Origin of the sequence: Mameliella sp. MMSF_3455 (assembly GCF_030733205.1) — a bacterium.
Taxonomy (GTDB): Bacteria; Pseudomonadota; Alphaproteobacteria; order Rhodobacterales; family Rhodobacteraceae; genus Antarctobacter.
Genome location: NZ_JASHJL010000003.1, coordinates 112,160 through 226,999 on the forward strand (window position 1 = coordinate 112,160; position 114,840 = coordinate 226,999).

The 114,840-nt window shown below is 64.0% G+C and carries 98 protein-coding genes and 1 riboswitch (2 of these 99 only partly in view); of the genes, 48 read left to right on the forward strand and 50 right to left on the reverse strand.

Going from position 1 to position 114,840, the window contains the following annotated elements:
* On the reverse strand, positions 1-190 hold the 5' end (the start) of the coding sequence (gene ubiB / locus RBB42_RS02830; RefSeq protein WP_305969660.1) for a 2-polyprenylphenol 6-hydroxylase. It extends 1,343 nt beyond the left edge of the window; the window shows 190 of its 1,533 coding nt (coding positions 1-190); its start codon is at positions 188-190; its stop codon lies beyond the left edge, outside the window.
* A 1-nt stretch (position 191) separates the two neighbouring features.
* A complete protein-coding gene (ubiE, locus tag RBB42_RS02835; protein WP_305969661.1) occupies positions 192-944 on the reverse strand; it encodes a bifunctional demethylmenaquinone methyltransferase/2-methoxy-6-polyprenyl-1,4-benzoquinol methylase UbiE in 753 nt (250 codons plus the stop codon).
* 76 nt (positions 945-1,020) lie between these two features.
* Between ubiE and mutM the strand changes: the two genes are divergently transcribed.
* The 9 genes from mutM to RBB42_RS02880 all read left to right on the forward strand — a co-directional run bounded on the left by mutM (position 1,021) and on the right by RBB42_RS02880 (position 12,168).
* Entirely contained in the window at positions 1,021-1,872 is an 852-nt protein-coding gene (gene mutM, locus RBB42_RS02840) for a bifunctional DNA-formamidopyrimidine glycosylase/DNA-(apurinic or apyrimidinic site) lyase (RefSeq protein WP_305969662.1), read from the forward strand.
* A 64-nt stretch (positions 1,873-1,936) separates the two neighbouring features.
* Positions 1,937-2,713, forward strand: coding sequence for an enoyl-CoA hydratase (locus RBB42_RS02845; protein ID WP_305969663.1), 777 nt, complete (start codon positions 1,937-1,939; stop codon positions 2,711-2,713).
* A gap of 208 nt (positions 2,714-2,921) precedes the next feature.
* Positions 2,922-3,185: a 30S ribosomal protein S20 gene (rpsT, locus tag RBB42_RS02850; RefSeq protein WP_305969664.1), complete on the forward strand. Its 264-nt coding sequence runs from the start codon at positions 2,922-2,924 to the stop codon at positions 3,183-3,185.
* A gap of 481 nt (positions 3,186-3,666) precedes the next feature.
* The gene (gene dnaA / locus RBB42_RS02855; RefSeq protein ID WP_305969665.1) at positions 3,667-5,043 is read left to right on the forward strand and encodes a chromosomal replication initiator protein DnaA; all 1,377 of its coding nucleotides are present in this window, start codon (positions 3,667-3,669) and stop codon (positions 5,041-5,043) included.
* Between the two features lie 153 nt (positions 5,044-5,196).
* Positions 5,197-6,315 (forward strand): DNA polymerase III subunit beta, encoded by a 1,119-nt coding sequence (gene dnaN / locus RBB42_RS02860; RefSeq protein ID WP_305969666.1) that lies wholly within the window; start codon positions 5,197-5,199, stop codon positions 6,313-6,315.
* A 37-nt stretch (positions 6,316-6,352) separates the two neighbouring features.
* Positions 6,353-7,456, forward strand: a complete 1,104-nt coding sequence (recF, locus tag RBB42_RS02865) for a DNA replication/repair protein RecF (protein ID WP_305969667.1) — start codon at positions 6,353-6,355, stop codon at positions 7,454-7,456.
* On the forward strand, positions 7,449-7,970 hold the full coding sequence (locus RBB42_RS02870; protein WP_305969668.1) for a GNAT family N-acetyltransferase: 522 nt from the start codon (positions 7,449-7,451) through the stop codon (positions 7,968-7,970). The genes recF and RBB42_RS02870 overlap by 8 nt, the downstream gene beginning before the upstream one ends.
* A 327-nt stretch (positions 7,971-8,297) precedes the next feature.
* Entirely contained in the window at positions 8,298-10,715 is a 2,418-nt protein-coding gene (gene gyrB, locus RBB42_RS02875) for a DNA topoisomerase (ATP-hydrolyzing) subunit B (RefSeq protein ID WP_305969669.1), read from the forward strand.
* 214 nt (positions 10,716-10,929) lie between these two features.
* A complete protein-coding gene (locus RBB42_RS02880; RefSeq protein WP_305969670.1) occupies positions 10,930-12,168 on the forward strand; it encodes an abortive infection family protein in 1,239 nt (412 codons plus the stop codon).
* Between the two features lie 175 nt (positions 12,169-12,343).
* Here RBB42_RS02880 and RBB42_RS02885 read toward each other — a convergent pair whose 3' ends face one another.
* The 4 genes from RBB42_RS02885 to RBB42_RS02900 all read right to left on the reverse strand — a co-directional run bounded on the left by RBB42_RS02885 (position 12,344) and on the right by RBB42_RS02900 (position 20,242).
* The gene (locus RBB42_RS02885; RefSeq protein WP_305969671.1) at positions 12,344-13,099 is read right to left on the reverse strand and encodes a hypothetical protein; all 756 of its coding nucleotides are present in this window, start codon (positions 13,097-13,099) and stop codon (positions 12,344-12,346) included.
* 4 nt (positions 13,100-13,103) lie between these two features.
* A complete protein-coding gene (locus tag RBB42_RS02890) occupies positions 13,104-13,976 on the reverse strand; it encodes a hypothetical protein (RefSeq protein WP_305969672.1) in 873 nt (290 codons plus the stop codon).
* Positions 13,977-14,443: 467 nt separating this feature from the next.
* A complete protein-coding gene (locus tag RBB42_RS02895) occupies positions 14,444-19,603 on the reverse strand; it encodes an ATP-binding protein (protein WP_305969673.1) in 5,160 nt (1,719 codons plus the stop codon).
* 228 nt (positions 19,604-19,831) lie between these two features.
* Positions 19,832-20,242, reverse strand: coding sequence for a helix-turn-helix domain-containing protein (locus tag RBB42_RS02900; RefSeq protein ID WP_305969674.1), 411 nt, complete (start codon positions 20,240-20,242; stop codon positions 19,832-19,834).
* 444 nt (positions 20,243-20,686) lie between these two features.
* Here RBB42_RS02900 and RBB42_RS02905 point away from each other — a divergent pair, with 444 nt between their 5' ends.
* From RBB42_RS02905 to RBB42_RS02920, 4 genes are all read left to right on the forward strand, one after another.
* Positions 20,687-21,397: a hypothetical protein gene (locus RBB42_RS02905; protein ID WP_305969675.1), complete on the forward strand. Its 711-nt coding sequence runs from the start codon at positions 20,687-20,689 to the stop codon at positions 21,395-21,397.
* 107 nt (positions 21,398-21,504) lie between these two features.
* A complete protein-coding gene (locus tag RBB42_RS02910; protein WP_305969676.1) occupies positions 21,505-23,328 on the forward strand; it encodes a TnsB C-terminal domain-containing protein in 1,824 nt (607 codons plus the stop codon).
* A gap of 5 nt (positions 23,329-23,333) precedes the next feature.
* A complete protein-coding gene (locus RBB42_RS02915; RefSeq protein WP_305969677.1) occupies positions 23,334-24,320 on the forward strand; it encodes a TniB family NTP-binding protein in 987 nt (328 codons plus the stop codon).
* Positions 24,317-26,098 (forward strand): TniQ family protein, encoded by a 1,782-nt coding sequence (locus RBB42_RS02920; protein WP_305969678.1) that lies wholly within the window; start codon positions 24,317-24,319, stop codon positions 26,096-26,098. Before RBB42_RS02915 ends, RBB42_RS02920 begins: the two co-directional genes overlap by 4 nt.
* 483 nt (positions 26,099-26,581) lie before the next feature.
* Here RBB42_RS02920 and RBB42_RS02925 read toward each other — a convergent pair whose 3' ends face one another.
* From RBB42_RS02925 to RBB42_RS02950, 6 genes are all read right to left on the reverse strand, one after another.
* On the reverse strand, positions 26,582-28,105 hold the full coding sequence (locus RBB42_RS02925) for a cryptochrome/photolyase family protein (RefSeq protein WP_305969679.1): 1,524 nt from the start codon (positions 28,103-28,105) through the stop codon (positions 26,582-26,584).
* Entirely contained in the window at positions 28,102-28,767 is a 666-nt protein-coding gene (locus RBB42_RS02930; RefSeq protein WP_305969680.1) for an SDR family NAD(P)-dependent oxidoreductase, read from the reverse strand. Before RBB42_RS02930 ends, RBB42_RS02925 begins: the two co-directional genes overlap by 4 nt.
* A gap of 31 nt (positions 28,768-28,798) precedes the next feature.
* Positions 28,799-29,872, reverse strand: coding sequence for a molybdenum ABC transporter ATP-binding protein (gene modC / locus RBB42_RS02935; protein WP_305969681.1), 1,074 nt, complete (start codon positions 29,870-29,872; stop codon positions 28,799-28,801).
* Positions 29,872-30,564 carry a molybdate ABC transporter permease subunit gene (gene modB, locus RBB42_RS02940; RefSeq protein WP_305969682.1) on the reverse strand — a complete coding sequence of 231 codons (693 nt, stop codon included), beginning with the start codon at positions 30,562-30,564 and terminating at the stop codon, positions 29,872-29,874. Before modB ends, modC begins: the two co-directional genes overlap by 1 nt.
* A 4-nt stretch (positions 30,565-30,568) precedes the next feature.
* The gene (gene modA, locus RBB42_RS02945) at positions 30,569-31,312 is read right to left on the reverse strand and encodes a molybdate ABC transporter substrate-binding protein (RefSeq protein WP_305969683.1); all 744 of its coding nucleotides are present in this window, start codon (positions 31,310-31,312) and stop codon (positions 30,569-30,571) included.
* A gap of 91 nt (positions 31,313-31,403) precedes the next feature.
* Positions 31,404-32,150 carry an HpcH/HpaI aldolase family protein gene (locus RBB42_RS02950; protein WP_305969684.1) on the reverse strand — a complete coding sequence of 249 codons (747 nt, stop codon included), beginning with the start codon at positions 32,148-32,150 and terminating at the stop codon, positions 31,404-31,406.
* 97 nt (positions 32,151-32,247) lie between these two features.
* On the opposite strand from RBB42_RS02950, the gene RBB42_RS02955 reads away from it, so the two are divergent.
* The 7 genes from RBB42_RS02955 (at position 32,248) to RBB42_RS02985 (ending at position 39,632) form a co-directional block, all read left to right on the forward strand.
* Positions 32,248-33,276 (forward strand): NAD-dependent epimerase/dehydratase family protein, encoded by a 1,029-nt coding sequence (locus tag RBB42_RS02955; RefSeq protein WP_305969685.1) that lies wholly within the window; start codon positions 32,248-32,250, stop codon positions 33,274-33,276.
* A 381-nt stretch (positions 33,277-33,657) separates the two neighbouring features.
* Positions 33,658-36,522 carry a monovalent cation/H+ antiporter subunit A gene (locus tag RBB42_RS02960; protein WP_305969686.1) on the forward strand — a complete coding sequence of 955 codons (2,865 nt, stop codon included), beginning with the start codon at positions 33,658-33,660 and terminating at the stop codon, positions 36,520-36,522.
* A 1-nt stretch (position 36,523) separates the two neighbouring features.
* Positions 36,524-36,874 carry a Na+/H+ antiporter subunit C gene (locus RBB42_RS02965; protein WP_305969687.1) on the forward strand — a complete coding sequence of 117 codons (351 nt, stop codon included), beginning with the start codon at positions 36,524-36,526 and terminating at the stop codon, positions 36,872-36,874.
* On the forward strand, positions 36,871-38,478 hold the full coding sequence (locus tag RBB42_RS02970) for a monovalent cation/H+ antiporter subunit D (RefSeq protein WP_305969688.1): 1,608 nt from the start codon (positions 36,871-36,873) through the stop codon (positions 38,476-38,478). Before RBB42_RS02965 ends, RBB42_RS02970 begins: the two co-directional genes overlap by 4 nt.
* 3 nt (positions 38,479-38,481) lie before the next feature.
* Positions 38,482-38,973 (forward strand): Na+/H+ antiporter subunit E, encoded by a 492-nt coding sequence (locus RBB42_RS02975; protein ID WP_305969689.1) that lies wholly within the window; start codon positions 38,482-38,484, stop codon positions 38,971-38,973.
* Positions 38,970-39,239 (forward strand): K+/H+ antiporter subunit F, encoded by a 270-nt coding sequence (locus RBB42_RS02980; protein WP_043142987.1) that lies wholly within the window; start codon positions 38,970-38,972, stop codon positions 39,237-39,239. The genes RBB42_RS02975 and RBB42_RS02980 overlap by 4 nt, the downstream gene beginning before the upstream one ends.
* 12 nt (positions 39,240-39,251) lie before the next feature.
* Entirely contained in the window at positions 39,252-39,632 is a 381-nt protein-coding gene (locus tag RBB42_RS02985; protein WP_305969690.1) for a Na+/H+ antiporter subunit G, read from the forward strand.
* A 75-nt stretch (positions 39,633-39,707) separates the two neighbouring features.
* On the opposite strand, the gene RBB42_RS02990 is transcribed toward RBB42_RS02985, so the two are convergent.
* From RBB42_RS02990 to RBB42_RS03025, 8 genes are all read right to left on the reverse strand, one after another.
* Positions 39,708-41,909: an NADP-dependent isocitrate dehydrogenase gene (locus tag RBB42_RS02990; RefSeq protein ID WP_305969691.1), complete on the reverse strand. Its 2,202-nt coding sequence runs from the start codon at positions 41,907-41,909 to the stop codon at positions 39,708-39,710.
* 395 nt (positions 41,910-42,304) lie between these two features.
* On the reverse strand, positions 42,305-43,075 hold the full coding sequence (locus RBB42_RS02995; protein ID WP_305969692.1) for an ABC transporter permease: 771 nt from the start codon (positions 43,073-43,075) through the stop codon (positions 42,305-42,307).
* On the reverse strand, positions 43,075-43,851 hold the full coding sequence (locus RBB42_RS03000; protein WP_305969693.1) for an ABC transporter ATP-binding protein: 777 nt from the start codon (positions 43,849-43,851) through the stop codon (positions 43,075-43,077). Before RBB42_RS03000 ends, RBB42_RS02995 begins: the two co-directional genes overlap by 1 nt.
* Positions 43,852-43,877: 26 nt before the next feature.
* A complete protein-coding gene (locus RBB42_RS03005) occupies positions 43,878-44,891 on the reverse strand; it encodes an ABC transporter substrate-binding protein (protein ID WP_305969694.1) in 1,014 nt (337 codons plus the stop codon).
* 274 nt (positions 44,892-45,165) lie between these two features.
* A complete protein-coding gene (locus RBB42_RS03010) occupies positions 45,166-45,624 on the reverse strand; it encodes a DsrE family protein (RefSeq protein ID WP_305969695.1) in 459 nt (152 codons plus the stop codon).
* A 126-nt stretch (positions 45,625-45,750) separates the two neighbouring features.
* Positions 45,751-46,962 carry a PhnD/SsuA/transferrin family substrate-binding protein gene (locus RBB42_RS03015; protein WP_305969696.1) on the reverse strand — a complete coding sequence of 404 codons (1,212 nt, stop codon included), beginning with the start codon at positions 46,960-46,962 and terminating at the stop codon, positions 45,751-45,753.
* Between the two features lie 92 nt (positions 46,963-47,054).
* Entirely contained in the window at positions 47,055-48,494 is a 1,440-nt protein-coding gene (locus tag RBB42_RS03020; protein ID WP_305969697.1) for an MORN repeat-containing protein, read from the reverse strand.
* A 147-nt stretch (positions 48,495-48,641) separates the two neighbouring features.
* The gene (locus tag RBB42_RS03025) at positions 48,642-50,165 is read right to left on the reverse strand and encodes an MORN repeat-containing protein (protein WP_305969698.1); all 1,524 of its coding nucleotides are present in this window, start codon (positions 50,163-50,165) and stop codon (positions 48,642-48,644) included.
* A gap of 142 nt (positions 50,166-50,307) precedes the next feature.
* On the opposite strand from RBB42_RS03025, the gene RBB42_RS03030 reads away from it, so the two are divergent.
* Positions 50,308-51,966 carry an NAD+ synthase gene (locus RBB42_RS03030; RefSeq protein ID WP_305969699.1) on the forward strand — a complete coding sequence of 553 codons (1,659 nt, stop codon included), beginning with the start codon at positions 50,308-50,310 and terminating at the stop codon, positions 51,964-51,966.
* A gap of 51 nt (positions 51,967-52,017) precedes the next feature.
* Here the strand turns inward: RBB42_RS03030 and RBB42_RS03035 are convergent, their stop codons facing one another.
* The 4 genes from RBB42_RS03035 to RBB42_RS03050 form a co-directional block, all read right to left on the reverse strand.
* Positions 52,018-52,704, reverse strand: coding sequence for a hypothetical protein (locus RBB42_RS03035; protein WP_305969700.1), 687 nt, complete (start codon positions 52,702-52,704; stop codon positions 52,018-52,020).
* A gap of 96 nt (positions 52,705-52,800) precedes the next feature.
* The gene (locus RBB42_RS03040; RefSeq protein ID WP_305969701.1) at positions 52,801-53,184 is read right to left on the reverse strand and encodes a metallopeptidase family protein; all 384 of its coding nucleotides are present in this window, start codon (positions 53,182-53,184) and stop codon (positions 52,801-52,803) included.
* 10 nt (positions 53,185-53,194) lie between these two features.
* Positions 53,195-53,728 (reverse strand): RNA 2',3'-cyclic phosphodiesterase, encoded by a 534-nt coding sequence (gene thpR / locus RBB42_RS03045; protein WP_305969702.1) that lies wholly within the window; start codon positions 53,726-53,728, stop codon positions 53,195-53,197.
* On the reverse strand, positions 53,728-54,669 hold the full coding sequence (locus RBB42_RS03050; RefSeq protein WP_305969703.1) for a 1-phosphofructokinase family hexose kinase: 942 nt from the start codon (positions 54,667-54,669) through the stop codon (positions 53,728-53,730). Before RBB42_RS03050 ends, thpR begins: the two co-directional genes overlap by 1 nt.
* A gap of 162 nt (positions 54,670-54,831) precedes the next feature.
* Between RBB42_RS03050 and gltX the strand changes: the two genes are divergently transcribed.
* On the forward strand, positions 54,832-56,166 hold the full coding sequence (gene gltX, locus RBB42_RS03055; protein WP_305969704.1) for a glutamate--tRNA ligase: 1,335 nt from the start codon (positions 54,832-54,834) through the stop codon (positions 56,164-56,166).
* A gap of 110 nt (positions 56,167-56,276) precedes the next feature.
* On the opposite strand, the gene RBB42_RS03060 is transcribed toward gltX, so the two are convergent.
* Positions 56,277-56,843 (reverse strand): gamma-glutamylcyclotransferase family protein, encoded by a 567-nt coding sequence (locus tag RBB42_RS03060; RefSeq protein ID WP_305969705.1) that lies wholly within the window; start codon positions 56,841-56,843, stop codon positions 56,277-56,279.
* Between the two features lie 93 nt (positions 56,844-56,936).
* Between RBB42_RS03060 and RBB42_RS03065 the strand changes: the two genes are divergently transcribed.
* The 4 genes from RBB42_RS03065 (at position 56,937) to gcvP (ending at position 62,165) form a co-directional block, all read left to right on the forward strand.
* Positions 56,937-57,413 (forward strand): RrF2 family transcriptional regulator, encoded by a 477-nt coding sequence (locus RBB42_RS03065; protein WP_305969706.1) that lies wholly within the window; start codon positions 56,937-56,939, stop codon positions 57,411-57,413.
* Between the two features lie 103 nt (positions 57,414-57,516).
* A riboswitch (glycine riboswitch) is annotated at positions 57,517-57,597 on the forward strand.
* Between the two features lie 68 nt (positions 57,598-57,665).
* A complete protein-coding gene (gene gcvT, locus RBB42_RS03070; protein WP_305969707.1) occupies positions 57,666-58,796 on the forward strand; it encodes a glycine cleavage system aminomethyltransferase GcvT in 1,131 nt (376 codons plus the stop codon).
* Between the two features lie 15 nt (positions 58,797-58,811).
* Entirely contained in the window at positions 58,812-59,171 is a 360-nt protein-coding gene (gene gcvH, locus RBB42_RS03075; protein WP_305969708.1) for a glycine cleavage system protein GcvH, read from the forward strand.
* A 147-nt stretch (positions 59,172-59,318) separates the two neighbouring features.
* Positions 59,319-62,165 carry an aminomethyl-transferring glycine dehydrogenase gene (gcvP, locus tag RBB42_RS03080; protein WP_305969709.1) on the forward strand — a complete coding sequence of 949 codons (2,847 nt, stop codon included), beginning with the start codon at positions 59,319-59,321 and terminating at the stop codon, positions 62,163-62,165.
* A gap of 66 nt (positions 62,166-62,231) precedes the next feature.
* Here gcvP and RBB42_RS03085 read toward each other — a convergent pair whose 3' ends face one another.
* Positions 62,232-62,840: a glutathione S-transferase family protein gene (locus RBB42_RS03085; RefSeq protein WP_305969710.1), complete on the reverse strand. Its 609-nt coding sequence runs from the start codon at positions 62,838-62,840 to the stop codon at positions 62,232-62,234.
* A 64-nt stretch (positions 62,841-62,904) separates the two neighbouring features.
* Here RBB42_RS03085 and RBB42_RS03090 point away from each other — a divergent pair, with 64 nt between their 5' ends.
* Positions 62,905-63,594 (forward strand): helix-turn-helix transcriptional regulator, encoded by a 690-nt coding sequence (locus RBB42_RS03090; protein ID WP_305969711.1) that lies wholly within the window; start codon positions 62,905-62,907, stop codon positions 63,592-63,594.
* Between the two features lie 9 nt (positions 63,595-63,603).
* On the opposite strand, the gene RBB42_RS03095 is transcribed toward RBB42_RS03090, so the two are convergent.
* The 3 genes from RBB42_RS03095 to RBB42_RS03105 all read right to left on the reverse strand — a co-directional run bounded on the left by RBB42_RS03095 (position 63,604) and on the right by RBB42_RS03105 (position 67,838).
* Positions 63,604-64,548 carry an inositol monophosphatase family protein gene (locus RBB42_RS03095; RefSeq protein ID WP_305969712.1) on the reverse strand — a complete coding sequence of 315 codons (945 nt, stop codon included), beginning with the start codon at positions 64,546-64,548 and terminating at the stop codon, positions 63,604-63,606.
* Between the two features lie 84 nt (positions 64,549-64,632).
* Entirely contained in the window at positions 64,633-67,149 is a 2,517-nt protein-coding gene (locus RBB42_RS03100) for an ABC transporter permease (protein WP_305969713.1), read from the reverse strand.
* Entirely contained in the window at positions 67,146-67,838 is a 693-nt protein-coding gene (locus RBB42_RS03105; RefSeq protein WP_305969714.1) for an ABC transporter ATP-binding protein, read from the reverse strand. Before RBB42_RS03105 ends, RBB42_RS03100 begins: the two co-directional genes overlap by 4 nt.
* Positions 67,839-67,853: 15 nt before the next feature.
* On the opposite strand from RBB42_RS03105, the gene RBB42_RS03110 reads away from it, so the two are divergent.
* Entirely contained in the window at positions 67,854-68,525 is a 672-nt protein-coding gene (locus RBB42_RS03110) for an arylesterase (RefSeq protein WP_305969715.1), read from the forward strand.
* A gap of 3 nt (positions 68,526-68,528) precedes the next feature.
* Here RBB42_RS03110 and RBB42_RS03115 read toward each other — a convergent pair whose 3' ends face one another.
* From RBB42_RS03115 to RBB42_RS03140, 6 genes are all read right to left on the reverse strand, one after another.
* Positions 68,529-68,816, reverse strand: coding sequence for a hypothetical protein (locus RBB42_RS03115; RefSeq protein ID WP_305969716.1), 288 nt, complete (start codon positions 68,814-68,816; stop codon positions 68,529-68,531).
* Positions 68,813-69,979 carry a geranylgeranyl reductase family protein gene (locus tag RBB42_RS03120; protein WP_305969717.1) on the reverse strand — a complete coding sequence of 389 codons (1,167 nt, stop codon included), beginning with the start codon at positions 69,977-69,979 and terminating at the stop codon, positions 68,813-68,815. The genes RBB42_RS03115 and RBB42_RS03120 overlap by 4 nt, the downstream gene beginning before the upstream one ends.
* Positions 69,976-70,530 (reverse strand): L,D-transpeptidase, encoded by a 555-nt coding sequence (locus tag RBB42_RS03125; RefSeq protein WP_305969718.1) that lies wholly within the window; start codon positions 70,528-70,530, stop codon positions 69,976-69,978. Before RBB42_RS03125 ends, RBB42_RS03120 begins: the two co-directional genes overlap by 4 nt.
* 150 nt (positions 70,531-70,680) lie before the next feature.
* A complete protein-coding gene (locus RBB42_RS03130) occupies positions 70,681-71,352 on the reverse strand; it encodes a MotE family protein (RefSeq protein WP_305969719.1) in 672 nt (223 codons plus the stop codon).
* 32 nt (positions 71,353-71,384) lie between these two features.
* Entirely contained in the window at positions 71,385-71,732 is a 348-nt protein-coding gene (locus RBB42_RS03135; protein WP_219512169.1) for a hypothetical protein, read from the reverse strand.
* 11 nt (positions 71,733-71,743) lie between these two features.
* Positions 71,744-72,256 (reverse strand): flagellar basal body-associated FliL family protein, encoded by a 513-nt coding sequence (locus tag RBB42_RS03140; protein ID WP_305969720.1) that lies wholly within the window; start codon positions 72,254-72,256, stop codon positions 71,744-71,746.
* 116 nt (positions 72,257-72,372) lie between these two features.
* On the opposite strand from RBB42_RS03140, the gene fliF reads away from it, so the two are divergent.
* Genes fliF through fliP form a run of 4 tightly spaced genes read left to right on the forward strand, consistent with a single transcriptional unit; the run spans position 72,373 to position 75,621 of the window.
* Positions 72,373-73,992, forward strand: coding sequence for a flagellar basal-body MS-ring/collar protein FliF (gene fliF / locus RBB42_RS03145; protein ID WP_305969721.1), 1,620 nt, complete (start codon positions 72,373-72,375; stop codon positions 73,990-73,992).
* A complete protein-coding gene (locus tag RBB42_RS03150) occupies positions 73,989-74,612 on the forward strand; it encodes a FliH/SctL family protein (protein WP_305969722.1) in 624 nt (207 codons plus the stop codon). Before fliF ends, RBB42_RS03150 begins: the two co-directional genes overlap by 4 nt.
* On the forward strand, positions 74,605-74,892 hold the full coding sequence (locus tag RBB42_RS03155; RefSeq protein ID WP_043143049.1) for a FliM/FliN family flagellar motor switch protein: 288 nt from the start codon (positions 74,605-74,607) through the stop codon (positions 74,890-74,892). The genes RBB42_RS03150 and RBB42_RS03155 overlap by 8 nt, the downstream gene beginning before the upstream one ends.
* 3 nt (positions 74,893-74,895) lie before the next feature.
* A complete protein-coding gene (gene fliP, locus RBB42_RS03160) occupies positions 74,896-75,621 on the forward strand; it encodes a flagellar type III secretion system pore protein FliP (protein WP_305969723.1) in 726 nt (241 codons plus the stop codon).
* A gap of 263 nt (positions 75,622-75,884) precedes the next feature.
* Here fliP and RBB42_RS03165 read toward each other — a convergent pair whose 3' ends face one another.
* From RBB42_RS03165 to RBB42_RS03175, 3 genes are read right to left on the reverse strand one after another with little or no spacing between them, the layout of a single operon-like run.
* Entirely contained in the window at positions 75,885-76,838 is a 954-nt protein-coding gene (locus RBB42_RS03165; RefSeq protein WP_305969724.1) for an aldose epimerase family protein, read from the reverse strand.
* 57 nt (positions 76,839-76,895) lie between these two features.
* Positions 76,896-77,816 (reverse strand): oxygen-dependent tRNA uridine(34) hydroxylase TrhO, encoded by a 921-nt coding sequence (gene trhO, locus RBB42_RS03170; protein ID WP_305969725.1) that lies wholly within the window; start codon positions 77,814-77,816, stop codon positions 76,896-76,898.
* 39 nt (positions 77,817-77,855) lie between these two features.
* Positions 77,856-79,073 carry an Hsp70 family protein gene (locus RBB42_RS03175; protein WP_305969726.1) on the reverse strand — a complete coding sequence of 406 codons (1,218 nt, stop codon included), beginning with the start codon at positions 79,071-79,073 and terminating at the stop codon, positions 77,856-77,858.
* A gap of 109 nt (positions 79,074-79,182) precedes the next feature.
* Between RBB42_RS03175 and pncA the strand changes: the two genes are divergently transcribed.
* The gene (pncA, locus tag RBB42_RS03180; protein ID WP_305969727.1) at positions 79,183-79,776 is read left to right on the forward strand and encodes a bifunctional nicotinamidase/pyrazinamidase; all 594 of its coding nucleotides are present in this window, start codon (positions 79,183-79,185) and stop codon (positions 79,774-79,776) included.
* 49 nt (positions 79,777-79,825) lie between these two features.
* Complete coding sequence (gene pncB, locus RBB42_RS03185) at positions 79,826-81,118, forward strand: nicotinate phosphoribosyltransferase (protein ID WP_305969728.1); 1,293 nt, start codon at positions 79,826-79,828, stop codon at positions 81,116-81,118.
* A gap of 10 nt (positions 81,119-81,128) precedes the next feature.
* On the opposite strand, the gene RBB42_RS03190 is transcribed toward pncB, so the two are convergent.
* Positions 81,129-82,718 (reverse strand): substrate-binding domain-containing protein, encoded by a 1,590-nt coding sequence (locus tag RBB42_RS03190; protein WP_305969729.1) that lies wholly within the window; start codon positions 82,716-82,718, stop codon positions 81,129-81,131.
* Positions 82,719-82,838: 120 nt separating this feature from the next.
* On the opposite strand from RBB42_RS03190, the gene hisC reads away from it, so the two are divergent.
* From hisC to RBB42_RS03205, 3 genes are read left to right on the forward strand one after another with little or no spacing between them, the layout of a single operon-like run.
* A complete protein-coding gene (hisC, locus tag RBB42_RS03195) occupies positions 82,839-83,924 on the forward strand; it encodes a histidinol-phosphate transaminase (protein ID WP_305969730.1) in 1,086 nt (361 codons plus the stop codon).
* The gene (locus tag RBB42_RS03200) at positions 83,921-84,841 is read left to right on the forward strand and encodes a prephenate/arogenate dehydrogenase family protein (protein ID WP_305969731.1); all 921 of its coding nucleotides are present in this window, start codon (positions 83,921-83,923) and stop codon (positions 84,839-84,841) included. Before hisC ends, RBB42_RS03200 begins: the two co-directional genes overlap by 4 nt.
* Positions 84,838-85,488 (forward strand): extensin-like domain-containing protein, encoded by a 651-nt coding sequence (locus RBB42_RS03205; RefSeq protein ID WP_305969732.1) that lies wholly within the window; start codon positions 84,838-84,840, stop codon positions 85,486-85,488. The genes RBB42_RS03200 and RBB42_RS03205 overlap by 4 nt, the downstream gene beginning before the upstream one ends.
* A 52-nt stretch (positions 85,489-85,540) precedes the next feature.
* Here the strand turns inward: RBB42_RS03205 and RBB42_RS03210 are convergent, their stop codons facing one another.
* From RBB42_RS03210 to RBB42_RS03220, 3 genes are all read right to left on the reverse strand, one after another.
* Positions 85,541-87,238 carry a flotillin family protein gene (locus RBB42_RS03210; protein WP_305969733.1) on the reverse strand — a complete coding sequence of 566 codons (1,698 nt, stop codon included), beginning with the start codon at positions 87,236-87,238 and terminating at the stop codon, positions 85,541-85,543.
* 27 nt (positions 87,239-87,265) lie between these two features.
* Positions 87,266-88,027 carry an OB-fold-containig protein gene (locus tag RBB42_RS03215; protein ID WP_305969734.1) on the reverse strand — a complete coding sequence of 254 codons (762 nt, stop codon included), beginning with the start codon at positions 88,025-88,027 and terminating at the stop codon, positions 87,266-87,268.
* Between the two features lie 755 nt (positions 88,028-88,782).
* Entirely contained in the window at positions 88,783-89,346 is a 564-nt protein-coding gene (locus RBB42_RS03220; RefSeq protein ID WP_305969735.1) for a TlpA family protein disulfide reductase, read from the reverse strand.
* A 21-nt stretch (positions 89,347-89,367) separates the two neighbouring features.
* Between RBB42_RS03220 and argH the strand changes: the two genes are divergently transcribed.
* The 3 genes from argH to RBB42_RS03235 are packed head-to-tail and all read left to right on the forward strand — an operon-like array spanning position 89,368 to position 91,201.
* The gene (argH, locus tag RBB42_RS03225) at positions 89,368-90,759 is read left to right on the forward strand and encodes an argininosuccinate lyase (protein ID WP_305969736.1); all 1,392 of its coding nucleotides are present in this window, start codon (positions 89,368-89,370) and stop codon (positions 90,757-90,759) included.
* A complete protein-coding gene (locus tag RBB42_RS03230) occupies positions 90,756-90,893 on the forward strand; it encodes an argininosuccinate lyase (RefSeq protein WP_305969737.1) in 138 nt (45 codons plus the stop codon). Before argH ends, RBB42_RS03230 begins: the two co-directional genes overlap by 4 nt.
* Positions 90,893-91,201: a DUF2834 domain-containing protein gene (locus RBB42_RS03235; protein ID WP_305969738.1), complete on the forward strand. Its 309-nt coding sequence runs from the start codon at positions 90,893-90,895 to the stop codon at positions 91,199-91,201. Before RBB42_RS03230 ends, RBB42_RS03235 begins: the two co-directional genes overlap by 1 nt.
* Positions 91,202-91,232: 31 nt before the next feature.
* Here RBB42_RS03235 and RBB42_RS03240 read toward each other — a convergent pair whose 3' ends face one another.
* Positions 91,233-92,054 (reverse strand): SDR family NAD(P)-dependent oxidoreductase, encoded by an 822-nt coding sequence (locus RBB42_RS03240; RefSeq protein ID WP_305969739.1) that lies wholly within the window; start codon positions 92,052-92,054, stop codon positions 91,233-91,235.
* 206 nt (positions 92,055-92,260) lie between these two features.
* On the opposite strand from RBB42_RS03240, the gene lysA reads away from it, so the two are divergent.
* Positions 92,261-93,526, forward strand: coding sequence for a diaminopimelate decarboxylase (gene lysA, locus RBB42_RS03245; RefSeq protein ID WP_305969740.1), 1,266 nt, complete (start codon positions 92,261-92,263; stop codon positions 93,524-93,526).
* 37 nt (positions 93,527-93,563) lie between these two features.
* Complete coding sequence (locus RBB42_RS03250; protein ID WP_305969741.1) at positions 93,564-96,107, forward strand: DUF4175 domain-containing protein; 2,544 nt, start codon at positions 93,564-93,566, stop codon at positions 96,105-96,107.
* 110 nt (positions 96,108-96,217) lie between these two features.
* Here the strand turns inward: RBB42_RS03250 and arfB are convergent, their stop codons facing one another.
* The 6 genes from arfB to RBB42_RS03280 form a co-directional block, all read right to left on the reverse strand.
* Positions 96,218-96,640 carry an alternative ribosome rescue aminoacyl-tRNA hydrolase ArfB gene (gene arfB / locus RBB42_RS03255; protein ID WP_305969742.1) on the reverse strand — a complete coding sequence of 141 codons (423 nt, stop codon included), beginning with the start codon at positions 96,638-96,640 and terminating at the stop codon, positions 96,218-96,220.
* Positions 96,641-96,893: 253 nt separating this feature from the next.
* A complete protein-coding gene (locus tag RBB42_RS03260; protein ID WP_305969743.1) occupies positions 96,894-97,535 on the reverse strand; it encodes a queuosine precursor transporter in 642 nt (213 codons plus the stop codon).
* A 99-nt stretch (positions 97,536-97,634) separates the two neighbouring features.
* Positions 97,635-98,534 carry an esterase-like activity of phytase family protein gene (locus RBB42_RS03265; RefSeq protein WP_305969744.1) on the reverse strand — a complete coding sequence of 300 codons (900 nt, stop codon included), beginning with the start codon at positions 98,532-98,534 and terminating at the stop codon, positions 97,635-97,637.
* Positions 98,535-98,541: 7 nt separating this feature from the next.
* A complete protein-coding gene (mepA, locus tag RBB42_RS03270; RefSeq protein WP_305969745.1) occupies positions 98,542-99,459 on the reverse strand; it encodes a penicillin-insensitive murein endopeptidase in 918 nt (305 codons plus the stop codon).
* Positions 99,456-100,826, reverse strand: coding sequence for an MFS transporter (locus tag RBB42_RS03275; RefSeq protein ID WP_306043597.1), 1,371 nt, complete (start codon positions 100,824-100,826; stop codon positions 99,456-99,458). The genes mepA and RBB42_RS03275 overlap by 4 nt, the downstream gene beginning before the upstream one ends.
* A gap of 85 nt (positions 100,827-100,911) precedes the next feature.
* Positions 100,912-101,451: an acyl-CoA thioesterase gene (locus RBB42_RS03280; protein ID WP_305969746.1), complete on the reverse strand. Its 540-nt coding sequence runs from the start codon at positions 101,449-101,451 to the stop codon at positions 100,912-100,914.
* Between the two features lie 132 nt (positions 101,452-101,583).
* On the opposite strand from RBB42_RS03280, the gene RBB42_RS03285 reads away from it, so the two are divergent.
* From RBB42_RS03285 to yaaA, 3 genes are all read left to right on the forward strand, one after another.
* Positions 101,584-101,877 (forward strand): YggT family protein, encoded by a 294-nt coding sequence (locus tag RBB42_RS03285; protein ID WP_043143084.1) that lies wholly within the window; start codon positions 101,584-101,586, stop codon positions 101,875-101,877.
* 118 nt (positions 101,878-101,995) lie between these two features.
* Positions 101,996-104,053 (forward strand): DNA helicase RecQ, encoded by a 2,058-nt coding sequence (recQ, locus tag RBB42_RS03290; protein ID WP_305969747.1) that lies wholly within the window; start codon positions 101,996-101,998, stop codon positions 104,051-104,053.
* 70 nt (positions 104,054-104,123) lie between these two features.
* Positions 104,124-104,909: a peroxide stress protein YaaA gene (gene yaaA, locus RBB42_RS03295; protein ID WP_305969753.1), complete on the forward strand. Its 786-nt coding sequence runs from the start codon at positions 104,124-104,126 to the stop codon at positions 104,907-104,909.
* Between the two features lie 7 nt (positions 104,910-104,916).
* Here yaaA and RBB42_RS03300 read toward each other — a convergent pair whose 3' ends face one another.
* The gene (locus RBB42_RS03300) at positions 104,917-107,460 is read right to left on the reverse strand and encodes a response regulator (protein ID WP_305969748.1); all 2,544 of its coding nucleotides are present in this window, start codon (positions 107,458-107,460) and stop codon (positions 104,917-104,919) included.
* Between the two features lie 170 nt (positions 107,461-107,630).
* On the opposite strand from RBB42_RS03300, the gene RBB42_RS03305 reads away from it, so the two are divergent.
* The 3 genes in view from RBB42_RS03305 to pbpC are tightly spaced (each overlapping or abutting the next) and all read left to right on the forward strand, a layout consistent with a single transcriptional unit that may run on beyond the window.
* A complete protein-coding gene (locus tag RBB42_RS03305) occupies positions 107,631-113,057 on the forward strand; it encodes an alpha-2-macroglobulin family protein (RefSeq protein WP_305969749.1) in 5,427 nt (1,808 codons plus the stop codon).
* Positions 113,054-113,608: a putative glycolipid-binding domain-containing protein gene (locus RBB42_RS03310; protein WP_305969750.1), complete on the forward strand. Its 555-nt coding sequence runs from the start codon at positions 113,054-113,056 to the stop codon at positions 113,606-113,608. Before RBB42_RS03305 ends, RBB42_RS03310 begins: the two co-directional genes overlap by 4 nt.
* On the forward strand, positions 113,605-114,840 hold the 5' portion of the coding sequence (gene pbpC / locus RBB42_RS03315; protein ID WP_305969751.1) for a penicillin-binding protein 1C. Its footprint extends 786 nt past the window's final position; the window shows 1,236 of its 2,022 coding nt (coding positions 1-1,236); its start codon is at positions 113,605-113,607; its stop codon lies off the right edge, out of view. Before RBB42_RS03310 ends, pbpC begins: the two co-directional genes overlap by 4 nt.

Here is a 114,840-nt window from a genome sequence, read left to right on the forward strand (position 1 = left end):
CGCGGACCACCGGGGGCATGGACGGATCGCCCTCGTCACCCAGCCAGCGGAAAGGCCGCCCAAGGACCCGGGCGGCCACGCGCAGCGGCGCGGGTGCCTCGAGCGCGTCCAGCACGGCGCGCATTGCACCGGTGCGTTCCAGCGTGGCGCCGGTGCGGATCAGACGCCAGATGTTGTGGGGGCCACGCAACTCAGATCTTCCAGCCGGAGTGCAGACAGGCGACGCCCATCGTCAGGTTGCGGTACTTGGCGTTTTCGAATCCGGCGGCCTTGACCATGTCCAGGAAGGTATCCTGGTCGGGAAAGCGCCGGATCGATTCCACCAGGTACTGATAGCTGTCACGGTCCTGAGCGATCACCTGGCCCATGCGCGGGATGATGTTGAACGAGTACAGGTCATAGGCCCATTGCATCAGGTCATTGGGAATCTGGGAAAATTCCAGCACCATCAGACGCCCGCCGGGTTTCAGCACGCGGAAGGCCTCGTTCAGGGCCTCTTGCGGGCGGGTCACGTTCCGGATGCCGAAAGAGATCGTGTAGACGTCGAAGGTGTTGTCGGAAAAAGGCAGGGCCATCGCGTCGCCCACCACCCAGTCGAGCGAGTCGACCATCGCCTCGGCCTCGGCTCGCTTGCGGCCCTCGACCAACATGGGTTCGGTGAGGTCCAGCACGGTGGCGTGTCCGCTGCCGGCGCGTTTGAGGAAGCGAAACGAGATGTCGCCGGTCCCGCCGGCCACGTCCAGAAGGCGCTGTCCCGGACGCGGTGCCAGCCAGTCCATCATGGCATCCTTCCAGATCCGGTGGATGCCAAAGGACATGGCGTCGTTCATCACGTCATACTTGGAGGCGACAGAACTGAAGACTCCCTGGACCCGTCCGGCCTTTTCGCTCTCGGGCACCTCGGCATATCCGAAATGCGTCGTTTTTCCGGTCTCTTCGCTCATGGCCCTTGCCGTCCTCGATTGCATTGCTTTCTTATAGGGCGCCGCCGGGGCGATACAACGCGAAGGACCATGCCCGATGCCCGAATTGCCCGAAGTCGAGACAGTCCGTCGCGGGCTGGCCCCGGTCATGGAGGGGCAGGTGATCGCACAGGCCCGCGTCAACCGCCCCGATCTGCGCTGGCCCTTCCCCGAGAACATGGCGGATCGGCTGACAGGCACCCGGGTCGAGCGTCTGCGGCGGCGGTCGAAATACATCCTCGCCGACCTGTCGAGTGGTGAGACGCTGCTCATCCATCTGGGCATGTCGGGGCGCATGCTGGTTTCGGGTGATCCGCTGGGCAATTTCGTGCACGATCACCCGGCGCCGGAGAAACACGACCATGTTGTCCTGGACATGGGGCAGGGCGCGCGGGTCACCTTCAACGATCCGCGCCGCTTTGGCGCGATGGACCTGATGACGACCGCAGAGGTTGAGCGGCATCCACTGCTGGTCAGCCTTGGTCCCGAGCCGCTGGGCAACGAATTCAGCGAATCCTACCTGACGGGCATGCTGAAGGGCCGCCGGACGCCGGTCAAATCGGCCCTGCTCGATCAGAAAATCATCGCCGGGCTGGGAAACATATACGTTTGCGAGGCTCTCTACCGCGCGCGCATCCATCCGGCACGCAAGGTCAACCGGATCTCCGAAGCGCGGCTGGGGGCCCTGGTTCCGATCATCCGCGAGGTGTTGCAGGATGCCATCGCGGCAGGCGGGTCATCCCTGCGGGATTTCCGCCAAGCCGATGGAGAACTTGGATATTTCCAGCACAGTTTTGATGTCTACGGACGCGAGGGTGCACCGTGTCGCAGCGAGGGCTGCGCCGATAGCGTGCGCCGGATCGTGCAGTCCGGGCGGTCGTCCTTCTACTGTGCAAGCTGTCAAAGATAACTTGAACCATGTGAATGAAATGCTAAGGCTTGGCCCTTGACGGAACCGGACGGAGCCCAAACACATGGCCTATGAGACGATCATCGTCGAAATAGAAGACCACGTCGCCACCATCAAACTGAACCGCCCCGACGCCATGAATGCGCTCAATTCTCACCTTCTGGGAGAGTTGTCCGAGGCGCTGGCCGAGGCGGACAAGAACGACAAGGTGCGCTGCATCATCATCACCGGCTCGGCCAAGGCCTTTGCCGCCGGTGCCGACATCAAGGAGATGTCGGAGAAAAGCTACGTCGAGATGTTCCTGTCGGACTTCTTCGGCCGCGAGGGCAATGCCATCACGTCGACCCGCAAGCCGATCATCGCGGCCGTCGCGGGCTATGCGCTCGGCGGTGGTTGCGAGCTGGCCATGATGTGCGATTTCATCATCGCCGCCGACAATGCCAAGTTCGGCCAGCCCGAGATCAACCTGGGGGTCATGCCGGGCCTGGGCGGTACGCAGCGCCTGACGCGCTTTATCGGCAAGTCCAAGGCGATGGACATGAACCTGACCGGTCGCTTCATGGACGCCGAAGAGGCAGAGCGCGCCGGTCTGGTCAGCCGGGTCGTTCCCGCAAAGCAGCTGATGGAAGAAACGCGGAACGCGGCCGAAAAGGTCGCCGAGAAGTCGATGATCTCTGCCATTGCCTGCAAGGAATCGGTGAACCGGGCCTACGAGACGACCCTCTCCGAGGGACTGCTTTTCGAGCGTCGCCTGTTTCACGCGCTTTTCGCGACCGAAGACCAGTCCGAGGGCATGGCGGCCTTCGCCGAAAAGCGCACCGCGCAATTCCGCGACCGCTGAGTCGCGCATTGCCCGATTCGCCCGGGAAACGGGCAATCGGGAAGAAAGACCTTGCCCGATGACGGGCGCTCTTGTATAGGCGCCCGTCATACATGCGCGTGATGCCCGCTTTGGCAAGAATCGGTTCGGCACGGGATGCCGTTCGTCGGCGTTGCGCATTTCTTGAACACTTCATCGTCGGCAGACGACAAACAGCAGGATCGATCACATGGCAAACACGCCCCAGGCCAAGAAACGCGCCCGTCAGAACGAAAAACGCTTCGCCGTCAACAAGGCACGCCGTTCGCGCATCCGCACCTATCTGCGCAAGGTTGAAGAGGCCATCGCATCGGGTGATCGCGAGGCGGCAACCGCTGCCCTGAAGGCTGCCCAGCCCGAGCTCATGCGCGGTGTGACCAAAGGCGTTTTCCACAAGAACACCGCCTCGCGGAAGATTTCCCGCCTTGCATCGCGGGTCAAGGCACTGGGCTGAGCACAATCACTATCTGGTATGTCTTTGCATGGGCGCCACTATATGTGGCGCCCTTTTTGCATATATAACCATTTGATCACACACCGGATTCTTTTCGGCGAAAGACCGAGTCAAGCTGTAGTTTCGGTTGCCGGTTCTTCACGAAGATTGCTAATTTCACCAAGCGAGCACGACTCGCAGGGGGGACAAGGCTGCCGGTTGCACTACGCCGAAAGGGGTGTGCAAACCTGTTTGTCAGGGCGTTGGGTCGCTTCTGTCAAACGCTCGGGGGAAAACCCCGGCCGTGTCCAAGGAATAGACATTGCGGGTCGCTGCACTGCGCGCCGAACGGGACTGCCGGAGCGTCGCTGCGACCAAGACCAGGGGTCACTCCCTCACCTTTGCGTCTGCGCAAGGGACGGTCTCGCTGTTCCTCCTGCAAGGAAGCCCGCCGCCGCCAGGCGTTCGGTGTGGGGATTGAGGAACGAGGACAAAACGGCAGATGACCGAAGAGCAATGGGGGGTCTTGCAGGACCAGATCTGCAAGGCTATCGGGCAAAATAATCATAAGACATGGATCGAACCGCTGCGTTTCGCGGGGTCGACCCCGGAAGGAACGGTGACGCTGCAGGCGCCCACCAATTTCTTCAGCACCTATGTCACGCAGAACTATGGCGACCAACTGTTGGAGCACATCATGTCGGTGTCGCCCCGCGTGCGCCGTCTGGATATTAAGGTGGCCTCGGCAATGACCGAGAGCGAAACCCGCGCCGTTGCGCAACAGGCGCCCGCCAGCCCCGAGCCGGCCGCCGCGCCCCAGCCTGCGGCCCGTGGCCATCTGCCCGGTGCGCCCCTGGATGCGCGGTTCACCTTTGACACCTTTGTGGTCGGCAAGCCGAACGAGCTGGCCCATGCCGCGGCAAAGCGGGTGTCCGAAGGCGGCCCGGTGACCTTCAACCCGTTGTTCCTCTATGGTGGCGTCGGCCTTGGTAAGACGCACCTCATGCATGCGATTGCCCACGAGCTGACCCAGCGCAATCCGCACCTGGCCGTTCTCTATCTTTCGGCGGAACAGTTCATGTACCGCTTCGTGCAGGCCCTGCGCGAACGCAAGATGATGGACTTCAAGGAGATGTTCCGCTCTGTCGACGTGCTCATGGTCGACGACGTGCAGTTCATCGCCGGCAAGGATTCGACCCAGGAAGAGTTCTTTCACACCTTCAACGCGCTGGTGGACCAGAACAAGCAGATCATCATTTCGGCCGACCGCGCCCCGGATGAGATCAAGGACCTGGAAAACCGCATTCGCAGCCGTCTGCAGTCCGGCCTTGTCGTGGACCTGCATCCGACTGACTACGAACTCCGCCTCGGCATTCTGCAGTCCAAGGTCGAAGGCTATCGCGCCATGCACCCCGACCTGGTGATCGACGATGGCGTTCTGGAATTCCTCGCCCACCGGATCAGCACCAACGTCCGCGTTCTCGAAGGTGCGCTGACCCGCCTGTTCGCCTTTGCCAGCCTCGTGGGCAAACCGATCAACATGGACCTGGTTCAGGACAGCCTGGCCGACGTGCTGCGCGCTTCCGAACGCAAGATTTCGATCGACGAGATTCAGCGCAAGGTGGCCGAGCATTACAATATCCGTCTGTCGGACATGATCGGGCCCAAGCGCGTGCGCAACTTTGCCCGTCCGCGGCAGGTGGCGATGTACCTGTGCAAGCAGCTGACCTCGCGGTCGCTGCCGGAAATCGGTCGCCGGTTCGGCGGGCGCGACCACACCACGGTAATGCACGGCGTCAAGCGGATCGAAGAACTGCGCCTGCAGGATGGGCAGATCGACGAGGACGTCGAGATGCTGCGTCGGGCGCTCGAAGCCTGACAGGCTGTGGAAAAAATGCGGCGTGCCGGAACTGGTACGTCGCAACGCCTTGACGCCTAGGCAAAAGCACAAGACAAATCGTGAAAACCGACTTGGAGTGCGGGCCGGCGCAGGCTAGGCTGCGCCCCCGGGCGTTGCGGAGAGGGTAGGGCGATGAAATTCAGCATGGAACGGGCGGCGCTCTTGCGCGCGGTCGCGCAAGCGCAATCGGTCGTGGAGCGGCGCAACACGATCCCGATCCTGGCCAATGTCCTGATCGAGGCCGAGGGTGAAAACGTAACCTTTCGCGCCACCGATCTGGATATCGAGGTGCTGGACCGCGCTTTGGCGCAGGTCGAAAAGGCGGGCGGCACCACGGTTTCCGCCGTGACCCTGCACGAAATCGTCCGCAAGCTGCCCGACGGAGCGCTGGTGACGCTTGCCGCCGATCCCGGTTCGGGCCGCCTGTCGGTCTCTGCCGGCCGGTCGCATTTCTCTTTGGCCACCCTGCCCAAAGAAGACTTCCCGGTCATGGCGACCTCGGAATACGACTGCAACTTCTCGGCCAAGGCCGAGGTGCTGCGTCGTCTCTTCGACAAATCGAAATTCGCGATTTCCACCGAGGAAACCCGCTATTACCTGAACGGCGTTTACATGCATGTCGCGGATACCGCGGATGGTAAATCGCTGCGCTGTGTCGCGACAGACGGGCACCGGCTGGCCCGGATAGACGCGCCGCTGCCCTCCGGTGCCGAAGAGATGCCCGGCGTCATCGTTCCGCGCAAGACCGTGGGCGAGTTGCGCAAGCTGGTGGACCAGGACGACATGGACATCGCCGTTTCGGTCTCGGAAACCAAGGTGCGTTTCGCCACGCCGGACATCACCCTGACGTCCAAGGTCATCGACGGAACCTTTCCGGATTACACCCGCGTGATTCCCAGCGGCAACACCCGGCAGTTGGAGGTCGACGCTTCGGAATTCGCCAAGGCCGTGGACCGTGTGGCCACCGTGTCTTCGGAGCGTTCGCGCGCGGTCAAGATGCAGCTGGACGAGGATCGGCTGATCCTGTCCGTCAACGCACCGGACAGCGGCGCCGCCGAGGAAGAACTGGCCGTTGCCTATGGCGACGAACGGTTGGAAATCGGCTTCAACGCGAAGTACCTGCTGGAAATCGCCAGCCAGGTGGACCGCGAGAATGCCGTCTTCCTGTTCAATTCCTCCGGCGACCCGACCCTGATGCGCGAAGGCGGCGACGAAAGCGCGGTCTACGTCGTCATGCCGATGCGGGTCTGACCAGAGACGATTTTTCGCCGAAAAATCGTCTCGTCTCATGCCGCTCGCCCTGACCCAGCTGACCCTGTCGCATTTCCGCTCGCACCGCATGGCGCGGGTGGCGGTTGATCCACGACCGGTGGCGATCTTTGGCCCGAACGGCGCAGGCAAGACCAACCTGATCGAGGCGGTCTCGTTGTTTTCTCCAGGCCGCGGGATGCGCCGGGCGTCGGCCGCGGAAATGGCGCGGCGACCGGAAAGCCTGGGGTGGAAGATCACCGGGCAGTTGACCGGCCCCGAAGGCCAGCACGAGATCGCCTTCGCCTCGGAAAACGGCGGCGCGCGTCAGGTCACGATCAACGACAAATCCGCCAGTCAGATTGCGCTGGGCCGCATCGCCCGCACCGTCTGGCTGATCCCGGCGATGGACCGGCTGTGGATCGAGGGGGCCGAAGGGCGACGGCGGTTTCTCGACCGACTCACCCTGTCTTTCTATCCCGATCATGCGCAGGCATCGCTGGACTATGAAAAGGCCATGCGCGAACGCAACCGTCTGCTCAAGGAAGAGGTCCGCGACCCGCATTGGTACGTCGCGCTTGAATCGCAGATGGCCCGCGCCGGGGCGTTGCTGACAGCCAACCGGAAGGAGGCCCTGGCCCGCTTGCAGGCCGCGCAAGCCGAGGCAGAGACCGCCTTTCCCGCCGCCGACCTGGAGTTGGTGCAGTCAGAGGGCAGCCTGCCGCAGGCCGAGGAAGACCTGCGCGATGCCCTGGCCGAAAGCCGGTTCCGCGACATGGGGGCGGGGCGCGCGCTGGTTGGCCCCCATCGAAGCGATCTCTACGGGGTTTTCGCTGCCAAGGCTGTGCCCGCCTCCGAATGTTCGACCGGTGAACAGAAGGCCCTGCTGATTTCGCTGATCCTGTCCAATGCGCGCGCCCTGGCACAGGATTTTGGCGCCGCGCCGATCCTCTTGCTGGACGAAGTTGCGGCCCATCTGGACGCGACCCGTCGCGCCGCGCTCTACGACGAAATCTGCGGCTTGGGTGCGCAGGCCTGGATGACGGGAACGGGGGCGGAACTCTTTGCGGAACTGGGCAACCGGGCACAGCATTTCGAAGTGACCGAAGAGGGTGGCGAAAGCCACGTCCGGCGCCATGATTGAGGTGATCCCTGAACATGCGCTGACTGCCGAAGACGAGGCGCAGGTGGCAGAGTTGCTGCGGGCCTCTTTTCCCACGGATTTTGGCGGTCGCAGCTTCTATCAGCAGCGGCCTCATCTGCGGGTCGTCTGGCGCAATGGCACGATCCTGGGCCATATCGCGCTGTTCTACCGCGCCGTGCGCATCGACGGACAACTGATCGATGTTATCGGGTTGGGCGATATCGCAACCGCCCCACGGGCGCGTGGGCAGGGCATCGCCACCGCCCTGCTGGATCGCACGCTTGCCATCGGCAAGGACAGCAATGCCAAATTCGCGCTGCTCTTTGGTCAACGCACGCTTTATGACCGGGCCGGATTCCGGCTTGTTGCAAACACATACACCCGGGTCGACATGACCGGCGCCCGCACTGGTGATGTCGACCACGTCCAGAGCCGCTTTTTGCGCGTTCTTCCGTTGACCGGGGCGGCTTGGCCTGACAGCGCCGAGCTTGACCTGCTGGGGCCGCTGTTCTGAGGGCTGGCATCCTGTAGAAGGCTTCTATGATCGACCCCGACCCGAGCGATTCTTCTACATTCTGCGCACCGCCACGGCGCTGCACTGGATGCGGTTGAGCGAGAAACCCATGCCGCCGTGACCGACTGAATGCTGCGGAAACCAGCGCGGCGGGCTTCTGCGGAGAAAGCAGAAAAACGCCCGCTGTGCGGGATGACGGACGCGCTGCACCGTGATCTGACGCTGTCACGATTCCCGCATTGACGGATTACCAAATATTGTGTCCGTGGCGTGACAATCCCCCGCTAAACCTCTATAACTTGGGCCAAAATAACAAAGGATCAGGCGATGTCCGACCAGCCCGCGGCGCCGAGTGAGTACGGCGCCGATTCCATTAAGGTTCTCAAAGGCTTGGAGGCGGTGCGCAAACGCCCCGGCATGTATATCGGTGACACCGATGACGGCTCGGGCCTGCACCACATGGTCTACGAGGTGGTGGACAACGGCATCGACGAGGCGCTGGCCAAACATGCCGACTATGTCCATGTGAAAATCCATGCCGACAGCAGCGTGTCGGTGCGGGACAACGGGCGCGGGATTCCCGTCGACATCCACTCGGAAGAGGGGGTTTCGGCGGCCGAGGTCATCATGACGCAGCTGCACGCCGGCGGGAAGTTCGACCAGAACTCCTACAAGGTGTCGGGCGGTCTGCACGGCGTGGGCGTTTCCGTCGTCAACGCGCTGTCCGTCTGGTTGGAGCTCCGCATCTGGCGCAACGGCAAGGAACACTACGCCAAGTTCGAACATGGCGAGACCAGCGAACACCTGCGCGTTGTCGGCGATGCCGAGGGCGAGACCGGGACAGAGGTCCGCTTCCTTGCCTCGACCGACACGTTTTCCAACCTGGATTACAATTTCGAGACGCTGGAAAAGCGCCTGCGCGAACTGGCCTTCCTGAACTCCGGCGTGCGCATCATCCTGGAGGATGAGCGCCCCGCCGAGCCGCTCAAGACCGAGCTGCACTACGAGGGCGGCGTGCGCGAGTTCGTCAAGTATCTCGACCGTTCCAAGCAATCCGTCATGGCAGAGCCGGTTTACATGGAGGGCGAGAAGGACGGTATCGGGGTCGAGGTCGCCATGTGGTGGAACGACACCTACCACGAAACGGTGCTGCCCTTCACCAACAACATCCCGCAGCGGGATGGCGGCACGCACTTGGCCGGATTCCGTGGCGCCCTGACCCGGACGATCCAGAAATACGCCCAGGAGTCGGGCATCGCGAAACGCGAAAAGGTGAATTTTACCGGCGACGATGCCCGCGAGGGATTGACCGCGGTGCTTTCGGTCAAGGTGCCGGACCCGAAATTCTCCAGCCAGACCAAGGACAAGCTGGTCAGTTCAGAGGTGCGCCCGGCGGTCGAAAGCCTGATGAACGAGAAGCTGGCCGAATGGTTCGAGGAGAACCCTCAGCAAGCCAAGCAGATCGTCGGCAAGATCATCGAGGCCGCTCTGGCGCGTGAGGCAGCCCGCAAGGCGCGTGAGCTGACCCGTCGCAAGACCGCGATGGACGTCAGTTTCAACGCGGCCAAGCTGAAGGACTGTTCCGAGAAGGACGCCTCCAAGACCGAACTGTTCCTGGTCGAGGGGGACTCGGCCGGTGGATCGGCGCAAACGGGCCGTGACCGCCGCAACCAGGCGATCCTGCCCCTGCGCGGCAAGATCCTGAACGTGGAACGGGCGCGGTTCGACCGTATGCTGTCCAGCCAGGAGATCGGCAACCTCGTGATGGCGCTGGGCACCGGCATCGGGCGGGATGAGTTCGACATCTCGAAACTGCGCTACCACAAGATCATCATCATGACCGACGCCGACGTGGACGGCGCGCACATCCGCACGCTTCTGCTGACCTTCTTCTACCGGCAGATGCCTGAACTGATCGAGGGCGGATACCTCTATATCGCGCAACCACCGCTGTACAAGGTCGCGCGCGGCAAGTCCGAGGTCTATCTCAAGGATCAGACGGCGCTGGACGACTACCTGATCCAGCAAGGGATCGAGAATGCCCAGCTGAACCTGAGCTCGGGCGAGGTGATCGTCGGGCAGGACCTTGTCCGCGTGGTCGACGAGGCGCGGCAGCTCAAGCGCGTGCTCGACGCATTCCCCACCCATTACCCACGCCATATCCTGGAGCAGTCCGCCATCGCCGGGGCCTTTGTTCCGGGCGCCGTGGATGCCGACCTGCAAGGCGTGGCCGACAAGGTCGCCGCGCGGCTGGACCTGATCGCTCTGGAATACGAACGTGGCTGGAACGGTCGGATCACCCAGGACAAGGGCATTCGGTTGGCGCGTATCCTGCGCGGTGTCGAAGAGGTCCGCACGCTGGACGGGCCGATGCTGCGCTCGGGCGAGGCGCGCAAGACCGGCAGCTTTACCGAGAGCCTGCAGCATATCTACGGCACACCTTCGACGCTGGAACGCAAGGATCGCCGCCAGCTGATCCAGGGCCCGCTTGACCTGCTCAAGGCCATCCTGGACGAGGGCGAGAAGGGTCTGACCCTGCAACGCTACAAGGGCCTGGGGGAAATGAACCCCGACCAGCTGTGGGAAACCACGTTGGACCCGGATGCGCGGACCCTTTTGCAGGTGACGATTGACGACATGGCCGAGGCGGATGATCTGTTCACCAAGCTGATGGGAGACGTGGTCGAGCCGCGGCGAGAGTTCATTCAGCAGAACGCCCTGACCGTCGAGAACCTCGACTTCTGAGTTTTTGTAGGATCGCGTGTAATCGTGCGCGGTCCCCATAAGTTTGCGCGATTTGCCCAAAGGTTTGCGCAGGCAACGCCGAAACGCATACTACCTGTTTCGGCGCTGGCCGCTCTTCGAGGCTTCGCCGTGGCCTAAAATAAAGACGGGAAATGATGGAGGGTGGGTTGGGAACTGCCAACCTGCTTCTTTCCAACACTCTGAGCCGAAGCCTATGAGATACCTGAGCATCAGACGCGAGATCGAAGGCAGCCTGCCCACCGTGGCGGAGCTCCTTCGCCAGAAGGGCGAACACGATGCTCTTCGCGCCATGAGCCAGGCAGACATCGAGATCGACGAGGTCGGCTACGACAATTGGGATGGCGGCACCGAACTCTGGACTGTCTTTCTTCGCGTCCCGGTCAGCGTTTTCGTGTCGATCGAGAACAGCCGGGATGAGATCGCCGCGATCATTTCGAAGAACCTCGAACTCGTCACAGGCAAGGATAATGGATACTGGGTGAGCGCGGAGATCTCGCCGATGCGCGCGCCGCCGGCGGGACGGCGTCTGTCCGACGGGAAGATCCGCGAACGGACACGCGCCGCCATCCTCGACGAAATGCGCGCCAGGGAGACGGTTTGGCACGGCGCCTTGGATGAGATCGCCTTTCTCAGCCGGATCTTTGATCTAACTTGCCTGCCCGCTCATGACAGCCGTTTCCAGAATGCCGAGCAGGACATCTGGCAGCACTGCATCAACAACTTCGACTGGCCACAGGATTGGGTCTACAGCGACCCGCGCTTCCGTCTCTATGCTGCCGAGCAGGACATCTTCCTGAAGTTCATCTGCGAGGTTCTCCATCCCATCGTCCGGAAAGAAGACTCGGAGCAGGACGCGCTCGCCAGGGCATTCAACGGTCACCTGCGGGCTGACGGATGGGAACTCGTCGAGGACGCCATCATAGATGGCAGACCGACTTATGTGCCGCAACGCAAGGTTCACGCCCTGGGTGGATCGGTCCAGCGCATCAAGTCCGTGGCGGCCACCCTGAACTCAGACACGCTCTACGAGGACCTTCGACGCCTCGAGCGCATCGGCGACAGTGAGCCTGGCGAGGCAATCGCCCTGGCCAAGGAAATCGTCGAGAGCTGCTGCAAACTGATCCTGGATGATCGAAGGGTAGAATATCCTGAAAAGGCGGAAATCCCCGAGTTGCTGAAGTTCCTTCGCAAGGAGATCAAGATCATGCCAGATGGGATTGACGAAAGCGCCAAAGGAGCAAACGAAATCAGAGGTATCCTGACCAGCTTGGGTAATATCGCGCATTCTCTCGCTCCATTGCGGAACGCATATGGCAAGGGCCACGGCCGCGGCCGCGACTTCAAGGGGCTTCAACCACGCCATGCCCGTCTTGCGATTGGAGCCGCCAGCACATTCGTCGATTTCGTTTTGGATCGCCACCTGACCCAATAGTAGACCAGAGCAACCACATAAATGTCTGCCCAGATTCACCGTGCAACTAAGCCTCACCCATCCGATCAATTTGCCGAAAGGGGCGGAATCCGGTCTTTCGCTGCCCCGAGGACGAACGATGGTGTGCTGCTGCCTGAACTACAACTATCCGCTCCTTGCTTGCGAGGTTTTTGTTTTAGCTGTTGAAGGTGGGCGCATGCCAATCGGGGGGATCGTAGATTTTGGATCGCTTGATGTCGCCAGTGAAACCAGTGATCTCCCGCAGCCTCTCCTTGTCCGCTAACCAAGTTGTTCGATCCCGGTTAGGATCGGCCATGATCTGCGTAATCATCTCATGTGGATTAACGGCATAACGGTATAACCCTTTGTCATCGTAGAGATTTGCATCACCAAAATAGATCAGTCTCACCTCGCATTCATGCTTGAAAGACCGTCGCTTGAGCAGGAGGCTTTCTGCAAGCCGCGACGCGCTAATGTATAATCGGCCGCCATTCTGGACGTAGGCCTTTAGTTCTTCTTCGCGCTTATAAAGAACTTTGCCGATAAAGCAGGTGTCCTGCGGCATCTTGGGATGCTTCTGAACGAGAGCGGACAATAGCTTGCGCGGTGTCGACCGAATCCGAATAAACCGGCGGTTAGGGTCGTTCGCGTAGATGCCCCACATCGCTTCCGACAGGTTCTCACGCGACCAACATTGGCCAACAAAATCGTCCCGGAACCCGAATTCGAAGGGTTCATTGTTCAGGATACCTCCAAGCTTGAGTTGGAAATTTTCAAACTTATCCTTCCATTTGTGGACCTGACTTAGAACATTCTCCCGGTTGGTAAAAATACTGATGACATATTCTTCAGGCATAATTCTGTAGACATGCTGATCAAGCTCGTCTTCTGATAAATTGAGCACACAACCTTCCGTCGTCGCAGGTCCCATGAGATTAATTCTCCCCCAGCACAATATGTTCTGAAAAGGCCGGCGCAATATAATCGTTCCAAACTTGAGCCCCTGTCAGTCGGTCGCCAGCGCCGTTTATCTCCTCAAGCACCACGTCGCTAATCCGCACACCTGCGGGCACATATCGAAGTTTCAATTCTTCAATTCTAACCTCTCGGCTGGGGAAATTACGGCTGAATTCCTTGAGCTGTGGGACGAGCCGGTGGTGAAGCTGCATGTCGATCCGCCCCTCTCTTTGGGCATAGGACGCTCGCAATTCGGCGCCGACGACGTCATCAATTGTTGGCCTGGTCAGAGACGTATTCTCAACCGCGACGATCGACGGCGTATATGTGTTCATTGCGTCGCCCGGCGGATTCTGAAGCCGGATAGTAGGGTCAACAATTTCGAACGGCGGAGCGACAACCCAGGCATGTCCAAGTTCAGCACCAGCGAAGTCTGGGGTGTCGCACATGCACTGGCCTCGCCAGAGATTCTCGAACTCAACCTCCATGATCATTGAGCCCTTGAGGCCGAAGCTCCAGACCCCAAGCCGGTCGAGGATACGCTGCATCATCGACGAAGCATGAACACAACTACGATGCATATTTTCGCGTTCGAATAACTCTGCGAGGAATTCCGCTAATCGCGGAACGATTTCGCGGGCTCGTTCATCATATTCAGCCGTGCGCGGACGCGATTTCACCCATATCGCATACTGGTCTAAGAATTCACCGTTGCTACGTTCCTCGGCCAAGAATGCCGGCTGGTCGTAGAAGCCAAACTGTGCTGTATCAATCCCAAGCCGACGCAACCTTTGATCCACCGTTGCATATTCCAGCTTTCGGGCAGCCGCCCGTCGTTTTGCCTCGCCCAAAGTCCGCTCCCCTTGGTCAGTGTTTCGCAACTAACATCTCCCGTCCCTACGTCAATATTACTCGATTGCCAAACGGCGCATTGAATGAAAGGTCGACCGCTTACTGTGGTGACTTAGGTCGGCCACGGTAGGAGGGCGGCGACGTCGGACATGGGCCAGATCGGGCTCAAACCGGTAATTCGTTGAAGGCCTCACTAAGGTCGGCTTCGGGCCGTTCGCTAAGCTTTGGCAGTTCAGGCGCAAAGCTGCCATTCGTTGAAAGTATCCCGAGTATAGCTCTGGGCCGAGAGGATACGGGCAGCCGCCGTCGCCCAATCGACCAAAGCAGACTCAATCACTCAACTTTCACTTCATGTCAGCGCGCTGCTTTTCTCCCAACCCGATCCTGGAAGAGATGGACAGGTTCCCTGAGACGAGCCCGACGATCTTGTCCTACCCCTGATGCGAGGTCCGCCCCGACCCGAGCCTCAGCTCGGCTTGCGAGGGACGGAAGCGACCGCCTGGGCTTCGGCTGCCGCTGCGACGCGTTGCTCCAGATCATGCGCCTCGGCGACACCAACCGCCACCAGCCGGCCCAACACCCGATCGATCCGCGTGCGCGCCGGGTGGCCAGGTTCGAGCAATCCCGGATCTTCGCCAACACACGCTTCAAACCATTGCATAACGCGGCCGCCGACGCCCGCCGCGATCCACAGATCCGGTGACGTCGTGCGACCGAACCAAGCGTCGACTGCGTCCAACAGAAAACCAAGATGGCGCGAACGCGGCGCGACCAGCAGCAGGTTCATCGTGCAGCGCGCGACGAACACCGTTGGTCCCCCGGGCAACATCGGGCGGAGTATAGGTAGAAATGGATCAACCCGGTCGAACACGGTTGGCACCAGATAGCTGTGCGTCCCGGTGATCGGCCCATAGGTATTGAACAGCATTTGCCCGATGACGCCACCGCTATTCAGGCCGATCCGAGCTTCGCCTGGGTCGAGGATGCTCCGCCACCGGCTGAGCTTCATCAGCCGCGTGACGAGCTTTTCTCGTAGCGCCACTGGCCGTTCCGGCGCGCGGCTGGTGTGGTTGAAGTAGAGCACGTCAGCGGCGTGCTGGACCGTCTGCGCGACCTCGGCAAAAGGCGCGTCGGGCAGGTCGGTCACGAACGGCAGATCGGCGGCGAATGCCGCATCGTCTCCGTCGAGCAGCCGCTCGGCATACAACGCGTAATATTGCAAATTCCAGTCGGTAGGCTCGCGGCTGATCTCGGCGTCGGCCGCTTGGCCCAACCCATTCATGCGGCCTGTCCATTCAGCATAAGCCGAGACGATCTCCTGCCGCCAGCCGATGGCGTTCGCGGGCGCCAACTGTATGATTGCCAGCCAATGGGCCCCCGCCTGGTGATCGGCGTGAAGGATCGTTGGCGGAACGTCGATCGCCGTCTCCAGCGCGTCGTCGACATCGAACTCTTCAGGTGTGACTGATCCCGGCACCCGCATCCGGCTGGCCCGGCGCAGATTCGGTCCCTCCTCGGGCCAAGCGGGCCAGTTCGGTTCAGCGCCGCCATCAAGCCAGGCCAGTTCGGCTGTCACCGCCGCGTCGGTCCCGGCGGCACGCTCCGCTTCGAACGCCGCCTTCGCCGCCTCGTCTTCCGGTTTGTGGCTTTTCCAACGCCACGTCATGCTGGAAAAGGCCGCCCGCATCATCGCTTTGAAAAGACGCGGTTCGATCTCCAAGATGCGTGGGACAGCCGCCGCTACCGCGGGGGCTGCCGCCCGATCCTTGCGTGTCGCAAGCGCGACCAGCGCATCGCGATCCGCGGTTTTACTCAGCCGGGCCCAGAGATGGATCAGTGCAAGGATCGCAATCGCCGGGCGGTTGTAGCGCAGGGTCTCGCGAGACCCGCTGCCTCGATCGGATTTCTCCTCAAGCGTGATCCCGATAACTTCCCGCACCCAGGCTTCATGTGCTGCCAGCAGCCCATCGTCGCCGTCACGCGCGACGAGCAGCGCCGTCGTGATCAGCCGCGTTGCGCGCGACTTGAGCGCGTCAGTATCGCTGCCATCGGGCACGTCGCCCTCGGCATAGGCGACTGCGTCGCGTGCGGTTTCGGCCGTAGCATACGTCCCACCGTCGACCGCCATCGAAATGCGCGCTTCCATCCCGCTCGCCTGAACCGACACATCCCGTTTGGCTTCGAGCGCCGCGAAATGCGCGGCTTCGTCTGGGGGCGACCGATATTCGAGATTGCCGTCCTCCCGCTCGAACCAGTTCGCCAGAGTGAGGACGTTAAGCGCATAGCGGCCGGCGAACTCAGGTGCGCTCAAAGTCGCGTGCGCGGCGTAAGGTTCGAGCGTCTCGACCGCCGTAGCGAGCGCTGCTCGCAACCCGTTGCCGACTGGCTCGTCGGCCAGAAAATTCGGCAAGATGTCGATCAGCGAATAGCCGCGCGAGGGTCTTGCCTTCAGATCGGCCAAACGCACCGGACCCTTCGGCTCATCCTTCAGTCCCAGCGTATCACGCCCTGCCTCCATCTGGTCATGAATCTGCCGGGTGCGATCTTCGGCAAGGAGCTGCGGGCTCGCGAGGAACGGCGCGAGCGCTACACGCGCGACGCTGCCGTGCGACAACAACACGTCGATCGCGATGAGGAGATAGGCAGCCGCGCTGCCCTCTGGGCCCAATATATCGGCGAGCACGTCCTCGACCGGATCGCCGTCATCGAGCCGCTTCTGGCTCCACGCCTCGAGCGCGAGTAGCCCGGAAGCGACCGCATATTCGTTGCCACGGCCTCGCGACCATTCATAGGTCCAACTCCAGGGGAATAGGCGCGGCCCCTCGCCAAAGTCGACGGTGATGACGTCTTCGCCTGGCTCGCGCCCATCGGTGTGAAAAGCTATCGCTTCATCGACCAGCCCCCGGATTAACGCCAGGCCTTCGGTCGGCGCCGCGTTTAGCAAGTCGAGAAACGGCGGCTGCGCGGGCGAGGGCGGCAGATAGTCGCTATCAGCAAAGCTAAAGGCGTCCCGCATCGCGCTGTCCCTTCGAGTCCGCCCACGAGTATTCTCGATCAAGCTCGCTTGAACCATCACCGCCAGTTCGGCTGGCGCGACGGGAGCGATCACGCTCGAGAACTGGCGCAATTCCTCGATCTTGTGATGGTCGCCGTCGCCCGTGATTGCGGTGAGATAGGCCTTGAGGGCATCGGGCGCGAAGGACCCGAGCAGCATCGCCATTTGCCGGAGCTTTTTGATCGTCTGCCGCGCATCGCCTGACCAGCGCGCGCGTCCCTCAATCCCGGGGATCGTGACCGGCATGTCGCGCAGATCGAGCTGGCATAGCCAGTCGAACAGTAGCCGGGCCGTTCGCTCGGCAAGCGACGGGAGCATCTTGAGGAAGAAGATTTGTATCTCGACCAGCTCGACCACGGCGTCGATCGCCGACATTGGCACCTCGGCGGCGTGATCAAGTATCCAGCGCAGCACCAGGACCGACGATCCCGTCACGTCGGTTCGAAACGAGCGCGGGAGGTTGATCTCCGATCCATCGGGCAATGTGATGATGTCGGCTGCCGCCTGCGTCTCGACCGCGACGAAAGTAGTTGACAGCTCGGTCAAGAGTGCCCCGCCCTCTGCGAGCAGCGAGGCGCTCGACTTTTCAAGCAGATCGGTCGCGACTTCGGACCTGACCAGGGTGAGGATCGCTTGTCGGCGCCAAGAGCCGTGCGCGCTCGGAGGCGACAGGTGCTCGAGCAGATCGTGCCAGGCACTTGCATCCTCGCCGGTCTCGAGCACGAGCCGCGCGGCGATCTCGATACCGCGGGCGACGCGCGGCGACACGGGCCCGCCCAGGTCGAACACTGCCAGGCGGGACGGGTCTTCGGCGAGGTAATTCCCGATCGCCCAGTCGCGCAGCACGTCGTGATTGAAATCGAGTCGGTCGGGCCGGACCTCGCGGAGCGACTGAGCACCGAGCAGATGGTTTCGCGCGGACGAATCCTCGTCGAGATCGATTCCGGCGTCGCCCTTGAGGGCGGCAGTCGCCAGTGCTCTGAGGATTCGCTGCGCTGCCCGCACTTCGGCCGTCGGCGCGCCATCGGCGCCGATCCACCAAAGCTGCGCAAGCCCGGCCTCAGTTCGGACCGACGCGGCGCTCGGTTCGCGGAGCAGTCGCGACAAACGGTAGAGGTTGCGCGCGAGTTGCGCTGCGGGATGGCCGGCATTGAGCAGCATCCGTAGCTCGGGCGCCTGATCGGTCAGGATCGCGACTTCTTCGTCCGACAGCGCTCCGACCTTGACCTCGTGCATACCGCCCAGTGCGGTCGAGATCTGGTCGTCGAGCCATGGGATGGCGTCGCTGGCGCCGGTCTGCCGCGCGGTTGCGATCACAGTGAAGCCGGGTATGGCGCCGGCGGCCCGCAGCAGCTCGCTGATCGTGCGCTGTCGCCCCGCATCATCGACCATGTCGATGCCGTCAATGAAGAGGTAAGCGCCACCGCTCGCCGCCAGATCGGTCAGGAAGGCATCCGCCGATCCGGGAATGCCGAGGGCGTTCGCCAAATACAACCAGCCATTAGGGGGCGTCGCCTCACGGTCGAGAACGATGATCGGGGCATTTGCGGCAACGCGCTCGGCATAGTGGCGAAGCACCCAGGATTTGCCGACGCCGGTATCGCCGCGCACGACGATGAAGCGCTGCGTCTCTACCGCATCGTCGAGCGCTGCGACCGCGGCCAGCCGCGGCAGCGTGACGCCTGCGACGTTCGTCCCGATAGGCGAGAGCGTGTTTTGCGCGAGCTCGGCGAGCCGCGCCCGGGCCGGGCCGTATTCGCGTTCGCCGGCAAGCTTGAAATCGGCCTCGGCGAGGTTGGCTTTGAGTGCAGCGGTATCGATCTCGCCGCCCCGCGTGCCGGTCTGGATCGAGAGATCGACGAGGCGGCTCCACAGTGCCTCGGCGCGTGCGATCTGCTCGTCCGCCAGCGCCATCCGCGCGAGCGCCAAGCCGTAGGTGCGAGCGATCGGCGCGCTTGCCTCGAAATCAAATTCGAGGATCAGTATCCGGCGCAGCAGCCGCCAGATCGTCTCGTTTTCGTCGGTGACGCCGCCCGCGACAAGATGCTCGCGCGTCGTCTCGACGAACTTGCGCATGTCATCGTTCGCCACGCCCGTGGCCTTCAGACGGGTGAAAAACTCGTCCGCTGTGGCCGCGCTGCGCGCCCAGCCCAGCACGTCTTGATATGCACCCGATATCTTGCGGCTGGTCCGCTGCGTGGCAATACCGAACAGATGGCGCTCCGCCGGGACGTCCCCAATGGTGCTGCTGGCAATCTGTAGTGCGACATCCTTGTAGACCGGGTCCTTCGGCGAGAACTGGATATCGCGCTTCGACTGGATTTCGAGTAGCGTATCACCGCTGGCGCCGACGCCCGTGATGATGAGGTCGTCGAGCTTGAACCCCTGCTCGACGCCTTGGAAGCGCACGCCCGTGACGCGCGCGGACGGCAGCCCCGGCGCCCGGTTGCAGGTCAGAAGCGCAAGCAGATACAACGCTCCGAGCTCGCCCTCAATATAGGCGCCTGCCGCGCCGCGCGATGCCGGGCTTGAGCCAGGTTCAGTGTCGGAGGTATTTTCTACTTTCGCCATTACATTGATGTGCAAACGATCGCACGCGTGGTCAAGCGAAACGGGCGTCCGCGGGGACTTAATTGAATTGATGCGGACCGATTTCTGATTTGCCGTCCTTCTATCTCAATTCATGCTGGCGCGACCAGGCGTCGTCAACTTCGATGTTCTTACACCCAAAGTGGCGCTGCCAATAGCAGTCGGTGACCGGGCTGGTTCGAAGCTGATGTCGATCTCTTATGCCTTCGTTCAGGAATCATGAGGGGAATGGGGGTCTTCGACGCTTAGATCGATATCCGCTGGGATGCGTCCCCTCGCCTTCGCAAAAGCATCTCCGAATGCATCTTCGCTATCGATTTCTTTGTCCGAGATAAGAAGTGCCAGATGACCCCCGCATGCATCAACGTAGCGCTCGATCGACTGGAGGCTCGGCACCGGCCCGGTCAGGGCTTCCAACCTTGCAATCATGGATTGCGTCATTCCTGCCGCCGCAGCCACTTCATCCTGGGTCAGTCCCCTTGCATCTCGCAGAGCGCGTAGCCTGACGGCAATCCCGCGCTTGCGGGCGTTCTTGGCTTGATGCTCCGCGAGCTTTGGATGCGCACGCTGAAGCGCGTTTCGGAGGGATCTGTGACTCTCAACCATGATCAGGAACTCCATCTTGGAGCCGTAGTATAGCACACTTGCTATGCTCTTCGGAGGGGCATGATGCTGACACTGACTACTGGATGTTGCGAGCATCACTTCAGCATGGAGCAGCTGCGCCGCCAGGGGTTGCCGCTCCGGGCGGCCTCAAAGCGCAAAGTATTCCCTGATTTCAGCCGACGGCACGCCCCTCTAAGCGAATCGCCTCGGGTCTCCTTCACTGAACGCTCATTTCTTCGAATAGACCTATAGGGCTAAATTTTGTGTTCAAACTTGGGCAACCACCAAACGGAAACTTCCCGAGATCCCTGCCTTCTCGTCAACGTGCAGAAAAAAGATCCAATTAAATACAGCTACTTGTGATTTTTTCGGGCGGCAAACGGCTGGCGGATTTTTCGTCGCCACGGGGTCGCCCCACTATTCTCGCAGACAATAATGGCCCCAAAAAAGGTCTAAAGGATGCAGCTCGAAAACAACATTGCCGATAATCCCGCTCGCACGATTTACAAGCGAGGTCTGCAAAAGAAGGTGAACCGTCAGGCCTGCCGCAAGGCGATGGGCATTATTGACACGGAGAGCCTCGGTGAATCCATCATCGTCGTGGCAGCTGAGGTCGACCCGAGGGTTCGCCGGGTCTTTCCCCAACCCACGACTTTTGACCTGCACACTGGCGAAGCCTACCCGACCAAGACCGCTCTGACCGAGGCGGTGCACGGGACGCGTTACAAGCCTTGGGTCTACACGCCTGACTTCCTGTTCGAGCTTGTAAATGGACAGACCGTCTTCGTCGAAGGAAAGCATAGTCGCTGGCTTCGCAGCAACCCAGAGTTCAGCCGTTTGGTCGCGGCCATGGAGCAACTCGGTCATCGACTTACTCTGGTCACGGAAAAAATGTTCACTCGTGCGGACCATCGGAATCTCCGTATTCTCCGGGCCCTCCCGAACCGCAGTCTGGAACCTGCAATACGTGAGTTGATCGAGACGCAGTTCCCGCGCAGCGTATCATTTGGAGAAGCCCAACGGTCCTTTGGCCTGACGCGAGCGGAAGTCTATGCGGCCCTTTTCCAAGGGCTTCTCGCGACCGACCTCTCACGCGCCCCTTTCAGCGATCGGACGAAGCTTCTCCGCGTAGGCGGTGATGTATCGCACCTCGAGGTTTTGCCGCTATGAACCAGCTACAAGCATATGATGGTCGCCATCTTCGGAACGGAGAGATCCTATACCGTGTGATCGGACGCGTCCAAGATAAGCCGTCCGTCGTTCTCGATCTTAATGGAATGAGGACTGAGATCACCCTGGAGGAATTTCATCGGCAGATTGCCCTCGGAAATGTCTCCGAGGGCCAAGAGCCGGTATTCTGCGACCGTATCATGAGCGACGATGAGATTTCGGAGGCAGCCTTCCGCAAGCGCGTCCTTGAACTCGCCGACCGCTACCAGGAGTTGGGCCTCAAGTGGGACGAGGTAATGGACGCGATCCGTATCAAGTTGCAAAATGATCCGCGTTTTGCTTCGCGCGCGTCCAAGCTCCCGGCTGTCCGGACAATCCAAAAGTATCGAAAAGATTATTGCGCAATGGGTCAGCTTGGCCTGGTTGATAAGCGAGACCAGTCCGGAAATTATACCGTTCGCTATGATGAAATTTTCCGCGAGGTCGTCCTCGATCTTCTCGAGAGTTCTTACCTAACCTCAGACCGCATGAACATGACAGAGCTGGTTCGTGAGTCGAGGCTCCAATATCTGAAGCGCTTCTCCGAACAGCGACCGGAAGGAAAACCGGGAAATCACGGCGAAAAAGCTATAAAATCGATAATCGATAGCTACATCCCTCATTCTGATGTCATCAAGCGGCGGCTGGGAAAGAAGGCCGCGCGAAAAGCGCTGCTCCAAGCTGGCAGCTTTCAGATGATCGAACATGCCTACGATCGGCTCGAAGTCGATTCTACACAGGCAGACATCTTCGTAATCTATGATGGTAAGCTGATCAGGCCATGGGTCACGCTGGCGGTGGATGCGGCGTCCGGTTTCATCGTAGGGCTCGTTGTTTCCCTGGAGAACCCCACTGGACTGACCACTGTAACCGCGCTCTACGAGGCGATGAGAGGCAACGACGAAGAATTTTTCGATCGGTTCGGCATCGAGAACCGGGTGCATGTGGCAGGCCTTCCTCTCACGGTGGTAGCGGACCAAGGGTCTGAAAACTCCGGTAGCATACTCAATCGCCTGCTATCGACGACCGCCATCGAGCTGCAAAAGAACATCCCTGGGCATCCAGAGAAGAAACCGTTTGTCGAGCGCGCCATGTCGACTTTCAAGAACTTCGTAACGAGGCTCGACGGCGCCACGCAGACCCGCGAGTTGTCCTCCAAAGAACGTTATGAACGGGCAAAGGCAGAGGCATGCTGGACCTTTGATGAGTTCGTTCAAAAGGTGCAGGTGTGGCGCTACGACGTGTATGGCGTCATTCCGCGTCGGCGTGTGCAGTCGCCGCTGAAGCGCCGCGAGAGCCCCATTGAGAGCTGGCGTCGCCTGTCCACCGAATACTACGTGCCGGAGCCGCCCCGTAAACAGCAGCTCGCACAGATGTTCTTCCATTATGCGGAGAGGAGGATCGTCCACCGCTACGGCATCGAGGTTGGATACGTTCAGTATTCCTCTAAAGAGCTGCGACATTTGAAGAAAAACACGAAAGAAAAGCTCGAAGTTGATATCCGCATTAACCCGGCCGACATCCGGGAGATAATCGTTTCTCATCCGAAATCTGGCGAAGCATTCTACGTGCCTTGCAAAGATCCCGACTTGCCCGCGATTTCTGTCGCGGAAAGGGATCGCATCATCGCGCTAAATCGGCGTGACCCGGACGACTATCTCTGTGCTGCGGAGGTCCTCGCGGCCCTCGCAGAGGGTAAGCATCATAAGCCGTCTAAAGCGACGACCAAAGGGCGCAAGGAACAACATGCTGCCCGGCGCAAGCGGCGAGATGATGAAATCATAAACCGCAGCAATGGCCCCAATAGCTCAATGCCTTCTGGCAATGTCTCCCACCCGACGATGCCGGTGCTCGCCCCGAAGCAGCGTAACCGGATCTCCGCACGAGGATAATTAACGTGACCGAACTTTCCCTGAAGGGCTTACGGATTTCGCATTCCCGTTACGACATTGCACTGAACCAGATGCTCGAGGCAATCGAGTTGGCTGGCTCGGATGGGGTATGCATTCCCTTTCTTGGCCCGTCCCGCGTCGGTAAATCCGACCTCCTGTTAGCGGTCGAAAGCAAGGTTTCTAAGCTTCGGTCCGGCCCAGGATACATGATCCCATCGCCGGACTTTCTGTCCGGCGAAATCTCTCCCAAGCCGAATGATTCGGAGATCTACGCATCGATCATTCGGACGATGGGGCGGGCTGGGGCTAATCCCAAGCTCGCCCTCCTGAAAGATCGGATGTATGATCTTCTGGAACAACGCGATGTTCGGATTGTGGCCCTCGATGAGTGCAGCCATTGCGCCGAACCCGGCGCGAACCTCACTCGCCGTGCAGCTGCGGACCATTTCAAGACCATCGTGGATCGCTCGGGTGTCATACTCATCCTTATGGGGTTGCCGAAGTTCCAACGCTTGATTGATGAGAACGAGCAATTCGCGGCGCGGTCCATGGCCACGATCGAGCTCCAACCTTATCGCTGGACGAACCCGAACGACCGGAACGAATTCACAACAGTAATCTACAGTATCTTTGAATACCTTGAGGAGCGCGGTATCTCGCTCGAATTCGACTGGATAGACATGACACGGCGCCTTTTCGCTGCGTCTGGCGGTCGCGTCGGCATGGTGATCGAGCTGCTCGAGGTCGCTGTCCGAAAGTCTGCGCGGACCAAGGCCTTGGCCTTGTCGGATATGGGGAAAGCCGCCAGCGTAAGACTTCAAGGGTTATCTCGTCTCGCGCCGATCTTCGACCCCGAACCACCACAGGATGACGTTCTTCTGCGGTCCTACGCGAAGGTCATGAGGGACGCAGGACTAAAGCTCCCTGATCCGAATTCGTCGCTTGAGCTCGACGCTTTTCGGCAGGCGGACGAAGGGGCGTTGACGGAATGATCCCTTACACTGACGAAAGCCTTCTCGGCTACATCAAGCGGCGCTCTGATGCGGAAGGTTTTCCCGAGGCCAGGGGCTTCCTGACGACGCTCGGGCAGACCTACGGGCGCGCTACAGTCGAGGAGCCAGAGCGGCTGGCTTTGGAGCTCGGACTCGACTTGGCCACGATGGAGCAGATCCTGCCTGCCAAGCAGCCGATGGACGCCGCCCTCGACTGGTCGTTCCATCGGATGCACCGCGACCCGGTTTGCCCCGCCTGTATTGCCGCGCGCCAGCCCCGGCGGAAAGAGTGGCGACACGCCTTGGTCACGGCATGTGCCGAGCATGAATGCCAGCTAATCGATCAGTGTCCTGGTTGCGGTGACGATCTCACCCTGCTCGGCGATGGGTATGCGGCCTGCCTGTGCGGCACTTCCTATGGCGACGCGAATGCTGTGCCCGCCGGCCCTTTCGAGACTGAGTTCGCAAAGTTAATCGCGGGACACTCGGCCCACATGGGCGGCATAGACCTCGGTTCAGAGGAAGGCCTGCACGCGGCCCGCACCGTGTGGTTTCTCTGTGCGAATATGGCTCGCGCGCGGACCGGTAAGGAAGGCAAGGCAACTTATCCTAAGTCCGTCGAAGAGTCTCGCGTTCGACTTGCACGCATCGAACCGCTGCTCATCGATTGGCCGAAGGCATTCGACGATCATGTAATCGAGCGATGGAATACCCAGGGTGCAAAAGGACTAACGGCCGCCACACGTTTGGGCCCATGGTATCGTGGCCTTCTTAGCCAGAAAGGTGCACTGGCCGAGGCATTGCTGTCCCGCTGCCTCATTGTCGTCAGCACAGTGTGTGGCGACGCATACAAAACCCGTCGACATCAGGATGGCGCGGCATGGATGAGCGCGGCCCACGCAGGAGATATCTTGGGCATACGCAGCGAGAGGATTGTCGAGGCAGTCCGTGCTGGGGTCATGGAGGGATCGCAGGGACGATCAGGCACGGGCCACCTTCATACGATCGTCAGAACGCAGGGCATAGAAGAGGTCCGTGAGCAACGGGCGCGATCTGCGACCAAGGAAAAGGTTCGGAACATGCTTGGGGTTTCGAGGAAACAGTTCGAACTCATGGAAGAGGCAAGGTTCTTCGGTGCCGAGTGCAGAGTGTCAACTCATCCCTGCGTCGATGGAAATTTCGACCTCAAAAACATCTGCACTGCGGTAGATGGAATCCGGCAAGTGGCCCGGGTTGAAAGTGCCGGAGCCGATGAGATGGTGGCCTTTCGCGAGATCAACCTGCGCAGGACGACGGATCGGAACGCGATTCTGAAGATTTATCGCCTCATAGCGGACAAAAAGCTTCGAGCGGTCAAGTTCGCTGAGGGTGATAATCTCGGCGATGCGCTCTTCGACGCAGCGGAGATCGACCGCCTTCTTCAAGTTCATGGCGGCGCGCGGTCATGGACTGCTGGAGACGTTGCCGAGTTCTCGGGATGGAAACCCGAATGCGTCACCGGATGGTGCGAGCAGGGTTTGCTTCAGGCGACCAAAGGGAAGCGAGGCTCGTTCCACGTCTGGCAGATTACTGAGGAAGCGCTTTCGCAGTTCTATCGGGAATTTCATGTGGTCTCGGACCTGGCGAAGGAAGGCAAGACGACCTCGCGAAAGCTGCTCGCATCTCTCGCAGATCGCGGGATCTCTTCAGTCGGGTCGCAACCGGTAGGGACATCATCCCGTGGACATCTGATCCGAACCCGTGACATTGCCCGAATTATCGCGTTTCCCCCCTCCTAACCGACACGCCTCCTCGCGCACTATATGTATGCCGCCAAGGAATGCCTTGGCGGCTTTCGGCATTTCTGGATGCTGGACTGCCGTCCGGATTCGTCGTATCAAAATGTCAGTCGGTCGCTGACTGCGAGCGGCACGCGGTATGCGCAACATTATGGGCAAATCGCGCAAGACTTTGGGCGGATAGTGCGCAAACTATTGGGCCTGAACCGACGATTTTCTTCAATGATCTAAGGCAGAGTACGTACGGTTACGCGGTGTCCTACAGTTTTTGTAGGCATAGTGGCTCACGGTGCGCATCGTTTTCGCACCGTGAGGATGCACTAACACGGGTTTTGTCAATTCCGACGGTGCCTTGTGCGTACTGGCCACTATGGTGTGAGCGCTGTCACCCGTGGTCCCTGGCGGACCCACCTTGGCACAGCAGATGCCTTGCTACACCATCGAAGTTATTTCGACGAACAAAGCGCAGGTTCTGTGCCAGCATCAGACGCGTTCACCCGCTTCCATGCGGTCCAAGAAGGATTGCGCCTCTCGCAGCACGGTTTCGCGCTTGTCAGGATCCATCCTGTCGAAGGTACGGTACATCTGGGCCATGCGGGGATTGCTTTCGAACCGGTCTCGGTGTCTGTCCATGAAATGCCAGTAGAGGAGGTTGAAGGGGCAGGCAGTCTTGCCGGTCTTGGCGGTCACCGAATAGGCGCAGGGCTTGCAGTGGTCCGACATCTTGTTGATGTAATTTCCCGAGGAAACATAAGGCTTTGAGGCGATGATGCCACCATCGGCAAACTGGCTCATTCCTACCGTGTTGGGCGCCTCGACCCATTCAAAGGCGTCGATGTAGACGCTCAGATACCACTCGTGCAGCGCGTGTGGATCGACCCCCGCAAGCAACCCGAAATTGCCCGTCACCATCAGGCGCTGGATGTGGTGGGCATAGGCTTCGTCCCGCGTCTGCTCCACAGCCTTGGCGACGCAGCGCATGTCGGTCTCGGCACTCCAGTAGAACCAAGGCAATTTCCGGGTGTGATCCAATACGTTGCGCTCAGGATACTCCGACCCTTCGCGGAAATAGATCCCACGGACATATTCCCGCCAGCCGATGATCTGCCGAATAAAGCCTTCGGCGGCGTTGATCGGGACATCGCCGTTTTCAAACGCCTTTTCGACAGCCCGGCAGACATCCAGCGGGTCGAGAAGCCCGATGTTCATGTAGCCCGACAATAGCGAGTGATAGAGAAAGCGGTTCTCGTCGAGGATTGCATCCTGGTAGTCGCCGAACCGGGGCAGCGCATGATCGATGAAATGCGCCAGTGCCTGCTGGGCCTCCGCCCGGTCGGTGGCAAAGCCGAAGGGTCGCAACACACCGAAATTGTTCGGGAACCTTGCCTCGACCAGATCCAGAACCTCCTCCGTGACAGCATCGGGTTCGAACCATATCGGCTTGTGCGTGACAGTATCAGGCGCCGGTTTGCGGTTGTCATGGTCAAAGTTCCACTGCCCCCCGGCGGGGTCGTCGCCTTCCATCAGAAGGCCCGTCTTGCGCCGCATCTCGCGATAGAAATACTCCATCCGCAGGGCTTTGCGGCCTTCGGCCCATTGGTCGAACATCGCGTGCGAGGCGATGAAACGGTCATCTTCCAACAGGCGCACCTTGAGCGGGCAATGCTGCAAGGTATTGATAAGGCGCCATTCTCCGGGTTCCGTAGCGAGCACTTCGGAGGCATCCGTCTCTTCGGCCCGCCGCAGCAACTCTCCACAGATCGACCCGGCATTCTGCGTGTCGTCCAGCTCGGTGTAGCGCACCTCCCAGCCGTCCTCGCGCAGGCGCGCGGCGAACTTGCGCATCGCCGCAAAGATGAACGCGATCTTCTTGGGGTGATGCGGCACGTAGTCGGTTTCGTCCACGACCTCGGCCATGATCACCACGTCACGCGCCTTGTCCGCGGCTTTCAGCGCCGCGACGCCCTCGCTCAACTGGTCGCCCAGTACCAGGACCAGCCGGCTCACCAGGGAATCTCCCGGCCCGCGTAGTCAAGGAATTTCCCGGTATCCTCGGGGCTTAGCCCCTTCATGACCTTGACCAGGCGCTCGGCTGCATGGGTCGGCGTGACCGTGGGATAGCGATTGGCGTACTTGGCGGTAAACGCCGTTTCGACCGTTCCGGGATGCAGGCAGACGCAGGCCAGTTGCCGGTGCGAACGCGCAAGTTCAACAGCCGCCGTGTGGATCAACTGGTTCACGCCGGCCTTTGCCGCGCGATAGCTGTACCATCCACCCAACCCGTTGTCCCCGATCGACCCCACGCGCGCCGAAAGCACGGCAAAGACCGCCCGTTCGCGGCGCGGCAAGAGGGGCAAGGCATGTTTCAGGACCAGCGTCGGGCCGATGGCATTCAGCAGATACTGGTCCATCAAGGTTTTGGCATCCAGTGCTTTCAGTGTCTTCTCCGGCTCTGCCCCGGCGATTTCCAGCGCCCCGGTTGCCACGAAGACCAGATCGAAGGGCCCCTGCAGCGCGCGCAGTATGGTGCGCAGACTGTCCTCATCCGTCACGTCCAGTCCGTCGCGCGACCGCGACAGACCGGCGACGGACATGCCGTGGTCGCGCAGATGCGCCGCCACCGCCCCGCCGATGCCGCCGCTGTCCCCGATGATCAATGCGTTTTCCATGCAGCGCCAGTTAGCGGGGGCGGGCATGGGTTCAAGCGGTGCCAACATCCTCACGCGCGATTGCCACCGTCTTGACCACGGCGAAACAGTCTACTCCGGGCGCCAGGCCCAGCTTCTCCGCCGACCGCCGCGTGACCCGCGCCAGAACCCGCCCCGCCGCTGTATCCAGCGAGACAAGCGCCCCCGGACCATCTCCCTCTCGGATGGAATCCACCTTGCCCGCCAATATGTTGAGCGCCGAAAGCCCCTCGGGCCGTTGCCGCGCCAGGATGACCTCCTGCGCCGCGATCCGGATCCGCAAAGGCGCGCCCACGGCCTGCGGAACACGCGGCAGGTACAGCGGCACGCCCCCGGCATCCAGTTCGGTCAGGCCGTCATCATGGTGGGCGGCCACCCGCACCTCTAGAACGGCGCCCACGGCGCGGATGCCCGCGGGTGTCACGGCGGGGTCGCTCAGCACCTCTGCGGCGGTGCCCTGCCTCACAACACGCCCGTCTTGGAGGACAACCACGGTTGTCGCCAGCCGGGCGACCTCTCCTGCGGAATGGCTGACATAGAGGATCGGACAACGGGCCTCGTCCCGGAGCCGTTCGAAATAGGGCAGGATCTCGCGCTTGCGGGCCTCGTCCAGTGCGGCCAAAGGTTCATCGGCCAGGATCAGGCCGGGATCGGCCAACAGGGCGCGCCCGATGGCAACGCGTTGTTTTTCCCCGCCTGACAGGGCACCGGGGCGGCGGGTCAGCAGGGGGCCAAGGCCCAGCATTTCCACCACCGGGTCCAGCGGCAAAAGCGACCCGGCGAACCAGCGCCCGTACAGCAGATTTTGCCGGACCGACAGGTGTGGGAACAACCGGCCTTCCTGGAAAATATAGCCCAGGCGGCGCTTGTGCGGCGGCAGCCAGATCCCTTGCGACGTGTCGCCCAAGACACGCTCACCAACCCGCACGCGCCCCTCATCGGGCCGCATCAGACCGGCGACGGCATTGATGACGCTGGTCTTTCCAGACCCGGAGCGGCCAAAAAGCACACAAAGTCCCGGCGGTGCCTCGAACGCGGCCTCCAGCGTGAAGGCCCCCAGCCGGTGGCGCACGGCAACCTCCAGCATCACGCGCCCCCCACCCGCGCCGCCACCCGGCGCGAAATCCACTCCGACAGAAGCAGCGCCAGCATCGCCACGGCAACCGCCACGGCGACAAGCCGCAGGGCAGAGGCCTCTCCGCCAGGCACCTGCAGAAAGGCATAGATCGCGGAGGGCAGCGTCTGTGTCTGGCCCGGGATGTTCGAGACGAAGGTGATCGTGGCGCCGAACTCTCCCATCGCTTTGGCAAAGCCCAGGATGGCGCCCGCCAGGACACCCGGCAGCACCATCGGCAAGGTCACGGTGGCAAAAACCCAGGTACGCGAGGCGCCCAGCGTGGCAGCCGCCTGTTCCAGTTTCGGATCCACCGCCTCGATCGACAGACGCATGGCACGCACCATCAGAGGAAAGCCCATGATCCCTGCGGCCAGCGCCGCGCCCGTCCAGTTGAAGGCAAAGCTGATCCCGATGGATTTCAGGAAGCCCCCCACCGGCGCGCGCGGGCTGAGGGTGATCAGCAGCAGGTAACCGGTGACGACCGGCGGCAGGATCAACGGCAGGTGGACCAGCCCGTTGAGGATCTGCTTGCCGGGAAACCGCCAGCGGGCCAGCGCGTAGGCAATGAACAACCCGAAGGGCAGTGCCGCAACGGTGGCCCAGAACGACACCCGGAGGGACAATCTGACCGCCTCCCACTCTGCCGGGCTGAGCCAATCCATCGCGTCAGTTGTCCAGGACGGCGAAACCCTGAGCGACAAAAAGTGCCGCCGCCTCGGGCGTTTGCAGGAAGGTCAGGAAAGGAGCCGCCGCGTCGGCGCGATTTTCGACGGCGGCAACCGGGTAGCGGATCGGTGGGTGGCTGTCCTTGGGGAAGAGGCCGAGGGCATCGACCGCCGGATCGGCGGCGGCGTCGGTGGCATAGACCACGCCCAGCGGCACCTGACCCAATGAGACCAGCGCCAGCGCTGCGCGCACGTTGTCCGCCTGGGCCACGCGGGGCGCCACGGCCTCCCACAAGCCCAGCGAGTCCAGCGCGGCCTTGCCGTAGATGCCCGCCGGAACCGCCTCGACCAGCGCCATCGCCAGACGCCCGTCGCCCAGCATCGCGGCCAAGTCCAGGTCCGGTCCGATCTCGACCGGGTCCGCGCCCGCCGGACCGGCCAGCACCAACCGGTTGCCCAGCAGTTCGGTGCGCGTTCCCGGGGCGATCAGCCCGTCACGTTCCAGCACGTCCATCCAGTCTGTGTTGGCCAGAAAGACGATGTCGGCGGGTGCCCCCTGCTGAACTTGCCGCGCCAGCGCCGATGACCCGGCGTAGGACAGAACAAGGTTGCCGTCATAGGCCTTGGCGACCTCGTCCAGCGCGGTCTTGAGACTTGCCGCGGCGAACACGGTCACTGCCTCTTCCCCGGCCGCGGGCCGGGCAAGCACAAGGGCGAAACACAGGCAGGCAAAGAGTTTTCTCATGGCAGGGACGGTTCTGGCACGCGCCGCCGCGGCTGTCACCACAGAAACTGGAAACCGCCGCCGCAAAAGGCGCTCTGCTAGGCCGTGCCGGTCAGCTGCGGGACAGACCCTTGCGCAGCGCCACAAGGTCCAGATCCTGCGCGATGAACGCCACGCCGGCGTCGATCGCCTTCTGTCCGAACGCGGGGTCGGTGATCAACGTGCCCGCAGGTTTGCCGGCCGCCCTGATCCGTTTGATTCCGTCAATCACTGCCGCCTGAACCTCAGGGTGGGCCGGTTTGCCCGGAAAGCCCATCGAGGCCGCCAGATCCGCCGGCCCGACAAAGATGCCGTCGATGCCGGGCACGGTGGCGATGGCCTCGATCTGGCCCATCGCCTCGACCGTTTCGACCTGAACGATCAGGCAAAGCTCGTCGCGTGAGGTGGCGTGGTAATCGGCGATCCGGCCAAATTTGCTGGCCCGCGTCATCCCGGCGACCCCCCGGATACCCGCGGGCGGATAGGCGACGGCAGCCGCAGCTTCGGCGGCCTCTTCGGCGTTCTGCACATAGGGAATGATCAGCGTCTGTGCCCCGATATCCAGAAGGCGTTTCATCTCGGGGGCGTTCAGCGAGGCGGGCCGCGCGAGGGCCGATACCGGATAGGGTGCCACCGCCTGCAGCATCGGCAGCACGCGGATCGGGTCCATCGGCGAATGCTCGCAATCGAAGAGCATCCAATCGTATCCGCAGGCTGCCATCATCTCTGCGGCCAGCGGATCTGTCATGCAACACCAGATGCCGTGCTGCAGACGACCTTCCTGCAAGCCTGCCTTGAAGGTGTTTTTCTTCAGTTCCATCGTCGACCTCTATGCATTTGCGCAAACACTAGACGCATCGTCGGGGATCAGGCAAACGAGTCCCCGTAACTGGCACGAATTCTCAGGACCCTGCGCCATGCCCACCGTTCTTGTCACCGGCTCCGCCGGCTTCATCGGTTATCATTGCTGCGCGCGTCTTTTGGCTGAAGGCTGGCGCGTGATCGGGCTGGATGCGCTGACCGATTATTACGAGGTCTCGCTGAAGGAAGATCGACACGCCCGGTTGGCGCCGTTGGGCGATTTCGTGCCCGAGATCGGCCGGGTCGAGGATCCGGGGCGCATGGCGGAACTCTTTGCGCGGGAAAAGCCCGACGTGGTGATCCATCTCGCCGCGCAGGCCGGGGTGCGTTATTCGATCGAAAACCCGCGGTCCTACCTGGAATCGAATATCATCGGCACCTTCGAGATACTCGAGGCCGCCCGCGCGCATCCTCCGCGCCACCTGCTGTTGGCTTCGACTTCGTCAGCCTATGGCGCGAACACCGAAATGCCCTATCGGGAGACCGACCGGGCCGACTACCAGATGTCCTTTTACGCGGCGACGAAGAAATCCACTGAATCCATGGCGCACAGCTATGCGCATCTGTTCAACGTTCCGACGACCATGTTCCGCTTCTTCACGGTCTACGGGCCCTGGGGCCGGCCCGACATGGCGCTGTTCAAGTTCACAAAGGCCATCCTTCAGAACAGGCCGATCGACGTCTACAACTTCGGCGACATGCAGCGCGATTTCACCTATGTCGACGACCTCGTCGAGGGCATCCGCCTGCTGATGGACGCGGCACCGGAACGGCCCGCCGACGGCATCGTGCCCGAGGGCGACAGCCTGTCGCCGGTGGCGCCCTTCCGCGTCGTGAACATCGGCAATTCCAAACCGGTACAGCTGACCGATTTCATCGAGGCGATCGAAGAGGCCACGGGCCTCGACGCGACGCGAAACCTGATGCCGATGCAGCCCGGCGACGTGCCCGCGACCTGGGCGGATGCCACGTTGATGCAGACCCTGACCGGCTACAGCCCCCGTACATCGGTGCGCGAGGGCGTGGCAAAATTCGTAGCGTGGTATCGTGACTACTACTTGCGCAACAGCACCGGCTCCGCCTGACACGGAATGCCCAGGGGCGGCCCGCATCCCGGTCGCAAGCCGGAAACATGATGGAAATCGTCATCTTTGACCTTGCACCGGACCGATCTTGTCCCACAATAAGGGTCTGGAACCGCCACGGGCGGCAGACATGGGGGATGGGCCGCAGAGTGCCAAAACACGGGATCAGATCGAACAACGGCCTCTCTTGGGGGGTGTCGAGGTTGTTCCGCTTCTGTCCTTGCGGCCTGCGTGATCCGTGGTGCCCCGTCTCCGGCCTCTGAGGCCGCGCCGACCCCGATCTGTATCCGCGGCAATGGTTCCTTTTTCTGGAATAATCATTGCAATCTTCGCGGTCTTTTCGGAAAAAAACGTCAATTTCCTGACCCTGCGGAGACGCGAATGACCACCCAGAGCAGTCTTCTGCCCATCATCGCGCTGCTGCCCTTCCTGGGCGCTCTTGTGCCCGGCATCATGATCCGGGCCGGCCGAACCGCCACCGCAACCTTTACCGCCGTGCCGACCGTGCTTGCGCTGGTCATGCTGGGCACGCTGGCCCCGGGCGTTATGGACGGCACGGTCTATACCATGTCGATCCCATGGCTTCCCCAGATGGGGCTAGAGGTTGCCTTTTTCCTCGACGGTCTGGGCCTGATGTTCGCCTGCATGATCCTGGGCGTCGGCCTGCTGATCACGCTTTACGCGCGCTACTACCTGTCCGGAGAGGATCCGGTGGGGCAGTTCTATACCTATCTGCTGCTGTTCCAGGGCGCGATGCTGGGCATCGTGATTTCGGACAACATCCTGCTTTTGCTGATCTTCTGGGAGCTGACATCGCTGTCGTCCTTCCTCTTGATCGGCTACTGGAAACACCTGCCCGAAGGCCGCCAGGGCGCGCGCATGGCACTGACAGTGACCGGGGCCGGGGGGCTGGCGATGATTGGCGGGATGCTGATCCTGGGCAACGTCGCGGGCAGCTACAACCTGACCGACATTCTGGCCGCCGGGGATGCGATCAAGGCCTCTGACTGGTATACCCCGGCCGTCATTCTGATCCTGCTGGGCGCCTTCACAAAGTCGGCGCAGTTCCCCTTCCACTTCTGGTTGCCGCACGCGATGGCCGCACCGACGCCGGTCTCGGCCTACCTGCACTCGGCCACGATGGTGAAGGCTGGGGTTTTCCTCATGGCCCGCATGTGGCCCGCGCTGTCGGGGACGGAACTGTGGTTCTACGCCGTGGCAACCACCGGCCTGGTCACGATGGTCATCGCCGCGGTGATCGCGCTGTTCAAGGACGACCTCAAGGGCCTGCTGGCCTTTTCGACCGTGTCTCACCTGGGCCTGCTGACCATGCTGCTGGGCTTTGGCACAGAGGCGGCGGCGATTGCGGCTGTCTTTCACATTCTCAACCACCTGACCTTCAAGGCCGCCCTCTTCATGACCGCCGGCATCATCGACCACGAGGCGCACACCCGCGACATCAAGCGGCTGGGGGGGCTTGCGAAACTGATGCCGATCACCGCCGTCATCGGCACCGTCGCCGCCCTGTCGATGGCCGGTATCCCGCTGTTCAACGGCTTCCTGTCAAAGGAAATGATGCTGGAGGAGGCAAGCCACACCTACTGGTGGGAAAATCCGTGGATCGTGCCCGCGTTGGCCACCTTCGGGGCGCTCTTCTCTGTCGCCTACAGCCTGCGGTTCATCTTTCACGTCTTCGGCGGCCCGGTGCGCGACGATTATCCGTCGAAACCGCATGATCCGCCCGCCGGCATGTGGCTGTCACCCGCCTTTCTGTGCATCTTCGTGGTGCTGATCGGCGTCGCACCCTTCCTGGCGGAGGACGTGGTGAACATGGCCGCGACCGCCGTCACCGGCCATGAAACCCATGCCCATCTCAAGATCTGGCACGGGGTGACACCGGCGCTTTACATGTCGATTGCCGCCGTTGCCGGGGGCGCGGTGCTGCTGCTGCTGCACCGCCCGCTGGACGCCGCCTGGATCAAGGCCGGGCCCTTCTACGCCAAGGCCGTCTTTGACGCGGTGATCGCGGGCTGCGTGCGCTTGTCGCGTGCCATCTCTGACACGTTGCACGACGGCTCGATCAGCCGTTACCTGGCGATCTTCACAGCGGCCACGGTGGCCGTTGGCTACGTCGCCTTCATGCGGGGAGAGATCGCCCCGCCAACCCGTGACCTTCTGCCGATCCCGCCGGTTGTCGCGGTGGGCTGGGTCCTTCTGGTCTGCGCCACGGCAGTCATCGTCCTGCAGCATCACATGCGCTACCGCGCGCTGGTGGTTCTGGGGGTCATCGGTCTGATGATCTCGGCCGGGTTCATCTATATCTCTGCCCCCGACCTTGCGCTGACGCAGATCTCGGTCGAGACGGTGACGATCATGCTGTTGCTACTTGCGCTGCACTTTCTGCCCAAGACCACGCCGCAGGAAAACACCGCCGGACGCCGTGCGCTGGACGGGGTGATCGCCGTTGCCGCCGGTGTCGGGGTGGCCGCGCTGTCCTTTGCCTTCATGACACGGGACTTCAGCTCGATCTCGGATTTCCACCTTGCGAATTCCTACAAGGGCGGCGGCGGCACCAACGTCGTCAACGTGATCCTTGTGGATTTCCGGGGCTACGATACCTACGGCGAGATCATCGTGCTGGGCATCGCAGGCCTGGTGATCTTTGCCCTGATGGAGGCCCTGTTGAGCGGCCCGGCGGGCGCAAGGCTGCGCAACTCGGGCTACAACTTCGACCGGTCGCATGACCGTCACCCGCTGATGATGGTGATTGCAACCCGCGTGATGATGCCCATTGCGCTGATGGTCGGCGTCTACATCTTCCTGCGCGGCCACAACCAGCCGGGGGGCGGCTTTGTCGCCGGGCTGGTGTTCTCCATCGCGCTCTTGATGCAGTACATGGCGTCGGGCTTTGGCTGGACCTCGCGACGGCAACAGTTCGAATATCACGCGATGATCGGCTGGGGCGTGGTGATTGCGGGGCTGACCGGCATGGGCGCCTGGCTGTCGGGGACACCCTTCCTGACCTCGGCCTTCGGCTATGTCCACCTGCCCCCGATCGAGGAGTTCGAACTGGCCACCGCCGCGCTCTTTGACCTTGGCGTGTTCCTCTGCGTGCTGGGGGCCGTGATGCTGATGCTCTACAGCCTCAGCCGGATGGCGCGCCACGCGGGCGAAACCGTCAATACCGAACCAATGGACTATGACCCATCGCGCCCGCGCAAGATGGTCGAGAAAGGAAAGGCGTGACATGGAATTGCTTGTCGCAAGCGCCATCGGCGTGCTGACGGCGGGCGGGGTCTACCTGATCCTGCGGCTGCGCGCCTTCCCGGTGATCCTCGGGCTGTCCCTGCTCAGCTACGCGGTCAACATATTCCTGGTCTCGACCGGGCGGCTGGCGATCAACGCGCCGCCGATCCTGAACAAATACGCGGACGTCCCCTATACGGATCCGCTGCCCCAGGCGCTGGTGCTGACCGCGATCGTGATCTCGTTCGGGATGACGGCGGTTCTGGTGATGTTCGCCCTCGGCGCCTACCTGGAGGCCGGGGATGACAGCATCGACATGAAAGAGGCCGAAGAGAAGGACGACGCGGCATGAGTCACTGGATCATCGCCCCCGTCGTGCTGCCTGCCATGATGGCGCCGCTCATCGGTTACGTCATGCGGCACGACATCGTGCTGGCCCGGGTCGCCTCGGCGGCCTCGACCGTGGCGCTCTTTGCCATCGCCCTTGGGCTGGCGTTCTGGGCCGCAGATGGCGGCACCCATGTCTATCGCCTTGGCGACTGGCCCGCGCCATTCGGGATCGTCCTGGTGCTGGACCGGCTGTCGGCCATGATGGTGCTTCTGACCGCCTCGCTGGCGCTGATCGTGCTCTGGCACGCGATCGCGACGGGGTGGGACGCGAAGGGGCGCCATTTCCACGCGCTGTACCAGTTCCAGCTCATGGGCATCTGCGGCGCCTTCCTGACCGGCGACGCCTTCAACCTGTTCGTCTTCTTCGAGGTGCTGCTGATCGCCTCCTATGGCCTTATGGTGCATTCCGGCGGCAAGGTGCGGATGCAGGCGGGTCTGCAATACGTGGTCATGAACCTCGCCGGCTCGACACTGTTCCTGTTCGCGCTGGGCACAATGTATGCCACGACCGGCACGCTCAACATGGCGGATCTTGCGGTCAAGGTGCCGCAGATCGCGGCCGAGGATTCGGGCATGGTGCGCGTGGCGGCGGTGTTGTTGCTGATCGTCTTCATGATCAAGGCGGCGCTCTTCCCGGTGCAGTTCTGGCTGCCGGGCACCTATTCCAACGCCCCTGCACCGGTCGCGGCGCTGTTCGCGATCATGACCAAGGTCGGCGCCTATGCCATCATCCGCCTGCATACCCTGGCGTTCCATCCCGGGGCAGAGCCGACCAAGGACGTGGTGACGACCTGGCTTTTCCCGGCAGCGATGGTCACCCTGACGCTGGGCGCGCTGGGCGTGCTGGCGGCGCGGCGGCTGATGCCCTTGCTGTCCTTTTCGGTGATCGGGTCGATGGGGACGATGATGCTGGCCGTGGCTCCGGTCGATGCCTACGCCACGGAAACCGCGCTGTATTACCTCGTGCATTCCACCTTCTCGGCGGCGGCCCTGTTCCTTCTGGCGGACCTGGTTGTCAGCCGACGGGGGTCCGATGTGCTGGATGCGCGCCCGCCGGTTCTGCAGAACGGGCTGTTTGCCGCGCTCTTCTTTGCGGCCGCGATTGCGATGGCGGGGATGCCGCCCCTCTCGGGCTTCCTGGGCAAGCTCCTGATCCTCGACGCGCTGCGCGGACCGGAATTGATGCCCTGGGCCTGGACCGGCATCCTGGTCGGGTCCCTGGTGACAATCGTCGGCTTTGCCCGCGCCGGCAGCATGATCTTCTGGAAGTCGACCTCGCTGAAGGTGCCTGAGGGAACGGAGGCGATCCAGTCCGATCCGCCGCCTGCCCCCGCCAAGGGAGCGGAAGTGGCCCCCACCATGATGCTGCTGGCACTGCTGGCGGGTCTGGCGGTCCTGGCCGGTCCGGCCACGGGCTACATGCGCGCCGCGGCCAACCAGCTGTTCCAGCCCACGGGCTATATCGATGCCGTGCTGGCTCCGGTCGAAGCACCGGAGAAGGCCGAGAAACCCGAGGCCGACCCCGAACACGACGTCGCTGACCCGCTTGCGGAAGAGGAGCATTAAGCCATGCTGAAACGCATCTTTCCGCACCCTCTGCTGAGCATGACCCTGCTTCTGGTCTGGCTGATGCTGGTCAACAAGGTCACGCCGGGCAACGTCCTGCTGGGTGGTTTCCTCGGGATCGTCGTGCCGATCCTGACCTCGCCCTACTGGCCCGGCCGGCCGCGTCTGAAACGGCCTCTGATGGCGGTGCCTTACGTCCTTCTGGTGATCTGGGACATCATCGTTGCCAATATCCAGGTGGCCATGATCATCCTGTTCAAGCCGCGCGCTCGGATCCATTCCAAGTGGGTCGTCGTCCCGCTGGATCTGACATCGGCCGAGGCGATTACCGTGCTTGCCGGGACCATCACCATGACGCCCGGCACCGTGTCCGCCCTGCTGTCCGCAGACGGGACGTCCTTGCTGGTGCATTGCCTGCACACGGATGATCCGGACAGCGTCCGCGACGAGATCAAGACCCGCTACGAAGCCCGGCTGAAGGAGATTTTCGGATGATCACCTACGCTTTGTATTTCGCGATCGGCTGTTTCGGCCTCGGGCTTTTGTTCAACCTCTGGCGTATCGTGACCGGGCCGGGTCAGGCCGACCGGGTGCTTGCCCTGGACACGATGGTGATCAACATCATCGCGCTGCTTGTCCTCTACGGGATCCTGCAAGGCACAGCGATCTATTTCGAAGCCTCGATGCTGGTCGCGATGGTCGGTTTCGTGTCCACCGTCGCCTATTGCCGCTTTCTTCTTCGCGGCGACATCATCGAATAAGGGAGGACGATCATGTTTGCAGAAATCCTTGTGTCGGCCTTCCTCATTATCGCAGGGATCTTCGGCCTTGTCGGGTCTCTGGGCCTGTTGAAGCTGGACGATACGATGCAGCGCCTGCACGCGCCCACCAAGGCCACGACCCTGGGCGTGGGCGGGGTATTGATCGCCTCGATGCTGTATTTCCTGCTGGTCAAGGACAAGCTGTCCTTTCACGAATTGCTCATTACCCTGTTCCTGTTCCTGACCGCACCGGTCACGGCCCTGTTCATCGCGCAAACGCATATCCTGATGGGGCTGCGGCGGCGCGACCTGCCCCCAACCGGGGGAGAACACGACTGGTCGATCTACGACGATCCGCCAGAGCAGGAGCCCCGGGAAGCAGACCAGACCTAGTCCTGAACTGCACCACGGAACGAAAAACGCCCGCCGGATCGCTCCGGCGGGCGTTTTCCTTTTTATGTCAGGAAATTACGAGATGATTGCGTTCAACGTCGCCGAGGGGCGCATCACGGATGCCGTCTTGTCCGCGTCCCCGTGGTAGTAGCCACCGAGGTCTGCAGGGCTGCCCTGTGCCGCCGCCAGTTCGCCGGTGATCGCTGCTTCGCCGTCGGCCAGGGCCTTGGCGATCGGCGCGAAATGCGCGGCCAGTTCGGCATCATCGCTTTGCGCGGCCAGCGCCTCGGCCCAGTAGCGCGCGAACCAGTAGTGGCTGTCGCGGTTGTCGGGCTCACCCACCTTGCGGCTGGGGCTGCGGTCATTGTCGAGGATCCCCTGGGTCGCGGTTTCCACCGCCTCGCCCAGCACCCGCGCCTTGGCGTTGTCGCGCGCATCCGCCAGGAACTTGAAGCTTTCACCCAGCGCACAGAACTCGCCAAGGCTGTCCCAACGCAGGTGGTTTTCCGCCTGCAACTGCTGGACGTGCTTGGGGGCAGAACCGCCGGCGCCCGTCTCGAACAGCCCGCCGCCATTCATCAGCTTGACGATGGACAGCATCTTGGCGCTCGTCGCCAGTTCGAGGATCGGGAAGAGGTCGGTCAGGTAGTCGCGCAGGACGTTGCCCGTGATGGCAATCGTGTTCTCGCCCTTGGTGATGGTTTCGAGGCTGGCACGGGTTGCCGCGCGCGGCGCCATGATCTCGAACTTGTCGGCCACGCCCTTCGCTTCGAGAATCGGTTTGACGTAGGCGATCAGCTGCGCGTCGTGGGCGCGGTTTTCGTCCAGCCAGAAGATCGCGCGATAGCCGGTGGCCTTCTGGCGTTCGATGGCCAGGTTCACCCAGTCCTCGATCGGCGCCTTGCGGGCCGAGGCCGACCGCCAGATGTCCCCCGCCTTGACCGCATGCGAATGCAGCACGGTGCCGTCTTCGAGGATCATCTTGACGGTGCCATCTTCCGGGATCTCGAAGGTGGTCGGGTGGCTGCCGTATTCCTCGGCCTTCTGTGCCATCAGACCTAGGTTCTGAACGGTGCCCGCGGTGGCCGGGTTCAGTTTGCCGTTGGCTTTGAAGAACTCGATGGTTTCGTCATAGACCGGCGCATAGCAGTTGTCCGGGATCACGCAGGTCGTGTCGTGCTCCTTGCCGTCCGGGCCCCAGCCCTTGCCGCCGGCGCGGATCAGCGCGGGCATCGAAGCGTCGATGATGACGTCGGACGGAACGTGCAGGTTGGTGATGCCCTTGTCGCTGTCGACCATATACATCGGCGGACGCTCGGCGCGGACCTCTTCGATCGCGGCCATGATTTCGGCATTGTCCTTCACGCGCTCCAGCAGGTCACCCATGCCGGCGTTCGGATTCACGCCTGCCGCCTTCATCTCATCGCCGAACTTCTCGAATACCGGCGCCAGCCATGCTTTGACCGCATGGCCAAAGATGATCGGGTCCGAGACCTTCATCATCGTCGCCTTCATGTGGAGCGAGAACAGCGTGCCGTCCGCTTTCACCTTCTCGATTTCCTCGGCCAGGAACTGGTCCAGCACGGCGGCCGACATGAAGGTCGCGTCGACGACGGTGCCCTCGGGGTAGGACACGCCCTCTTTCAGGACGGTCTCGCCACCGGCGGTTTCCAGCACGATCTTGGCGGTCGCGGCCTTCGGCAGGGTGGCCGACACCTCGTTGGCGAAGAAATCATTGCCGGGCATGGAGGCGACGCGTGTCTTGCTGTCGGCTGTCCACTCGCCCATGCGGTGCGGGTTGTTCTGCGCGAATTTCTTGACGGCGGCGGCGGCGCGACGATCCGAGTTGCCTTCGCGCAGCACCGGGTTCACCGCCGACCCCTTGATGGTGTCGTACTTGGCGCGCACGGCCTTTTCCTCGTCGGTCGACGGGGAATAGGGGTAATCGGGCAGCGCGTAGCCCTGAGACTGCAGTTCCTTGACGGCGGCGACAAGCTGCGGTTCGGAGGCCGAGATGTTCGGCAGCTTGATGACGTTGGCCTCCGGCTTTTTCACCAGTTCACCCAGCGCTGCCAGGTCGTCGGACTGGCGCTGTTCCTCGGTCAGGACCTCGGGGAAGGTGGCGATGATCCGGCCTGCAAGGCTGATGTCCTTGGTGCCCACCGACACGCCAGCGGCGGCGGCGAATTTCTGGATGATCGGAAGCAGAGAGGCCGAGGCCAGCTCGGGTGCTTCGTCGACCTTGGTGTAGATGATGTCGGGAGTGGAATCAGACATGTGTCCGGCCTTTCTCAGCAGAGGTGACGGTTGGCCCCTCCATAGGCCAAGCAGAGGGTCACGTCTACAGTATGCAGCCGTATACAGTGTCGCAATTGCGGGAAAGGCCGCGCCTGCGGCCATCTGTCAGACCTTGGATCAGTGCGATTGGTCCTTTGGCCTTGAACTTCACGGGCGCGACCCAAATCATATAGGCAAACATGGATATGTCAGAACCGGCAAGATCCGGCACGCATCCTTTACCGGACCCGCCATAAAGTCTCCCATCCTGAACTTCGGCATTTGGACCCGCAGCAGTGGCCACATCAAGGCGTACGACTATCGCTCTGCGGTAAATCTTCCCCGAGGATGGGCGGCCCACCTGCAAGGTAGGCTGCCCTGTCTGTTGAAGCGGTTCAGGCCGTCTCGGACGAGACATGCCAGGCTGAGAAGCTATGCCGCAGACGCCCGATCAGGGTGTAGAGCAGCAGGCCGACCATCGCCAGGACGACGATCACGGCAAATAGCTCTGGGACGGCGAGGTTCTGCAGGTGTGCCACCGCCAGGTAGCCCAGCCCCTCGTTCCCGCCGATGAACTCACCAACGATGGCGCCGATCATGGCCAGTACCACGGCGACCTCTGTCCCGGTGAGGATCACCGGCAGGGCAGAGGGCACGTCGAGCAGGTAGAAGCGTTGCACGGGGTTCGCCTGCAGGATCGTGAACACGTCCTTGTCCCCCGGTTCGACCGACTTGAAGGCCTGCAAGGCGTTGGAGAAGACGGGGAAAAAGGCCAGCGCCGCCGCGATGACGATCTTGGATTCCAGACCGAACCCGAACCACAGGATGAACAGCGGCGCGAGCGCGATCTTGGGGATCAGTTGCAACAGGACGATAAATGGCTTGGCGGCCCATTCGACCGGCGGAATTCGCGCCATGATGAACCCCAGGCTGATGCCCAGACCAACGGCGATCAAAAAGCCCGAAACCGCCTCTGTCACGGTCACAAGCGTATGGTCCCAAAGCTCGCGCGTCTGCACCATTTCGATCAGCGCCACGAGAATCGCCTCTGGCGGGGGCAGGACAAAGGCCGACACCTCTGCGGTGCGAACGTAAAAGGACCAGCCAACCAGAAAGAGGCAGACGGAAATCGCGGGTAGCGCGATCTTGAGCGTGCGTTCCGACATTATTCGCCCTCGCTCAGCTTGTGGCGCAACTCGCCGACCATCTTCTGGAACGACATGGATTGTTGCAGGTCCAACCCACGGGGCCGGTCGAACGGCATGTCGATCATCGCGGTGATCCGTGCCGGGCGCGGGGCCAGAACGACAACCCGGTCCGACAGGAAGGCAGCCTCGGAGATCGAATGCGTCACGAGAATCGTCGTCACGTTGGCGCGGGCGCAGACGTCCATCAACTCGATGTTGAGCGCGTCACGCGTCATGGCATCCAGAGCGCCGAAAGGTTCGTCCAGCAAGAGCAATTGGGGGTCGGTCACCAGCGCACGCGCCAAAGAGGCCCGCTGCCGCATCCCGCCGGACAGCGCATTGGGCCGGTGGTGGAGAAATTCCTTCAGTCCCACGGTCTCGCAGATCGCGGTGGCACGCTCGGTCCGCTCCTTGCGGCCAACGCCGGCGACCCGTAAGGGCAGGGCCACGTTGTCGACCACGGTGAACCAGGGGAAAAGGCGCGCCTCCTGGAACATCATCGACACGGGTCGCGTCGCGGCGGCAGATCGGCGCGTGCCGTTCCAGACTGCATTGCCGCGGATTTCGACGGTGCCCTTGGTCGGCGCTTCCAGCCCTGCGACGATGCGCAAGAGCGTGGTCTTGCCACAGCCTGACGGCCCGAGAAGCGAGACGAACTCGCCCCGCTCCATCGTCAGGTCAGCGTCCTTGATGGCGGTGACGGCACCGGGGCCGTCACCGAACACCTTGGTCAGACCGGAAACATTGATTTCCATCCTGTCCTGTCTCGCGTCAAAGGGCATCACCCGATAGCCTTGTCGAGCGCCGCATTCGTGTAAAGCGACTTGGGATCGGGGGTGCCCTCGATCATGCCTGCAGAGCTGAGAAGATTGACGGCGTTTTCCCAGACCTCGGGAATGTTGCGCAGCAGGTTTTCCTCGCCCTTGGCGACCCAGTTCCGGGCGTTTGTGGCAAGGTCCAGCTTGGCAACCTCGACGTCGTCAAGGCCGCGGACACTGTGCGTGTCCCCGATGGCCTTGAGGATCGGTTCAAGATCATCGGACTGGGCGATTTCCAGCGCGGCGCGGTGCGTCGCCTTCAGAAAGGCCGCGTATTTGTCGATATTGGCCTCGACGTCGTCGGGGCGGCCAACATAGACCTGTCCGGGCATACCGTCGTCCATCGGGATCGCCACGACGTTGTCGCGCGCGGCCTTGGCCTTGATCATCGAAGACGTGTTGCCGATGAAGGCACCGGCCCGTCCGGCCTCGATCAGCGCAAAAGACGCTGCGGTGTCGGCCACCTTGACCTTCTCGACCGTATCCGGTGAGGCGCCGCCGCTGAGCATGAGCAGATCAAGCGTGCCCTCCATCGACCCGCCGAGCGAGGCCATCCCCACAGTCCGACCCGTCAGGTCGGTGACGGCATTGACGGGGTTTTCCGACGAGGAGATCAGGAAAAAGGGCGAAAGTTGTGCGATGGTCGCGATCGAAATCAGCGGCGCGCCGTTGTTCACGCGCGACAGGATATAGTTCGTGCCGCCGGTGCGACCGGTATCCATCTGATCCGCGAGCACCATCTGGGCCGCCATCGCGGCGCCCTTGCCCGCCTGGATCTGCATGTCCAGACCTTCATCGGCATAGTAGCCCGCTGCATCTCCGTACAGCACCGAGGCGAAGGACAAGGAGAAGCTGAAAGGCGTGATGAAGCGGAAGGTCCGGTCCTGGGCCGCTGCCGGTCCCCCGGCCGACAGATAGGCCATGCCGGCTGCGGATGCCCCCAGGAATGTGCGGCGGTTGAACTGTGAACGGGTCATTGCGTGGCTCTCCTGTGCGGATCTGCATTGTGATCCCGGTCACGGTAAAGATGCACCGTTGCCCCACAATTAGTTGTTTTACAGGTAAAACGCCCCGACTCTGTGACTGCCAACCCGCAAGATGAGGAACTTGGCGCCTGAAAGGTCAGTCTTCTTTGATCGTCAAGTTGTCTTTGAGCCGTTCGGCTTTGAAAACAATTGCAGTGCCTAGGTCAAACCGCGTTGACGAACGGATGTGCCGCCGCCCGTGACGGGCGGCGCCGGGCCCGGTCAATCAGGGCTTGATGTAGGTGAAACCCTGCTGTTGCAGCTTGGACAGTTCGGCCACGCCCGAGGGCACGATATCATCTTCCCAGACATCGTAGAGATCGTTCGAATAGTCGATGTCGCGGCCTCTCAGCGTGTTGTTGCAGACGTGGAATGCCACGTTCTGGCCTTTGAGGCTGGCCACTGTGGTTTTCATCGTGTCGTCGCCATTGGCAGCCGCCAGCAGCCCAACGCCGTTCCCGTGCAGGACCACCTTGATCTCCACGTTCTCGGCGCCGACCGCGTTGATATGGTTCTGAATGTTGCGCATCGCGCCCTTGTAGGCCTTGTTTCCATCGCCTCCGACGTAGTTGACGTGATAGACGACCTTCTGCTTGCCGTAACCTTCGGCCTGTGCGGCGCCGGTCATGGCAAAGGCGGTCAGGGCGAGGCCCAGGATCGCGATCAGGCGGGTGAAATGGGTCATTGTCTTTGTCTCCTCCCTTGGGGGCGGTCTGGTCCGCCCCGGTCTGGTCAGAATGATGCAGGGAGAAGGCATCCGCACACCCGGCGGATTCCCGTGATTCCTGCGGGTATTGACCCCGGGAAAACCCTAGGTTTCGGTATCGGGGGGCGAAACTTGCTGCCCGGCACGGGCAATCAGCTGGGCCGAGCTGCGCACCTCGAACTTGCGCAGAAGGTTGGCGCGGTGGAACTCGACCGTCTTGGGGCTGATGCCCAGCGCGGCGGCAATCTCCTTGGTGGAGTGGCCCTGGCCGATCTGCGTCAGCACCTGCTGTTCGCGCCGGGTCAGGGGGACATCTTCTGTCGGGGCAGCGGCGGGGGACGGAACCGGCCTGCGGTGGCGCTGGGCGACGACGGCCAGCGCTGCGGCCAGGGCCAGCGCGGCGAGGGTGAGCGCGATGGTGCCCAGCGGACTGCGGGCGGGCGGTTCTGCCCCGGGTGCCCGCGCGGCAAAGGCCGCCACCAGGGCGCGGGCCGCGCCATAGCTGACCGGGGCGCCCCACTGGTCGACCAGGTCGCTGTCGCCCGTCTGCAAGAGCGCCAGCGCCACCGCGTCGCGCAGGTCCGGATCGGTGCCGGACAGTGCCAGGAAAGGCCACTCCGGGTAGAGCCGCGTGCTGATCGCCTCGGGGTGGGTGTAGGTGACATTGGCATTGAGCGCGCGCAGTGAGCCGTCGGGCACGCGTCCCTCATCGACGAGGTGCTCCAGCAGCCCGCTGCGGACGATCCCCGCATCCAGCCGCCCGTTCAGAACAGCGGCGGCGATGTCATCCTGCGGAAATCCCAGGAAGACCTGTTCGGCCGGGTCCTCGAACAGGTCGACGCCCTGGGAAAGGGCTTCGAACCAGGCGATCTGGAAACCGCCGAAGGCCTGTTGCGCCACGGCGCCCAGCCGGGCGCCGCGCAGATCGCCCAATGTGGTCAGGCCGCTGTCGGCGCGGACCAGCACCGTCGATCCGAATTGGCGGATGTGGGTTCCATCGGGCAGGGCCCGCTTGCGCGTGGCCAGAACGCTCATCGGATAGAGATCGGCAAGCTGGATGTAGTGGCCGGGGTTCGTCACCAGAAAGTCGAGCCCGCCGGCATTGATGAGCGGACCGGCCGAGGTCAGCGTCACCGGCACGAAGCGCACGACATGGTCGGGAAGCTGCTTGGCGAGGTAGCGTTCCAGCGCCGTCCACCGGGTTTCGCCCGCGTTCCAGCCACGATGGGCCAGGATGCCGATGCGCAGGATGGACGTGTCCGGCCCGCCCTGAGCTTGGCCGGAGGTGGCGACCCCGCAAACCAGCAGCAACGCCATGAGAAAGAGACGCAGACGCCTCGTGCCTCCAGCAGGGAAGAGCGACCGCCGAACGCGGGGCAGGGCAAGGAAGGGGCGCGGTCGCCCGGCGATCAATTGTCGGCCGGCTGCTCCGCCGGGTCAGGTGCGGGGGCGGGGTCCGGCGTGGATTTCAGCGCGCCGCCGATCCATTCGCCGCTGGCCTCTTCGCCGCTGGCATATTTCATCGTGCCTTGGCCCTGGCGCTTGCCGTCCTTGAACTCGCCTTCGTAGACGTCGCCGTTGGCATAGACCGCGACGCCCTGGCCGTTGATCTCTCCGCGGACCCAATCACCTTCGTAGCGAAAGCCCGAGGCCATGACGATGGTGCCCTTGCCATGGCGTTGGCCTTCGCGGAACTGGCCTTCGTAGACGGTGCCGTCGGGGTAGGTGGCCTTGCCCTCGCCGTGGCGTTGGCCGTCTTTCCACTGGCCCTCATACCGGTAGCCGTCGGGGTAGGTCATCACGCCGAAGCCATCGTTGCGGGCATTGTCGAAGCTGCCCTCATAGACGAGGCCGTTGGGATAGACTGCGCGGCCCTTGCCCTGGATCACGCCATCGACCCAGTCGCCCTCGTAGGTGGCGCCGTCGGGGTAGGTGATCTTGCCCTTGCCGTTGGCGAGGTCGCCCTTGAACTGGCCCTCGTAGACAGAGCCGTCGGGGTAGGTGACCTTGCCCTTGCCCTCGATCTGGCCGGTGATCCAGTTGCCCTCGTAGCGGTAGCCGTCCTTGCCGATGAAAGTGCCGATGCCGTGGCGCTGGTCGTTGTTGAAGGCGCCTTCGTAGATGTCGCCATTCTCGTAGATGACCTTGCCCTGGCCCTCGCGCCGGCCATCGACAAGCTGGCCCTCGTAGACGTCGCCGTTCGGCTGGATCAGCTTGCCTTCGCCGTCGATCTGGCCTTCGCGCCAGGTGCCTTCGTAGATCAGCCCGTCGGGCATGGTCAGCTTGCCGAAACCGTCGCGTTCGCCATCGGCGACGCGGCCTTCGTAGACCGACTTGTCGGGATAGGTGATCTTGGCGGTGCCTTCCTTGACGCCGTTCACCCACTGGCCGTCGTAGACATATCCGTTGGGCGCGGTCATCACGCCCTTGCCATGATGCAGGGCGTTGCGGAACGAGCCTTCATACCGGACGCCGTTGGCATAGATCGCGACGCCGGCCCCGGTGATCTTGCCGTCGAGCCACTGGCCCTCGTAGGTGCCGCCGTCTGCAAAGACGATCTTGCCCTTGCCCTCGGGCTTGCCCTTGGCGAACTGGCCTTCGTAGACCGAGCCGTTGGGAAAGCGGGCCACGCCCTCGCCCTTGATTTCGCCCTCGACCCATTCGCCGGTGTATTCATAGCCGTTGGGCAGGCGGTAGGTGCCGGTCCCGTGCTGCAATCCGTCCTGGAAGGTCCCTTCGTAGACGCCGCCGTCGTCGTACTGCTTTGTCACCTTTTCTTCGTCCTGCGCCAGCGCGGCGCCAGCCAGGGCAAAGGGGATGACAAGAAGGAAACTGCCTGCGGATTTCATGCGTTTGCCCGTTTTTTGTCCCTGGGTGTCCGTACCCTGCGAAAACTAAAGGAGGCCGGGGCCGGGGGCAATGCATTTCGCCCCGGCGGGCGTGGCCCCGCCGGGTGGGGCCGCCGCCGGATCAGGGTAACTTGCGTGGGCACGGGATCAGGGCCTCGAGTCCAGCGACAGGCTGCTGCCTTCCTCTGGCGCGATCCGTTTCGTGGGCAGGGTGCCCGCGATGCCGCCAACGGTCACGTTGCGGCCCTCTGGCAGGTCCGGTTCCGGCGGCAGGCCGGCGGCGTTGCCGTCGAGTGTGCCATTGCGCCAGATCCCTTCGCGCACCGTGCCGTCGGTATAGAGCAACCGGCCCTGCCCATGGCGCTTGCCGTTGAGGAACTCGCCGGAATAGGCGTCACCGCTGGTGTAGGTTGCGATGCCCCGGCCGGTGATCTCTCCGTTTTCCCAGGCGCCCTGGTACTGGAACCCATCGGACATGACGATCCGCCCGTGCCCGTGGCGTTTCCCCGACACATAGGCACCTTCGTAGATTGCGCCGTCCGGGTAGGTGGCCTTGCCGCGCCCGTGGCGCTGCCCGTCCTTCCACTGGCCCTCGTAGCGATAGCCGTCCAGGTAGGTCATGACCCCGTAGCCGTGGCTGCGTGCGTTGGCGAAATTGCCCTCGTAGACCTGCCCGTCGGCATAGACGGCCTTGCCCTCACCGTGGATCACCCCGTCGCGCCACTGGCCCTCGTAGGCGGCGCCGTCGGTGTAGGTGACCTTGCCGATGCCATTGGCAAGGTCGCCCCGGAACCGGCCTTCGTAGACTGCGCCATCAGGGTAGGTGACACGGCCCTTGCCCTCGATGCTGCCGTCCTTCCACTGTCCATCGTAGCGATAGCCGTCGGTGCCGGTAAAGATGCCCTGGCCGTTGCGCTTGTCGTTGCGGAAGTCCCCGATGTAGATGTCGCCGTTGGCGTAGTTCACCGTGCCACGACCGTGGCGTTCGCCGTTGACAAGCGCGCCGGTGTAGATGTCACCGTTCGGCTGGACCAGCTTGCCCTGGCCGTTGATCTGGCCCTTGGACCAGCCGCCTTCGTAGACCAGCCCGTCCGGCATGGTGATCTTGCCGTAGCCGTCGCGCTCTCCGTTCCTGACCTGGCCCTCGTAGATGGCGTTTTCGGGATAGGTGATCCGGGCCTGGCCGTGCTTGACCCCGTTTTGCCACTGGCCGTCGTAGACATAGCCCTTGCCGTTGCGCATGATGCCGCGGCCGTGGTGCTGGGCATCGAGGAAGTTGCCCTCGTAGGTAACGCCGTTGGCATAACGCGCCTTGCCCTGGCCGGTGATCTTGCCGTTCAGCCAGGCGCCCTCGTAGTGACCGCCGTCGGGATAGTCGATGCGGCCGGTGCCGTTCGGGCGGCCGCGCTTGAACTCTCCGACGTAGATGGCGCCGTTGGGAAAACGGGCGCGCCCCTTGCCCTGGATCTCTCCCATGACCCAGTTGCCGCTGTATTCATATCCGTTGGGCATCCGGTATGTGCCTTGTCCGTGCTGGACGCCGTCCACCAGTTGCCCGCTGTAGGTGCTGCCGTCGCTATAGGTCCGGGTCTGGATGTCCTGCGCCGCCGCGATCTGGGGGAGGGACAAAAGCGCAAGCGCGAGGATCGGCGACGGACGGGTCAGGGTCATGCGGTCTTGGGCCTCTTGGCGATGGAAATTCGTTCGGGAGCCTAGGTCAGGCGGGCGCGCGGGGCAACGCCGGGCGCCGGGTGGCTTCCCCTCAGGCGTGGGTCTGCTATGTGGGCGAGAGGACTTGGGAAAGGGCAGCGCGATGAGCGATCGGTTTCGCGTGACACTGGCACAGTTGAACCCCGTGGTGGGTGACCTCGCGGGCAACGCGGCAAAGGCGAAGGCGGCCTGGGAAGAGGGCCGCGCGCAGGGCGCCGACCTTGTGGCCCTGCCCGAGATGTTCATTGCCGGGTACAACGCGCAGGACCTGGTGATCAAAAAGGCTTTTCACATCGCGGCGATGGAAGCGGTCGACAAGCTGGCCGCAGATTGCGCAGACGGCCCGGCGCTGGCCATCGGCGGCCCCTATGTCGAGGGGACGGAACTGTTCAACGCCTATTTCATCTGCAACGGCGGCAAGGTCGTGACGCGGGTGCTGAAACACGAACTTCCCAACGAAAAGGTGTTCGACGAGGTCCGCATCTACGACAGCGGCCCCATCGGCGGGCCCTATGCGGTGGGCAATACGCGGATCGGGTCGCCGATCTGCGAGGATGCCTGGCACCCCGACGTGGCCGAGACGCTGGCCGAGACCGGGGCCGAGTTCCTGCTGGTGCCCAACGGCTCGCCCTACTACCGCAACAAGTACGAGACCCGGCTGAACCACATGGTCGCGCGGGTCGTCGAGACTGGCTTGCCGCTGATCTATCTCAACATGGTGGGCGGACAGGACGACCAGGTCTTTGACGGAGGCTCCTTCGTGCTGAACCCGCATGGCGGGATCGCGGTGCAATTGCCGGTCTTCGAGGAATGCGTGGTGCCGGTGGACATGGTGCGCGGCCCAGAGGGCTGGCGCTGCGAGGACGGCCCGTTCGAGGTGCATCCCGACGACTGGGAGCAGGATTACCGCGTCATGGTCGAGGCGGTGCGCGACTACCTGCGCAAGGCCGGGTTCGCCAAGGTGCTGCTGGGCCTGTCTGGTGGCGTGGATTCGGCGCTGGTGGCGGCGATCGCGGTGGATGCGCTGGGTGCGGACAACGTGCGCTGTGTCATGCTGCCTTCGGAATACACCTCGTCACATTCGCTGGAGGACGCCGAGGCCTGCGCCAAGGCGCTGGGCTGCCGCTATGACTATGTGCCGATCAAGGGGCCGCGCGACGCGGTGACAGAAACGCTAGCGCCCTTGTTCGAGGGGCGGGAACCGGACCTGACAGAGGAAAACATCCAGTCGCGTCTGCGTGGTTTGCTGTTGATGGCGCTGTCGAACAAGTTCGGCGAGATGCTGCTGACCACCGGCAACAAGTCCGAGGTCGCGGTGGGCTATGCCACGATCTACGGCGACATGGCCGGCGGCTACAACCCGATCAAGGATCTGTACAAGACTCGGGTGTTTCAGACCTGCCGTTGGCGCAACGCCAACCACCGGTCCTGGATGAATGGCCCCGAGGGTGAGGTCATTCCCGAACGCATCATCACCAAGCCGCCCAGTGCGGAATTGCGCGAGGACCAGAAGGACAGCGACTCTCTGCCCGATTACCCGGTGCTGGACGCGATCCTGACGATTCTTGTGGATGATGACGGGTCCATCGCCGACTGCGTGGCGGCGGGCTATTCCCGCGAGGACGCCAAGAAAGTGGAGCACCTGCTGTACATCAGCGAGTATAAGCGGTTCCAGTCCGCCCCCGGCGCACGGCTGACGAAACGGGCCTTCTGGCTGGACCGCCGCTATCCCATCGTCAACCGCTGGCGCGACCCGAGCTGATTTGCCGGGGCAGCGCGGGAACCTTTGACGACCGCGCGCAATTGGCGGCCATCACTGGCGCGGTGCGATCTGCACGTCGTCGATCTTGTAGGTCCGCGCGCCGCCCAGCGCCCAGATCAGGTCTCCCTGGATAGTCGGCGCGGTCTGGATCCTGAGAGAGATCGCATTGTCGCCATTCGTGATGGCGGAGAGAGGCACAGCGCGACCGTCGATCTTGAGGCCAGTTGCCCCGACCGGAATCCGCAAGACCTGATCACCCCGCACCGGCAGTTCTCCGGAAGCGGAGGCGATTGGCTGGCCATCCTTCATCCACTGGTACGGCAAGGTGCCGCTCTTTGGGAGTCCGCCTATCAGCTCGGGGGTGATGGTCACGATATCGGACCCGTAGGTCACGGTTGCCGGAACGGTATCCGCAAAAGCCGGCGTGGCGAAAAAGGTGATTACGGCGGTCTGGTTGCTTTGCTGTGGCGTGGTCTGGTCGATCTCCTGGAACCCGGACAGAACGTTCGTGACGATGGCCGGGGCAGCGATGCCTGCGGCGATGGCGGCCCGCAGGTTCTCGCGTCCGAACGCCAGAGAGACGATCCCGCCCAGTGCGGCAAATATGGCGAGGGCGATGAACACACCTGCCTCTGGTGGTGGTGCCGAATGATTGGCGGAATATACCCCGCCGAGTTTGGCCAATGTCGGGCAGATGCCGCCGAGGCCGCCTAAGAACATAGCTTCGTACCAGCGCATGTGAAAATTCCTCGTTTTTAAATTGACGTAAGGTAAATTTAACACAGCCATTGCGGTGGCCAAAGTAAGGAAAAACCCGCCTAAGGTGACGGCCTTCTATTCCCACCACCGGTCTATGGCGGCGATGTCACCGTCGGACCAGCCGAAGTGATGCGCGAATTCATGCACGGTGACATGGGCGATCAGGTCGTCCAGCTCGACATCGCCGCGCGCGCGCCACTCGTCGAGGATCGGTTCGCGGAACAGCCAGACCGTGTCGGGAAAGGGCGCCGGGTCGGCAAAGCTTTTCTCCGTCATGGGGATGCCGTCATAAAGACCGGTCAGATCGCGGGGGTCGTCGATCTGCATTTCGTCCAGAATGTCTTGCGGCGGCCAGTCGACCACCTGCAGGACGACCGCGCGGGCGCCCTTGCGGAACGGGTCGGGGAAGGTCTCGATTGTGCGTTCCGCCACCGCGTAGAAATGCTGGGTATCGCTCATGTCGCCGAACTCAATGGGGTGGGTTCAGCGGGTAGCGGGCCAGTTCCTCGTGCAGGGCGCCGTCCTGATGAAGGGTCGAGGCAAAGAGGCTGAAGCTGCTGCAGGCAAAGGGGCCGATGTTGGCACTGGCCAGCACGGCCAGCAGCGGAGAGGCATCGGCCTGCCCCTTCAGCCGGGCGAGCGTGACATGAGGGCGGAACCGGCGCCGTTCGGGCGCGACGCCGACGCTGCGCAGCCGGGCCAGAACGCGGTCGCGCAATTCGTTCAGAGGCGCGTTGCCGTCGGCCTCCAGCGCGACGGCCTGCCCGTGACGCCCGCCAAAGATCGAGGCGCCGGTCAGCGTCAGGTCCAGTGCGGGCGCCCGCAGGGTTTGCAGCGCGTCATGCACCGCCTCTGTCGTCTCTTCGTCCTGTTCGCCCAGAAAGGCGAGCGTCAGGTGCAGGTTCTCGTAGGGCGTGGGACGACCGCTCGGAAAACGCGATTGCAGGTCGTCCAGCGCGTCGCGGGCCTCTTCGGGCAGGGAGAGGGCGATGAAGAGACGCATCAGAGCGCGATCAGGTCTGTACGGGGCAGGGTTTCGGCGAAATCCCCGGGCAGGCAAAGCTGGGTGCCGGGAGATATGACCGCGGCGGCGGCGGCGGCCGCGCCGTGGCGCAGGGCCTCGGGATGGTCCAGCCCGTCGGCCAATGCCTTGACGAAACCGCCGACGAAACTGTCGCCGGCGCCAATGGCGCTGACCACGGTTTGGTTGGCGGCTGTGACATGCCAGAGGCCCTTGTCCGTTGCCATGACCGATCCGTCCGCGCCGCGCGCGATGATGACGATTTCGGCGGCACCTCGCGCCCTCAAGGCCTCGGCAAATCCAGCGCTGTCGGAACGGGTTTCCAGATCACGGCCCGAGAGTTCGCGTGCCTCGGCGCTGTCCATGCGCAGGACAAATGGCGCCGGCCCGGGAGCCGCGGCCTGATGGTGCAGATGCGCGCCGGAGGTATCGACGACGACGCGCCGTCCGACCAGGCGGTCACAGGCGCGGGTGATCCAACCCGGTGCACAGCCCGGCGGCATGCTGCCCGAGAGCACGATATAGTCTCCGTCTCCGGCCTCGGCGGCGAGCCTGTCCAGCACGGCGTCAAGCTGGGCCTCGCTCCATTCGGGACCCGACAGGACGAAACGGTACTGGCCGCCGGTCGACTCGTCGGTGACGGAAAAGCTGTGCCGCGTCTGGCCCGGGGCCTCGACCCGGACCAGGTCCAGTCCGCGTTCCTGCAAGAGACGCTCCAACGCCGCGCCATTGGCACCGCCCAGGGCCACCAGCGCGCGGGCATGGCCGCCCAGTTGCACCACCGCACGGGCCACGTTGACGCCGCCTCCGCCGGGTTCCGCCGTTTCCGGCCCACAGCGCAGCTTTGGCCCCGGCGAGACGCTGGGACAGGAGGTGGCGAGGTCAAGCGCGGGGTTCAAGGTGACGGTGAGAATCTCTGTCATGGGCGCGGTTCCTTTGGCGGCGCGTTCGGGGCCACGGACCCCTTGCCTAGCATCGAGGCGGAATGCGGACCAGCATCACCGCGCATCGCGCCGTGACATGCGCGGGAACTGGACAAATCCCGCGCCTTGTGAAAACACGCCGCCCTGACAGGAGGCCACGTCATGACCGTCACCCGCTTTGCGCCCTCGCCCACCGGATATATCCATGTCGGGAACCTGCGCACCGCGCTTTTCAACTACCTGATCGCCCGCAAGAGCGGCGGTGAGTTCGTGCTGCGCATCGACGACACCGACCCGGAGCGGTCGAAAGAGGAATACGTCGACGCAATCAAGCAGGACCTGGAATGGCTGGGTCTGACCTGGGACCGGATCGAGCGCCAGTCGCAGCGGCTGGACCGCTACGAAGCCGCGGCGGAGAAGTTGCGCGAGATGGGCCGGTTCTACGAGGCTTGGGAAACCCCGACCGAACTGGACCTCAAGCGCAAGAAGCAGCTGAACATGGGCAAGCCGCCGGTCTATGACCGCGCGGCGCTGGGTCTGTCCGATGAGGAAAAAGCCGCGCTGCGCACCGAGCGCGGGGACGGCGTCTGGCGGTTCAAGCTCGATCATGAGCGCATCACCTGGGAGGACGGTATCCTGGGCGAGGTCTCGATCGACGCGGCCAGCGTGTCGGACCCGGTGCTGATCCGCGCCGACGGGCAGTTCCTCTATACCCTGGCCTCGGTCGTCGACGACATGGAAATGGGCATCACGAACGTGGTGCGCGGCAATGACCACGTCACCAATACCGCGACGCAGATCCAGATGATCCGCGCGCTGGGCGGCGAGCCGCCCGCCTTTGCCCATCATTCGCTGCTGACCGGGCCGCAGGGGGAATCGTTGTCGAAACGGTTGGGTACGCTGGCCCTGCGCGACCTGCGCGAGAACGGGGTCGAACCCGAGGCGCTGCTGAGTCTGATGGCACGGCTGGGCTCGTCGCAGCCCGTCGAGTTGCGGCTTTCCCTTGACGAGATCGCCGATGGATTCGAGCTGGAACAGTTCGGCTCGGCCCCGACCAAGTTCGACGTCGAGGACCTGTACCCGCTGACCGCGAAAAAGCTGCATGGTCTGGAGCTGGAGGCGGTGGCCGACGAAGTCCGCGCGCTGGGCGTGCCGGACGACAAGGCGGCGGCCTTCTGGAACGTGGTGCGCGAGAACATCACCACCCGCAAGGAGATGGCGGGATGGTGGGCACTGTTCCGTGATGGGGCAGAGCCGCTGGTGGACGAGGAAGACCGCGAGTTCGTGGCCCAAGCCTTTGGCATGTTGGGCGAGCCGCCCTATGACGCGGAAACCTGGGGCAACTGGACCACGGCGGTAAAGGAGGCCACGGGGCGCAAAGGCAAGAAACTGTTCATGCCGCTGCGCAAGGCGGTGACGGGCCTGCAGCGCGGGCCGGAAATGGCCGAGGTGATGCCGCTGATGCAGGTCAAGCCGGGCGGCAAACCCGGGGCGTAAGACCCGCCCGCGCTTTCTTGGAGCGGTTGGAGGGGGCGCTGCCCCCGCGCCTTCGGCGCCCCTCGGAGGTATTTTCAGCCCAAAGAAGACAGTCCGGGTCCGCCTCAGGCTCAGGCGGCGGCGATGATTCGGCTACCGAGGGCGTCGAGGCCCGCATCCGTCAGGGTGCGGATTTCGTCCGTCAGGGGACGGGCGCGGGCATAGCGCGGCGCGGCGCGGTCGTCGAGGATCGGCGCCTGCCAGCCCAGGGTTGACCCGAAGAACTGTGCCGGGCCGCCGGGGCCGTATTCCGCGAGGTAGCCGGCAACCACCACGTCGAGATAGCTGAGCAGGATCGGGTTCTCCGGGCCCGGATCGCTGTGGCGGTCAGGGTCGATCGCATAGACGACGACGGCACGCGCGTCGCTGCCATGGGTCAGGCTTTGGGTGGCGTCGTGACGATCGTAGGCGCCTTCGCGACGGTCGAGTTCGGCCCAGCTGTCGCCGGGCACCGGGGCGATCAGGCCGTCGATATGGGCGTCCGGGTCGCGGACGGCGGTCAGATAGCACAGCGCCCGATCGGGTACCGCGCGCCAGGCGCGGCGCCAGCCGTGCAGGCGGGCGCGGTGTGCGGGGGAGTGTTCATGGGTCGTGCGGTTTACCAGCGACCCGTAGCCAAAGAAATATACATGCTCCATGTGCGAAATATTCGCCGGTTTTGACGCATGTCAAACCCGGAAGCCCCGCATCGTGCCAAATAGGTGTCTGATCAATGTATTTTGGAGATCCGCATGCGGGTGACGAAAAGAACCAATATCGCGATGCGCGTGCTGATGTATTGCGCCGCGAACCCGGGGCGGCTTGTTACCAAGCACGAGATCGCCCAACGCTGCAACGCCTCGGAAAATCACCTTGCGCAGGTCATCAACCAGTTGGCGCAGATGGGATTCCTGCACACGCAGCGGGGGCGCAACGGCGGGTTGGAACTGGGCCGACCGGCAAAGGACATCGTCATCGGCGAGATTTTCCGCGCGCTGGAACAGCCGGTCCCGCTGGCCGAGTGTTTTGCCGACGTGGACAACACCTGTCCGTTGATTGATGCCTGCCGGTTGCGCAGCGCGCTGACCCGTGCCGCCAATGCGTTTTACGAGACTCTGGACCCGATCACGCTGGATTCGCTGGTCTGTGACAACGCTGCGCTGATGAACATCATCTCGGGCGATGGATGCGGCGCGGGGCGGCTTGTAAACGCGGGGCCGATGGACTAGCGTCTGCTCATCTTCGACGGGAGAACCGGGGAGGGCCCAGGCCCGGAGCCGGTGCCGAAGGCGCAACCGCCCCGGAAACGCTCAGGCCGCATGGACCGCGAAGAGGCAAGACTCTGGAGAGAGGCGTCGGATTGGCGTCCGCCGAAGGGATAACGATCTCAGGCCAAAGGACAGAGGGGGCAGTGGGGCTGCGGAATTGGTCCGCGGCGGAACTGCCCGGACGCCGTGCGCGTCATGGGCGAAGGGGAGCGCATGACGGACGAGCCGACCGAGCTGAAGACAACCGTTCTGAACGAGCTGCACCACGCGCGCGGCGCGAAGATGGTGGGATTCGCCGGCTACGAGATGCCGGTACAGTACAAGCTGGGCGTTCTGAAAGAGCATCTGCACACTCGGAACAAGGCCGGGTTGTTCGACGTCAGCCACATGGGGCAGGTGATCCTGCGCGGGCCGAACCTGGCCGAAGCGCTGGAACGGCTGGTGCCGGTGGATGTGGCGGGACTGGCCGAGGGACGTCAGAGATATGCCTTCTTTACCAATGACGCGGGAGGGATCGAGGACGATCTGATGATTGCCAACCGCGGCGATCATCTGTTCGTGGTGGTCAACGCCGCCTGCAAGGAAGCCGATGTGGCGCGGATGCGCGCGGCGCTGGAGCCGGGCGGCATCACCGTGAAACTGCTGGAAAATCGTGCGCTTGTCGCGCTACAGGGGCCCGAGGCCGAGGATGTGCTGGCCGAGCATTGCCCCGCCGTGCGTGACATGCGTTTCATGGATGTCGAGACGTTGCCCATCGCGGGCGCGGAATGCTGGGTCTCGCGGTCGGGCTATACCGGCGAGGATGGCTTTGAGATCTCGGTGCCAAACGTGGCGGCCGTGGATCTGGTGAAATCGCTGCTGTCGGATGCCCGGGTGGAACCCATCGGGCTGGGCGCGCGCGACAGCCTGCGGCTGGAAGCGGGTCTGTGCCTGTACGGGCAGGACCTGGACCCGGGAACCTCGCCGGTCGAGGCGGGTCTGACATGGGCGATCCAGAAGGTCCGCCGCGCGGATGGCGCGCGCGCAGGCGGTTATCCGGGCGCGGAACGTGTGGAGCGGGAGATCGCCGAGGGTCCGGCGCGCAAGCGCGTGGGCCTGCGCCCCGAGGGCCGGGCGCCGATGCGCGCGGGCGTGGTCCTGTATGATGCCGAGGAGGGCGGGGCCGAGGTCGGCGCCGTGACCTCGGGTGGCTTCGGCCCCTCGGTCGAGGGGCCGGTGGCCATGGGATATGTGTCCGCGCGATGCGCAACAGAGGGCACGGCCCTCTGGGGCGAGCTGCGCGGCAAGAGGGTTCCGGTGCGGGTGGCAAAGCTGCCCTTCGTACCGGCTGGGTTCAAACGGTGAAACAGGGAGACTTACATGAAATTCACCGAGGAACATGAATGGCTGCTGGTCGAGGGTGACCTGGTCGTCGTGGGCATCACCAATCACGCGGCGGAACAGTTGGGCGATATCGTCTTTGTCGAACTGCCCGATGAAGGCCGCGAGGTCACCAAGGACGAGGAAGTCGTGGTGATCGAATCGGTCAAGGCCGCCTCTGACATCCTGGCACCGCTGGACGGCGAGATCGTCGAGGTGAACGAACCCATCGTCGAGGAGCCGGGCAAGATCAACGAGGACCCCGAGGGCGAGGCCTGGTTCTTCAAGATGAAGGTCGAGGACCTGTCGGCGCTGGACGACCTGATGGACGAGAAGGCCTACAAGGACTTCATTTCGTGAGCGCGGCGGCGGGGTAAAACCCGCCCTGTGCCATCGCCTGCCGTGTCGCGGGCGACACCCGGGGCAGGGGGCGCCGCCCCCTCCTGGCCGGACGGCCGATTCACCCCCCGGGAGTATTTTTGCCAAGAAGTAGCCCGGGAGCGGTGCATGACCTACGAGCCCATCGACTATCTTCCCTATGATTTTGCCAACCGGCGCCACATCGGCCCCTCGCCCGAGGAAATGGCGAGCATGTTCAACGTGCTGGGTGTTTCGGGGCTGGATCAACTGGTGGACGAAACGGTGCCCAAGGCGATCCGGCAGGAAACGCCGCTGGATTTCGGCAAGCCGCTGTCCGAGCGCGAGCTGATCTACCGGATGCGCGAGGTTGCCTCCAAGAACAGGGTGCTGACCTCGCTCATCGGGCAGGGTTATCACGGCACGGTGACGCCGCCGGCGATTCAGCGCAACATCCTGGAAAACCCCGCCTGGTACACCGCCTATACGCCCTACCAGCCCGAGATCAGCCAGGGCCGGCTAGAGGCGCTGTTGAACTTCCAGACCATGATCTGCGACCTGACGGGGCTGGAGATCGCCAATGCCTCGTTGCTGGACGAGGCGACCGCCTGCGCCGAGGCGATGACCATGGCGCAGCGGGTGGCGAAATCCAAGGCCAACGCCTTTTTCGTCGACGAGAACTGTCACCCGCAGAACATCGCGGTGATGAAGACCCGCGCCGAACCGCTGGGGATCGAGGTGATCGTCGGTGCGCCAGAGGCGTTGGAGGCTGACAAGGTGTTCGGTGCAATCTTCCAGTATCCCGGCACCTACGGTCACTTGCGGGACTTCACCGCAGAGATGGAGGCCTTGCATGGCGCCAAGGCGGTGGGGATCGTCAGCGCCGATCCACTGTCGCTTTGCCTGCTGAAGGAACCGGGCGCGATGGGGGCGGATATTGCCGTCGGTTCGACCCAGCGTTTTGGCGTGCCCGTGGGCTATGGCGGGCCGCATGCGGCCTACATGGCCTGCAAGGACGCGATGAAACGCTCGATGCCGGGGCGGATCGTCGGTGTTTCTGTCGACAGCCACGGCAACCGCGCCTACCGGCTGTCGTTGCAGACCCGCGAACAGCACATCCGGCGCGAAAAGGCGACATCGAACGTCTGCACGGCGCAGGCGCTGCTGGCGGTCATGGCCGGATTCTACGCGGTGTTCCACGGGCCCAAGGGGCTGCGCGCCATTGCGCAGCGTATCCACCGCAAGACCGTGCGCCTTGCCAAGGGGCTTGAGGCGGCGGGCTTCAAGGTGGAACCGACCGAGTTCTTCGACACGATCACCGTGGACGTGGGCCTGTTGCAGCGCGGTGTCCTGCAGGCCGCCGTTCAGCAGGGGCTGAACCTGCGCCGCGTGGGCAAGACCCGTGTCGGCATCACGCTGGACGAACGCACCCGGCCCTCGACCATCGAGGCGGTCTGGCGCGCCTTCGGTCTGGTGAAAAAGGATGATCCGGCGGAGTCCGAGTACCGCCTGCCCGAGGCGCTGATCCGGCAGAGCACCTACCTGGAACATGACGTGTTCCACATGAACCGGGCCGAGACCGAGATGATGCGCTACATGCGTCGCCTGGCCGACCGTGACCTGGCGCTGGACCGGGCGATGATCCCGCTGGGGTCCTGCACGATGAAGCTGAACTCGGCCGCCGAGATGATGCCGGTCAGCTGGCGCGAGTTCTCGATGATTCACCCCTATGCGCCCAAGGACCAGGCGCGGGGGTATGCCGAACTGATCGAGAACCTGAACACCAAGCTGTGCCAGATCACCGGCTATGACGCGATTTCCATGCAGCCCAATTCCGGCGCGCAGGGGGAATACGCGGGCCTGCTGACGATCCGGCGCTGGCAGATGGATCGGGGGGAGGGGCAGCGCAACGTCTGCCTGATCCCGGTCAACGCGCATGGCACCAACCCGGCCTCGGCGCAGATGGTCGGCTGGAAGGTCGTGGCGGTGAAATGCGACGCTTTGGGGTCTATCGACGTGGAGGATTTCCGCGCCAAGGCCGAGAAGCATTCGGATGCGCTGGCGGCCTGCATGATCACCTATCCGTCCACGCATGGCGTGTTCGAGGAGACGGTGAAAGAGGTCTGCGCGATCACCCACGAACACGGTGGGCAGGTCTATATCGACGGGGCCAACATGAATGCGATGGTGGGCCTGTCGCGTCCGGGCGATCTGGGCGGGGACGTCAGTCACCTGAACCTGCACAAGACGTTCTGCATTCCGCACGGCGGCGGCGGCCCCGGCATGGGGCCGATCGGGGTCAAGGAACACCTTGTCCCGCATCTGCCCGGCAACCCGCTGGAGGCAGAGGGCGGGGCGGTCAGCGCGGCGTCTTTCGGGTCTCCGTCCCTGTTGCCGATCAGCTGGGCCTACTGCCTGATGATGGGCGGCAGCGGGCTGACGCAGGCGACTCGAGTGGCGATCCTGAACGCCAACTACATCGCCAAGCGGCTGGAAGGAGCCTATGATGTGCTTTACCGCGGGTCGAACGGCTGGGTGGCGCATGAATGCATCATCGACACGCGGCCTTTCGAGAAATCGGCGGGCGTGACGGTCGAAGACATCGCCAAACGGTTGATGGATGCCGGGTTCCACGCGCCGACCATGAGCTGGCCGGTGGCGGGCACGCTGATGGTGGAGCCGACGGAGAGCGAGACCAAGGCCGAGCTGGACCGCTTCTGCGATGCGATGCTGGCTATCCGCGAGGAAATCCGGGCCATCGAGAATGGCGACATGGACCGGGAACAGAACCCGCTGAAGCTGGCGCCGCACACGATGGAGGATCTCGTGCGTGACTGGGATCGTCCCTATAGCCGCGAGCAGGGCTGTTTCCCGCCGGGTGCCTTCCGTGTCGACAAGTACTGGCCGCCGGTGAACCGGGTCGACAACGTCTATGGTGACCGTCACCTGATCTGCACTTGCCCGCCGATGAGCGACTACGCCGAGGCCGCGGAATAGGCGGGGCGAGCCGTTGCACGAAAGAATGCCCTCGCAGGGGACTGCGAGGGCATTGTCGTTTGTGGATTAGACTATCAAGTCCGCGCTTTCACGCTCCGCCACCATCTTCAACGCGGGGCGATTGGCACAGCGATCCAGCCACGCTGTGACGGCGGGGTTGTCGGGCGCGGCGTCGGGCAGCCATTGAAAGGGGCTGGACAGCAGTAGGTCCACCGCCGAATAATCCTCGCCCAAGAGGTAGGGCTGGCCGTCCAGTGCCTCTGCCAGCCGCGCCACAACGGTTTTCATGTCGCGGAAGGTCGTCTGCACGATGGGATGGTCGATCCCGGCCCAGTCGAGGACAAGCAGCGGCTCCATCACGCCCTGGTAGTAGAACAACCAGCTGAGGAAGGCCCCGCGCTGGGGATGTCCGACGGGGCGACCAAGACCGGCATCGGGAAACCTGTCGGTCAGGTAGGCGATGATGGCGCCGCGTTCGCGCACGCTGTCCGTGCCGTCTGTCAGGTAAGGCACCTTCTTTTCGGGGTGGCGGTTCTGCGGGTCCGGTGCGCCGCTGCCATCGCCGCGGGCGACAGTGACCTCGATAACTTCAACCTGGTCGGCGATGCCCATCTCCTCGATCAGCGCCATGATGGAGGTCGAGCGGGAATGCGGGGCGTGGAAAAGCTTGAGCATGGGTTTCTCCTGTTACTCGGGAATGCCTTGCCTTAACGGCCGCCTCCTGACAGATGCTGTCAGCATGGCCCGGACCGATCGCCTCTTTCGTCTGATGGACACCCTGCGCCGTCTGCCTGCGCCGGTGACCGCTGACCGGTTGGCAGTCGAGACGGGCGTTTCACGGCGTCAGCTGTATCGGGACATTGCCACGTTGCGCGCGGGGGGCGCTCTGATCGATGGCGAGGCAGGGGTGGGCTATCGGCTGACCGAGGATCCGGCCCTGCCGCCGCAGAGCTTTTCCCGGCTGGAGATCGAGGCGCTGGTGCTTGCCGTCGGAGAATTGCGCCAGACCGGCGACGCCGCGCTGGAGGCGGCGGGCCAATCTGCCCTGGCGCGGATCATCGCCACGCTCACCGACGGGCAGTCGCGGCTGGCCATGCACACGGTCCTGCGCAGCTTTCGCCCGCCACCCAGGCCGGTCGAGGCTACCGTGGACATGGCGCTGTTGCGGCAGGCCTGCTGGGAAGAACTGGCCTTGGATGTCCGCTATCGCGATCTCAAGGGGCAGGTGACCGACCGAGAGGTCTGGCCGTTGGGGATCAGCTATTCGGAGGGCACCTTGATGGTGCTGGTCTGGTGCTGCCTGCGCCAGGACTGGCGCCTGTTCCACACCAAGGGGATCGAAAGCGCCTGTCTGAACTGGCGCAGCTTTCGCCCCAGGCGTGTGCCCTTGCTTCGCGACTACGCGGCGCGCTGCGCGGGCACGGCCTAGGGAGTGGCCTCAGGCGTCGCTGTCGACGGCCAATTCGCCTGGATAGGTATTTCTCTCGGGCGCCGGGGTCGGATCGACCGCCGGAGCGTCCATCAGGAAGGCAAAGGCGTCGCGCACCTTGTCCCAAGTTGCCTTGTCACTGGCCGCCAGCAGGTAGCCCGAGGTCGTGTCGCCGGCGTATTCCGACCCGTCCAGCATGGCCACATGGCCACCCGCCTGCCGGGTTACGACGACGCCCGCGGGCTGGTCCCACGCGGTCAGCTTGGCGAACAGCACGAAATCGACCTCGCCCTGTGCCAACGTGCGGAATTCATGGCAGGCACAGCGCAGCGACCAGACCCGCTCGAATTTCGGCAGGGTGGCAGCGGCTTCGGCGCGCTTGTCCTCGGGGATCAGGAACAGCGGCACGAACCCGTTGAGCTGGTCCAGCGGCTTGTTCTGGTCGTGGTCGGTATTGACGAAACGGCTGTCGCGGCGCGGCAGCTGCATCTGGGCGGGATGCTCTGTGTCGGCCCAGACGATGTCGTTCAGTACCGGATCGTAAAGCAGGCCGAAGACCGGGCGGCCAAAGCGCAGCACGGAAACCATGACCCCGAAGAGCGGCAGGCCCTTCGCGAAGTTCCAGGTGCCGTCCACCGGGTCGATGGTAAAGCAGAGCTCGGCCTCGGGGATCTTCTTGACCAGATCGGGGTTCGACGAGGCCGCCTCTTCGCCGACGATCACGGCAGAGGGAAAGAACCGTTGCAGGCCACGGGTGATCATCGCCTCGGCGCTGGTGTCTGCCTCTGTCACCAGGTCCTGCGGGCCGGTCTTTTCGCCGATCTGATGGGTGCCAAGCTTGCGGAAACGCGGCATGATCTCGGCCTTGGCGGCGCGACGGACAAGGTTGAACAGCTGCGTGCGCTGGGCAGAGGTCAGCGGCGCCGTGACCGGCATCGGCAGGGAATCACTCATGGGACAGATCCGGCGATGGTTTCGGTTATCCACGGTGGTGCCAGTCCGGCGCGAGGGATGCAACGTGACAGCCTGTCCGAATCGTCACTCCCGCGCGCGAAGTATCCCCGCGGGCCGTGTTGCAAGCGGGCGCCAGGCAAAGCCCAGCCCGGCCAGCAGCGTGGCCAGTACGCCGCCGGTGACGATTCCGATGGCCGAGGGCCAGATCACCGCGAAATCGGTTTCCATCACGAAGGTCATGACGGCCCAGGCCCCGGCGATACCGGCGCCCAACGCGACCGCGCCCGCCGCACCGCCCAGAAGGGCAGAGCGCAGGGCAAAGCTTTGCAGGATGCGGGTGCGGGTGGCGCCGAGGGTCTTCAGCACGGCCGCCTCGTAGGTGCGCGCACCTTCGCCCGCCGCCGCCGCGCCGATCAGCACCAGAAAGCCGGTCAGCAGTGTCGCCGCCGCGCCCCAGCGCACCGCTTGGCCGATACCGTCCAACAGGTCGCTGACCCGGTCGATGGCGTCGCGGACGCGGATGGCGGTGATGTTGGGATATTGACCGGCGAGGTCGCGGAGGATCTGCGCCTCGGCCGATTCCTCGGCGTAGACGGTCGAGATGAAGGTATGCGGTGCAGCCTGCAGCGCGGCGGGGTTCATCGTCATGACAAAGCCGATGCCGGCGGTCGAGAAATCGACTTCGCGGAACGAGGTGATGGTCGCGGTGATGTCGCGCCCCAGGATGTTGACGGTCAGCGTGTCGCCCAGCTTGAGGCCCATTTCCTGCGCCTCTTCAGCGGCAAAGCTGACCTGCGGCGGGCCGTTGTAGTCCTTTGACCACCATTCGCCGGCGGTCACGGTGGTGCGGGCGCCGGGTGTTTCGGCATAGGTCACGCCCCGGTCACCGCGCAGAACCCAGTGGCCGCCCACCGCCTCTGTCGCCGGTTGACCATTGATGCGGGTGATGATGCCGCGCAGCATGGGCGCGCTGTCGATGCGGCTGACGGCGGGGTCGTTTTCCAGCCGCTCGAGGTAGCCGGGCATCTGGTCTTTCTGGATGTCCACAAAGAAATACGAGGGCGCGACCTGCCAGAGGTCGCGCTGGATCGCGCTTTGCAGATTGCCGTCGATCTGGCCGATGGAGGCCAGCACCGTCAGGCCAAGACCCAGCGACAGCACAACGGACCCGGCACTTTCGCGCGGTCCTCCGATGGCGCCCAGCGCCCAGCGCCATGCGGGTCTGCCGCGTGCGGCGGGTGTGGCGAGGCGGGCCATCCAGCGGATCGCCCAGGCGGCCCCCAGCAGCACCAGCAGTGCCCCCGCGATGCCGCCCGCGATCCAGAGCGTCAGGCCGGGCCGCCCGGCGAACAGCGTGGCACTACCGACCAGCAGGGCGACCAGCACCAGCGTTGCCAGCACATAGCGCCAGGCGGGCAGCAGCCGTGCGCTGTCCAGCGCATCGCGGAACAGGGTCGCGGCGCGCACCTCTTCGGCCCGGGCCAGGGGCCAGAGCGTGAACAGCAGGGCAGTCAGCACGCCGTAGAGCGCCGCCTCTGCCAATGCGCCGGGGTATAGGGTAAAGACCGTGGGTACCGGCAAAGCGCCCGCGATGAGCGGGGCAAAGAGGATCGGCACCAGCGCGCCAAGGATCAGGCCCAGCGTGATGCCGACAAGGCTGAGCACACCAATCTGGATGAAATAGGTCTGGAAGATGGTGCTGCGCGTGGCGCCCAGCGTGCGCAGCGTGGCGATCACGCTAGTCTTGCGCGCAAGATAGGCGCGCACCGCCGCCGACACGCCGATCCCGCCCACGGCCAGACCGGACAGCCCGACGAGGACGAGGAAACTGCCCAGCCTCTCGACGAACCGTGCGATGCCGGGGGCACCGTTGCGCGCGTCGCGCCAGCTCAGGCCCTTGTCCTCGAACCGCTCCAGCGCCTCGGCGCGGGCGGTATCGAGGTCGGTGCCCGGGGGCAGGAGCATCCGGTATTCCGTTTCGAACAGAGAGCCTTCGCTGAGCAGGCCCGAACCTTGCAGATCTGCGGTTCGGACGATGGTGCGCGGGCCGAGGCCGAAGCCGTCCCCGGCGTCGTCCGGTTCCACGGCTATGGTTGCCCGCAGGGTGAACTCCTGCGTGCCAAGGCGGAATGTTTCGCCGGGCAACAGCGCCAGCCGGTCGGCAAGGATCGGGGCCATGATGGCGCCCTGATCCCGCAGAGCCTCGGCCAAGGGCATCGGCGGGTCCAGCACGACCTCACCCAGCAGGGGGTAGGCGGCGTCCACGGATTTCACCTGCGTCAGACCGCGTTCGGTGGTGCCGTCGCGTGTTACCGTGGCCATCGAACGGAAATCCGTCACCTCGGAGACAGAAGTGGCGGTCTCCTGCATCCACGCGCGCTCATCCTCGGCGGCAAAGCGGTAGGTGAATTCGGCCAGGGCGTCGCCGCCCAGCAGGACGGCGCCCTGATCCTCTAGCCCCGTCTGGATCGCCGAGCGGACAGAGCCGACGCCGGCAATGGCGGCCACACCCAGGGCAAGGCAGGCCAGGAAAATGCGGAAGCCGCGCAAGCCGCCGCGCAACTCGCGCCGGGCAAAGCGCGCCGAGGTGGCAAGGCTCATTCCGCGGCCCTCAATTCGGTCGAGGCGACGCGGCCATCGTCCAGGTGCACAACCCGGTCGCAGCGCGCTGCGAGGTCCGGTGCATGGGTGACGAGCACCAGCGTCGCGCCATGTTCCTGCGACAGCCCGAACAGAAGGTCGACGATGGCGGCACCATTCGCCCCGTCGAGGTTGCCCGTGGGTTCATCGGCCAAAAGAATGTCTGGTTCCGGCGCCAGCGCGCGGGCCAGCGCAACGCGCTGTTGTTCCCCGCCCGACATCTGCGCCGGGTAGTGATCGGCGCGGGCGGCCAGCCCGACCTTGTCCAGCATCGCCCGCGCCCGGTCGAATGCCCGGCGGTCGCCCGCAAGTTCCAGCGGCGTTGCGACGTTTTCCAGCGCGGTCATGGTCGGGATCAGGTGGAAGGATTGGAACACAACGCCCATGTGGTCGCGACGAAAACGCGCCAGGGCATCCTCGCTCATCGTCGTCAGGTCATGGTCCAGCGCGTGCACCTGCCCGGTGCTGGCCCGTTCCAACCCGCCCATGATCATCAGCAGAGAGGACTTGCCTGATCCCGACGGCCCGACAAGGCCCAGCGTCTCTCCCCGGGTCACGTCGAGCGAGATTCCATGCAGGATTTCCACCAATCCGGCATTGCCCCTGAGGCTGAGGGTGACATTTTGGAGCGAGAGAACGGCATCGGACACGGGGGGCCTCGGAACATGTTGCACTGGGTCAGATATGGGCTGTTGGGCTTGCGCAACAAGGCACTGGTGATGGTCTTGCTGCTGGTGGCGACGGGTGCCGCGGCAGAGCGGGTGCATATCCTGGCGCTGGGCGACAGCCTGACGCAGGGCTATGGGCTGATCGAACGGGAAGGGTTCGTGCCGCAACTGCGGAGCTGGCTGACTGAGCGCGGCCATGATGTACGGATCGTCAACGCCGGGGTGTCGGGGGATACCACGGCGGGTGGGCTGGCGCGGGTGGACTGGTCGCTGACCCCCGAAATCCAGGCGATGATCGTGGCGCTTGGCGGGAATGACCTGTTGCGAGGCATAGATCCGGCGGCGGCGCGTGCCAATATCGAGGGCATCCTGAAGGTCGCCGAGGCGCGCGGGCTGGAGGTGCTATTGATCGGGATGTCGGCGCCGGGCAACTACGGCCCCGACTACAAGGCACAGTTCGATGCAATCTACCCGGAACTGGCAGAGGCCTATGACACTTTGTATCTGGAGAGCTTCTTTGCAGGTCTGATGCAAGACGGCGAGATGCCCGATGATCCGGGGCGTTACATGCAGCCCGATGGCATCCATCCCAATGCGACCGGCGTGGCGCGCATCGTCGAGGCGGTCGGGCCGAAGGTCGAAGCGCTGATCGCTCAGGTCGACCGCTGAGGGTCAGGCGTCGACCTCGGTGCATTCGTGACCGAGCATATGCAGGGTGGATAGGATCAAGGTCATGCCAACCATCAGACTGACGCTGAGATACAGGCCGAAGGCAGCGAGGATCGACATGTCGAAGCCGAGCCACCCGACAACCGCGCAGACCAGACCGATCATGCAGCCAATAAGGAAATAAAAGATAGCCACTATGCCCTCCATCTGCTTGGAAGGTAGGTGGCCAGACCCTAACAGAACCTTAAGACCCGATGCCCGGTGCAGGGCATAATCTTTAAGATTCTTCATGTTCCGCTGACAGCGCGCCAGGCAAAGCCCGGCAGCCTCGCGGCCATTTTCTGCATCAGGGGGCCATAGTCCGTCTCTCCGGCCATCATGCGCAGGTATTCGCCGCGCAGGGTGCGAGAGCCGCGGAAACTGCGGATGAAGGCAGGGCGCAGCGTTTCGCGGAACATCAGGTTGCGCAACAGCCGGGCATGGCGCAATCCGCGATGGATCGGGCGCAACGCTCTTGTATAAGCGGCCAAGGCATTGTCCGGGGTTCCCTGTTCAAGCGCGCGCCGCGCGGCCTCGGCCGCAAGGGCGCCGCTGTCCAGCGCGTGGGCAATGCCCTCGCCGGTGATTGTATCAACAAGTCCGGCGGCATCCCCTGCCAGCAGGATGCGTCCCTTGCCCGGGACGGTTCGGAAATCGCCAAAGGGCAGGAACTGCCCTTTGACCGGCAGCGTGTCCGGCAGGCCGAGTTGGTCGAGATAGTGGTACAGCGCGGATTTCATGTCAGCGTTGCGGGACAACACGCCGCCGAGGCCCACGGTGGTGCCCAGCGGCTTGGGGAACTGCCAGCCATAGCCCCAGTCCGCGGCGCCGAAATCGATACGCAGCGGGCGGTCGGGATCGGCGCCGGGGTGCTCGACCTCCAGCGCAAACCCGATCCGGGCCCTGTCGAAGGCGGTGCCAAAGAGTGTCCTCGCGGTGTTGCTGTTGACACCGTCAGCGGCGATCAGCAGCGGGGCCTCGATCCGGCCGCCGGGCAGATCCAGGGCCGGACCATCGAGATCCAGCCTGCCGCTCTGCCCGGTGAAGTCCACCACGCCGGCCGCAAGCGCCTGTTCGACCAAGGCTGCATCCAGCTCGTATCGCATGCCCAGGTACAAGGGCGGGGCATCACGGCTGTCGCCAAGTGGCTGACCGAAAGCATGAAAGGTGAACCTGTCCCGCCGCTCGAGCGGAACAGGCGGCAACGTCCCGCCAAAGGTCCGGCCATAGCGGGCAATGGCGCGGCCGGTCAGGCCGCCGCCGCACAGTTTGTTCCGAGGGAATCGCGCCTTGTCGACCATGGCGACGCGCAGACCGGCCCGAACTGCGTTCATGGCAGCGGCGGACCCGGCGGGTCCGGCCCCAAGAACGATCAGATCGAAGCGCCCGGATGCCTGCGCGCTCTTCTGCGTCACAGAACGGTGACTTTGGCGCCGGGTTGAACGCGTTCGTAGAGGTCGATCACATGGTCATTGATCATCCGGACGCAGCCGTTTGAGACCGAACGACCGATCGACCGGGGGGCCGTCGTGCCGTGGATCGCGTTGAAGGTGTAGCGCCCGTTGCGATACAGATACAGTGCGCGAGCGCCCAGTGGGTTGCCGGGGCCACCGGGCTGGACATAGTCGTTGTCGATAAACTTTTCATAGGCGCTCGGGTTGCGCTTGATCATCGCGTCGGTCGGACGCCACGTCGGCCACTTCTTCTTGCCGCCGACGTCGTAGGTGCCCGAAATCGCCTGCCCCGCGGTGCCAAGTCCGACACCATAGCGACGCGCCTGTCCCGGTGCCTCGACCAAATAAAGGAAATGCGCCTTGGACAGGATCAGGATCTGTCCGGGAGCCAGGTCCGGCTTGATCGAGACGACCTGCGGCTTGAATTTCGTGTCCACCGAATAGGCGAGCGCGGGCATCGGGAATGCCGCGGCGGTGGCCGAGGCGGCAAGGAAAGTACGGCGGTTCAACATGGCAGCCTCTGCGAATTTATCCGGAGTGCGGCATGGTATTTGGCCCAAGACGGTCCGAAAAGCAATCCCGCGAGCGCCCAAGGGGTGTCACGTTGCCGTGCACCTGCACTTCTCGTGGCACGCACACGCGGTAAATCGCTCCTTCGCGGGTCATTCCTTGGGAACATCCGCGTTGCGCCCGGCCAGGACCACGCTGACCAGATAGGCGGACTGCGGGGTCATCCCGGCCATGATCGCGGCGGCGGCATCGGGGCGCATTCGGGCAAGGAAACCTGCGGCGAACTGGGGGTCCATCTCCTCGAAGAGGGCGGCGGCCTGCTTGGGTTTCATGTTGGCGTAGACGTCGGTCAGCTTTTCGACATCGTCCGAGGCAGCAGTCCTTGCCAGAGCGAGCGTCTGTTTCAAGCTGGCCTCGGCCGCTGCCAGGGCTTGCATCTTGCGTTCGATTTCCGCTTCGGCGACGGCCAGCGCCTGCATGCGCACGTCAATAGCCGCTTCGCGCTTGCGCAGTCGGGCCTCGCGCGCATCCAGCGCCTCCAGCAGGGGCTTGATGTCGGCCTCTGCCACCACGCGCGGAGCAGGTTGACCGGCGGCGGGCCCGGCCTTGGCCACATCTGCCGCAAGGGCCGCCTCCAGTTGGGGTTTCGGCCCTGTGTCGCCTTCGCGGGCAAATGCCTCGCTTGCGCCCACGGCCAACCGCAACAGGCCGGATGTCACCAGCAGGGCGCAGATCGCCGCCAGAGCGCCGCGCGGCTTGCGCTTGGGCGTCTTGCGCGCGGATCTTGCGGCGCCGGGGCGCGCGGAAACCTTGGCTTTGGCCATGTTCAACCCTCGTGTTGCGTGGCGATGCGCGTTCAGTTGCGCGAGTGACGCAGGAAAACCGGATCCTTGGCGTCCTGCTGTGGCGGTGCGCTGTTCTGCGGCAGGTCATGCATCGAGGCCACCAGCAGTTCCAGGCGGCGGGCGACGTCCTCGGCCCGGTCGGTCAGTTCGCCCAGCGACTTGTTCGATTCGCCGGCGCTTTTCTGGGCATTGCCCAGGGTCCTGGTCAGGTCGTCGACCTGTGCCGACAGCACCGCGACGGCGCCACCGACGCCGTTTTCCAGGTCGGTAAAGCGCGACAGCCGACGCGCCAAGATAAAACAGTAGAAACCGGCGCCCAACGCACCCGCCACCAGCAGGATATCTGCAATTGCTTCCATTCCCATCTCCCTCAATTCAGGACAAATTCAAGCACGAGGAGGTCGCGCACCCGGCCTTCGCCGGCCACCAGCTTGATTCGGCGCAGCATCTGCCCGCGCAGCCGTACAAGGGCGCCCTGCGCCTCGATGTCCTGCGCTTCGAGCGCGCGGAGGTAGCTGTTGAGCACGTCCTGGATGCGCGGCAAGATCTTTTCGACCTCGCTCTTGTATTCCGACGGCACCTCGAGGCTGGCGCGAAATCGCAGGTGGCTCGCATGGGCGTTTGGTCCCAGCGAAATCAGCACCGGCGGCACTTCGATGAAACTGACGTCGGGCAAGGCCTTTGTTGCCACATGCGGTTCGCCGTGATCCGCCGGGGCATGTGTTACCGCCGTCTTGCCTCCGCCGAGGCCAAGCAGACCCGACTGCACCGCGTAAAACCCGCCACCGCCGCCAACAAGCGCAAGCACCAGGCCAATGATCAGCGGCAGTTTTGACGGCTTCTTGCCGGCAATCTCGTCTCCATCAACGGTGGCGTCAGACATTCTTTACCTCTTCGTCGGCGATGGGCCCGTTGTAACGAAAAGGGGCTAACTGATTGTTAAGGCGAATAGGTCAACCTCGGCACAACCGAACAGAATGTTTGGAGCGGAGGTCGGTCTTGAATCAGGTACTGTCGAGCTGGAATGCCCTTGCCGGGCGTCAACGCATGATCGTCATTGGTGCCACGGTGGTGGTGATGCTGGCGGTTCTTGGCCTGACGCGTCTGGCGTCGGCGCCCAACATGGCCCTGCTTTATGCGGGTCTGGAAAACGATGCTGCGGGTGACGTCGTCAAGGCGCTGGAGGCCCGCGGGGTTCAGTATGACGTGCGCGCCGGGGCGATTTTCGTCCCCGAGGCAGAGCGCGATGCGCTGCGACTCACTCTTGCCAGCGAAGGACTGCCGGCAAATAGCGGCCAAGGTTACGAGTTGCTGGACGGGCTATCCGGTTTCGGGACCACCAGCCAGATGTTCGACGCCGCCTACTGGCGCGCCAAAGAGGGTGAATTGGCGCGCACGATCGTCTCGAACCCCCAGATTGCAAGCGCCCGCGTCCATATCGCCAACTCCAGCGCGAATCCCTTTCAGCGTGACGTGACGCCCACGGCCTCGATTTCCGTGACGACGACCGGCGCGGTGCTGAACGCGGCGCAGGCGCGGGCGCTGAAATTCCTTGTCGCCTCGGCCGTTCCTGGCCTGGTTCCTGAAAATGTTGCGGTGATCGACGGCAAGGGTGGGCTGATCGGCGCCGAGGACAAGACCGGCGGCGGCGTGACCGCAGATGACAAGGCCGCCATGCTGCGCGATCGCGTCCAGCGCCTGATGGAGGCCCGCGTCGGATCCGGCAACGCGGTGGTCGAGGTCAGCGTCGATACGGTCACGGAACTGGAACTGATCCGTCAGCACAGTTTCGATCCCGACGGCCGCGTGATCGTCTCGACCGATACCGAGGAGCGCACCGATAAGTCGGAAAACCTGGGCGGGGGAGGCGATGTCACCGTGGCGTCGAACCTGCCCGATGGCGGCGCCGGGGGCGGACCGGACCAGTCGACCACGGCCAAGTCCGAAACGCGGGAGCGAATCAACTACGAGATCTCCGAAACCACCCGCGAGATCACCCGCCAGCCTGGCGCGATCAAGCGGTTGACCGTCGCTGTCCTGGTCAACGGCAGTTTTGAGCCGGCAGCCGATGGCACCCAGACATTTGTTCCCCTTCCCGAAACCGAGCTGGAAGCGCTGCGTGACCTCGTAGCCTCGGCCGTTGGTTTCGACGAGGAACGCGGCGACCAGATCACCCTTCGGTCGATGCCTTTCGAACGGCCGGACGGGCTGGGCACCGGCCCGCTGGAACCCGGCCTGTTCTCGGGTTCTCTCGACATGATGCGGCTGATCCAGATGGGGGTTCTTGCGGTGGTGGCTCTGATCCTCGGACTTTTTGTTCTGCGTCCCATCCTGTCGCGGGGTGAGACGGTGACGGCCAGCGCCGGGGCGTTGCCCGCTCCCGGCCTCCCCACTGAAGGCGAGGCACTGGAAGGCGAGATCGAAACCAACGACAGTTTCGACAACCTGCCCGTTTTGGCGGACGGCCCGGATTTCAGCTCCATGGGCATGGTCGATTTCGATGCCCCCGCCGAAGAGGATCCCGTGGAGCGCCTGCGCAATCTGATCGAGGCGCGCAAGACGGAAACCGTCGAGATCCTGCGCAGCTGGCTTGAGGAAGACAAGGAAGACGCGACATGAGCGCGATTGCGGAGCTTCTCGAGGATTTCGGCGCCAAGGCCAAGGCGGCAGCGCCCGCCGCGCCGCAGGAATCAACCGAACCGCAGATCACCGAAGCCGAGATCGAAGGGCAGAAACTCGAAGCTTTCGAGAAAGGTTATCGCGCTGGCTGGGACGATTCGGTCAAGGCGCAGTCCGACGACCGCACGCGGATATCCAGCGCCCTGGGCCAGCATCTCCAGGACCTGAGTTTCACGTATCATGAGGCCTATACCCAGGTCATGAACGCGGTGACGCCGCTGCTGGACGAGATGGTGCGCTCGCTTTTGCCGGAAATGGCCCGGCAGACACTGGGCCATCATATCGTCCAGCAACTGCAAGCCATGAGCCTCGAGATTGGCAGGATGGATGTCGAGATCGCGGTGCACCCGGATCGGGTCGAGGCGGTCAAGCCGCTGCTCGATCAGGACTTCGGGTTTCCGATCCGCCTGAGCCCGGACGATTCGCTGGCCGAGGAACAGGCCGACATCCGTTTTGGCGCAACCGAACGCCAGATCGACCTGAGCGATCTTGCCGCCTCGCTGGCCGAGGCCGTGGCGGGTTTTGCACATGACAACCAGAGGAAAATGAAACATGGATAGCGCGCAGACCGCCGCCCGCAGCGATCAGGGCACGCCCTTTACCTCGGTCCCGATCGAGATCACGGTTTCCGTGGGTCGCGCGCGCCCGCTGGTGCGCGAACTCCTGCAACTGAACGAAGGCTCCGTTCTGACGCTGGACAAGCAGCTCGACGATCCGGTCGAACTCTATGTCGGGGAAAAGCTGATCGCCATCGGCGTGCTTGAGGTCGTCGACGGCGATGGATCCGGCCAGTTGGCGGTTCGGATCACCGAAGTGGTCGACCTTCAGTCGCCGGCCTGAGCGATGCGTATCCTCCTGCCGGTGCTGGCGCTTTGCCTGTTGTGGCCGGGCATGGCCAGCGCCCAGTCCATCGCAATCGACATGGGCGATGGCGGGTCGGTCACGGCCACGTCGATCCAGCTGATCGCACTGATCACCCTGCTGAGCCTGGCGCCGGGCCTTGCCATCATGGTGACCTGCTTTCCCTTCATGGTGACGGTCCTAGCGATTCTGCGTCAGGCCGTGGGTCTGCAGCAATCACCACCCAACATGCTGATCGTCAGCCTGGCGCTGTTCCTGACCTATTTCGTGATGGAACCAGTCTTCAAAGAAGCTTGGGAAACGGGCGTCCAGCCCTTGCTGGAGGAACAGATAGAGGTCGAGGAGGCCGCGGTTCTGGCCATTGAACCCTTCCGCGACTTCATGGCAGGCCGCGCCGATCCGGATACCTATCGTGCAATGGCCGACCTTCGCCCGGACGCGGTCGAGACCGCCCTTTCGCCCGAGGCACCCCTGTCCGTTCTGGTGCCAAGTTTCATGCTCTCCGAGGTGGCGCGGGCATTCCAGGTGGGCTTCCTGATCTTCCTGCCGTTCCTGATCATCGACCTCGTCGTTGCCGCCGTATTGATGTCGATGGGCATGATGATGGTGCCGCCAGCCATCGTGTCGCTGCCTTTCAAGCTGGCCTTCTTCGTCTTGGCGGATGGTTGGGCGCTGCTCGCCGGAAGCCTGGTTCGCGGATATTTTTAGGCGTCATTTAGGTTAACGGGATTAAGGTTAATGCGGCCAAGGTTGGTGAAGCAGTGGCTGATCATGGCTGGCGCGATGAGGGCCGGTCGAAGGGCAGATGAGCCGTCGGCGGGCGGCGGCGACACCGGCATGCGGGAAGTCGCAGCAATGCTCGGCTGGCCGCAAGACGATCCCCGCCGCCGTTCCATGCTGCCCAAGCCGCAGGTCTAGAGGACAAAAGGGCAGCCGGGGGTCCGTCGGGCAGTCGATCCTGTGCCCGCGAGTCAGCCCCGGGAGATCTCGATCCGTGTTACCTGTCGATAAGGCTTGTCCGGTGACACCAGGATCGAACCGAAGCCCGGCGTGTTGAGCGCATTCGGAAACGCTTGTGCCTCCAGGCAGATGCCGGCGAAATTCCCGTGTTCCACCCCCGGCCAGGGCGAGGCATACGGTTCGAGGAAGCCGCAGGTGTAGACCTGCAGCCCCGGTTGATCCGTCCAGAGCCGCAGGCGCATCCCGTCCGGCGACAGCAGTTCCGCAGCCGGTCCCTCGGTTTCATCCAGCGCAAAGTTCAGGTCATAGCCCTCGCCGTCAGGATCGGCTGTGTCGATCCGTCTTGGCTCTCGATAGTCAAACCGGGTGCCATCGACGGCGGGTTGCTCTCCGGTGGGGATCAGGTCGGGACCGGTCGGGGTATAGGTCGAGGCCGCAAGCCGCAGGGTATGGTCGCGCACCGTCCCCGAGCCCATCAGGTTGAAATAGAGATGCTGGGCCAGGTTCACCGGGGTAACCCGGTCGGGCACCGCCGTCATCTCCCAGGTCAGGGTTGCCCCCTCCAGCGAAAGGCGGACCTCGAAATCGACGGCGCCGGGATAGCCCTGGTCAAGGTGCGGCGAATGCAGGCTCAGGCGCACCGCGCGCGGGCCTTCCGGCTCCATCTGCCAGTTCCGCTTGCCCAGGCCCATCGGCCCGCCGTGCAGATGATGCGGACCATTGCCAAGGTCCAGCTGCCACGTCTCGCCATCGAGGGCAAAGCGCCCCTCTGCCGTGCGGTTCGCGACCCGGCCCACGACCATACCCATCGACGTGGGGTTTTCGCGGTAAGCCTCGGGATCGTCATAGCCCAAGACAACGCGGCGCCCGGCCACCTGCCAGTCCTGCACCGCGCAGCCCATCGAAAGCACCGTGACCTGCGTGTCGCCATCGCTGAGCACATGGCTGGAAATCGGATCTGTCATCTGTGTCCTCCCCGTCGCGGGGAAGCTAGCAGCGTGGCGGAGGAGTTCCCAGCCCGGTCAATCCTCGTCGGTGATGTCCGCGTGCAGGTGCCGCTCGCCGCGCGCCCTTGCTAGGGCAATCTGTTTCTGTCGCTCGCGGAACCGGGCCTTGTCCTCGTCCGAAGTCTCGTCGATGCAGAGATGACAAGAGACGCCGTGTTCATATTCGGGGCGCGCGCGGTCGGCGGGCAAAATCGGGCGGCGGCAGGCATGGCACAGGTCATGCGGACCCTCGCGCAGCCCGTGTTCGACCGACACCCGCCCGTCGAAGACGAAACAGGCGCCGCGCCATGTGCTGTCCTCCTCCGGGACCTCCTCAAGGTATTTCAGGATCCCGCCCTTGAGGTGATAGACGTCCTCGATGCCCTGGCTCAGTAGATAGTTCGTGGATTTCTCGCAGCGGATGCCGCCGGTGCAGAACATGGCGATCCGCTTGTTGTGAAAGCGATCCTTGTTGGCTTCCCACCAGGCGGGAAAGTCGCGAAAGCTGTCGGTTTGCGGGTCCACGGCGCCCTCGAAGGTGCCGATGGCCACCTCGTAATCGTTGCGCGTGTCGATCACGGCCACATCCGGCGACCGGATCAGCTCGTTCCACTCGGCAGGTTCGACATAGTGGCCGACACGCGCGCGGGGATCGACGTCGGGCTGACCCATCGTGACGATCTCTTTCTTCAGCCGCACCTTCATGCGGGCAAAGGGACGCTCGGCGGCTTTGGACAGCTTCCATTCTAGGTCGGCGCAGCCGGGCAAGGCGCGGATATGCGCCAGCACCGCTTCGATCCCCGCCTCGGGTCCGGCGATGGTGCCGTTGATCCCCTCGTGGGCCAGCAGCAGCGTGCCGGTGATCCTTTGCGCGCGGCAGATGTCCATCAACGGATCACGCAGCGCGGCAGGATCGTCGAAGCGGGTGAAGTGATAGAGGGCGCAGACAGTGAACATGGGATTTCGATACGCAGGCGGCGAAGGGGCGTCCAGCGGCTATTCTGCCGCAATGGCGAGGCCGTGCACAACAGCGGTGAAAACTTCGCTGGCGACAGGCCGTGCATTCGGCAGAGCGCGTGCCATGGCGTGACGGACGGCGCGCAGCAGGCTGGAGCCGCCGACATAGACCACCTGGTCGACCTTGTCCGGCGCGCAACCCGCCATGCGCAGGGTGTCGAGGGCACAGTTGGCGATCTCTTCGCCGTAGCCGGTCAGGGCGGCAGTCAGTGCCTCGGTCTTCAGCGTTACGGAAAGCCCGCGTTCGACCACACCCAGTGCGATTTCGCCCGCCTCGGCGCCATTGGCCGCGATCTTTCCGGCCTCGACCGCATAGGCGATGTCATGGCCAAGGTGGGATTCCAGCACGTCGGCCAACCGTTCGAAACAGCGCGGTTCCGGCGCAAGGCGGATCCATTTCTGCACTTCGCGCAACTGCCCGGCATCGTAGACAAAGGGGATCTTTTCCCAGCTGGCGAGGTCATGGAACAGCGCGCGCGGCGCGGTATGGGTGGCGCTGCCCAGCTCGGCACCGATCTGGGCACCGTAGCCCAGCAGGGGCATGACGTGTCCAAGGCTGAGCGCCTTGTCGAAATCCGTCCCACCCAGCCGGATGCCGCCGCTGGCCAGAACGCGGGTCTGCCCGCCGCCGCGCTCGCAAAGCGTGAAATCCGAGGTGCCGCCGCCGATGTCGACGATCAGCATCCGCCCCGTGCCGTCCACCGCATGGGCCGCGGCCTCGGGTTCCGCCAGGAAATCGACGGACTTGAACCCGGCAAGGTGGTAGGCCTCGGTCAGGTCGGCCAGCGCCTGCGCGTCACGCTCGGTCGAGGCCGAGTGGAAGTGCACCGGGCGGCCGGACAGGGCCGTGTCGAAAGACATGCCGGTATGCGCCTCGGCGCGGTCGCGGATCTCGGACAGAAAGCGCGCGATGACCTCGATCAGGGTCAGGCGTTCGTTCAGCACGCGGCGGGGCTCGCGCGCCAGCGGCGTGCCCAGGATGCTTTTCAGCGCGCGCATGAACCGGCCTTCGGCGCCGTCCATCATCGCGCGGGCGGCGCGGCTGCCATAAAGGTATTTCCGTTCCGCGAAATCGACAAAGATCGCCGTGGGCAGCGTTTGTTCGCCGGGTTCCAGCGGGATCGCGTAGGGGCGCCCACCCGCCATGACGGCGGCCCCCGTGTTGGACGTGCCGAAATCCACGCCAAGCCGTGCCATGTCAGAATCTCCTGTCCGGAAGGGCGCCACGCCTAGCAGTGCCCGCGCGGCATGGCAATTCCCGAACGCGCTGCCTATGCTGCCCCAAGACGCAAACGGGAGATGGCCCATGCACGCCCTGATCGTGATCGACGTTCAGAACGATTTCTGCCCCGGCGGGGCATTGGCGGTAGAGCGCGGAGACGAGATCGTGCAGCCGATCAACGCGCTGATGGCCGAGTTCGACGCCGTGGTGCTGACGCAGGATTGGCACCCGGCCGGGCATTCTTCCTTTGCCTCGACTCATGAGGGCAAGGCGCCCTTTGACATGGTCGAGATGCCCTATGGACCGCAGGTCCTGTGGCCCGATCACTGCATCCAGGGGTCGCCCGGTGCAAATTTCCACACCGAGCTGGAGGTGGACCGCGCCGACCTGATCATCCGCAAGGGCTTTCGTCCCGCGATCGACAGCTATTCGGCCTTTTTCGAGAACGACCACAAGACCCCCACGGGGCTGGAGGGCTACCTGCGCACGCGGGGCATCGACAGGCTGACGATGGTCGGGCTGGCGACGGATTTCTGCGTGAATTTCTCTGCCGTGGATGCCGCGAAACTGGGATTTGCCGTGACCGTGCGGCAGGATCTGTGCCGGGGCATCGACCTTGATGGATCGCTGGCGGCGGCACTGGGCGGGATGAAAGAGGCGGGTGTCACGCTTGCGTGAGGCCGCCGCATCGGATTTACCCTGAGCGCTGACGCGACGGAGGACGGGCATGGTCGACATCGCCACACGGGTCTGGAATCACAAGTGGAAGATCGATCCGATCGTCCGCTCCCTGATCGATACGGATTTCTACAAACTGCTGATGTGCCAGTCGGTGTTCCGCAACAAGCGCGACACCCAGGTGACATTCTCGCTGATCAACCGGTCCACCCAGGTGCCGCTGGCGGAACTGATCGACGAGGGCGAACTGCGCGAACAGTTGGATCATATCCGGTCGCTCAGCCTGACACGGGGCGAAAGCACCTGGATGCGCGGCAACACCTTCTACGGCAAGCGCCAGATGTTCACGCCCGAGTTCATGGACTGGTTCGAAAACCTGCGCCTGCCGCCCTACCACCTGGAACGGGTGGGCGATCAGTACGAGCTGACCTTCGAAGGCAAATGGCCCGAGGTCATGCTGTGGGAAATTCCCGCGCTGGCGGTGCTGATGGAACTGCGCGGACGCGCCGTGCTGCACGACATGGGGCGGTTCGAGCTTCAGGTGCTATATGCGCGGGCGATGACAAAGCTGTGGCAGAAGGTCGAGCACCTGCGACAGGTGCCGGAACTGCGCATCGCCGATTTCGGCACCCGGCGGCGGCATTCCTTCCTCTGGCAGGACTGGTGCGTGCAGGCCATGCTGGAGGGGCTGGGGCCCAGTTTCGTGGGCACCTCCAATTGCCTGATCGCCAAGAACCGCGATCTGGAGGCAATCGGAACCAACGCGCATGAACTGCCGATGGTCTATGCCGCCCTGGCCGGAGACGACGCCGAATTGGCGCGGGCGCCCTACGACGTGCTGGCCGACTGGCACGAGGAGCACGAAGGGAACCTGCGGATCATCTTGCCGGACACCTACGGCACCGAGGGGTTCCTGAAACGCGCGCCCGACTGGCTGGCGGGCTGGACAGGCATCCGCATCGACAGCGGCGATCCGGTTGCGGGCGCCGAGGTGGCCATCGACTGGTGGAAAAGCCGGGGTGAGGATCCGCGCAGCAAGCTCATCATCTTCTCGGACGGGCTGGATGAGACCAAGATACTGGAACTCTACCGGCAATTCACCGGGCGGGTCCGCGTGTCCTTTGGCTGGGGCACCCTTTTGACCAATGATTTCCGTGGACTGGTCGAGGACGACCGGCTGTCGCCCTTCAGCCTGGTCTGCAAGGCGGTCAGCGCGGATGGCAGGCCGACGGTGAAACTGTCGGACAACCCCAACAAGGCGATGGGCCCGGCGAATGAAATCGCGCGCTACAAGCGGGTCTTTGGCGTGGGTGATCAGGAGGCGATGGAAGTCGTCGTCTGACGGGGACTGTTCACAGTCCGCCGGCCTGACTCAAGGCGCGCCGCATGTCGCCCTCGACCCGGAACAGGCGCCCCGACGAGATGTTCGAGAGTTCGGCAAGCTGCCCTGCGTCCGCATCCGCGAAGGCGACGACCTGGATCGGGACATTCCTAGTAAAGGCGGTCTGGTCGCGATAGGCCAGCAGCGAGATGCGGCTTTCCGTGTCGGATGGCCCGGCGGCCAGCACCACGATTCTTGGCCGATAACCGGTGATCGCATCGTCCACCACATAGGGGTTCATTGCCTCGAATGCCTCGTACACGGCGTAATACATGTCCATGCCGCCCGTGGCTTGCAGGTCGCCGAACTGGCGCAGGGCGGACTGGACAGCCTCCGCGTCCTCTCCTTCCATCACCATCGGATCAAGGATGTTGTGGTTGTAGGGAATGACGATATTCACGTCCTTTGGGCTGGGCTGCAGCAGCCCGGTCAACGCTTCTTTCAGGTCGGCGATGGGCTGGCCGCTCATGGCGTCGGAGACATCCAGCACCCAGACCGTCAACGAGGGTTTGCGCAGTTCCTTGTCGTAGAGCGCGAGCGCCTCGGTGATCACGGGCGCTTCGGGCCGCGGCATGGGCGTGAGGCTATGGGTAGGGTCGATGCCCCAGTCCGGGTTCCAGATCGAGGTATCCACGTTGTCAGGTGCCTCGGTCGGTGCTTCGGCCACCGACCCGGCGCGCCAGCCCAGCCCGGACAGAAGGATCCGCGCCTCTTGTGACCCCAGAAAGGTTTGAAGCTCTAGGAACTTGTCCTGCTTGTCCTCGTCGCCCTCGGTCAACAGGCCAAGCGGTGCCTCCAGCACCGGCTGGGCGCCGGGCAGGTAGAACACCTGCAGCGGCTCGACCCCCTTGGCCGCCAGTTGCCGGTTGGCAGTGATGACCTGCGCCTCGCTTGCAAACAGCGCGTCGAAGGCGTCGACATTCGCCACAAGCGTCTCTGTCAGTGGGCCCGACCCGCCGGAGGTTCGGCTCATCTGGTCCAGCAGCGCGCGCATGTCGTCGCGCAGGTTCTCATCGGCCAGGTGCTCTGCCGTCAACGCGTCTCCTGTGCCCGAGAGGGTGTGCCACATGCCCAGATAGGTCGCGACGCCCGTGCCGGACTGCGTGGCCGAGGGCATGGCCAGGCGGAACTTGCCCTCACCGGCCGCCTCCCGGATTTCTTGCAGGGTCAGGTCGTCTCGTCCGGTCCAACCCATCGCGCTTGCCGTCGAGTTTCGCAGGGCAAGCACGACCGGAGAATGATGGACGGCCGCGGCATGGCGGACGTCCGTCCCGTTCTTGCCAAGCGTCAGCCACAGCGAATCCGATGGCCAGACGGCATCGAATTCGCCGACCGCCCCGTCGGACAGGTCGCGCGCGATCTCGGCGGAATCGCGATAGGTGAAACTCAGTTCGGCATTGTTGTCCTCGGCCCAGTCCAGCAACGCGGGTTCAAGGGCGCGGTTCGCCGGATCGGACAGGACATGCAGCGCGATGCGCGGGGCAAAGGCGCCGAAATAGATCAGAAGGAGAAGGACCAGAAGCGCGTTCAGGGCGACGAATATGGCAAACAGAGTCCGCATGAATTGGATCCGTAAAAACTTTTGACGTCATCGTATCCTGCGGGGCGTGGAATGGAACCCGTTTGTGCCTTTTCTAAGCAGGGGCGCGGCGCTATGCACGGGGGGCTTTTGGAGGTGAGAATGACAGCGATCAAGCCGCAGCCCGGGATCATGGACATCGCGCTATACGTGGGTGGCAAATCCCACGTCGAAGGCGTGACCAACGTGGTCAAGCTCAGCTCGAACGAGAACCCGTTCGGGCCAAGCCCTGCCGCGCAGGAGGCCGTCAAGCGGTCCGTGCATGAGCTGCATCGCTATCCGTCCACCGACCACCGCAGCCTGCGCGAGGCGATCGGCGAGATGCACGATGTCGACCCCGATCGGTTGATCTGCGGCGTGGGAAGCGACGAGATCATCACCTTTCTCTGTCAGGCCTATTCCGGCCCGGGTACCGAGGTTATCTATACCGAACACGGCTTTGCCATGTACCGCATCAGCGCGCTGGCGGCGGGAGCGACCCCGGTCGAGGTAAAGGAATGTGAACGGGTGACGGATGTGGACGCGATCCTTGCCGGCTGCACCGACAAGACGCGGCTGGTCTTCATTGCCAACCCCAACAACCCGACCGGCACGATGATCGGCATGGCCGAGATCGAACGCCTGGCCGAAGGTCTGCCAGAGGAATGTCTACTCGTGCTGGATGGTGCCTACGCGGAATATGTCGACGGGTACGATGGCGGCGCCAAGCTGGTGGAGCACCGCGACAACGTGGTGATGACACGGACCTTTTCGAAACTCTACGGGCTGGGTGGGCTGCGCGTCGGTTGGGGGTATGGCCCTCGAGAGGTCATCGACGTCCTGAACCGCGTTCGCGGGCCGTTCAACCTGTCCGGCACCGCACTGGCGGCGGCAGAGTCGGCCGTGCGCGACACCGCCTATGTCGAGAAATGCAGGTCCGAGAACACCCGCCTGCGCACATGGCTGGCAGAGGCGCTGGCCGAACACGGCGTGCCCAGCGACACCTCGACCGCCAATTTCGTGCTGGCGCGCTTTGCCGATCAGGCCGAGGCCGAGGCCTGCGATCTGTACCTGCAAAGCCAGGGGCTGATCGTGCGGCGCGTGGGCGGCTACAACCTGCCCAACTGCCTGCGGATCACCGTGGGGGACGAGCCCTCGTGCCGGCAGGTGGCGCATAACATCGGGCTGTTCAAGGCAGGTGCGCGATGACGGTGATCTATGAACGCGTGGCACTGATCGGCCTGGGGCTGATCGCCTCGTCGATGCATTGGGCCATGAAACGCGGCGGCGTGGCGTCGCATGTGACCGGATATGCCCGATCGGCGGAAACGAGAGAGACCGCGCGCCGCATCGGACTGTGCGACGAGGTCTGCGACAACCTCGTCGATGCGGTCCGGGATGCGGATCTGGTGGTGCTGGCAACCCCGGTCGGTGTCATGGGCCGCGTGACCGAAGAGATCGCCCCGCACCTGAAACCGGGCGCCACGGTGATCGACGTGGGCTCGGTCAAGCGTACGGTGATCGATGAAGTCGGCCCGTATATCCCCGAGGGCGTGCATTTCGTGCCCTGTCACCCGATGGCCGGAACCGAACATTCCGGGCCGGAGGCCGGGTTTTCAACGCTGTTCGACAACCGCTGGTGCCTGATCGTTCCGGTCGAGGACAGTGATACAGCTGAAGTCGAGCGGATGCAGAGCTATTGGCAGGCGCTGGGGGCCAACACCGAGCTGATGGACGCCGAGCACCACGATCTCGTCTGCGCCGTGGTCAGCCATATTCCGCACCTGATCGCCTACACGATGGTGGGTGTGGCCGACGACCTGCGCCGCGTATCGGACCAAGAGGTCATCAAGTTCTCGGCCGCCGGTTTCCGCGATTTCACCCGGATTGCCGCCAGCGATCCGACGATGTGGCGCGACGTTTTCCTGACCAACAAGGACGCCACGATCGAGATCCTGGGCCGCTTTACCGAGGAGTTGATGGCCCTGCAGCGGGCCATCCGAACCGGTGACGGTGAGCAGCTTCACGCCTATTTCACCCACACGCGGGCCATCCGCCGTGGCATTCTGGAGGCCGGTCAGGATACTGATAAACCGGACTTTGGCCGCGTGAAGGTGGAACGGTGAAACGACTGACCCTCGGGCTTTGCTGTCTTGCGCTCCTTGGATCCTGCGGTGTGCGCGAACGTGTCGGCAACGGGCTGGACGGGGTGCGCGGCGCCTTGGGCAGTGCCTTTGCCAGCAGTGACGGGCGCGGTTTGTGCGGCGATCCCTCCCTACAGGGAGAGGTCGTGGGCGCGGTTCCGGGCAAGCTGAACGGCTGCGGTATCGAGGACGCGGTGCGCCTGCAATCGGTGGGCGACGTCCGGCTGAGCCAGCCGGCGCTGATCGATTGTCCCACGGCGCGGGCGCTGGAGGTCTGGGTGCGCGAAACCGCCAAGCCGGCGGTCGGGCGGCGCGGCGGTGGTCTGGCCGGATTGAAGGTGGCGGCGCATTATTCCTGCCGGACCCGCAACCACCAGCCCGGCGCGCCGATTTCCGAACATGGTCGCGGCAAGGCAATTGATATTTCGGCGGTCCTGCTCGAGGACGGGTCCGCGATCACGGTCGAGGATGACTGGGGCCGGGGCCGCAAGGGCAGGGCTTTGCGGAGGATGCACAAGGACGCTTGCGGGGTCTTCGGCACGGTCCTTGGCCCGGGATCGGACGGTTACCACGAGGACCATTTCCACTTTGACACCCGGCGGCACGGTAACGGCGCGTACTGCCGATAAATCCTTGCAGGGAATGGCAACGCCCTGTTGCCGGGGCGTTGCCTGATTTCGGTCAGTGGCGCGGCTCTTCCGGGGCCTCCGGGGCGGCGTCGTCCTGGGCAGGCTCTGCGGCCTCGGCGGTGATCGGTGTTGCCGGTCTGCCGCCCGTCAAGCCGTCGATGGTTCCATCCATCGTCATGCCCAGTTCCTCGCCCAGTTTTTTCAGCGCGGGCATCTGCACGGCCATGCCCATGATGGAATCGAGCGCCTGGTTGACCGGGGCCTTGCCATTGTCGGCGCCCGTACCGTCGCCGCCGCCGTTTGCGCCATTCAGGCCCGAGACCTGGTGGATGCGGATCGAGTCGATCTTTTCGGCCGGCTTGACGGCCTCGGCCAGCACCTTTGGCAGGGCTTCGATGCGGGCAAGGTCGACCTTCATCGCCACCAGCGCATCCGACAGCGCGTTCTCGGCGTCGTTCAAGGCGCGCGTGCCCTCGGCCTGGGCCAGCATGTCCAGCTTGCGGGCCTCGGCGGTGGTGGTGATCGCGTCGGCCTCGGCCTGCGCCTCTTCGCGGCGGGCCTCGGCGCGGTCGGCGGCCGCGTCCTTTTCCGCCTGGGCCGCAAGCCGGATGGCGGTGGCTTCGCGCTCGGCTTCGCGTGCGGCCTCGATCAGGGCGATCTGCTTGAGACGTTCGGCCTCGGCCACTTCCTTGGCGGTGGTCACCGCCTCCATCGCCTTGGTCGCCTCGGCGCGGGCAAGGTCGGCGCTGGCGCGGGCGCGGCTCTCTTCCTCGGATTTCTGCGCGATGATGATCTGGCGTTCCTGTTCGGCGACCTCCAGTTCGCGTTCCTTGGTGATCTCGGCCTCGCGGATCTTGCGTTCGCGGGCGATTTCCGAAGTGCGGACGGCTTCTTCACGCGCGATCCGAGAGCGTTCGGTTTCACGCTTGGAATCCTCGGTGCGGGCGGCGATCTCGGCTTCCTGTGCGGCCTTCATCGTTTCGATGCGCTGCATCTGTTCGATGCGGGCCTGTTCCTCGTCCTGTTCGATCGACAGCTTGTGGCGCGCGGCCTCCATCTCGGCCCGGCGGACGGCAACGTCGGCCTCGGCCTCGATGTTGGCGCGTTCCTTGCGCGAGGTCGAAATCACTTCGGCGAGGCGGCGCATCCCGACGGCGTTGAAGGCGTTGTTCTCGTCCAGGGCCTCGAACGGCGTCTGGTCCAGCGCGGTGAGCGAGACCGACTCCAGCGACAGCCCGTTCTTGGTCAGATCCTCGGAGACGGTGTTCTGCACCTCCTGCACGAAATCGGCGCGGTTTTCATGCAGGCTGTCCATCGTCATCTGTGCGGCCACGGCACGCAGGGCGTCGATGAGCTTGCCCTCGATCATTTCGCGCAACTGGCTGATGTCGAAGGTGCGGTCGCCCAGCGTCTGGGCGGCGCGGGCGATGCCCTCTTCGGTGGGCATGACAGAGACGTAGAATTCCACGCCCACGTCGACGCGCATCCGGTCCTGGGTGATCAGCGCGGCCTCGCCGTTGCGCTGCACCTCCAGCCTCAGGGTCTTCATGTTGACGGGGCTGACCTCGTGGAACAGCGGGATGACGATGACACCGCCGTCCATGATGACCTTCTTGCCGCCGGCGCCGGTCTTGACCAGGCTGACCTCGCGCGTGGCGCGGCGGTAGAGGCGCGCCAGCACCAGCATGATCAATACGATGAAGGCCAGCGCGGCCACGACGATAATGGCAATGGGTAGTATGTTGTCCATTTTTGTCCCCTGAAGGTTGGAAATAAATCAGGAAAGTGCGACCAGCAGGTAGCCTTTCTCATAGCGGTGGCGCAGCACCATGACCTCTGTCCCCTGCGGTATCGTCGCGTCGTCGCGCAGCGGCTCGGCGCGCAGGTAGTGGAAATTGCCGTAACGGTCGGTGACCTTGACCTCTGCCGGGCGGCCCCGGGCGGCGGTGCCCTGGGTCACGATGCCGGTGCGCCGGCCAAGGTGGCGTTCGGACAGGGCCTCTGTCTCCATCTTGGGCAGAAGGCGGGCAAAGAGCGCGCCGAACTGGCGGGCAAACCAGATCGCCGCCGCACCGGCAGGCAGGGCCACCAGCCACGATGGGAGAGGACCGCCAAAAAGGCTGTTTGCCAGGGTCTGGATCACGAGACCCGTCAATCCGAAGGCCAGCAGGATGGCCGCCAGCCAGATCAGCGCAGGCATCTTGCCAAAGCCCAGCCAGGCGGCAACGCTGCCCGCGCCGTCGGGGGCGCCATCGGGCATCTCGACGTCGAGGTCGGGTGTGTCGAGGTCCGGCTCTGCCAGTTCCAGGTCGGCGATGTCGATGTCGGTGCCGTCGAGGCCCAAGTCTATGTCCAGATCACCCAGATCGGGCATGTCGACATCAAGGTCCGGCCCGTCGACGTCAAGCCCGTCTGCGCCGGCCCCCAGCAATGTGCCGCCCAACAAGCCAAAGAGCACTTCAAGCGCCAGAAGGCCGAAGAGCAATGAAAGGGCGAGGGTGAACGGGAACATCCCGTCCGACAGAAGAAGATCGAACATGCCTAATCCGAAAATTTGTATACTACGGTATACTTAGCATATGGGGCCTCACGAACCCGTTACAAGTATGTGCACAATAAATCAGCATCGCTGCAACAGGCTGATGACAGCAATCGAAAATAGCGCCACTCGGCGCAAGTCTGGAAAGCCAGACCTGTCGTAAACCTGTCACCTTGCCCGTGATCGTGGCCGGTCTGAGGGGATGCGCAGCGGAACCCCCTTGTGGCTCGGCGTCCCGCAGGACGATAGAAGGAGCCGCCCAAGTACCCGACATGGAGAATTTCCGTCCCGTCGCAATTGTTCCCCGGCCAATCTCGATTCGAGTGGGGCAAGCCTGGTGGGATGGGCGGAATGTGGCGAAATTTGCACGAGTTCGGGAAACAACGCCGTAATCACGGGCGGATTGTCACGTTTTTTGGGGGCTCTTTGCGGAAAATGGGCAGAATGAGTTGCTCGCCGCCCCGGTTTTGCCCATTTTCAATCTTGTCGGTGGGGGCCGACGACCTGGAGCGAAACGACGTGACGATGACGTTTTTTGTCTTTTGCCTGATGGGCCTTGTGGCCTTGGCACTGCAGTCCCGCCCGGCGCGGGAACCCGCACTGCAGGCCGGTTGGGCAATGGTCAAACGGCCCCCGACCGGCACGAGGCTTTAGGTCCGACAAGAATTCTCTCTCTCTCTCTCTCTCCGATAACCCCGTTCAGCAGCCGCTGGACGGGGCTTCTCCTTGACGGGCTTGATGCGGGCAAGAGCCGTTCAGCCCTCTCCGCCGCCGATCAAGGCGTCCAGCACCGCGCGTGCCTCGTCAGAGGCCCAGTCCGCATCTCCGGTCAGTCGCGCGATCTCTTGCCCGTCCGGGTTCAGGATCACTGTGACCGGCAGGCCCAGCACCCCCATCTGGCGCGCCAGCATGGAACGCGGATCACGATGCAGCGGCAGGTTGTCGACCCCGATCTCGTCAAAGAACGCCTTCATCTTGGCGGGGGGATTGCGCGAGGTGGCGATGGTCACGACCTCGAAAGTCTCGCCGCCAAGGTCCTCTTGCAGGGCCGAGAGCATGGGCATTTCCTTGCGGCAGGGCGCACACCAAGTCGCCCAGAAGTTCACCAGGACCCATTTTCCCTTCCAGTCGGACAGGTTCAGCGGCTGTTCGTCGAAGGTCATGAAGTCAACATCGCCCGAGTCCTTGGGCGCGGAATGGAACACCAGCTTGCGCATGTCGCCCCCTGCCGCCGCCTTGGCGGCCTCGACATCGGCAAAGCCCGGATTTGCAAGCATCAGTGCAGCGGTATACAGAGCCGCAAGCGTGAGACGTATCATAAGACCTCCGAAGGACAGTGCATGTCTGACAAGACCTCAAACCAGATGTGGGGCGGCCGCTTTGCCGCCGGGCCCGACGCCATCATGGAAGCAATTAACGCCTCCATCGGCTTCGACAAGCGGCTGGCGGCGCAGGACATCGCCGGTTCGCGAGCCCATGCCGCCATGCTTGCGGCCCAGGGCATCATCACTGATAGCGATGCAAAGGCGATCCGGGAAGGTTTGCTCACGGTCTTGTCAGAGATCGAAAGCGGCGATTTCACCTTTTCCACCGCGCTGGAAGACATTCACATGAATGTCGAGGCACGTCTGAAAGAGGTGATCGGCGAACCGGCCGGGCGTTTGCACACGGGCCGAAGCCGGAATGACCAGGTGGCGACGGATTTTCGTCTTTGGGTGCGCGATCAGCTGGACGCCGCGGAAACCGGGCTGTTGGCCCTGATCCAGGCGCTGTTGGGGCAGGCGGAACAGGGCGCGGAATGGGTCATGCCCGGGTTTACCCACCTGCAGACGGCGCAACCCGTGACCTGGGGTCACCACATGATGGCCTATGTCGAGATGTTCGGGCGCGATCTGTCCCGCGTGCGCGACGCCCGCGCCCGGATGAACGAATCGCCCCTGGGCGCCGCGGCGCTGGCTGGCACCGGTTTCCCGATCGACCGGCACATGACGGCCGAGGCGCTGGGGTTCGACCGGCCGATGGGCAACTCTCTGGATGCGGTTTCGGCGCGGGATTTCGCGCTGGAGTTCCTCTCGGTGGCGTCGATCAGCGCCATGCACCTCAGCCGCTTTGCCGAAGAACTGGTGATCTGGTCCTCTGCCCAGTTCCGTTTCGTTACCTTGTCGGACCGGTTCAGCACCGGGTCCAGCATCATGCCGCAGAAAAAGAACCCGGATGCGGCCGAACTGATCCGCGCCAAGATCGGGCGGATCTTTGGCGCCAATGTCGCGCTGATGATGGTGATGAAGGGCCTGCCCTTGGCCTATTCCAAGGACATGCAGGAAGACAAGGAACAGGTCTTCGACGCCGCCGACAACTGGATGCTGGCGCTGGCCGCGATGGAGGGCATGGTCCGCGACATGAGCGCCAACACCTCCGCGCTGGAAGCGGCGGCGGCGCATGGCTTCTCGACCGCGACCGACCTGGCCGATTGGCTGGTGCGCGAAACCGGCCTGCCGTTCCGCGATGCGCACCATGTCACCGGCAGCCTCGTGGCCAAGGCCGAGTCCAAGGGATGCGACCTGCCCGACCTGTCATTGGAAGAAATGCAGGACGTGCATGGGAATATCGACGCTTCGGTCTATGATGTTCTTGGCGTGCACAATTCTGTCCGGTCCCGGATGAGCTATGGGGGAACGGCCCCTCAACGCGTGCGCGAACAGATCGCGGCTTGGAAGGAGCGTTTGGCATGAGAGTTCTGGCATTCCTCGGGCTCGTGGCCCTGGCCGCCTGTGGTGCAGATGGTGAACCGGAAACGCCCGAGGGCAAGACCCCGGCCATTGGCGTCTCGATCACTGGCAAGGCCGAGGTCGGGATCAGAGGCTGATGCTGCGGTGGCTCTGGCTGGCGCTGGCGCTCTGGGGCGCGGTGCATCCGATGTACTACTTCCTGTCTTTCCTGGCGGCGAACGGCTGGCATCTGCAGGTCATGATCGACGCCTGGTTCGTCAACGACAGCACGCGCGGGCTGACCTGGGACCTGACCATCACCGCCGTGGTCCTGACGATCTGGGTGCTGGCCGAGGTCTCGGTCCGACGCAACTGGGCTGCACTTCTGGCGATCCCGGCGACCTTCTGCATCGGTGTCAGCTGCGGCTTGCCGCTTTACCTGTATTTCCGCTCGAAGCCGGTTTGAGGGTCGGCGGGGAAAACCCCGCCAGACACCCTCAGGTCTTGAGCCAGGCGGCAAAAGCCTCCTTGTGGTCGGGGTGCCAGCGCGATAGCGGCGCACGATTTTCAGTGATGTCCTGCGCTGCCCAAAGGATCCGCTTGACGTCCGTCGCGCGATCCACGTCGTTGTCGGGGCAAAGAATGTAGAAATCCTCGCGCTCCAGCGCCTCCAGCAGGAACCCGACCACCTGCTCCGGGGTCCACGCGTCATCCGGCTTTTCCGTCCGGCCGCGCGCGGTCAGGGGTGTGTAAACGAATCCGGGGATGAACAGCCGCGCCTCGGTCTGGCAGCCCTCCATGTTGCGCAGTTCGTGTTGCAGTGCCTCGGTGAATGTCTTCACCCCGGACTTGGACACGTTGTAGGCCGGATCGCCCGGCGGTGTGGTGATCCCCTGTTTCGACCCGGTGTTCACGATCAGGCCGGAATTGCCCGATGCGGCCATGTCCGGCGCGAAAACCTGGCTGGACCGGATGATGCCCCAGAGATTCACGCCGAGGATCTGCTCCCAATTGCCTTCCGTATCGAAGATCGAACTGCCCGGCTGGATGCCGGCGTTGTTCATCAGGAAATCGACGGGCCCAAGCATTTCTTCGACCTTGGCCTTGAGCCGGCGCAGCTGGATGATGTCGGACACATCCGTTTCCATGCCAAGCGCGGCGCCGGTCTCGGTCACGGCGTTTTCCAGCGACTCGCCGCGCAGGTCGGCGATGCAGACGCGCATGTCCATTTCGACCAGTCGCTGTGCCATTTCGCGCCCGATGCCAGAGGCGCCGCCGGTGATCACCGCCACGTTGCCCGGTTTGATGGTCTGATGCATGGTCTCGCTCCCTCTGACATATAGTCGGCAAATTAGAGTGCCCTACGGGGGATGTGCAATCGCGGAAGGGGGCGCTGCCCCCGTCTCCCTTTGGTCGACCCCCCCGGAGTATTTTGCAGAGAAGAAGCCGGGAGCACCGCCAGATGGCTCGGTCCGGCATGAAGAGAGGGCTGGCCCCGTTGCCCGCTCTCGGCTAAAGCGCGGACATGGATCATTTTCTGTACCGCGACGGGCAGCTCTATGCCGAGGACGTTCCGGTGGCCGAGATCGCGGCCGCCGTGGGCGCGCCGTTCTATCTCTATTCCAGCGCGACGCTGGTCCGCCACTTCCGGCTTTTCGACGAGGCGCTGGACTGGGGGCCGCATCTTGTCTGCTACGCGATGAAGGCCGCCTCGAACCAGGCGATCCTGAAGACGCTGGCTGCCGAGGGCGCGGGTATGGATGTGGTCTCGGGCGGGGAATACGCGCGTGCCAAGGCCGCGGGTGTCCCGGGCGAGCGGATCGTCTTTTCCGGCGTGGGCAAGACGGGGGCAGAGATCCGCGCGGCGCTGGAGGGCGGCATCCGCCAATTCAACGTCGAGAGCGAGCCCGAGATGCGGGTGATTTCCGAGGTGGCGGCCTCGATGGGGGTCGAGGCGCCGATCACGCTGCGGGTCAACCCGGACGTGGACGCCAAGACCCACGCCAAGATCGCCACCGGCAAGTCGGAGAACAAGTTCGGCATCCCGATCGCCCGCGCGCGGGAGGTCTACGCCGAGGCGGCCCGCCTGCCGGGGCTGAAGGTCGTCGGCATCGACGTGCATATCGGCAGCCAGCTGACCCAGCTGGAGCCCTTCGAGCAGGCCTATACCAAGGTCGCCGAACTGACCGAGGCGCTGCGCGCAGACGGGCATGACATCACCCGCCTGGACTTGGGCGGCGGTCTGGGTATCCCCTATGCCCGTTCGAACGAGGCGCCGCCGCTGCCGACCGACTACGGCGCGCTGATCCAGCGTACCGTGGGCCACTTGGGCTGCGAGATCGAGATCGAGCCGGGCCGCCTGATCATCGGCAACGCGGGGCTGCTGGTCAGCGGGGTCATCTACGTCAAGCATGGCGAGGGGCGGGACTTCCTGATTCTCGATGCGGCGATGAATGACCTCATCCGCCCGGCCATGTACGAGGCGCACCACGAAATCGTGCCTGTAAAAGAGGCAGCGCCGGGGGCCGAGCTGTCGCCCTATGACATCGTCGGACCGGTCTGCGAGACCGGAGACACCTTTGCCAAGGGCCGCCTGATGCCGCCCGTAGCGGCGGGCGATCTGGTCGCTTTCCGTTCGGCCGGGGCATATGGCGCCGCGATGGCCAGCGAATACAACACCCGGCCATTGGTGCCCGAGGTGCTGGTGCACGGCGATCAATTCGCAGTTATCCGCCCAAGGCCGACCTTTGACGACATCATAAATCGCGATACCATCCCCGAGTGGCTGTGAGGACTTCTCCTCGCAGTCTGACCCTGCGAGGAGCGCCATGGCCCCGAACCGGACCGACATCCCCGAGATCTTCCGCACCCTGCGTTGGCCGCTGGTCCTGACCCGACTTGGCATGGTGGCCGAACGGCTGGCGCGGTCCTTCTGGCCGCTCTGGTCGATTGCGGTCTTTGCGCTCGCGCTTTTGATGCTGGGCGTGCAGGACGAGGTTGCGGTGGAATGGGTCTGGGGCGCGGCCGTTCTGCTTGGGAGCGGTGCGATCTGGGCGGCCTGGTACGGCGTGCGGCATTTCCGCTGGCCCTCTCGTGGTGCTGCGATGCTGCGGCTGGACGGCACGCTGAAAGGCAATCCGATCCAGGCGGCGCTGGACACCCAGGCCATCGGGGGAGGCGATGCCTCTTCCACCGCGGTCTGGCGGGCACACCAGAAACGCATGCGCGACCGGCTGGCCGAGGCGCGGGCGGTCGAGCCGGACCTGCGCGTATCGCGGAACGATCCGCTGGCCCTGCGCTATGTCGCGCTGCTGGCGCTGTCGGTGGCCATCCTGTTCGGGTCGCTGGTGCGGGTGCAATCCGTGACGGGAATGGGCGCCGGCGGGCCCGATCTGGCACAGGGTCCGGCCTGGGAGGGCTGGATGCAGCCGCCCGCCTACACGCGCCTGCCCTCGGTCTACCTGAATGACATCACCGCGCCGGAAATCGACGTGCCGGAAGGCGCCGAGATCACCCTGCGCATGTATGGCGAAGTTGGCGCGCTGAGCGTGCGTGAGAGCATCTCGGGCCGCGACCTGAGCCCGGAAGAGGCGCAGGACACGGCGCAGGACTTTGCGGTTCTGAAATCCGGTGAACTGGCGGTGGACGGGCCCGGCGGACGCGTCTGGCAGATCGCCATGATCCCGGACGCGGCGCCCGCCGTGAAACGAGATGGCGAGATCGAGGTCAGCTACGAGGGCGAGGCGCAGATCCCCTTTACCGCCAGTGACGACCACGGGGTTGTCATGGGCACGGCGCGGTTCACGCTGGACCTGGCCCAAGTGGATCGCCGCTATGGCCGTGCGATCGAGCCCGAGCCGCGCGACACCATCGAGGTGCCGCTGCCGATGCCGGTAGCGGGTGACCGGTCCGAGTTCACCGAGGTGCTCGTGGGCAATTTCTCTCTGCATCCCTGGGCGAACCTGCCGGTCAAGCTGTCGCTGGAGGTCCAGGACGGGCGTGGCCAGAGCGGCCTGTCGGAACCGCAGTCGATGATCATGCCCGGTCGGCGCTTTTTCGATCCTGTCGCCGCGGCGCTGATCGAACAGCGGCAGGCGTTGCTGTGGAACCGTGAGAACGCGGCCAATATTGCGATGATCTTCAAGACGATCCTGAACGAGCCGGACGACCTGTTCCGCAAGGATGTCGAGTACATGCGCCTGCGGGCATTGACCAAGCGGCTGGAGACGCTGGCGAAATACGGTGCCATCACCGACGAGAAACAGGACGAGCTGGCGCAGAAAATGTGGGACCTGGCGCTGGAAATGGAAGAAGGCGACCTGGAGGATGCGCGTCAGCGCATGGAGCGCGCACGCGAACGCCTGGAAGAGGCGATGAAGAACGGCGCCACCGACCAGGAAATCGCCGAGCTGATGCAGGAGTTGCGTGAGGCGACACGGGACTACATGCGCCAGTTGGGCCAGCAGCAGGCGCAGCAAGATCCCGACGGCCAGCAGATGAACCCGCAGGACATGATCGAGATGTCGCAGGACGACATCCAGCGCATGATGGACCGCATTCAGGAACTGATGGAGCAGGGCCGGATGGCCGAGGCGGCCGAAGCCATGCGCCAGTTGCAGGAAATGCTGGACAACATGCAGATCACCCAGGGCCCCGGTGGCGGCGGGCAGTCGCCCGGCGAACAGGCGATGGAGGGGCTGGCCGACACGCTGCGTGAACAGCAGGAGTTGTCGGACGAGGCATTCCGCGATCTCAACAACGGACAGCGTGGCCAGGGCCAACGGCAACCGGGACAGGGACCGCAGGGTCAGGATCGCCAGCCCGGCCAGGGTCAGGCGGGACCCGAACCCGGACAAGGCCAGGGCGGAGACGACCCGGCCAGCGAACTGGCCGAGCGCCAGCGCGCCCTGCGGGACGAGCTCAACCGCCAGCGTCAGGCATTGCCGGGCCAGGGCACCGAGGCGGGCGAACGCGCCGCCGAAGCGCTAGAGCGGGCCGAGGGTGCAATGGACGGGGCCGAAGACGCCTTGCGCGACGGTGATCTTGGCCGCGCGATCGACCAGCAATCGCGCGCCCTGGAAGCGCTTCGTGAAGGCATGCGCAACCTTGGCGAGGCGCTTGCGCAGCAACAGCAGCAGCGCACCGGCGAACAGGGTTTCGCCGATGGCGGGGACCCGGGCGAGCAGCGCGATCCGCTTGGCCGCAACACCGGCAACACCGGTCGGGTCGGCACCGACGAGGGGCTGTTGCAGGGCAAGGACGTCTATCGCCGGGCAGAGGAACTGCTGGGCGAACTGCGCCGCCGTTCGGGTGAGCTGGACCGTCCCGAGGAAGAGCGCAACTATCTCGACCGGCTGCTGGAACGGTTCTGATCGCGCAATCCGATTGTGCGCTTGCGCGCGCAGTTTGTCTCGGGCCCGGCCTGTGGCCGGGCCCTCGGAACGCCTCCGGCGGGAGTATTTTCAAAGAGAAGAAGCCGGGGTCAGGTGTCGGGGTCGACCTTGCCGCGCAGGGATTTGACTTCGCCACGCTGTTTCTTGGCCGCAAGGCGGCGCTTTTTCGAGCCCAGCGTGGGTTTGGTGGGGATGCGGCGCTTGGGCTTTTGCGTGGCCCTCAGCACCAGTTCCGCCAGCCGCTCGCGGGCGATTTCGCGGTTGCGGGCCTGGCTGCGGGTTTCCTCGACCTGGATGACGACGGCGCCGTCCTTGGTCCAGCGGCGCCCGGCCAGCTTGCGCAGCCGTGTCTTGACCGCTTGCGGCAAGTTGGGGGAGCGCTCGACCTCGAACCTCAGCTCGACGGCGGTCGAGACCTTGTTGACGTTCTGGCCGCCCGGACCGGAGGCGCGGATGAATTGTTCGGTCAGTTCCCAGTCTTCGAGGCTGATTTGGTCGGTGATCCGCAGCATGGGGAAAGACCTAGTGCAAAATAAAAAGGGCCGCCAGATCAGCGGCCCTTCGAGAATACGGAGGCGGGGCCGGTTAGGCACTGCCAATTCGGGGGATCATCTCCCCAGGGGCTGCCCTAGAGCGCGCTCTCCCGAACTGTTCCGACACCTCTCTCCAATGCTTCTCTCGACACTGGATCACCTCCTTTCAGCTGTTGAAAACGCAAGATGATGGTGCCACGCACATGGCAAACCACAAAGTCTTTTTTGCGCTTCAAGCCAATTTTTGATTCTGCAGTGCCCGCGAAACGATCATCCGGAACGGGATCAGGGCGATGAGGGCGAGGCAGAGTTTAACCATCCAGTCCGCCACGGCGAGCGAGACCCAGTAGGGAAGGGCGGGGCCCGCGCCCAGCAGCGGCCGGACTTCATTGGCCCAGGAGACATCGTTTCCGGGCTCGATCCAGGTCAGCCCGGACGAGAAGGCGATGGTGAAGAACAGCGCCGTGTCCAGCGTCGAGCCGACGAGCGTCGAGGCCAGCGGCGCGCGCCACCATTTGCCGGTGCGCAGTCGGTCAAAGATCGCCACGTCCATCATCTGGGCGGTCAGGAAGGCCAGGCCCGAAGCGATGGCGATCCGCAGCGTCACGGCCGGGTAGGTGAACCCGTCGCCCTGCAGCATGATCTGCGTGCCCACGAGCGAACAGAAGACGCCGACGATGAAGCCGACAAAGACCACTTGCCGCGCCGGGCCGGGTCCGTAGATGCGGTTCATCAGGTCTGTGACCAGGAAGGCCAGCGGATAGGTGAAGGCGCCCCAGGTCAGCCACTGGCCGAACAGGAACTGGACGAGGATGTTGGAGGCGAGCACGATGGCCGCCATGGCAAGAATGCCGGGAAGATGTCTGCGCGTCATTGGTGACCCGTTTTTTGCAAGGTTGCGGGGACTTGATCCGGGAGTCCGGATTGCGCGGGCTTACAGGTGGCCCCGGTGCCGCGTCAAGAGGCATGCAGGTCAGTCGGTGACCCGGTACTCGACGAACTCGCTGCGCAGGAAGCTTCTGAAATTGTCGTCCGACAGCATGGTGAGCCTGATCGCGCCGGTGGCGTCACGCCAGACCGACAGCCCTTCGAGGTTGCCATGCCTGTGGCGCGGGGTTTCCAGAAGAGTTTCTCCGGCGGTGATCCTGTCGCCCAAGATGACGAAACGCCGGACGCGGCTGCGAAAGGCGAAGCCGGTGAATTCGCGCTCCAGCAGGTAGAGCCGCCCGTCGGGTCCGAAATCGGCCCCGACCGGGAGAAAGCCGCCCGAGCGCGGAATCGAAAAGGGTTGTGCCCAGCGGCTGCCGTCGAAGCGCCAGACCGGGAAGGGCCGCGTCAGCCGGCCCGAACGTTCGGGAAGGGTGTAGAGATGGCCCTTGCCGTCGACGGCCAGCGCTTCCAGTCCGGAATTGCCTTGAAGTGCGGCAAAGGCACCGGGCGTGGGCAGAGCTCGGCTGCGCTCCGGCGAGGGATAAGCCCTGACCCGGTGCAGCCCTTCGAACGAGACGTAGAGCTGCCCGTCAGGGCCGATGGCCAGACCTTCGGCGTCCGTCTCAAGACCCGAGACAGGCGCGCCTTGCACGTTGCGCAGCGGGCCTGGGGCATCTTCCTCGATTGCGGTCAGTTTCGCGCCGGCGCGGTGAAAGCGCCCGGTGACAATGAACCCACGATCGGAAATGGCGGTGAACCGCGTGCCGTCGTCCGATAGCTCCAGCCCCGAAAACCCGCCCATCCGGTGCGCGCCGGGGGGCCAGTCCAGATGGCTGATGAACTGGACGTTCGGGCCGACCTCTGCCGCGCAGGCGCCAAGGCTTGCTAGGCTGCCGCAGACCAGCGCCAGCGCCCGCAGGCGGCGGAACAGGCGACGTGACATGCGTGGATCAGTTCGCCGCCAGAACGTCGGCGCAGGCGCGCGGAAGATCGCCCAGCGTCAGCTCGCGCCGGGGCGGCGCGGGCTTGGCGTTGGGATCGGGCGGCGGCGGGTTCAGGATGCGGTCCACCCAGCCTTCGGCCTCCTTGCAGCCGTCGCCGGGGGGTGGGGCGGCCTGGTCGACACAGCCCGCGGCCCCCTTGGGGCAGCTGAGGCGTACGTGGAAATGGTAGTGATGCCCCCACCAGGGCCGCACCTTGCGCAGCCATGACCTGTCGCCCTTTTCATCGTTGCACATCTGCACCTTGGCGCCCGGGAAGATAAAGATGCGGGCGACGCGGGGATCGCTGGCGGCGGCCTTGAGAATCTCGTGGTGCTGTTTCGTCCATTTGTCGTTGGTATAGGCACCCGCCGCGCGGCGCATCGAGATTGACGAGATGTTTTCGCGCGCCTTGACCGAAAGGTTCAGGTTGTCGGCGGGGCGCAACCAGATATCGGCATCCAGCCCGATCTGGTGGCTGCGGTGCCCGGTCAGCATCGGGCCGCCGCGCGGTTGGCTGAAATCGCCCAGGTAGAGTCCGTCCCAGCCCGGTTGCCGGGCCGCCTTGCGGCTGAGATCCTGGACGTAGTCGATCAACTCGGGATGGCCCCAGTTGCGGTTGCGGCTGAGGCGCATGGCCTGCCATGTGGGACCGGTTTCGGCCAGCTGCACCCCGCCGGCAAGGCAGCCCTTGGCATAGCCGCCCAAGGGTTCTGCTTTCTGGGTCGAGGCATCGCTCTTGGCGCCGAAAAGCTGCTTGGCTTCCTTGGAGGACAGCACCGGGTCCAGTGGTCGGGCGGGGGTTCGGGCGCCGGAAATATCGCGCCCGCCGCCACCACAGGCGGCCAGGGCGATGACAAGCGAAAGGGCGGTCACAAAACGCATCATGCGGGTCTCTCTCCCTGCGGATGAACCCACGCTAGCAGAACGAGACCGATCAGGAAAAGTCCGATCACCGGCAGAAAGCCCAGTTGGTTGGACTGTGTCACATAGGTGAACAAGGTGATGAGTGCGGGGGCCAGAAAGGCCGTGGCTTTTCCCGCCAATGCAAACAGGCCGAACCCCTCTGCCGGGCGCGCGGGATCGCAATGGCGCACCATCATCGACCGCGAGGCGGAATAGAGCGCGCCGCCGGTTCCGCCGATGATCGCGCCGCAGATGTAAAAGACGACATCCGGCACCAGAGACCCCTCGGGCAGGGGAAAGCCAAAGAGGCTTTCGCGCGACATGCCGACGATCACGCAACCCACGAGGATCAGAACCCAGATGCAGAAACGGATCACGGCCTTGGGGCCAAAGCGCTCGTCGGCCAGTCCGCCGACCCAGGACAGGACCGCCGCGGCGATGGCGGCGATGATGCCGAAGACACCGACCTGGATCACCTGCCAGTCCAGCACCAGTGTCGCGTAGATGCCGCCATAGGCATAAAGCGCGGTCAGCGCGTCGCGATAGAACAGCGACGATAACAGAAAGCTGCGGCAGGACTTGCGTCGCGAAACGCGCAGGATGGTCTGCCAGAGATCCGCCAGCACCTTGCGCACGCTTTCCGGTGTCTTGCGTTCCAATGGGTCGTCGTGGTTCCAGGCAAAGAAGGGGATCAGGAAGATCGCGAACCACAGCCCGATGAAGGGACCGACGAACCGTGTACCTTCGCGTGCTTCCGGGTCGAGTCCGAACGGCGGGGCAAGGCCGATCAGGGTCGTGCCGCTCTCGTTTTCGGCAAAGAACAGCAGCATGATGAAAAGCGACAGCACCCCGCCCCAATAGCCAAAGGCCGTGGCGGTCCCCGAGATGCGGCCCACCTCTTCTTGCGTGCCAAGGCTGGGCAGGATGGCGTTGTTCAGGTTGAAGGCGGATTCGCTGGCCACGAAGCCGATCCAGAACATCGCGAGAGCGATGTAGAGCCCGCTGCCATTCGGTTGCAGATGCCATAGCGTGAAGGCCGAAAGGATGGCGATCATGGTGAACAGCCAGAACCAGGGCCGCTTGCGTCCGGTGGCATCGGCCCAGGCCCCCAGCAGAGGCGCCGAGAAGGCGATGACGAGGCCGGCGACGGTCTGGGCCGAGGACCAGAGGCTTTGTGCATTGGCCTTTGCGCTGGCGGCCTCGGCGCCCTGGGTCATGAAATACTCGGCGGCCACGGCGGCGAAATAGGGGCTGAAGATGAAGGTCAGGCCAAGCGTCGCATAGGGTTGCTGCGCCCAGTCGAAGAACATCCAGCCCCAGATGCGTTGCCGTTTCGTCGGATGTGCCATGCCTGCCCCTTCTCGGAATGGCGCGATAGAACCCTTACGGCGGGGGCGTGGCAAGTCGATTGCGCGGAAGGGGCGCAGTTGAATGTCAGCCCGAGGTCGCCGGCGGCCAGGGCCGCGCATCCTCGGCAGCCAGCCATGCCCGGACCCAGTCGGGCAGGGGCGGGCTTTCTTCGGGGGCGTTCATTGCGCGGGTCGATCTGTCGGTGGTGACGATGCCCTTGGCGTCGGTCAGGGCGGCGCGATAGATCGCCTGGCTGGCACATTCGCCGTCCGTCCGCCACATGGACTGGTCGATGTAGAGAAACCGGTGGTCCCAGCCCAGCATGCGCGAATGCATCTCGACCTTGTCCCACATGCGGACCCGGCGCCGGTAGCGTACCATCGAACCGGCGATGGTCAGGCCCCAGCGTTCTTGCTGCAACACGTCCACAAGCCCGGTGCGGATCGCCAACGGGATGCGGCCCAGGTCATAGATCGTCAGGGTTCGGCCGTTGTTCAGCTCCCACCAGAGATCAAGATCCCACGGCATGCAGACGTGGGTCGAGACATGGGTATCGAACAGGCCCAGGCGCGGGGCGCGCCGGGCTTGGCGGACGTTGCGGGCAAGACGCAGAAATGGGTACATGGGCAGACTCCTTGGCCCGCGTGATGCTGCGCGCGCAAAGCCGCGTCAATCGGGACCTCGCGGCACACTTGTCCTTAAGTGATTCTGCGCATACCTCTTGCCCGACCCGCACCACGAGGAAAGGCCCAACAGATGCAGTCGCTCTTTCAGATCCTGAACATGCTTCTCAGCATCGCGGTCTTCATCATCGTCGCCCATGTCATCATGAGCTGGCTGATCAACTTCCAGATCCTCAACCTGCGTCAGCCCATCGTCGCGGCGATCTGGGACGGGCTGAACCGTATCCTGGAACCGGTCTATTCGCGCATCCGGGGCATCCTGCCGCCCATGGGCGGGCTGGATCTGGCGCCGCTGATCACGCTGATCGGGGTCTACGCGCTGCAGATCATCCTGGCCAACAATGCCGGGTTCTTCTACAGCTTCTGACGCTGCGCGCACCGCCGTCAAAAGCCGCATATTATGGTGGCTGGGGCTTGATTCACCGAATCTTAGTATGTGATTGTCCGGATCGAGAGCAGATCCAGACAAAATCGACAGGGTTCCCATGCCGCGCGATGCCGGGGGCGCCGAGGCGCTGTTGCAAGAGATTTTCGGCTTCGACGCCTTTCGCCCCGGTCAGGGTGAGATTGTCGAGGCCGTGGCCGCGGGTGAGAACGTGCTGGCCATCATGCCCACGGGCGGCGGCAAATCCCTGTGTTTCCAATTGCCTGCGCTGCTGCGCGACGGGGTGACGGTCGTCATCTCTCCGCTGATCGCGCTGATGCGCGACCAGGTGCGCGGGCTGCGAGAGGCGGGTGTTGCCGCCGGCGCCCTGACCTCGGGGAACACGCCCGAGGAAACCGATGCCGTCTGGGACATGCTGCATTCCGGTGAACTGAAGCTGCTGTATCTCGCGCCCGAACGGCTGGCCAATGGCGGCACGCAGCGGATGCTGGCGCAGGCGGGGATCTCACTGATCGCCGTCGACGAGGCGCATTGCGTCAGCCAGTGGGGCCATGATTTTCGCCCGGACTACCTGCGCATCGGGGAATTGCGCCGCGCGCTGAACGTGCCGTTGGCCGCCTTCACCGCGACGGCGGATGTCGAAACGCGCGAGGAAATGGTCACGCGGCTGTTCGACGGACAGCCGCCGACGACCTTCCTGCGCGGTTTCGACCGGCCCAACATCCACCTCGCCTTTCAGCCCAAGGACGGACCGCGTGCGCAGATCCTGAACTTTGCCAATGCCCGCAAGGGACAGTCCGGCATCGTCTATTGCGGCACGCGGGCCAAGACCGAGGGCATCGCCCGGGCCCTGCGCGAGGAAGGCCACGCCGCCTGTCACTATCACGGCGGGATGGAGGCCGACGACCGCCGTCATGTCGAGGAACGCTTTGCCACAGAGGACGGGTTGATCGTGGTGGCGACCGTGGCCTTTGGCATGGGCGTCGACAAGCCCGACATCCGATGGGTCGCCCACGCGGATCTGCCCAAGTCGATCGAAGCCTATTACCAGGAAATCGGCCGCGCGGGTCGCGATAGCGCCCCGGCCGAGACGCTGACCCTGTTCGGCCCCGAGGATATCCGCCTGCGCCGTTCGCAGATCGACGAGGGGCTGGCTCCGCCGGAACGTCGCGCCGCGGACCACGGACGGTTGAACGCATTGTTGGGGCTGGCCGAGGCGCTGGGCTGCCGTCGCAAGGCGCTGCTGGCCTATTTCGGCGAAGAGGCCGGGGCCTGCGGCAACTGCGACCTCTGCGATACCCCACCAGAGCTGTTCGACGGCACCGAGGCGGTGCGCAAGGCTCTTTCGGCCGCGCTGCGCACGGATGAAAGCTTTGGCGCCGGGCACCTGATCGACATCCTGATGGGCAAGGACACCGACAAAATCAAGCAACGCGGGCATGACGGCCTGCCCACCTTCGGTGTCGGCAAGGATCTCAGCCGGGGTCAGTGGCAGGCGGTGTTCCGGCAGATGATGGGCCACGACCTGATGCGCCCGGACGCGGAACGCCATGGGGCGCTGGTCATGACGGACCGGGCGCTACCGATCCTGCGCGGTGAGGAGGCGATCCAGCTGCGCAAGGATGCCGTGACCCGCGCCACGGAGCGCCGTCCGGCGGTCAAGGCCCTGGTCAGCGAGGAGCATGCTCCCATGCTTTCTGCGCTCAAGGCCAAGCGGCGCGCGCTGGCAGAGGCCGCGCGCGTGCCCGCCTATGTCATTTTCGTCGACCGCACCCTGATCGAGATGGCAGAGACCCGCCCCACCAACATGGACGAACTGGCCCGGATTTCCGGCATCGGGGCCAAGAAACTGGAACGATACGGGGCAGAGTTCCTCGAGGTGCTGAACGGCGGGTCCGAAGAGATGCACCCGCGCCGGCGCAAACTGGCCGCACGGGGCACGGGGGCGATCTACGATGCGCTGATGGCGGCCCAGGCCGACCTTCTGCGCGGACCCGATGGCACCGATAAGCCGCTCTCCTGTTCCGCTTCGCTGCTGGCCAAGCTGGCAGAGCGCCCGCCCCATAGCGAGGACGCGTTGTGCCAGGCGCTGGGCGACAAGCGGGCGGAACGCTTCGGCCCGGTTTTCTGGTCGGTGCTGCAGGAAAACGCGGGCTGACCGGCGCGGCTCTGGACCTCGACGGGCGGGCAGACTACCTCGGGGTCACTGGAAGTGATGGAGGCGGATGGTGCTTGTCGTGATCTCTCCGGCCAAGCGGCTGGACTGGGCGGAACGGACGGTCGAGATGACCGAACCCGCATTCGAGGAAGATGCACAGCGTCTGGCCAAGACGGCCCGGAACCTGAGCCTGAAGGATCTCAAGGGCCTGATGGACCTGTCGGATGACCTGGCGCGGCTGAACCGAGATCGTTTCCGCGCCTTCACCGACAGCCCCGGCCCCGAGGACCTGCGCCCCGCCGCGCTGGCCTTTGCCGGGGACACCTACCTGGGGCTCGAGGCCGGCTCGCTCGACGCGGATGAGATGGCCTGGGCGCAAGATCACCTGCGTATCCTGTCGGGGCTATACGGGGTGCTGCGCCCGCTGGACGCGATGCAGGCCTACCGGCTGGAAATGGGCTCGCGGCTGAAAACGCGGCGCGGCGCCAACCTGTACGACTACTGGCGCGACCAGATTTCCAAGGCGCTGCGTGCGCAGGCCGAGGCGCTTGGGACGGACGTACTGGTGAATTGTGCCAGCCAGGAATATTTCGGCGCCGTTCCGGAAAAACCCCTGAAGCTGCGGATCATCACGCCGCAGTTCATGGAGGACAAGCCGGGCGGCCCCAAGATCGTCAGCTTTTTTGCGAAGCGGGCGCGCGGATCGCTGGCACGTTACATCATCCAGCGCCGCCTGACGGACCCCGAAGGGCTACTGGATTTCGATCTGGGTGGATATGTCTACCGACCTGACATGTCCGAACCGGATCGCCCGGTCTTTCTGCGCCCGGCGGAGGCCGCCGCGCAATCGGCCTGATCGCTGGTCAAGAAACCGCGCGGCGCGATTTCTGCGGTGCGTAGAGGTCGAACTTTTCCGCCAGCGCGGCCTTGCGCAGGGGCTTGGTCAGGTAGTCGTTCAACCCGGCTTCAAGGATGCTTTCGCGGTCCCCGCTCATCGCATGGGCGGTGACGGCGATGATCGGGACCTGGGGGGCGCCGTTCTCCAGTTCCCGGATTTCACGCGTGGCCTGCTTGCCGTCCATGCGCGGCATCGAGATATCCATGAAGATCAGGTCCGGCCGTCGGTCGCGATAGGCCTCGACGGCCTCGATCCCGTTGTTGGCAAAGCGCAGCGTGACGTTGAAATCCTTGGCCATCTTGCGAAAGACCAGCTGGTTGGTCTTGTTGTCCTCGGCGACCAGCACGTCCAGCGGGCCACCCGACTCGGGCGAGGCGAGAGCGGGAGGCGTGCCCTCGGACGCGGGCCTCGGCTCGGGGCTGTCGCTTTCGGGGTAATGGGCAACGCCGATCTTTTCCAACGCAGCAAAAAGCGTCCGACGTGGCACCGGTTTTTGCAGCACGGCGGCGATCTCCAGTCCTGAACGCTGGGAGACCTGGGCCGGGTTGTCGGCCATCAGGATGATCGGGATACTGCGTCCTCCGCGCGTGAGCTGGGCCGCGAGATCCTGGCCGCTCATGTCGGGCAGATCCTGTTCGATCAGCAACAGGTCGGGGCGTTGGGCCATGCGGTCGATGGCCTCGGAGCCGGTCTTGCAGAAATCCGCGCTCAGCCCGATGATGCCAAGCTGTTTCGACAGGATCTCGCGGTTGACGTTGTGATCGTCGATGACCAGCACCTGTGAAAGGTGGCTGGGCAGGCGGGCGGTTTCGAAGACGGCGGGCTCTTCCGTCTGCAAAAGGATGCGCAATCCGAAACAGCTGCCCTTTCCCAGTTCGGACTCTGCCCATACCTCGCCGCCCATCAGTTCGACCAGCCGGCGGGTGATCGCCAGGCCCAGACCGGTGCCCTCGAACTTGCGGTTGCTCTCGTCCTCGACCTGGTTGAACTCGCCAAAAACGTGATCGACCTTGTCCGGAGGGATGCCGATGCCCGTATCCTCGACGGTGATGTGTATGGCCGAGGCGTTTTCATCCCCCGGCACGCCGACGACGCGCACCAGCACGTGGCCCTGGATGGTGAATTTCACCGCGTTGCCCAGCAGGTTGGTCAGGATCTGACGGACCCGCCCGGCATCCCCGATAAAGCGCGTGGGCAGGAACATGTCGTAGTCGACCAGCAGCGAGATATCCTTGTCCCGCGCGGTGGGCTGCAACAGCATCACCACCTCGTGGATGGCGCGTTCAAGGTCGAAGGGTTCAGGGTGCAGTTGCAGCTTTTCCGCCTCGATCTTGGAATAGTCGAGGATGTCGTTGATGATGACCAGCAGAGCCTCGCCTGAACTGCGGATCGTGTCGGCGTAAAGCTGTTGTTCCTGGCCCAGCTCGGTGTCCATCAACAGGTCGGCCATGCCGACGACGCCGTTCATGGGCGTGCGGATCTCGTGGCTCATGTTGGCGAGGAAGGCGGATTTTGCGCGGTTCGCGGCCTCGGCCCGGATGGTCGCCTCTTTCAGGCGTTCCTGGTCCTGCTTGATCTGGGTGATGTCGACCCGCAGGCCGACTAGTCCGCCGTCGCGGGTGCGTCTTTCGTAGACCCGCAGCCAGCGACCGTCCTCAAGCTGCTGTTCCAGCTCCGTCTCCGGGGCGCGGTGGGCCTGAAGCTGTTCCTCGAGCCAGTCCTCCTCGCGCCCCAGCGCCTCGCTGTATTGTTTGCGCTCCAGCCCGTAGCGCAGGATTTCCTCGAAGCTTGCGCCGCGCTGCATGGCGGGCGCGCTCTTGGCGTAGATGTCCTTGTACTGCTGGTTGCACATCAGCAGCCGGTCCTCGGCGTCGTACATGACGAAGCCGTCGGGCATTTCCTCGACCGCGGACCACATGCGCATCAGCCCCGTGAAATCGACCCCAAGACTGACGATCCCGCCATCCGGCAGGCGCCGGTCGCGGATCTTGACAAAGCGGTTGTTCCACAGGCGCAGCGTTTCGTTCGGGATCGGGTCCATGTCCCAGCGGCTGTGCATCCGCTTGATCCAGGCGCCCGGCCGCTCGCCTTGCAGATCGACGATCCCTTCCTCGGCCAGGACTTCGAGTACATGTTCATAGGTGGCGCCGGGCGCGATGCTTTCGACCCCTTCGAAGACCTGCAGATAGGCGGGATTGGCGAGTTCCAGCCGAAGGTTCTCGTCGTACATGGCAAAGCCGTCGCGCATGGTCTCCAATGCGCTCCACAGCTGTTCGGTGACCACCTCGATCTTTTGAGTCGCCTCGCCCAGCTGGTGCATGACGCGCTGGTTCTCGTCCCGGACGACCTTGACCTCGGTCCGGGTTTCCTGGATCTCGTTGCGCAGTTCCAGCGCGTGTTTGCCCAGGCGGCGGTTGGCCTCGAACAGTTCGGCCTGCTTCTGTTCCAGCAGTCTTTCCGCGGCCAGCCGCGCACGCCGTTCCTCGGCCAGGCGATCGGCCATTTCCATCCCGGGCTCTCCTTTCATACCCCGGAACTCTTGCCCCGGCGAGGTGAAAATCTCCTTAAAACACGGGCGTCCGGACCGGCCCGGGTCAGGTTTCCCTGACCCTCCGAATCCTTGTCTTGCCCCGCGGCGCGTGCCACCATTGACCGTATTGTTCTGAAAGGAGCTTTTTGATGCGTCGCTTTGCTCTGGGTCTCGCCGCGGCCCTTTTTGGCTTGTCCTCTGCCCAAGCGCAGGAGACGATGCCGGACCGGCGGTACGTGGTCACCCGGGACATCGACTATGTCGGCAAGGATCTGCAAGAGCTCTTCGACACCACGCTTGATGCCTGCCAGCAGGCCTGTCTGGACGCCGAAGGATGCATCGCGTTCACTTTCAACAGCCGGACGAACGCCTGTTTCCCCAAGACCGAGGTGACCGACCGCGCCGCCTATGAAGGGGCGGTGTCGGGGCGCGTCGTCACCACCCCGCCCGATGTGCTGGCCCGGGCCGAGACCCGGCGAGAGGATCTGGATTTCCTGCGCGACGCCGATTTCGACCGCGCCCGTGCCGAGGCGATGGACCTGGCAGTGCGCCACGGTGGCGGCCAATGGACTGTCCGGGCGTTGCTGGATGCGGCGACCAGGGCGCGCGACGAGGGCAACCTGCGTGATGCGATCCACTGGACCGGCGCCGCGCTGGCTCAGAACGATGATCCCGCGCTCTGGCTGCAATATGGCCAGTGGTCGAGCGACTACCTTCGCGAGGTTCAGGGCGCGGACAAGCGCAAGTACGGCCGTCGCGCCTTTCTGGCCTCGATCAACGCCTACCTGCGCGCCGGGGCCGACGCGCAGCGGATCACCGCGCTTTACGATCTGGCCCGCGCGCTGGAGGCCGACAAGCGCGGCCGCCTGATGATCCCCGCGCTGCGCCTTGCCGAAAGCATTGGCCCGCGCGCCGATGTGTCCGCGTTGCTGGACGATGCCATCGGCAAGTACGGCTTTCGCGTAGACGATCACGTTGTCGAGGCCGACAGCGCCGCCCCGCGCATCTGCGCCAGCTTCAACGAGCCGCTGGTGCGTGTGGGCCAGGACTATGCGCCCTATGTCAAGCTGCCGGACCCGCGCCTTGCCGTGGTGCAGGACGACGAACGCATCTGCGTGACCGGCGTCGAACACGGCAGCCGCTATACCATCACCTTCCGCGCGGGCCTGCCCGCCAAGTCGGGCGAGGAGTTGATCCGCGACGTTCCGATCACCGCCTATGTCAGCGACCGCACCCCGACGCTGAGCTTTCCGGGCCGCGCCTATGTCCTGCCGCGCACGGCGGATGCGGGCATTCCAATCGACACGGTCAACCTCGACGAGGTCGACCTGATCCTGCGCCGCGTGTCCGATCGCAACCTGGTGCGCGCGATCCAGGAAAACTACTTTGGCCGTCCGCTGGGCCGCTATGACGAAAACTATTTTGCCCGCGATGTGGCCGAGGAGATCTGGACCGGCACCGGCGTTGTGGAAAACCGCCTGAACGCGGACATGATGACCCGCCTGCCGATGGGCGAAGTCCTGGGTGACCTGCCCGCCGGGATCTATGCACTGACCGCCGCCGTGCCCGACCCGAAGCGGGGCGAGGGCCGCCGCGCGACACAATGGTTCATCCTTTCCGACATCGGGCTGACGACCCTGCAGGGCACCGACGGCCTGACCGTCTTTGCCCGTGACCTGGGCGATGCCTCGCCGATGGCCGGGCTGGAGGTCTCGCTGGTGGCCGAGGCCAACCGCGTGCTGGAAACCGTGACCACCGATGCCGATGGCGTGGCACGGTTCGCGCCGGGCCTGCTGCGCGGCAAGGGCGGCACCGCGCCGGCGCTGGTCATGGCCAAGCGGGGCGAGGAAGACCTTGCCTTCCTGTCGCTGACCGATCCGGCCTTTGACCTGTCCGACCGTGGTGTCGCGGGCCGCGCGCCCGCCGGGCCGCTGGACGCCTTCGTCGCAACCGATCGCGGCGTCTATCGTGCCGGGGACGAGGTCAACGTCACCGCCCTGCTGCGCGATGCGCAGGCAGAGGCGGTGAGAGACGTGCCGCTGACCGCCGTTCTCACCCGTCCTGACGGTGTCGAATATTCGCGCCACATCTCGGACGGCGGTGATGCGGGGGGCCATGTCTTTACCCTGCCGCTGGGCCCCACCGTGCCACGCGGCACCTGGCGGCTGGCCGTCTACGCCGATCCCAAGGGCGAGGCGCTGAGTTCGGACACCCTGCTGGTCGAGGATTTCGTGCCCGAGCGCATTGATTTTGACCTGTCGCTGCCCGAGGGGCCGATCAACCCGCTGTCCCCGCCGCTGCTGGAGGTGGACGCACGGTATCTCTTTGGGGCTCCGGGCGCCGACCTGGACATCGAGGGAGAGCTGCGCCTGTCCACCGGCGCCCGTCTGGATGCCTTCCCGGGGTACCGCTTTGGCCGTCATGACGACAATGCGCTGACCCGGATCGAAAGCTTTGCCGCCGATCTGACCACGGATGTCGATGGCGCCGCGCAGCTGACCCTGCCGATGCCGGACATTGACCCCAAGGGTCGCCCGATGACCGCGACCGCCACCCTGCGCCTGTCCGAAGCCTCGGGGCGTCCGGTCGAACGCCTGATCTCGCGGTCCGTGGCCCCGCCGACCCCGATGATCGGGATCAAGCCCGCCGCCAAGGAATTCGCCGAAGGCGCCGAGGCGCGGTTCGACGTGATCGCCGTGGGGCCGGACCTGCGTCCGCAGGCGATGAAGGTCAGCTGGCAGGTCAATCGCGTGCGCACGCGCTACCAGTGGTATCAGAACTACGGAAACTGGTACTGGGAGCCGATGACCACCCGCGAAACCGTGGCCAAGGGCAACGGCACGCTGGGAGCCGATCCTCTGAAGATCGCGGCAGAGGTCGACTGGGGGCAGTACGAGGTCGTTGTCGAACGCGCCGATGGTACTTACCTGGCGGCGTCGATGGGCTTTTCTGCGGGTTGGTACGCGCCTGCCGATGCTGCCGACGCGCCCGACATGCTGGAACTGTCGCTGGACAAGCCCGCCTATCAGCCGGGGGACAGCGCGACGCTTCGCATGGTCCCGCGCTACGCGGGCAAGGCGCTGGTCACCGTGCTGGCCGATCGCGTGATTTCCATGCAGGCGGTGGACGTGTCGGAGGGCGAAAACACCCTGACCCTGCCGGTGACCGAGGATTGGGGCGCGGGTGTCTATGTGACCGCGCAGGTGATCCGCCCGATGGATGTGACCGCCGGCCAGAACCCGGCGCGCGCTCTTGGCCTGACCCATGCCAGCGTCGATCCCGGCGATGCGCAACTCAACGTCGGGTTCGACGCGCCTGCGGAAAGCGCCCCGCGCGGACCACTGACCGCCAAAGTCAGGATCGACAACGTGGCGCCGGGTGAACAGGCCCATGTCACCGTCGCCGCCGTCGATCTGGGAATCCTGAACCTGACCGGCTTTGACACACCCGACCCGGCGGACCATTACTTTGGCCAGCGTCGTCTGGGAGTCGAGATCCGCGACATCTATGGCCGTTTGATCGACGGCATGAACGGCGCGATGGGCTCCGTGCGCTCTGGCGGTGACGGCGCAGCGGGCATGCGCCTGCAAAGCCCGCCTCCGACAGAGGCGACCGTCGCCTTCTTCTCCGGCCAGTTGCCGGTGGGTGAGGACGGCACCGTCGAGGTCAGCTTTGACATTCCCGATTTCAACGGCACCGTCCGGCTGATGGCCGTGGCCTGGTCGCCCAAGGGGGTCGGCTCTGCCGAGGCGGACGTGCTGGTCCGCGATCCGGTGGTGATCTCGGCCTCGTTGCCGCGGTTCCTGTCGCCGGGCGACGAAAGCCGCCTGCTGCTGGAACTGACCCATGCCAAGGGCGAGACCGGCAAGATGCCCCTGACCGTGACCGCCGATGGCGTGACGCTGGAGACCGGCGCCCTGCCAGCAAACGTCACGTTGGGAAAAGGCGAAAAGACCGCGCTGGAGGTCCCGCTGACCGCAAGCGCCGTGGGAGACCACAAGATCCAGATTGCCGTGATCACGCCAGATGGCCAGCGCCTGACCAAGGACCTGACGCTGGGCGTGCGCTCGAACGATCCTGACGTCGGCACCACCCGCCGCATCCAGTTGGCTGCGGGTCAGACCTTTACGCTGGACAATCAGATCTTTGACGGATTGCGGCCTGCCGGGGCCTCGGCAATGGTCTCTGCCGGTCCGCTGGCGCGCTTCGATGTGCCGGGGATGTTGGCCTCGCTGGATCGCTATCCCTATGGCTGTACCGAGCAGGTGACATCGAAGGCACTGCCGCTGCTCTACATGTCCGCGATTGCCGAGCCTCTGGGCCTGGGCGACACCGACCGGATCGACCTGCGGATCGAGCAATCCATCGCGCAGGTGCTGACGCGGCAGGCATCCAACGGGGCCTTCGGGCTTTGGGGGGCATGGTCGGGGGATTTCTGGCTGGACGCCTATGTGACCGACTTCCTCAGCCGCGCCAAGGCGGCGGGCCACGAGGTGCCGGACACGGCCTGGCAGAACGCGCTCGACAATCTCAAGAACCGCATCGCCTATGCGCCCGACTTCGAAAATGGGGGTCAGGACATCGCCTATGCCCTGATGGTCCTGGCACGCGAGGGCGAGGCGGCGATGGGTGACCTGCGCTATTACGCGGACGAAAAGGCGGCGGATTTCGCCACCCCGCTGGCACAGGCGCAATTGGGTGCCGCGCTGGCCAGCTACGGCGACCAGCCGCGCGCAGATGCGATGTTCGGCCGCGCCGCCGAGCGCCTGCTGGCCACGCCGGTGTCGACGAAACAGGGTTATCGCGACGACTACGGCAGTTCCTTGCGCGACGCAGCGGGCCTGCTGACCCTTGCGGTCGAGGCGCGGTCGGATCGGTTCGACCGTAACGACGTGGTGCGACGGATTTCCTCCGTCGATCGACCGCTGTCGACCCAGGAAAAGGCCTGGGCGCTCTTGGCGGCACACGCGATGGTGCAGGATCCGACCGTTTCGGGGCTAGCCCTGAATGGCGAACCGCTGACCGGCCCCTTCGTCCGCCGGATCGAGGCCGAGGGGCTGGAGCCGGTGGCCCTGACCAATACCTCCGACAAGCCGACCGACATCACCCTGACGACCCTTGGCAAGCCACTGGGCGCGACCGAGGCGACCGGCTACGGCTATGCGCTGACCCGCGAGTATTTCACGCTGGAAGGCGAGCCGGTGACAGAGATCCGAGCGGGCGACCGCATGGTGGCGGTTCTTACGATCCGGCCTTCGGAAAAGACGGGCGCGCGGCTGATCCTCGACGATGCGCTGCCCGCGGGGTTCGAGATCGACAACCCCAGCCTGCTGCGCTCGGGCGACATCCGCGGGCTCGATTGGCTGGAACTGGCCAGCGCCGAACATACCGAATTCCGCGCGGACCGCTTCCTTGCCGCCATCAACCAGGAGTCAGACAAGCCGCTCAAACTGGCGTATATCCTGCGGGCGGTCTCTCCGGGCAGGTTCCACCATCCGGCAGCGCTGGTCGAAGACATGTACCGACCCGAGTACCGGGCGGTGACGGCCTCCGGCAAAGTGACGATCCTGCCATGAGCGGCGAAACGGTAGCAACGATCCACTGGCGGGCGCTGGATCGCGACGGAGAGGACAAGTGCCGCCTGGCGCGGCTGGACCAGGGATGGATGCTGGTGGGTCATGCGCGGTTCCGCGATGCCACCGGCTGGGCCGCACTGGATTACGTGATCCGCGTCGGCGCGGACTGGTGCACCACCAGTGCCGACATCACGGGGGAATACGGCGGCGATGCGGTTGCGCTGCGTCTTGCACGGGGTGAGGACGGTTGGACCGTGAACGAGGATCCGCGCCCCGACCTGTCCGCAGCCGAGGACGTGGACCTGGCCTTTACCCCCGCGACCAACCTGATGCCGCTCAACCGCGTGCCAGAGGTCGGGCGGCTGGAGACGACCTCGGCCTGGCTGCGCTTTCCCGGCCCACAGGTGACGCCGCTGACACAGGCCTATACCCGGGAACGCGGCGGACTGGTACGTTACGAGGCGCAGGAAACCGGCTTCGAAACCCACCTTTCCGTCGACACTCACGGCTTTGTCACCCGTTACCCGGGCCTCTGGGAGGCGGACGTGTGAAACGGCTTGTCGTTCTCGTCGTGCTGCTGTGGTCGGCGGCCTTCGCGCGCGACCGGTTCGACGACTTCATCGACGCCACGGACACTCCGGTGCTGGTGCACGCAACCTCGCCAGAGGTGCGGGACCGCAACGGACATCTTCTGCGCGCCTATACGATCGAAAACGGTCTCTGGCGGATGGAGGTTTCTCCGGACCAGGTCGATCCGCTGTTCTTTCAAATGCTGGTCGCCTACGAGGACAAGCGTTTTTACACCCACCCCGGTGTCGATCTGCGTGCCACCCTGCGCGCCGCCGGACAGGCGATCCGGCATGGAGAGATCGTGTCGGGCGCCTCGACCCTGACGATGCAGGTGGCGCGACTGCTGGAGGACGGAACCACGGGGCAATGGCGCGGCAAGCTGCGGCAGATGCGACTGGCGCTGGCGCTGGAACGCCGTCTGGACAAGCAAGATATCCTGGCCCTGTACCTGCGGCTTGCGCCCTATGGCGGCAACGTCGAGGGACTGCGGGCGGCCTCGTTGATCTGGCTGGGCAAAGAGCCGGCGCGGCTGACACCGGCCGAGGCGGCGCTGCTGGTCTCGCTGCCGCAGGCCCCCGAGAGCCGCCGTCCTGACCGCCACCCAGAGGTGGCGCGGAACGCCCGCAACCGCGTGTTGCAGCGCATGGCCGGCGCCGGTGTGATCCCGATCGAGGCGGCGGAATCCGACAGCCTTGATCCGGCACCGCTGGGCCGTCAGCCGATGCCGCAACTGGCCCCGCATATGGCCGACCGGGCCGTGGCGACGGGACCGGGCCGCCACGACCTGACCCTTGACCGCGATTTGCAGGCCGGGCTGGAGGACCTTGCCCGGCGGTACATGGCGGGCCGGGGTGAAAAGCTGTCGGTTGCACTGGTGCTTGCCGATCACCAGAGCGGTGAGATCCTCGCCTCGGTCGGGTCCAAGGATTATACCGACATGGCTGCGCAGGGTTTCGTCGACATGGCCACGGCGCAGCGCTCGCCCGGTTCGACGCTGAAACCACTGGTCTACGGGCTGGTCTTCGATCGTGGTCTGGCCCATCCCGAAACCCTGATCCTCGACACGCCGATCCAGTTCGGCACCTATGCGCCGCAGAATTTCGACGGCAAGTATCGGGGCGAGTTGCCCGTGCGGCGGGCGCTGCAACTGTCGCTGAACATCCCGGTCGTCCGCCTGACAGAGGCGTTGGGCCCGGCGCATCTGATGGCTGCG

Bases quoted from the DNA above. Each gene is read 5' to 3' on its own strand.
- trhO (WP_305969725.1), bottom strand. From the start codon at position 77,816: ATGTTCACTGTCTGCGCCCTCTATCACTTCACCCGCTTCGACGATCCT.
- mepA (WP_305969745.1), bottom strand. From the start codon at position 99,459: ATGATGCGTTTTGTGACCGCCCTTTCGCTTGTCATCGCCCTGGCCGCC.
- RBB42_RS03230 (WP_305969737.1), top strand. From the start codon at position 90,756: ATGAGAGTTCTGGCATTCCTCGGGCTCGTGGCCCTGGCCGCCTGTGGT.
- RBB42_RS03150 (WP_305969722.1), top strand. From the start codon at position 73,989: ATGAGCGCGATTGCGGAGCTTCTCGAGGATTTCGGCGCCAAGGCCAAG.
- RBB42_RS03030 (WP_305969699.1), top strand. From the start codon at position 50,308: ATGAGCGATCGGTTTCGCGTGACACTGGCACAGTTGAACCCCGTGGTG.
- RBB42_RS03060 (WP_305969705.1), bottom strand. From the start codon at position 56,843: ATGGAGCATGTATATTTCTTTGGCTACGGGTCGCTGGTAAACCGCACG.
- RBB42_RS03305 (WP_305969749.1), top strand. From the start codon at position 107,631: ATGCGTCGCTTTGCTCTGGGTCTCGCCGCGGCCCTTTTTGGCTTGTCC.
- gcvP (WP_305969709.1), top strand. From the start codon at position 59,319: ATGACCTACGAGCCCATCGACTATCTTCCCTATGATTTTGCCAACCGG.
- RBB42_RS03285 (WP_043143084.1), top strand. From the start codon at position 101,584: ATGCAGTCGCTCTTTCAGATCCTGAACATGCTTCTCAGCATCGCGGTC.
- lysA (WP_305969740.1), top strand. From the start codon at position 92,261: ATGGATCATTTTCTGTACCGCGACGGGCAGCTCTATGCCGAGGACGTT.
- RBB42_RS02880 (WP_305969670.1), top strand. From the start codon at position 10,930: ATGAGATACCTGAGCATCAGACGCGAGATCGAAGGCAGCCTGCCCACC.
- RBB42_RS03240 (WP_305969739.1), bottom strand. From the start codon at position 92,054: ATGCATCAGACCATCAAACCGGGCAACGTGGCGGTGATCACCGGCGGC.
- RBB42_RS02950 (WP_305969684.1), bottom strand. From the start codon at position 32,150: ATGGAACTGAAGAAAAACACCTTCAAGGCAGGCTTGCAGGAAGGTCGT.
- RBB42_RS03235 (WP_305969738.1), top strand. From the start codon at position 90,893: ATGCTGCGGTGGCTCTGGCTGGCGCTGGCGCTCTGGGGCGCGGTGCAT.
- modB (WP_305969682.1), bottom strand. From the start codon at position 30,564: ATGGATTGGCTCAGCCCGGCAGAGTGGGAGGCGGTCAGATTGTCCCTC.
- RBB42_RS03115 (WP_305969716.1), bottom strand. From the start codon at position 68,816: ATGAAGAATCTTAAAGATTATGCCCTGCACCGGGCATCGGGTCTTAAG.
- dnaA (WP_305969665.1), top strand. From the start codon at position 3,667: ATGACCGAAGAGCAATGGGGGGTCTTGCAGGACCAGATCTGCAAGGCT.
- RBB42_RS03310 (WP_305969750.1), top strand. From the start codon at position 113,054: ATGAGCGGCGAAACGGTAGCAACGATCCACTGGCGGGCGCTGGATCGC.
- RBB42_RS02990 (WP_305969691.1), bottom strand. From the start codon at position 41,909: ATGTCTGATTCCACTCCCGACATCATCTACACCAAGGTCGACGAAGCA.
- recQ (WP_305969747.1), top strand. From the start codon at position 101,996: ATGCCGCGCGATGCCGGGGGCGCCGAGGCGCTGTTGCAAGAGATTTTC.
- RBB42_RS03065 (WP_305969706.1), top strand. From the start codon at position 56,937: ATGCGGGTGACGAAAAGAACCAATATCGCGATGCGCGTGCTGATGTAT.
- RBB42_RS03125 (WP_305969718.1), bottom strand. From the start codon at position 70,530: ATGTTGAACCGCCGTACTTTCCTTGCCGCCTCGGCCACCGCCGCGGCA.
- RBB42_RS02955 (WP_305969685.1), top strand. From the start codon at position 32,248: ATGCCCACCGTTCTTGTCACCGGCTCCGCCGGCTTCATCGGTTATCAT.
- RBB42_RS03130 (WP_305969719.1), bottom strand. From the start codon at position 71,352: ATGGCCAAAGCCAAGGTTTCCGCGCGCCCCGGCGCCGCAAGATCCGCG.
- gcvT (WP_305969707.1), top strand. From the start codon at position 57,666: ATGACGGACGAGCCGACCGAGCTGAAGACAACCGTTCTGAACGAGCTG.
- RBB42_RS03220 (WP_305969735.1), bottom strand. From the start codon at position 89,346: ATGATACGTCTCACGCTTGCGGCTCTGTATACCGCTGCACTGATGCTT.
- RBB42_RS03265 (WP_305969744.1), bottom strand. From the start codon at position 98,534: ATGTCACGTCGCCTGTTCCGCCGCCTGCGGGCGCTGGCGCTGGTCTGC.
- argH (WP_305969736.1), top strand. From the start codon at position 89,368: ATGTCTGACAAGACCTCAAACCAGATGTGGGGCGGCCGCTTTGCCGCC.
- RBB42_RS02975 (WP_305969689.1), top strand. From the start codon at position 38,482: ATGCTGAAACGCATCTTTCCGCACCCTCTGCTGAGCATGACCCTGCTT.
- RBB42_RS03210 (WP_305969733.1), bottom strand. From the start codon at position 87,238: ATGGACAACATACTACCCATTGCCATTATCGTCGTGGCCGCGCTGGCC.
- RBB42_RS03110 (WP_305969715.1), top strand. From the start codon at position 67,854: ATGTTGCACTGGGTCAGATATGGGCTGTTGGGCTTGCGCAACAAGGCA.
- RBB42_RS02985 (WP_305969690.1), top strand. From the start codon at position 39,252: ATGTTTGCAGAAATCCTTGTGTCGGCCTTCCTCATTATCGCAGGGATC.
- RBB42_RS03095 (WP_305969712.1), bottom strand. From the start codon at position 64,548: ATGAGTGATTCCCTGCCGATGCCGGTCACGGCGCCGCTGACCTCTGCC.
- RBB42_RS03040 (WP_305969701.1), bottom strand. From the start codon at position 53,184: ATGAGCGATACCCAGCATTTCTACGCGGTGGCGGAACGCACAATCGAG.
- RBB42_RS03190 (WP_305969729.1), bottom strand. From the start codon at position 82,718: ATGCGGACTCTGTTTGCCATATTCGTCGCCCTGAACGCGCTTCTGGTC.
- RBB42_RS03015 (WP_305969696.1), bottom strand. From the start codon at position 46,962: ATGGCGTTGCTGCTGGTTTGCGGGGTCGCCACCTCCGGCCAAGCTCAG.
- RBB42_RS02980 (WP_043142987.1), top strand. From the start codon at position 38,970: ATGATCACCTACGCTTTGTATTTCGCGATCGGCTGTTTCGGCCTCGGG.
- RBB42_RS03025 (WP_305969698.1), bottom strand. From the start codon at position 50,165: ATGACCCTGACCCGTCCGTCGCCGATCCTCGCGCTTGCGCTTTTGTCC.
- recF (WP_305969667.1), top strand. From the start codon at position 6,353: ATGCCGCTCGCCCTGACCCAGCTGACCCTGTCGCATTTCCGCTCGCAC.
- RBB42_RS02905 (WP_305969675.1), top strand. From the start codon at position 20,687: ATGCAGCTCGAAAACAACATTGCCGATAATCCCGCTCGCACGATTTAC.
- RBB42_RS03000 (WP_305969693.1), bottom strand. From the start codon at position 43,851: ATGGAAATCAATGTTTCCGGTCTGACCAAGGTGTTCGGTGACGGCCCC.
- RBB42_RS03090 (WP_305969711.1), top strand. From the start codon at position 62,905: ATGGCCCGGACCGATCGCCTCTTTCGTCTGATGGACACCCTGCGCCGT.
- RBB42_RS03085 (WP_305969710.1), bottom strand. From the start codon at position 62,840: ATGCTCAAGCTTTTCCACGCCCCGCATTCCCGCTCGACCTCCATCATG.
- mutM (WP_305969662.1), top strand. From the start codon at position 1,021: ATGCCCGAATTGCCCGAAGTCGAGACAGTCCGTCGCGGGCTGGCCCCG.
- ubiE (WP_305969661.1), bottom strand. From the start codon at position 944: ATGAGCGAAGAGACCGGAAAAACGACGCATTTCGGATATGCCGAGGTG.
- RBB42_RS02870 (WP_305969668.1), top strand. From the start codon at position 7,449: ATGATTGAGGTGATCCCTGAACATGCGCTGACTGCCGAAGACGAGGCG.
- RBB42_RS03140 (WP_305969720.1), bottom strand. From the start codon at position 72,256: ATGTCTGACGCCACCGTTGATGGAGACGAGATTGCCGGCAAGAAGCCG.
- RBB42_RS03300 (WP_305969748.1), bottom strand. From the start codon at position 107,460: ATGGAAATGGCCGATCGCCTGGCCGAGGAACGGCGTGCGCGGCTGGCC.
- RBB42_RS03050 (WP_305969703.1), bottom strand. From the start codon at position 54,669: ATGACAGAGATTCTCACCGTCACCTTGAACCCCGCGCTTGACCTCGCC.
- RBB42_RS02960 (WP_305969686.1), top strand. From the start codon at position 33,658: ATGACCACCCAGAGCAGTCTTCTGCCCATCATCGCGCTGCTGCCCTTC.
- RBB42_RS03200 (WP_305969731.1), top strand. From the start codon at position 83,921: ATGACGGTGATCTATGAACGCGTGGCACTGATCGGCCTGGGGCTGATC.
- RBB42_RS03010 (WP_305969695.1), bottom strand. From the start codon at position 45,624: ATGACCCATTTCACCCGCCTGATCGCGATCCTGGGCCTCGCCCTGACC.
- hisC (WP_305969730.1), top strand. From the start codon at position 82,839: ATGACAGCGATCAAGCCGCAGCCCGGGATCATGGACATCGCGCTATAC.
- RBB42_RS03155 (WP_043143049.1), top strand. From the start codon at position 74,605: ATGGATAGCGCGCAGACCGCCGCCCGCAGCGATCAGGGCACGCCCTTT.
- modA (WP_305969683.1), bottom strand. From the start codon at position 31,312: ATGAGAAAACTCTTTGCCTGCCTGTGTTTCGCCCTTGTGCTTGCCCGG.
- RBB42_RS03260 (WP_305969743.1), bottom strand. From the start codon at position 97,535: ATGACGCGCAGACATCTTCCCGGCATTCTTGCCATGGCGGCCATCGTG.
- RBB42_RS03280 (WP_305969746.1), bottom strand. From the start codon at position 101,451: ATGTACCCATTTCTGCGTCTTGCCCGCAACGTCCGCCAAGCCCGGCGC.
- RBB42_RS03175 (WP_305969726.1), bottom strand. From the start codon at position 79,073: ATGGCACGGCTTGGCGTGGATTTCGGCACGTCCAACACGGGGGCCGCC.
- RBB42_RS03275 (WP_306043597.1), bottom strand. From the start codon at position 100,826: ATGGCACATCCGACGAAACGGCAACGCATCTGGGGCTGGATGTTCTTC.
- pncA (WP_305969727.1), top strand. From the start codon at position 79,183: ATGCACGCCCTGATCGTGATCGACGTTCAGAACGATTTCTGCCCCGGC.
- gcvH (WP_305969708.1), top strand. From the start codon at position 58,812: ATGAAATTCACCGAGGAACATGAATGGCTGCTGGTCGAGGGTGACCTG.
- dnaN (WP_305969666.1), top strand. From the start codon at position 5,197: ATGAAATTCAGCATGGAACGGGCGGCGCTCTTGCGCGCGGTCGCGCAA.
- RBB42_RS02965 (WP_305969687.1), top strand. From the start codon at position 36,524: ATGGAATTGCTTGTCGCAAGCGCCATCGGCGTGCTGACGGCGGGCGGG.
- RBB42_RS02920 (WP_305969678.1), top strand. From the start codon at position 24,317: ATGATCCCTTACACTGACGAAAGCCTTCTCGGCTACATCAAGCGGCGC.
- rpsT (WP_305969664.1), top strand. From the start codon at position 2,922: ATGGCAAACACGCCCCAGGCCAAGAAACGCGCCCGTCAGAACGAAAAA.
- RBB42_RS03020 (WP_305969697.1), bottom strand. From the start codon at position 48,494: ATGAAATCCGCAGGCAGTTTCCTTCTTGTCATCCCCTTTGCCCTGGCT.
- RBB42_RS03165 (WP_305969724.1), bottom strand. From the start codon at position 76,838: ATGACAGATCCGATTTCCAGCCATGTGCTCAGCGATGGCGACACGCAG.
- pncB (WP_305969728.1), top strand. From the start codon at position 79,826: ATGGTCGACATCGCCACACGGGTCTGGAATCACAAGTGGAAGATCGAT.
- RBB42_RS02995 (WP_305969692.1), bottom strand. From the start codon at position 43,075: ATGTCGGAACGCACGCTCAAGATCGCGCTACCCGCGATTTCCGTCTGC.
- thpR (WP_305969702.1), bottom strand. From the start codon at position 53,728: ATGCGTCTCTTCATCGCCCTCTCCCTGCCCGAAGAGGCCCGCGACGCG.
- RBB42_RS03215 (WP_305969734.1), bottom strand. From the start codon at position 88,027: ATGTTCGATCTTCTTCTGTCGGACGGGATGTTCCCGTTCACCCTCGCC.
- RBB42_RS03135 (WP_219512169.1), bottom strand. From the start codon at position 71,732: ATGGAAGCAATTGCAGATATCCTGCTGGTGGCGGGTGCGTTGGGCGCC.
- RBB42_RS02845 (WP_305969663.1), top strand. From the start codon at position 1,937: ATGGCCTATGAGACGATCATCGTCGAAATAGAAGACCACGTCGCCACC.
- RBB42_RS02895 (WP_305969673.1), bottom strand. From the start codon at position 19,603: ATGGCGAAAGTAGAAAATACCTCCGACACTGAACCTGGCTCAAGCCCG.
- modC (WP_305969681.1), bottom strand. From the start codon at position 29,872: ATGCTGGAGGTTGCCGTGCGCCACCGGCTGGGGGCCTTCACGCTGGAG.
- RBB42_RS02910 (WP_305969676.1), top strand. From the start codon at position 21,505: ATGAGGACTGAGATCACCCTGGAGGAATTTCATCGGCAGATTGCCCTC.
- RBB42_RS02930 (WP_305969680.1), bottom strand. From the start codon at position 28,767: ATGGAAAACGCATTGATCATCGGGGACAGCGGCGGCATCGGCGGGGCG.
- RBB42_RS03005 (WP_305969694.1), bottom strand. From the start codon at position 44,891: ATGACCCGTTCACAGTTCAACCGCCGCACATTCCTGGGGGCATCCGCA.
- RBB42_RS03100 (WP_305969713.1), bottom strand. From the start codon at position 67,149: ATGAGCCTTGCCACCTCGGCGCGCTTTGCCCGGCGCGAGTTGCGCGGC.
- RBB42_RS02970 (WP_305969688.1), top strand. From the start codon at position 36,871: ATGAGTCACTGGATCATCGCCCCCGTCGTGCTGCCTGCCATGATGGCG.
- gyrB (WP_305969669.1), top strand. From the start codon at position 8,298: ATGTCCGACCAGCCCGCGGCGCCGAGTGAGTACGGCGCCGATTCCATT.
- arfB (WP_305969742.1), bottom strand. From the start codon at position 96,640: ATGCTGCGGATCACCGACCAAATCAGCCTCGAAGACTGGGAACTGACC.
- RBB42_RS03035 (WP_305969700.1), bottom strand. From the start codon at position 52,704: ATGCGCTGGTACGAAGCTATGTTCTTAGGCGGCCTCGGCGGCATCTGC.
- fliP (WP_305969723.1), top strand. From the start codon at position 74,896: ATGCGTATCCTCCTGCCGGTGCTGGCGCTTTGCCTGTTGTGGCCGGGC.
- gltX (WP_305969704.1), top strand. From the start codon at position 54,832: ATGACCGTCACCCGCTTTGCGCCCTCGCCCACCGGATATATCCATGTC.
- RBB42_RS02885 (WP_305969671.1), bottom strand. From the start codon at position 13,099: ATGGGACCTGCGACGACGGAAGGTTGTGTGCTCAATTTATCAGAAGAC.
- RBB42_RS03250 (WP_305969741.1), top strand. From the start codon at position 93,564: ATGGCCCCGAACCGGACCGACATCCCCGAGATCTTCCGCACCCTGCGT.
- RBB42_RS02900 (WP_305969674.1), bottom strand. From the start codon at position 20,242: ATGGAGTTCCTGATCATGGTTGAGAGTCACAGATCCCTCCGAAACGCG.